Origin of the sequence: uncultured Gilvimarinus sp., assembly GCF_963975215.1 — a bacterium.
Classification (GTDB): domain Bacteria; phylum Pseudomonadota; class Gammaproteobacteria; order Pseudomonadales; family Cellvibrionaceae; genus Gilvimarinus.
This window is the reverse complement of record NZ_CAXBFW010000002.1, coordinates 1-115,343: the sequence shown is the minus strand read 5'-3', so window position 1 is coordinate 115,343 and position 115,343 is coordinate 1. Positions and strand designations below refer to the sequence as shown.

Below are 115,343 nucleotides of genomic sequence, written 5' to 3'. Positions count from 1 at the left end.
CCATGGCGGCAGCAAAGAAGGGGCGGTCGATGGTGAAGTTCTGTCTTCAGCGCTAGATAAGCTGACTTCGGCCGTTGCGCGTGAGCAGGACAAGGCAGACAGTGGTAACCCTGAGGAACAGGGCGGTGGCGATGATTGGGAGGAGGCTGAGGACGGCGATGAGCCGAAGCCGGTGAGCATTTCGGCGCGGGCCACACCGCTTATCGAGATGCTACGTCGCGCCAAGGACGCTGACGGCTACGTGATGTGGCGTTCGGAATGATGTCTGGTGTGGGGTAGGCCCTACACGCTACTCCAGAATATTAACGCGCTTGCGTCAGGTGCTCTATTTTATGCCCACACCCGATCCAGACAAAATCTTATCCTTCAGTAAGCCGGAAGACCTTGGTCACTGGCTTGAGCTGAATCACGCCAGCGAAACTGAGTTGTGGGTAAAGATGTATAAGAAAAGCTCTGGCGTATCGAGTGTGACGTGGGATGATGTTGTAGTTGAGGTGCTGCGCTGGGGCTGGATTGATGGTATTAGAAAGTCACTCGATGAACAGGCCTTTATCCAGCGCATATCGCCCAGAAAAGCGCGAAGCAACTGGTCGAAAAGAAACTGCGAGCATGTGGAGCGTTTGATAAGCGAGGGCCGGATGACGGAAGCGGGCCTTGCACACGTAACGGCCGCTAAGGCAGATGGCCGGTGGGATAACGCTTATGCGGTAAGTGAAATGTCAGTACCGGAAGATTTTTTGGCGGTACTCGAAGGCAAGCCGGAGGCAAAGCAGTTTTTTGAAACACTCACCAAGTCGAGCCGTTATATTATCGCCCACGGATTGATAAGTGCGAAGAAGCCTGAAACAAGAGCGAAACGATTTAACAAATACATCGACATGCTAGGCCGTAAAGAAAAGCCCACCTAGCCCTTAAGGAAGCGCCCGAGCGGCCTTTACTTTGATTTGGCCAAACAGAAAAGCCACTCGCCTGCCCGGCGACAGAGGTCAACCTGCTAAAAAACGCGTTATTGTAAATCGCACGGCGCCTTGCTAACCAAAGCGCATTCAACGCCGCGCGCCGCCCATTAATCCTCCCCCAAAAACCCCCCAGACTGATGCGCCCACAACTGCGCATAAACCCCTTGCTGCGCAATCAACTCCTGATGGGTGCCTTGCTCGACGATACGGCCCTGATCTAACACAATCAGCCGGTCTAGCGCGGCAATGGTGGATAACCGGTGGGCGATGGCGATAACGGTTTTATCGCCCATTAGGTGGGTGAGGTTGCTTTGGATAACCGACTCTACTTCGGAGTCGAGTGCGGAGGTGGCTTCATCCAGAATTAGAATGGGCGCGTCTTTTAATAGCACCCGGGCGATGGCAATGCGCTGCCTTTGGCCGCCCGAGAGTTTTACGCCGCGCTCGCCCACGTGAGCATCGTAGCCGGTGCGGCCTTTTGAATCTTTTAAGCTAACAATAAACTCGTGGGCCTGGGCTTGTTTGGCGGCGGCGATCATTTGCGCCTCGGTGGCGTTGGGGCGACCGTACAGTAGGTTGTCGCGAATGGAGCGGTGCAACAGTGAGGTATCCTGGGTGACCATACCAATATGCTGGCGCAAACTCTCTTGGGTTACTTGATCGATGTCTTGCCCATCGATGGTAAGGCGGCCGCTGGAGATATCGTAAAAACGCAACAATAAGTTTACCAGTGTGGATTTGCCGGCGCCGGACCGGCCGACTAATCCAATTTTTTCACCGCTGTTGATGGCGAGGTTAAATTGCTGAATAACGTTTTTGTCCTCGCCATAATCAAAGTCGACGTCATTAAAGTTAATTTCGCCGCGGTTAACCTGTAGCTCGCGCGCGCCGGGTTTATCGGTGATGGTAAAGGGTTGGGTTAAGGTGTTGGCGCCGTCTTGCACCGTGCCGATATTTTCAAACAGCGAGGAGATCTCCCACATTATCCACTGGGACATACCGTTGATGCGCAGCACCATGGCCAAGGCGGTGGCGATGGCGCCGGTGGTAATGGCGGCGTCTGCCCACAGGCTAATAGCCAGCGCAGCCAATGAGAATATCAGCAGGGCGTTTAAGCTCCAGACGCACACGTTTAGTACGGTAACCAAGCGCATTTGCGGGTGCACGGTTTGTAAAAACTGGTTCATGCCGTCGCGGGCGTAGCTGGCCTCACGGCCGGCGTGAGAGAAAAGTTTTACCGTATGAATGTTGGTATAGGTATCGACAATACGGCCGGTCATTTCGGCGCGGGCATCGGCCTGGGTGGTGGATATTTGGCGCAGCTTGGGCAAAAAGTAGGCGAGGGTACCAATATAGCCAACTACCCAAACTAACATGGGGATTGCCATGCGCCAGTCGAGCGCGCCCATTAGCAGTATCATGCTGCCAAAGTACACACCGATGTACACGGCAACGTCCAGTAGTTTCATTACGGTTTCGCGCACCGCCAGTGCGGTTTGCATCACGCGAGTCGCCAGACGGCCGGAAAACTCGTCCTGAAAAAAGCCAACACTTTGCCCCAGCAGGTATTGATGCGCCTTCCAGCGGATGGCCATGGGAAAGTTACCCAGCATGGTTTGGTGGATAAACAATGCGTGCAGGGCAATGACTAGAGGAATGCCAACCAATAGGGTTAGGGCAATAGCGGTTAACCGGCCGCCGTAATCCTGCCATAGGGTGTCGGGCGAGGTGTTATTGAGCCAATCCACCAAACTGCCCAGCGCACCAAACAGCGATACCTCGATAATGGCAATAGTGGCCGACAGCAGTGCCATCATTAATAGGTAGCGTTTGGCCCCTTGGGTAAAAAACAAACAAAAGGCTAATAGGCCTTTGGGCGGGCGGATTGCGCCATCCTCTGGAAAGGGTTTGAGCAGCTGTTCGAAAAATGCAAACATAGGGCACCTTTTATTAATGCAGGTCGTACAAGGGCCCGCTAAGATTGGGCGTTTTGGAGGTGTGGGCGACGTATTGCGCAAGGCGTGATTGTAGCAAATATTCACCCCGCACCGTCAGTTATTAGAGTTGTCATATGAGTGTTACTACACAATGAAAAAATGGTTGTTGGTTTTTGCCGCCGGATCGCTCGGGGCATTGGTGAGTGCTTTGGCCATGTGGCTGGCCGGGCGTTATGGATTAACCCAGGCGATGGGCGTTAGGCTGGCGCCGGCACTGTCGGCCCATTGGCTGTACCCGCGTATCGTATGGGGCGGTTTGTGGGGCTTTTTGTTTTTGTTGCCGTTGTTTGGTGGGCGCTGGATACTTAAATCGGCGGTATTGGCGTTAATTGTGACTTTAGTTCAGTTATTTGTGATTTACCCCTATACCACCCACTACGGTGTGGCCGGTTTAGAGCTGGGTATGCTGATGCCGCTGGCGGTGTATATTTTTGCGTTTATCTGGGCGCTTACAGCGGCCATTAGCCTGCGCTTGGCGTAGTGTGGCCTGCTGCCTACTCAAAGTGCTAGCCGGCGCACGCATTATGCGCCGCAGTTGCCGTACAGTAGTGGTCTGAATAACGGTTAACCGATTTTTATTGTTGCTCCGGCCAAAGCCGGTTATGGAGAGGTAAGTTATGAAGGTACAGAATAAATTGCAACTGCTAAAGCAGGCCGTGCTGAGTATATGCCTGGTATTGCTAACGGTGCAGGCGCACGCCAAAGAAACGCTGGATTCTGACGTAGTGGACCAATGGCTGGCTACAACAAAAGCTGTGATCCCGATGCGGGATGTGTTTGAGCGGATATCGGAGGAATCTGAAATTGCGCAAAAATATTCTCAGGATGAATTTAAGGCGATGGATCAGGACGAGCAAGATAAACTGCTGGACCAGTTACTAAAAGACGAGGGCGTATACGACGAGGTATACGAGGTGCTGGATGCCAATGATTGGGATAATGCCGGCAGCTATGTGCGCGTTAGCGAGCGTATGGCGCAGGGCATTCAGGTGCATATGCAAAATATGATGCTTAAAAATCTACCGGCCGAGCAGGCACAAATGGTAAAAGAAATGATGGGTGGTGACGTTGAGGCGGACCCAAAAGATGTGGAAGTAATCAGTAAAAACTGGGGTAAGATTTCTCGCTTTATTGGCGAAAACATCGATACGTCACAGCTGCCCTCTATGGGGCAATAAGCACCAGACAAAAAAAGCGCACTTTGTGCGCTTTTTTTGTGCCTGAGATTAACGTTGCTACGCGGTTAACGTACCAGCGCGGTAATCGTTAATGGCCTGTTCTATTTCCTCGTGCGTGTTCATCACAAAGGGGCCGTACTGGGCAATCGGCTCGCCAATGGGTTTGCCACCAATCAGCAGTAGTCGCAGCGGCTCGGTGCCCGCGGCGGTAATAGCAATACTGTCACCATCACCGAGTAAGCCTGCCGTGCTGGTATTAACCAAGCGTTTATCTTCACCTACCAGCGCTTGCCCCTCGTACGGGTACAAAAACAAGTGGTGCCCCTGGGGTACGCTAAATTGCTCGGTAATACCGGCCGGTAGCGTGATGTCCCAGTACACAGGCTCGGTACTTAGGCCCGAGATTGCCCCCGTGGTTATTTTGCCGCTGTGGTTTAACGACCCCGCAATGACTTTTACCGAGGCGCCGGAGTTAAGTGCCACAACGGGTATCGTGTCGGCGGCAATATCGCGATAGGCCGCCGGCTTCATTTTCTCGCTGGCGGGTAGGTTTAGCCAAAGCTGAAACCCACGCATTTTGCCCTCGAGCTGTTGCGGCATTTCTGAGTGAATAATACCCCGGGCGGCGGTCATCCACTGCACGTCACCGGCTTTTAAATCGCCCCGGTTGCCCATGTGATCTTCGTGCAGCATATGGCCGTCGAGCATATAGGTGACCGTTTCAAAGCCGCGGTGCGGATGCGACGGGAACCCGGCCAAATAATCGGCGGCGTTTTCGGAGTTAAACTCATCCAGCATCAACACCGGGTCGTGACGCACTCTGGGGCCTTGGCCCAGGCTGCGTTTAATTTTTACCCCCGCGCCCTCGCTGGCGGCTAATGCGGGGATCAACTGCTGTATTTCACGGCTCATTTTAGTACCCCTCCAAATGCATTGCGTTAAAAGTGCTAAGGCCTATCAAGCGGCCAGGGTGCGGTCAATTTCTTGCTCGGCGCCGGCAAGCGCTTTGTCTTTGCCCTCCGGGCCCATGGCGATGCCTTCGGCGTAGATAAAGTGGGTATCGGTTAGGCCCAAAAACCCGAGAAACGCCTGCATGTAGCCAGTTTGCGAGTCGGCCTGAGTACCGGCGTACAAACCGCCGCGTGCAGCCAACACGTAAACCGGAATGGCCGGCAACAAGCCTTCAGAGCCGTTGCTGGTGTACTGGAAGGTAACACCAGAGCGGGCAATATGGTCAAAATAGGCTTTAAGGGTAGAGGGTATGCCAAAGTTGTACATTGGCAGCCCAATGGTGACCACATCGGCCGATTTTAGCTCGGCGATCAACTCGTCCGAGTAGTCGACAATACTTTGCTCGGTGGGTGTGCGTTTCTCGGCGGGCGTTAAAAACGCATTAAAGCGCTCGCCGTCTAAGTGGGGCACCGGGCTTGCGGCAACATCGCGCACTACCACCCGGCCACCGGGGTTTTGCTGCTGCCAGCGCTGCACAAATTGGTTGCTTAAATAGCTAGATTGACCGTCATCGCCGTTAAGGCTGCTCTTGATCTGTAATAGGGTTTTCATGATTAGGTTTCCTGATTGATTGCTATGGTGCTATTAAAGTATTTGCTGACCCGATAATAAATAGGTAAATTTAGCCTTATTTAATCGAAAATATCGAATCGTCAAGGTTGCACGATGTTTAAGTATCAGGAAGGGTTATGCCAAAAGACATTAAAGTAACACTGGATCAGTGGCGGGCCCTGATCGCGGTGATCGAGTGCGGCGGCTACGCCCATGCCGCCGAGAAGCTGGGTAAAAGCCAGTCGACGGTGTCATACGCGATCAGTCAGTTAGAGCAGGCGTTGCAAGTGGCGGTGTTTAAAATTGAAGGTCGTCGCGCCATTGCCACTGCAGCGGGCGAAAGCCTGTACCGGCGGGCGCGGCACTTGCTGGATGAGGCAGAGTCCCTGGAGGATGCCGCGGCGCGTATGGGGCAAAAGATCGAACCCGAGGTACGACTGGCGGCCGACTTGCTGGCCCCGGCGGGCGAGATACTGCATTGCTTGCAGGAGTTTACCCAGCAGTACCCGACCACCCGGGCCGATGTTTTAGAGTCCGTGTTAAGTGGTACAGAGGACGCGCTGGTCCAGCGGCAAGTTGATTTAGCCATCATCGGCCGTGTGCCCGCCGGTTTTATTGGGGATTACCTGCGCACTGTATCCTTGATTGGCGTGGCAGCACCGTCGCACCCGTTGCATCAACTTGGGCGCGAGGTAACGCAGGAGGATCTGCGCCATCACCGCCAACTCATTGTCCGTGACTCGGGTATCCACCGACGCTACAGCGCCGGCTGGCAAGAGGCAGAACAGCGCTGGACCTTTACCCATATCAGCACCTCGCTTGCCGCTGTGCGCAGCGGCCTGGGCTACGCCTGGCTGCCGGAGGGTTACCTGGAGCAAGACCTTGCCTCGGGCGCGATTAAGCGCCTGCCCATGGAGCAGGGCGGCGAACGGGTGGTGACCTTGTATTTGGTGTTGGCCGATCGCGATATCGCCGGCCCGGCTACCCGGGCACTGGCGCAAATCATTAAAGCGCACTTTAGCCCTGTGTCAGCACGTTAAGCCAATATACTGGCATCGTAAGCGTTAAGAGGTGTGCCCACCTACCTAAGCCATAACCCGGTCATCCCCGCGAAGGCGGGGATCCAGCGGCTTTGAGTACGCAGATATCGGCGCTCCCACCTTCGCGAGAGCCACAAACCCAGCCTCAGAGCTTATTAATGGTCGTCCGGTGCTAGGGATGCGTTAATCGCTGGGGGTCGAGCAGTTCGCTTAAGTTTTCGCGGGACAGTTCGGTTTCTTCTTCGGCCACATCAAGAATATCCCGTTGCTCGCGGTAGGCTTTTTTGGCGATTTCGGCGGCTTTGCTGTAGCCGATGGTGGCGTTGAGGGCGGTGACAAGAATGGGGTTTTTGGCCAGCGGGCGCTGAATTTTGTCGTAGTTGACGCTAAAGCCCGCGATGGCCTGATCCGCCAGGCTGGTGGCGCTGTTGGCCATTAGCTGGATGGACTGCAACAGGTTGTTGCCAATCAGCGGTAGCATCACGTTAAGCTCAAAGTTACCGGCGCCGCAGGCGCTGGTTGTAGCGGCGTCTAGCCCCATCACCTGGGTGGCGGCCATGGCGGTGGCCTCGGGAATCACCGGGTTCACTTTACCGGGCATAATCGACGAGCCAGGTTGCAGCGCGGGCAGGCTGATTTCGCCGATGCCGGCCAGTGGGCCGGAGTTCATCCAGCGTAAATCATTACTGATTTTTAACACGGTGACGGCGAGGGTTTTAAGGGCGCCAGACAGTGCTGCTAAATCGTCTTGCGCGCCAATTTTGCTAAAAGGGGACTCGCAAGGCGTAAAGGCAATGCCGGTATCCTCGCTCAGGCAGCGGGTAAAGCTTTGGCTAAACCCCTCGGGGGTGTTAATGCCCGTGCCTACGGCGGTACCGCCCTGAGGTAGGGCGCTGATCTCGTTAAGGGCGAACTCCAGCCTCCGGCTATCGGCTTTTACTTGGGTGCTCCAGCCCGATAACACCTGACCAAACGTCACCGGCATAGCATCCATTAAATGGGTGCGGCCGGTTTTAACCACGTGATCCAGCTCCTGGGCGCGCTGGGTGATGATGTTTTGCAGGTGCTCAAGCGCCGGTAGCAGCTGTTGGGTAATTTGCGTGGCGCAGGCGATGCGAATACTGCTGGGGAAGACATCGTTACTGCTTTGGCTGCAGTTAACGTGATCGTTGGGGTGAGCTTCAATGTTGGCCTGGGCGCACAGGTGGCTGATCACTTCGTTGACGTTCATATTGCTGCTGGTGCCCGAGCCGGTTTGATAGATGTCCACCGGGAACTGCGCCCGATGCTTGCCTTCTAACAAGGTTTTACAAGCCGTTTGAATCGCGCCGGCACGGGCAAAATCTAGCGCCTCGCATTCAATATTGGCCCTGGCGGCGGCGTGCTTTACTTGCACAATGGCGTCAATCAGCGACGCCGGCAGCGGGCCACCACCCAGCGTAAAGTTGTCCACTGCCCGTTGCGTTTGCGCGCCGTACAGGGCATCTTGGGGCACCTTGACGTCGCCCAGGCTGTCACTTTCAATACGAACCGCGTTGTTGCCGTTGTCACTTGCGCCAAAAGAATCCATATGGGCCTCGTATCTGCAGTAAAATGAGTGATTGAGTTACTGTAGCATAGCCGCCGGTGGGTTTTGTGGGCGCGCGTTAAATAGAGTCTGTTGTATATGAGCACAAAGTTTAAAGTTCACAGTAGTTACCAGCCCGCGGGCGATCAGCCTGCCGCCATTGCCGGCTTGGTTGATGGTATTGAATCGGGCCTGGCCCACCAGACACTGCTGGGGGTTACGGGCTCGGGTAAAACCTTCTCGATTGCCCATGTGATTGGCCAGGTGCAGCGGCCCACCCTGGTAATGGCCCACAATAAAACACTGGCGGCGCAGTTATACGGTGAATTTAAAGAGTTCTTCCCCGATAACGCCGTGGAGTATTTTGTCTCTTATTACGATTATTACCAGCCCGAGGCTTACGTTCCGTCGTCCGATACCTTTATCGAAAAAGACGCCTCGGTGAATGACCATATCGAGCAAATGCGCTTGTCGGCGACCAAGGCCTTGATGGAGCGCAAAGATGCCATTGTGGTGGCCACGGTATCGGCGATTTACGGTTTGGGTGACCCGGAATCTTATTTAAAAATGGTGCTGCATCTGGTGCGCGGCGATCGCATCGATCAGCGAAAAATATTGCGCCGTTTGGCCGAGCTGCAATACACCCGCAACGATATGGACTTTCAGCGCGCCACTTACCGGGTGCGCGGCGACGTGATTGATATTTTTCCGGCCGACTCGGATATGGAGGCGGTGCGGGTTGAGTTGTTTGACGATGAGATCGAGCGCATCTCAATTTTTGACCCGCTAACCGGCGAGGTACTGCACAAAGTGCCGCGCATGACGATTTACCCAAAATCGCACTATGTTACGCCGCGCGAAAAAATATTAGCCGCAGTTGACGATATTAAAGAAGAGTTAGCCGAGCGGCTAAAGCAGCTGCGTGAGAACGATAAGCTGGTCGAGGCGCAGCGCCTGGAGCAGCGCACCCGCTATGACCTAGAGATGATGCAAGAGCTGGGTTATTGCAACGGCATCGAAAACTATTCCCGTTATTTGTCGGGCCGGGACCCGGGCGAGGCGCCGCCCACCTTATTTGATTATTTACCCCGCGAAGCCCTACTGGTCATTGATGAATCGCACGTGACTATTCCGCAAATTGGCGCTATGTATAAAGGCGATCGGTCACGCAAAGAAACGCTGGTAGAGTATGGGTTTCGTTTGCCCTCAGCGTTGGATAACCGTCCCATGCGTTTTGATGAGTGGGAGTCGCGCGCGCCGCAAATGATTTTTGTCTCGGCAACGCCGGCCGCCTACGAGGCCGAGCACGCCGGCCAAATTGTCGAGCAAGTGGTGCGCCCCACGGGGCTGGTTGACCCGCAAATTGAAGTGCGCCCGGCAACGACCCAGGTTGACGATGTGTTGTCTGAGTTGCGCGCGCGGGTCGAGCTTGAAGAGCGAATCCTGATTACTGTATTAACCAAACGCATGGCCGAAGACTTAACCGAATATTTATCCGAGCACGGTGTGCGGGTGCGTTATTTGCACTCGGATATCGACACCGTAGAGCGCGTCGAAATTATTCGCGATTTACGCTTGGGTGAGTTTGATGTTTTAGTCGGTATTAACTTGCTGCGTGAAGGTTTGGATATGCCAGAGGTTTCATTGGTGGCGATTTTAGATGCCGATAAAGAGGGGTTTTTGCGCTCGGATCGGGCGCTAATTCAAACCATTGGGCGGGCGGCGCGTAACTTAAACGGTAAGGCAATTTTGTACGCCGACCGTATTACCGGCTCGATGCAGCGCGCTATGGATGAAACCGAACGCCGCCGCGAAAAACAAATTGCGCATAATCTGGAGCACGGTATTACGCCTCAGGGCATTAAGAAAAACATCGCCGATATTATGGAGGGCACTCAAGTGCCCGGCGCCAAGGGTAAACGCAGGGGCGCGGGTCGGGGCAAATCAAATGAGGCTATTGAGTTGCCGGCCGATGGCGATATTTGGAAGCAGGTAGAGAAGCTTGAGGCGCAAATGTTGGCCGCGGCAAAAGACTTAGAGTTTGAGCGCGCGGCGCAGTTGCGTGATCAGATAAACCAACTAAAAGAGGCGGGCTTATAAGCCCGCTAATTGTTTAGCTCTACCACCAAGCGAAAGCCAATGTCCTCGTGGTAAGTGTGCTGCGGTTGAAACTGGCGGCTGTAGGTATTGGTCTCGCGGGCATCGGATTTTAACGATCCACCGCGCACCACCCGAGCGGGGCAGTTATTTTGCTGATACGCCTCGGGGCTGGCGGAGGCATTTTGATAACCGTCGCGGTAGCAATCGGCCACCCATTCGGCCACGTTACCTGCCATATCAAACAGGCCAAAATTGTTGGCTTTATAGCTACCCACTGGCGCGGTTTTGCCGCTAAAAATTCCGGTAAACTCGCTGTCGCAATGACGCCGGCAGTTGGCGTAACCCGCTGCATCTTTGGCGTTATTGCCCCACGCATACTCTTGCGCTTTACCGCTTTTGGCCAGGTATTCCCACTCGGCTTCGGTGGGCAGGCGGTAGCGCATGCCGGTTTGCTCGCTTAGCCATTTTGCGTACATATCGGCTTCTTCCCAGCTGACGTTTATCACCGGGCGGTCGCCGCGCCCCCAGCGGTTGTCTCCCGGTAGCGGCATGCCTTTGCGTTTGGCAAATAGCTCGTACTGGTCAAAAGTAATCTCGTGCTGGCTGACGGCGAAACGATTATTGATGTTTACCTTATGTACGGGCTGGCTGTTGTTGTCCGGCCCCCCCATCCGAAACTGGCCGGCGGGTACCACGATCATTGACGGGCCCCGGGCATTGCCCGAAAGCGCGCTGGAAAACACGCTGCCCACCTCGCGTTGCTCGCGCAGGCTAACGGTTTTGGTTAACGGCTGCTGCTCTACGGTGACCCACTGCAAGTATTTACGGTAACCCGGTGCCGTTACCTCAACCTGATAGCGACCGGGTTTTAGCTCGATACCGGGGGTGTATTTTGCGCGTATGTTCATAATGCGGATGCGCGCATCGCTGGGCTCCGGGGTAACGGTAAAGCTGTATTTGGCCGCCGAGCCAGAGTTTGAGTCGTCAGCTTCTGGCTCATCAATTTCTGGCTCGTCAATAGCGGTCTCGGCCACGGCGTTGCTATTGGTTAGCTCGTTTACCTCTGCGGGCTCGGTGATGGCACTGGACGCTAGGCTTGTGCTGGATGCGGCGGCATCGCTGCTGCGCAGTGCGCTGTCCGTCGTCAAAGACACAGTTTCGGTGGCGGCGCTTTGGCTCGAGGCCGCCGCAGTGTTTAACGCGGCACTCTCGTCCGGTGACTCGACCGTGTTGTCCGTGCCGGCCGCGTCGTCTTCGGGTGCCGGGTTTTGGGTTAGGCTGTCGGGCTGATTGGTTTGCCAGGCGATGCTGGCGGAGCCTTGTGTCTCGGTGTTTTGCGCAATCGTGGCCTCCTCTGATGGGTCGTCAGACGGGGCCATCAGCCAGATGATAATGAGCAGCCCCAGTAATAACACAGCACCCGTGGCAAGCCAGCGAGGCTGCCTGAGTAACCCCGCGATGCCCGTTGGTGATTGTGCCGCCTTGTGAAATTGCGTCGCGACCAGTGTATTTTGCCGGGTAGGGTAATCGCTTAAGGCAGCCTGTTCGGGCTCGGCGTGATGAAAGCCCTGCTCGCGAGAAAAGCGCAGGCCGCGCACGTTGCTCCACAGCTGATGACTGATAGATTTAACACTGTTGGCCAAGCGCCAACCGATGGTGTGGGTCAGGGCCTGAAACTGATGGCTAAGATTCTGACCGTCGCCATCGCCGTCACCTAGCTCGCGCATTTTTAACTGCAGTAGCTCGATATCAACCACCAGCTCACGGCCGGTTTGGTAGCGTTTATCGGGCTCTTTGTCGAGCAGCTTGTTCAAAATATCCTGATAGCGGCGATACTGCGTCGGCAGCTTGGGCAGGGGTGAGGCGAGGTGTTTGAGGGCAATGGCCACCGCCTCGTCACCCTGGTACGGTACCGCGCCCGTGAGCATCTCGTAAAACACGATGCCCAAGCTGTATAAGTCTGAGCGGCCATCGGCATTTTTACCGCGGGTTTGCTCGGGGCTCATATAGTGGGGCGTGCCCACCACGGTGCCAGCGTGAGTGGCGCGTGGCCCGCTGTTGCGCGCGAGCGCCACGCCAAAATCGGTGAGTACCGCCGAACCGCCATCGCGAAACAAAATGTTTTCGGGTTTGATGTCGCGATGGATGTAGCCTTTTTCGTGGGCGTGATCGAGCGCCGAGGCCATTTCGCGCAAAATCTCGAGCGCGGCGTCGGCGTCAATACCACTGAGCATTTTGTCGTGTATCGAGCCGCCCGGCAGATAATCCATGGCGATGTAATTTAAATTGTCGTGTCGGCCAATATCGTAAATCGAGACAATGTTGGGGTGCGACAGTTGGCCCACGATATTGGCTTCGCGCTGAAACCGCTCGCTAAAACTCGGGTCGCCATTTAGCGCCGGCGACATAACCTTTAGGGCGACGACCCGGCCGACGCTTTCCTGAATGGCGAGATACACAGTGGACATACCACCGTGGTTAATTTTGCGAATGATGCGATAGCCGGGTATATACATGGGTGTTTCAGTACAAAGTCCAATAGAGCAGGGCGACCAAGATGCCCAGGGCGGCCAGATAAATAAAAGTATCGAGGCGGCGGCTGTGACTAAACACCGGTACCCAGTGAGACAGCTTTGCCAGTAGCGACGGCGAGTGTTTGGGCGCGGCGATTATTTGCAGCGTAATGTTATCTCGCCCGCCGGCGCCCAGTGCGGCCTGCATTAGCTCGCGTGTGGCCTCGCGCGGTGTTTTACAGTTTTTAAGTATTTGTGCGATGTCCTCGTCACTGAGCTCGTCGGTTAAGCCGTCGCTGCACAGTAAAACCCACTGCTGTTCTTGCCACTGACGCTCGACATGATCGACGGTGACGGCGTCCAGCTCTTGTGAGCCCAGACACTGGGTAATGATGTTGCGATCCGGGTGAGTGTGCGCCTCGTTGGCGGCAATGGCACCGGATTCCAGCAGCATTTGTACGTAGGAGTGATCGCGCGTTAATAGCTCTAATTCACCCGTGCTGCGGCTGTACAGATACGAGCGGCTGTCGCCGACCCAGGCAATTTGATACTGCTCCAGGTTGCTGCGCAGTGCCACTACTGTAGAGCCCATCCCCTCGGCGCCCACACCGCGGGCTACGGCATCTAATACCGCACGGTGCGCCGCCTGAATGGCGTCGGGCAGAGGCTGATTGGGTTTTTGTTCCAGAGTTTGACGGACGATGTCGCTGGCGACTTCGCCCGCCTCATGGCCACCCATGCCATCGGCCACCATCCACAATGAATACGCAGGAAGACTTAAATAGCAGTCTTCATTATTGCTGCGCTTGCGTCCCGGGTTGGTGACGGAGCTTGATTCCAAATCCTGTATGGGTGAGTGCTTCATCCTGATTTCGGGCCTTAGACCTCGTTCGGGCGGTGCGTGGTTATTATTGCGCGATCAGCCCAGAATAATACCGCCATCCTTTATTCTTGGGATAGTACCCTAAAACCCTAAGTGGTTGCTGATATTTCCACGCCAGCGCCAATGTTTATGGCCGGTAAGTATGACACGCACCACCAGACGGTTGGCTAGGGCGCAGCTCTCAGCAAGCTGAACAACTGCGCCGCAAATGCCAATAGTAGAACAGCTAGTCACTAAAAACCACGACCAGTGCTCAGCGGCCACTACAGGGTTTTAATACTGAAGCCCGCATCGGCCAATGCCTCTTTGTTGCCTGCACTGGAGATAACCGCGGTGCTGGCTTTCTCCGGCTGCAAATAGGCTTGGGCAACGCGCTTAATGTCGTCGCCGGTTACCTGCAAAATGCGCTGGCGAAACTGCTCGCGCAGCTCGCGGGTGCGGCCAAACAACTCGGCCTGAAAGGTTTGCTTAGCTTCGCCGGCCGGTGAGGCGGGTTTATCGATGCTGCTGACCACCCCCAAAATAGACTGCTCGATCTCGCTTGGGTCGATAGGCTGCTCCTCCAGCCAGCTAAGGGCGCTGTCAAAGTCGTCGAGTGTCTCGCTTAGGCGCGGGTCGCGGTAGGAGTAAAAGCGAAATACGCCGTTGCTGTTATCCTGGCTGGCGCCGCCGCCGTAAGCGCCGCCGCGCTCGCGAATCGCCCGGTGCAAATAGGCGTTGCGTAGCACGCCGGCCAATACTGTGAGGGCCGGGGCATCCGCGTGATCGGCGCCCACGGTGGGGTAGGCTTTGGCGCAAAAGTTGACCTGCGTGTTGGTTAGCCACGCCTCTTTTACTTGCTGTGGCTTGTGCGGCACCTGCAGTGGGGCAAAGCTGGTTTGGCTGGCCATTGGCCAGTAGTTTTCCAGCAGTTGACGGTAGCGGGGCAGCTGCTCGTCTTCGCCCACCAGCAAAAACTGGCGCGGCGCGGGTTTAATTTTTTCGTGCATGGCCTGTAGCGCGCTGGATAATGCCTCGCGGCCAGCCGCATCGGCCAGTGAGTCGTCTAAAGCTTTTAGTTCTGTGAGCCCGCCAAGGCCTCCAAGGTCGTGGCTAATTTTGGCGCCCGGTGTCATGCCCGCCGAGGCGGCGGTCATCGCCAACACGTGGCCGCTGCCGGGCACGCCTTGCTCGCGGCGCGCGCGCGACTGAGCCACCAGCTCGCCCAACCGGTCGAGCTCGTCAAAGCGGGCCTGATGCAAGGTGCGGTGAATAAGCTCGGTGGTAAGCTCGGCATTTTTTGCCAGCGCCTTGGCCGATAACACAAGGTAACCGTCGAGCTCGTGGGGGTTGTTGCCAGTGCTGCGAATCGCCGCTTTGGCGGTAAGCGAGCCAACCCGCTGCGCCTGTAGGGTTTGTACCGCCAGATAGTCTAAATCGCCCAGCCCAACCTCAGTGAGCGCCAGGGCGTAAATCGGCAGTAACTGCAGCTCTTGCTCGGTAAGTTGCGGCAGCTTGATCACGACTTGCTGATACAGCAAACCGTTGGTGCCAGCGCCGTAACTGCGCAGCGGGTATCCGGCGATGTTCTCGTGGCTGCCCGGGGTGTAGTGCATCTCGGCTGGAATGTCGGCGAGCGTTACCTGCGGCAGGATGCTGTCGTCCTCTTGCAGGGTTTGACGCGCCTCCAGGGCATTGGCCTGAGTGACAATAGCCTCGCACTCGGCGTCGCTTAGTGTTGCCTTAATGGCCGCCAGTTTCGCTTGCTCGGCGGCTTTAGCGCGGGCCGACATCTGGGCATCTGGGCGCAGCGTTAAGGTGACCCGGTGGGTGTTGTCCAGCAGCCACTCGCGCACCCGGCGCTGAATAAAATCTGGCTGGGCCACGGTTTTGCGAACCCGCGCCAGGGCGGACTCTAAATCCAGTTGGGCGACCGTATCGCCGCGGTGGGTGGCGGCTGTAAGCGCCGTCATGATCAGCTGTAAACCGTAGGGGAAGCCGTCGCCGCCCACCTCCCGCTGGGCCAGCTCTAGCTGATGCAGCGACGATTCGATTTGCTCGGCGGGCACGCCATCGTTGGCCACTGCCGTCAGGGTGTCTAAAATCATTTGCTCGACGGCTTGCGTGCTGTCGCTGGCGCAACCTTCCAGGCCGCAGACAAAGCTCATCTCAAATTGACTGTCATCCAGGCCACACAAAGGCGATGGGGCTTGGCCCAAATCGGTTTGCTCCAGTGCCATGGTCAGCGGCGAGGCGCTGTTATCAAACAACACGCTGGCCAGTAAGTGGGCCTCTAGTGCGGCCTCGAGGTCGGTCACCTGGCCCAATAGCCAGCCCATCACCACATGGGTTTTGTTGTCCTTAGGGGCGCTGTCGGATTCATCGAGATCCAGCGGGTAGGCGTCTTCGACCCGAATGGGCGCGTGCAGGCGTTTTTCGGGTTTGACGGCAATGGTGTTGTCGAGCGCGTCAAACTGGGCCAGTGCCTGCTCGTGAAACTTGGCTTGATGCTCAACGGCGGGGATATCGCCGTAGGTCATAAACACAGCGTTGCTGGGGTGATAGTGATGCTTGTAAAACGCCTGCAGGTCGGCATAGCTCAGATCGGGTATGTGCTCTGGCTCACCGCCGCTGTTGTAATGGTAAGTGCTGGTGGGGAATAAGTGGCTCGCGAGCTTTTGCCACAGCTGCGAGGGCACCGAGCTCATGGCGCCTTTCATTTCGTTAAAAACCACACCTTTATACGTCAACTCCGACTCGGGGTTACTCGCCTCGGCAAACTCCAGGCGGTGACCTTCCTGGGCAAAGTCCAGCGGGTCTAAATTGGCAAAAAAGACCGCATCCAGGTACACGTCCAGCAGGTTGTTAAAATCTTTGCGGTTTTGGCTGGCAAAGGGGTAGGCGGTCCAGTCCGAGCTGGTAAAGGCATTCATAAAGGTGTTGAGCGAGCGCCGGGTCATCATAAAAAACGGGTCACGCACCGGGTAGCGTTTACTGCCGCATAATGCGGTGTGCTCTAAAATATGCGCGACCCCGGTAGAGTCGGTAGGCACCGTGCGCAACGCCACTAAAAATACATTCTCGTTATTGCTTGAGGCGAGGTGGATATGCTGCGCGCCGGTTTTGCGGTGACGGTATTCTTCGACCGTCAGGTTTAACGACTCTAATGATTTGCTGCGTACATGCTCAAATTCGGGGTGCTGATGTGAACTCATAGATTACTCATGGTTGGTGGCCCGCCTGCGCTTAGCTCCGGTTGGGGTCAAAGCTTGCAAGGTGGTTCATATAATCGGTAAAGGCGGCTAACGCCGGTTGGCACAGGGTGGCGTCGCCCTCTAATTGTTGCAGAGCGTAACAACTTGCTTCGAATGTGGAAAGCTGATTGCGCTTGGCGGCGCTGCGGATGCGGTACAGGCTATCGGGTGTTTCAGTAAGGCTGACCCGTGGCAAAGCGGCCAGCGCCGGATTGAGAAACAGCATTTTACGGCTCTTGCGCCAGGTCGCATCAAGCACGACTAACCGTTCTACGCGCTCAGGCAGCGCCTGTTTGGTCTCTGCAGTGGCCGCCTCGGGCAAGCTTGGGTAAAGCAACGCGGTATTGGGCGCTAACAGAGTTTGTGCCGTTGCCGAATCGAGCGTCTCGGCTATATGCAGGCGGCACGAGCGTAAATTGCGCGCCAGCAGCTCGCCGGTATTTTTAGGGTGTTGATGTTCATCCGGGTGCTGCAGCAGTAAAACCTCTATTTGGTTAGCAATAGGGCAGACGTAGCCGCAAAAGCAACGCGACTCGGGCCGCTGGCAGCTTGGGCACAGGCGGCGGCTCATTCGGCGGGCACTAATACAGAGAGTGGCACGGGAGAGCTGGTGGCGATCAGGGCCTCTTTGGCCGGGCGGGCAAGCTTTTTAATGGCGGCTTCGCGTGCGCTGGCATCGGCCCGGTTGGCAAAAGACTCTAAGCGGCACAACTTTACCGGCTTACAGGTGCGAAAGAATCGCGCGCCGCGTACACCACTGGCGTGCTCTTGCCAGCGGCGATTAATGTCCGTGGTAATGCCGGTATACAATTTGTTGCTGTCGCTAAGGATAATGTAGGTGTACCACATGGATTACGGGCGGCTTGCATAAGGTATAATCCTGCCATTATGCCCGATCGGGGCGCCTTTCGGTACCGCACTATTATGCCCATTGACTCCAGCCAGCAGGATCGTAACTTTGATGATTTGGCCGGCCGTTTTAGCCGCAATATTTACGGCGGCTTAAAAGGTCAGATTCGTCTGGCCGTGCTGGCGCGAGATTTTGCTGAGTTTTTACCCGTCGCCCCCTATGTGCCGCTAACGCCCGACAAAACCCTTAATATTCTCGACGCCGGCGGCGGCCAGGGGCAGTTCTCACTGCCGTTGGCGGCGGCCGGGCATACGTTAACCCTATGTGATATCTCGGCCAATATGCTCAAAATAGCAGAGCAGCAGGCCGCGATATTAGGGGCGTGCGAGCGGGTGCAGTTGCTGCAGTGCCCCGCGCAAGCGGTGGCAGAGCACTTGTCGGATACCAGTGCACCGTTTGATTTGGTGATTTGCCACGCAGTGATTGAGTGGGTGGTGGAGCCTTTTGTTTTGCTCGATCACCTGTTGACGCTACTGCGCCCTGGTGGGCATTTATCGCTGATTTTTTACAACAAGCACGGGCTGGTTTATAAAAACCTGCTGCGTACCAATTACAAAAAAATCAAAAGCGACGATTACCGCCCCCATCGCGGTAGCTTGACGCCGATTAACCCGACCACCCCAGAGGCATTGCTGCAATACGCCGCGAGCCGCGAGCTGGACGTCTTGTGCCACAGCGGTATAAGGGTGTTTTACGATTATATCCTGGACCCGGAACAGCGCCGGCGGGAGGAGGCTACGGTGCTGGAACTCGAGCAGAAGCTCTCTCGCCAGCAGCCTTACCGCGATTTAGGGCGCTACGTACATTTATTGTTACAAAGGCCGTTTAGCTCAGCGCCTTAAGCACACAGGTTTTGGCCGCGTTGATCCGGGCCGCTAAGTAATCGTTGCCGCCGCGATCCGGGTGCAGCTTTTGAATCAGCCGCTTGTGCGCGAGCTCCACATCATCCGGGCTTAGTGTGCCCGCTTGATAACCGTCTTTTAAGCCCAGAGTCAGCAGCGCCTCCTCCAGGGTGATATTGCTGTTAGGGCTATCGGGCGGCGGGGTTTGCGCCGCTTTGTGGCGCTGTAAAAAGGGTAAAAACTGTGCCGCTAAGCCCAGTAACGTCTTGCCTAGTGGTATTAAGGCCCCCAGCAGAGCGCCCAGCCAATGAATTCGGCCGGTGATGGCTAAAAATATCAAAGTGACGATCAGCGCGCCGATCAATAATCGCGTGACGGCCTGGCGTTTTTTGCCCGGCGGTAGCTTGCGCAGCCAGGAAACGCCAAAAAACAGCAGTGCCAATAGTGCGATAATGGGGATTAGTCGAAACACCGCAGACTCCGTCGGGATTTAAATGGGGCTTTAATCAGCCCTTACATCGACATCACTTTATCACTGTTTGCGGGGTATCGCTAAGCCCGGCTGAGAAAACAGCGCCTGTTATAGCGGTGAGACGTGTGGTCGCACAGCGGGTGGAATTTCGTTAAGCTTGGCGCTTCACTTTTATGGCTTCACAGGCTTTGTCTGGAGCGGTGGGGAGCTTAGTAATGGCTGGTATCTAAATGACCCTGAAAATCCTTGCGGCTAGACGTGCGGGAGCATTTTATCGGATTCGCTGGCCGCTATGGGTAGGCGCGTGGCTCCTTGTTATTAGCTCGCTGATGTTAACCGCTTGTGGTGGCGCGGGCAGTTCAGGCGGCGCCGGCGCTTCGTCATCGTCTGTCAGTAGTGCGGCAAGCAGTACCAGCTCGGCGATTAATTCGGTTTATATCAGTGGCTCGGTGAGCTACGACTTTGTTCCCGTCAGTAGGGCGCAAGGGTTGGATTATAGCGCCACGACCCCCAAGCCCGTGCGCCAGGCAAAAGTTAATTTGATCGACAACAGTGGCGCACTTGTCGCGTCTGCGCAAACTGATGAGCAAGGGCACTACACGCTGGTGTCACCCCGTAACCGTGAGGTTAAAGTTCAGGTCGAGGCCTATAGCTACGCCGATAACGCACAGCGCTGGGAAATTCGCGTTGAAGATAACACGGGGAATAACGCGCTTTATGTGCTTGAGGGCGAGCTGCGTAACAGCGGTGAGGCCGACTCGGTGCGCGATTTACACGCGGCTTCTGGCTGGGGAGGCGGCCAATACACTCAGCAGCGGGCGGCGGCGCCGTTTGCAATACTCGACACAGCTTATCGTTCGCTACAAACACTGGCTGAGGTAGATTCAAACCTGTCTCTGCCTCTGAGTGTTTTCCGCTGGTCAGAGAATAATACCGTGGCCGCTGGTGATTATGCCGATGGCGATATTGGCACCAGTTTTTACGACGGCGTTGCGGTTTATGTGTTGGGGCAGGCCGGGGTCGATAGCGATGAGTACGATGCCCACGTTATTGCCCATGAGTGGGGGCATTTTATTGAAGTGCAGTTAGGCGGGCGCTCCGATTCTATTGGCGGTGATCATTCTATTGTCGAGAGGCTCGACATGCGGGTGGCTTACTCTGAGGGATTTGCCAATGGTTTTTCGGCCTATGTATTGGCTGACCCGGAGTACCGGGATACCTTTGGGGTGGCGCAGGCTCGTTCGGCAGGCTTTGATGTGAGTTTAAAAAATCCAGCGGTTCGCGGCTGGTATAGCGAGTCGTCGATTCAATCGATTTTTTATCACCTTGCGGAGTTTGGCGCTTTTGACGCTATTTACTCGGTGTTTAGTGACAGCCGCTATCAGTCCATTCCCGCCTTTACCAGCATGTTTAGTTTTGCCGATATCCTGGCCGAGAAAGACCCGCTGGCATTTAATGAATTAGATAATTTGATGAGCGAGCAGCTTATCGGCAGTCGCGATGCTTACGGCGCGGGCGAGACGAATAATGGCAGTACGCAAGGTGTGTTACCTGTGTATGTCAATTTGGTGGCAGGCGGTAGCGCGGTTGTGTGTAGCTCGCAAAAAAACGGTCAGCAAAATAAACTGGGCGTGCATAAGTTTTTAAAAACGACTGTGTTTGTGTCCGGGCAATATCGCTTGTTGGTTGAAAATAATGGTGCTCGTGCGGCGCAAACCGATCCTGATGTGATCGTAAATGGCGACAACAATCGCTGGGTTGGCTTGAGTGCGGAGGCGGATGCCGAGTCGCTTGCACTTGATTTGCAGGCAGGCGAGAGCTATGCGATTGCTGTCAGCGATTACGAGCGCCACCGCGATGCGCAAACGGCAAATTATCGCCCAGCGTGTTTTAATGTCTCGCTAACGTCACTTTGAGGGAGTTGTCATGATTAAGCTAGCGTTTATATTGTGCTTTGCGTGGCTGCTAACCGCCTGCCATGGTTCGGGCGATGCCGGCGGAGCTGGCAGTTCTGCTGTATGGGCAGAGGTGCTCCATTCACCGAAAAGTGATTCAGTCGGTGGTAAGCCAGCGCTGCCTGTAACGCTGCTCCATCCGCGCCAGCGAGTGGATGTAGGGGTTACCACACGAGTGGATTTATCACTTGCTAGCGCTTTGTCGGATACCAGTTTTCAGGTGAGTATTACGCCAGATGCGGGCTTGTCAGTTGTTGCCGGTTCGTTGCAGCAAACCGTGAGTAGTGCAGGCTCTTCTGAGTCTATGGCCATTGCTCTGGATGTGCGGGCTGAACGTCCCGGTAAGTATTACATTAACCTGGAGGTGATAAGCTCTGATGCAACCGCGGGGCTGGACCGGCGGGCGTTAGCGCTGGTAGTGCTTGCGGGCGCTACCGAGGCTAAAGCACTTTTAGCAGAGCCTAAAGCCACACCTGAAAAGCACGTAATGCCCGCCCAGGAGCGCGTCTACTAGCGTGCTGGCACAGGCAGTTGGCATTGTGTTTGGCGGTTGCCCGGGGGATTAATTACTTTTACTATTCGCAGCTGTATTGCCAGCCCCGCTCAGAGCGGCTGGTACCTACCCGTCATCGCGCCCAGGCGCATCACGTAAGAGAGCAGAATGAGTCTATATCGTCTAATGGCCGAGTGGGAGCCGCAAGCGGCTGTGATGCTTAGCTGGCCGCACGAGGCCACTGACTGGCAGCCCCTGTTACCTTCTGTTAATCAGGTTTATGCCGAGCTTGCCTGGCACATCTGCCGCTATAGCCGCCTACTGATAGCGGCTCCGGCCTCCAGTCATAACGCTATTGTCGATATGCTTGCTAAACGCGGTGTGCCGCAACATTTAGTCAGTGTCTATGAGGTCGATAGCGATGACACCTGGGCCCGGGATCACGGTCCTATCACCGTTGCGAGCGATGCCTGCGTTAAACTGCTGGATTTTCAGTTTAACGGCTGGGGCGGAAAATTCGATGCCTCTCTCGATAACGCCATCTCTGGCACGTTAGCTCGCGCCGGTGCTTTTATGGCACCTCTTGAGACGGTAGATTTTGTTTTAGAGGGCGGGGCGATTGAGGCTGACGGCGAGGGTACTTTAATGGCTACTCGCGAGTGCTTGCTGAACCCAAATCGCAATGGTGTTGTCGATCAGGGAGAAGTTGAGCAGGTGTTGCGGTGTTATTTTGGGGTGACCACAATCAACTGGTTGGGCTCTGGTTTTTTACAGGGCGATGATACCGATAGTCATATAGACACATTGGCGAGGTTATGTCCCAACAATCGTATTGTTTATGTTGGCTGCCCCGACCCGGAGGATGTTCACTATCAGGCATTGGCCAAAATGAAAGCCGAGCTGCATGAATTTCGCAGCGCAAGCGGGAAGCCCTACGAGCTTTTTGAATTGCCTTGGCCGCAGCCGGTTTACTCCGCCGATGGCGAGCGCTTGCCAGCCACGTACGCCAACTTTTTAATTTTAAACGGTGCGGTTTTAGTCCCTACCTACCAAGACCCGTCAGATGCGCTTGCATTGCGCACGGTGGCCGAGGCTTTTCCGGGCTATGAGGTGGTAGGTATTGATTGCCGTGTGTTGATTGAGCAACACGGCAGTTTGCACTGTATCACCATGCAGTTACCTGAGGGGGTTGTAGCATGACAGTACTTAACGTCGGCGTGGCGCAGCACGCCTGTAGTGACGATCTTGCCGCTAACCTTGCAACGAGTGTCGCGGCGATCCGTGAGGCCGCTGCACAAGGTGCGCAACTGGTGGTGTTGCAGGAGCTGCATCGCGGCTTGTATTTTTGCCAGCGCGAAGACGTCGACGAGTTTGAGTTAGCCGAAACGATTCCGGGGCCTAGCACTGACTCATTAGGGGCTCTGGCGAAAGAGCTGGGCATTGTTATCGTTGCCTCTTTATTTGAAAAGCGTGCGACAGGTTTATATCACAACACTGCTGTGGTACTCGAAACCGACGGTACAATTGCCGGGGTCTATCGCAAGATGCACATTCCTGACGATCCGGGTTTTTACGAGAAGTTTTATTTTACCCCGGGTGATTTAGGCTTTACGCCTATTAATACCTCGGTGGGGCGCCTAGGGGTATTGGTTTGCTGGGATCAGTGGTTTCCCGAGGCCGCGCGTTTAATGGCCATGGCTGGTGCCGAGCTGCTTATTTACCCGACGGCTATCGGCTGGGATCCAAACGACGATAACGCCGAACAGGTACGCCAGCGCGATGCCTGGGTCACTGTTCAGCGAGCCCACGCGGTTGCCAATGGCGTGCCGGTTATTAGTGTAAACCGCGTTGGCCACGAGGCCGACCCGGACGGTGGTGCCGGCATTCAGTTTTGGGGCAATACCTTTGTCGCTGGCCCCCAGGGCGAGCTGCTGCTAGAACTTGGCGCAGAGGCAAAAACCAGTGTGGTAGCAGTCGATATGCAGCGCTCTGAACACGTGCGCCGTATCTGGCCATTTTTACGCGATCGACGTATTGATGCCTACGCCGACCTCACCAAACTCTACCGCGACTAACGGGCAGCAGGAGTCATTTTTGTCGGATGCAGACCAACGTGCGTCACTTTGTGATGCTATCGAGTCTAACTGCGCTTACCGCGATGAATTGGCGCGGCTGCGGGATGATGTCGCACGCTTAAAACAGGATGCCCTAACCGATGCGTTAACCGGTTTATTTAATTACCGCCATTTTGATGTGGTTTTAAACCAAGAGATGGAGCGGGTGCGACGTAGCGGATCGCCAATGGCGTTAATCTTGTGTGACCTGGATCATTTTAAAGCCATGAATGATCGCTACGGGCACGAAGCGGGTAATCGCATTTTACAGAGCGTGGCCCGCATTATAGATTCGCAATTGCGCAAGCTTGATATCGCCTGTCGCTATGGTGGCGAGGAGTTTGCCGTAGTGTTACCCGGCACGAGTTTGGCTCAGGCCGTTGCAGTTGCCGAGCGGGTGCGGGCTGTTATCGCAGAGTCCGTGTTTGAGTTGCCCTCGGGCGAACAAGTCAAGGCTACATTGAGTTCAGGGGTTATCAGCCTTACCGACAGACAGACAATGCTGCCGGCTGAGCTTGTCGCGCTCGCTGATGATCAATTGTATCTTGCTAAAGAGCAAGGGCGTAATTGTGTTGTTGCCCCAGCGGTTCGCGGGGAGCAGGAGCAGGATGCGCCGCTGGTTACCGCTACCGAAAAAGCTGCTTTGTTTTCTATGGTGGCGGTGGACGAAGCGTTGACTGACCCTTCAGCGCAAGCCGATGACGATACTTAATTTTCTCCGTAGCTGTTTACACAAAAGGAGTGTTTTATGAGCTTTCCAAAATTGGGCAATTTAGCCCCTGCATTTTCTCTGCAGGATCAAAACGGCGATAAAGTCAGCCTAAAAGATTTTCGCGACGAAAAAAATGTGGTGTTGTACTTTTACCCCAAGGCAATGACGCCTGGCTGTACCACTCAGGCTTGTGGGTTGCGCGACGCGCAGGCTGACTTAGACAAGCTTGATGCCGTGGTTTTGGCGGTTAGCCCCGACCCGGTGGCTCGCTTGGCAAAGTTTGTCGATAAGCACGAGCTTAACTTTACCCTGTTGTCCGATGAGGACCATGCCGTGGCCGATAAATACGGGGCCTGGGGGTTAAAGAAATTTATGGGGCGCGAGTATATGGGCATTTTGCGCACCACGTTCTTTATAAATAAAGAAGGGCGCTTGACTCATATCTTTGACAAGGTCAAAACCAAGACACACGATCAAGATGTGCTGGCGTATCTAGCTGAACTCGAAAGCGCTTAAACCTTGGCGGCATCGACCAGCAATGTGTGACTCGGCGCAAGAATTCACTCGTTAATCGCGAATGTGTTAATAAAAATACGCCAGATGGCCTATAATCTGGGCTCGTAGGCAGACGCCAGCGTGAGTGAATGCCCCTTATAGCAGAATTTTCTATTGGCGCCTGTTTCAGCGCCATAGGGATCTTAAACTAACGGGTAAACACATTGCCAGCACTGCTGCCACCCATTATATTATTGTCTGCCGATTAACAGCGTCGTTAAAGGTAGACGCTAACCAAGGCCCGGCACAAGGAGAGCCCAATGATTCAGCTACAACGACTTAACCCACAGGTCACCGATGAGGACGGATTTTCCCGATCCGGAATCCGCTCGTACCATGAATATGTCGTACTGGCCAAGCTGCCAGAGGTTGAAGGTGTGTCAGATCGAGTGCTGGAAGCGCTGCAAAAGCGGGTAGGCCATGCGCCTATGGCCATCGAGCATATTGCGGACGATTTAAATCTCTCCAAGCGCACGTTGCAACGGCGCCTGCAGCAGCAGGGCGCAAGTTTTGCTCAGTTGCGCGATAGCCTGCGTTTTCACTACGCGATTAAGTACCTGATTGATGATCATATGAGTGTCGACTCGGTTTCTTCGTCACTGGACTTCTCAGATCGCACCAGTTTTACCAATGCTTTTAAGCGCTGGACCAACTTGTCGCCCAGCGTATTTCGTAAGCTGTTTCGCGATTACGCCTAACCTTCCTGTTTAGGGCTGCCCAGCCGGTAGCCCTTACCCTCTGATTTACTGCCGTAGGTGCGTTACCGGCGTTGGCAAAATCCGCCAAACACGGTAGAGTTACGCCTCTTTTAAGCTAATGAGGTTTTACCTATGGGTTTCTTTGTTCAGTCCGCTTGGGCACAAGGTCAGGCAGCTCCGCAGGGCGCGCCAATGTATGTCAATTTGTTGATGTTTGGCGGTCTGTTTTTATTTATGTACCTGTTGATTATTCGTCCGCAGCGCAAGCGCCAAAAAGAACACCAAAACTTGGTTTCAAGCTTAAAGAAAGGTGATGAAGTTTTGTTAACCAGCGGCATGCTGGGTAAAATCCTTAAAGTTGACGAGAATTACATCGTTTTGGAAACTGGCGCTAACATCGAGCTTAAGTTTCAAAAGTCGGCGGTTCATGCGGTATTGCCCAAAGGCACGGTTAAGTCCATTTAAGGGATGACCGCATTGTAGTACAGTGGCCAGTAGTGTCGTTTAGCAACGGAGAGCACCATGCCTAAAGGCTTAGCGTACCCCGATCGGCTCTCACTGGCCCAGCTTCCCACCCCATTACAACCCCTCTCTTTCCCCGACGTTGGCGAGCACCGCCTCTGGTGCAAACGCGACGACCTTACGGGCTGCTTGTTAAGCGGCAATAAAATACGCAAATTAGAGTTTGTGCTTGCCGAGGCGCAAGCGCAGGGTGCCGATACCCTGATTACCTGTGGCGGATTACAGTCTAACCACTGCCGGGCGACGGCACTGCTGGCGGCCGAGCTTGGCTTTGGCTGTGAATTAGTGCTGCGCGGTGACGAGCCGCCAGCGGCTGACGGCAACTTGCTGTTGAGCCAGCTGGCGGGTGCCAGCATAGGTTATCACCCGGTGCGTAAATTTCAGCATCATTTGCCACAGTTACTGCAAGACGCCGCCGATCGCCAGCGTGCGGCGGGGCGCAAGCCTTATGTGATACCCACCGGTGCCAGCGATGGCGTGGGTGTCTGGGGGTATATTGCGGCGGCCGAAGAGCTTGCCGGGCAATTCGCCGAACACGGTATTACCGCGCCCTTGGTGGTTTGTGCCGCGGGCTCTGGAGGCACACTGGCCGGTTTGGCGGCTGGTTTATCGCTGTTTTGCCCCGGTGCCCAGGTGCTTGGTGTGGCTGTGTGTGATGATGCGGAGTACTTTTACCGCCGTGTTCACGAGGATTTAACGGAGTGCCGTGCGCGCTACCCGCAAGCAGACTTACCTGCGCCTACAAACTTTAGCCTCGTCGATGACTATATCGGCCCAGGCTATGCGCAAGCTTACCCGGAGGTGTTTGAGACGATCGCGAGTGTAGCGCGTAACTCTGGCGTGGTGCTGGACCCGGTCTATACCGCTAAGGCTTTTTATGGAATGCTTAAAGAGCTGCAGTTAGGCCATATTGCCGCACGCGATCTGGTGTTTGTACATACCGGCGGTGTTTTTGGTGTATACCCTGAGCGAGCGGCGCTATCGGGTGCAGCGCTATAAACGGGCAGTTTTAGTCATAAACGGTTTCCCCAAGAGGCGAGTACCATGGATGAGTTACACAGTGTATTAAATGGCATTAGCGGCGTCGTATGGGGGCCGCTAATGTTGCTGCTGTTGGTGGGTACCGGCGTATTCTTAATGCTGCGGCTAAAAGGCTTCCCGCTGCGGCGCCTGGGTACGGGCTTTGCCTTGTTATGGCAAGGGCGCCGTAAACAGGGTACAGGGGATGTCAGCCCCTTTAATGCGTTGATGACAGCGCTGGCTGCAACGATTGGCACCGGTAATATTGTTGGGGTTGCCACAGCCATCGGCCTGGGCGGCCCGGGGGCGTTATTTTGGATGTGGTGTAGCGCTTTGGTGGGTATGGCCACTAAGTATGCCGAGGCCGTGTGTGCGGTTCACTACCGTGAAAAAGACTCCAACGGCCGAAGCGTTGGCGGACCCATGTATTACATTAAAAATGGCCTGGGCGCACGCTGGGCGTGGCTGGGTACATTGTTCGCTATATTTGGTTGTGCGGCGGGTTTTGGTATCGGCAATACCGTGCAGGCTCACTCGGTTGCCGATGCGCTGTATGGCGATTTGTCCATCCCCAAGCTGGCAACCGGATTGGTGCTTATGGCGCTGGTGGCGGCTGTGTTATTGGGCGGCGTAAAACGTATAGCGCAGGTGGCGGGACGTTTGGTGCCGTTTATGGGCGTGGCTTATATTGTGTGCGGCTTGGCTGTTATTGCCATGCATGCCGATGCCGTGCCTGGCGCCTTGGGCTTGATCTTTGATAGTGCGTTTAACGGCCAGGCTGCCGCGGGTGGTTTTGCCGGGGCCGGGGTCGCTATGGCCATTCAGTTTGGTGTCGCCCGCGGGGTGTTCTCCAACGAGGCGGGCCTGGGGAGTGCGCCTATCGCCCATGCCGCGGCTGCTACCAATAACCCGGTGCGTCAGGGCATGATCGCGATGCTGGGCACTTTTATCGATACCTTGGTGGTTTGCTCTATTACCGGTATCGCTATTGTTGCCAGCGGTAGCTGGCAGGGTGAGGCCAAAGGCGCCTTGATGTCGCAGGCGGCTTTTGCCAGTGTGCTGCCGTTTGGCGAGTTGTTTATTAGCTTGGCGATCGCGTTATTTGCGTTTACCACGATGCTTGGCTGGAGTTACTACGGCGAGCGCTGCGCTCAGTACCTGTGGGGCACAAAAGCGATTACCCCATTTCGGGTCGCCTGGGTGCTGGCGATAGGCGTGGGTGCCATGGCCAATTTGTCTCTGGTGTGGATCGTGGCCGATATATTAAACGCGTTGATGGCTATCCCTAACCTAATCGCACTGTTTATGTTGTCTGGGGTTGTGGTCGCTTTGACACGGCAATATGGCAAGCAAAAACCAGATGCCAATAATGAGCCGGAAGGTTAGTTTAAAAGCAGTTAGCCGGGCGCGGCAGCCCGGCAATTTTATTAACCAGTAAGGCGGGGTGAGGCGGAAACAACCCCATTAAATAAATGCTGCGGCCTTTCTCTTTACCCAATCGTTGCTGGGTGTAGCGCACTAAAGCGCGGCTGGCGGGTGATAGCTCAAACTCACGATAAAATGCCTGCACTAACTCGATCATTTCCCAGTGAGCATCGCTTAGGTTTATGTGCTCGGCGGCGGCAAGTGCTTGGGCGACTTCTGGGGTCCAATCCTGTCGGTTTATTAAGTAACCGTCTTTATCAACCGCCGGCAAACTGAGGTTTGTGGTTGCACTGCTCATGTTTAGTACCAGCTTTGAACGGTGGTGTGCTGGCAGCTTAACGCTACAAACGCAGGGTAGTCGGCTATCGCGATATCTTGTGCTACGTGCGAGCGCAGCCCTCGCGCCTGCAAGTCGCTCTCCAGAGCGTATACGTTAATGCCACGGGCGATAGCGCCGGCCAGTAATGTAAACGTAGGAGCCGAATGCAAAGCGCCGTAGGTGCCGTCTTCGATGAGTAAAACGCTGTCTCCGCTCGAGCAGATTTTTAGGCACGAGTGTAGCGATTGGTCACTAAAGGGCGACTTATTGATGGTGTGTAAAGTGCTCATTAAAAACTTAGTAGGTGATCCTGCTGGGCGATTAATTGCCGGACTTGCTCGTCATTTAACCACTGAACCGTCTCAATGCAAAGTGCTGTGGTGCTTAACCCGCGCTCCTCTGCCGAGCCGAGGTGCGCGTAAACGGTCTCGACGCCAAACATTTCTAGCGCGCTTAAATTGCGGGCCAGGTTTTTTTGCTTGCCGGCTTCAGGTTGTTGTCCTTGGGTGAGCTGCCAAAGGCCTTCGTCGAGCAACAGTAGGCTCACGGGCTGATCAAACGCAGCGGCGGCTAACACAGCCTCTAACGCTTCGCGTGCGAGTGCGCTGCGGTATGGCGCGTGACGGCTAATACACAAAATTGATTTCATTAGGGGCCAAACGTCAGTACGCGATCTGATGCGGCACTGGCCTCAATAAGCTGGCCTAAACCGCTTAGCTCAAAGCCCTGAGCGATATTGTCGCTGCCTTTTTGGTAGCGTTCTGCTTCTGTGGCGTCCAGTAAACCCCGGCGCAACGCGGCGGCAATACACACTACAGCGTCGAGCTGATGTTGTTCTATAAGCTGCTGCCAGCTGGCGGGTAGGTCGTGCTCATCTTGCGGCGGTGCGGCTAAGCGCGTGGCATTGTGTATGCCGTCGGCATAGAAAAAAAGCCGATAGATGTTGTGGCCGTTAGCGAGTGCGGCCTGTGCAAAGGCCAGAGCGGTTTGGCTGGCGCTGTCACTGTAGGGGGCGCCGAGAATAACGAGGGTGAATTTCATGGTTAAAAAGAAAGCCCCTTGCGGGGCTTTGCTGGTGTTTGTGGTTTGGGCTTAGTCGTCTGCCGCGCCCAACAAGTGCAGAAGGCTGGTAAAGATATTAATGATCGCCAGATAAAGCGACGTGGTGGCCAGCAGGTAGTTGCGCTCACCGCCGTGAATAATGGCGCTGGTTTGAAACAAGATCACCGCCGACATTAACAGTACGATGCCGGCCGAGAAAACCAAGCTGAATATTGGCATATGAAAGCCGAATAAGGATGCACCCACCAGCAGTAGCATGCAGCCGATCATGATCATCATACCCATGGCGATAAAGCCGCCCATAAAGCTAAAATCTTTGCGGGTTACCAAGGCGTAAGCTGACAGGCCTAAAAAGGTAAAGGCGGTGCCGCCGAGTGCCTGCATGACAATAGTTGAGCCGTTACTGCCGGCCAGGTAGTGGTTAATGATTGGCCCCAAACCGGCGCCAATTAAACCGGTAAAGGCAAACACCACACCGAGGCCGGCGGCGGAATTTGCTGTGCGCGGCAACGCAAACCAAATAAGACCCATGGCAGCCAGAGTCATGATTAAACCGGCACCATGGCTTAAGTTGACAGCCATTGCGATACCGGCGGTAACTGCCGAGAAGGCGAGGGTAATGCTCAGCAGCAAATAGGTGTTGCGCAAAACACGGCTTACTTCTGTTGCGTCAGCCTGTGTGGCCGAGCCCATGTGCGTATTAGCGGCAGTGCGTACGTGTTGCATTTAATCTCTCCAAGCTAAAGTGATAGTGCTCAATCATACAAGCTTACTTGTTTAAAACAAAGGCCCAATGCAAGCGTAATAGAGTTGCTTTTAGGCGATAGTTAGACGCCGGGAGCGAAGCATTGGTTCCCTGTTTATTATGGGGGCTGATTGGGCTTTTTAAAGGTAGGTGCCTAAGGTAAGTTTGGTAAAACCTTGGTGTAAAGTCAGGCATAAAAAAAGCGCCAGTTAGGCGCTTTTTTTACAGCTGCAAGCAGCTCAGTATGGCGGAAGGGCAGGGATTTGAACCCTGGGTAGGCTATTAACCTACGCCGGTTTTCAAGACCGGTGCATTCAACCACTCTGCCACCCTTCCGAAGTGGGGCAGATTATACATAGGTTTTTAGCTTGAGCAAGAGCTCTGAGAGAAAAAGTTGAGGTTTTTCGGTTACTTGGGTGAATGCTGTGCAATCTGCGGGAAAATTACCCGAACCAGCAGGGCGCCGGTTCGGGTCGTTAGAGTTTAGGACTCCGTAGCGGCCCCTTTGGCGACCCGGGGGTCGTTACTTGGACGCTCAAGCTTGCGCGGGTTGTGACCCACTCGCGAGGGCTGGCTGGTGTCCAGCGCGCGAGGTAGTGGGCGAGTGCGGGTTTCGGTAAGAATCCGCACAGCCGCTACTGGCTTGGGTGCGATCCGCGGATCGTTGCCCGCTCGACTAAAAGTGCGAGCCGCTGGCTGCTCGCCGTTTTTGCGGCTAATGGCAACCTTTGAGCTGGCGGCGTCCGGTGCAGCTGGCGCTTTCGGAGCGTCTGCAGTGGCGCTCTTACTGCTTTCTGGTGCATCGGGCGTTGGCGCGACACTTTCGGCGCTTTGCGTGTCAGCATCAGTAGCAGTGATTGTCGTGCTATTTACCTTAACCTGACTGGCTTCCGGCTCGCGGGTTTTCTCGTTAGTGCTTTCTTCGCTAACGGTGGTATCGCCTGCGGTGGCCTCACTGCCGGCTTCTGGCTCGCTTTGCTCGGCAGCAGGCGTCACAACTGCAGCGGGCTCAGTAGATTCCGCTTTGCTCTGCTCTGCGGTCTTTTCTGAGTCAGCGTTGGCAGCGGGTGCTGGCTGCTCTGCCTTTTGCGGCTCGACCGCTTGGCTTGGGGCAACTTCCGGCTCCGCTGGTTTGGCGGTGGTGGGCTTAACCTGGCGGCTTGCTTGCTCCGCACTGTCTTCTGCCTGCTCCGCTTTGCGAGTTGCCGGCTTTTCGTCAGTGATTTCTTGCTGCGGTTTACGCGGCTCTTGCGGGGCTTTAGGCTGCTCCGCTTGAGTGCTGGCATCAATGTCTGTTCCAGCAGGGCGTTGCTCCGCTGCCGGGCTTTTGGTTTTAGCTTGACGAGTGTTTTGCTCACCGTTTGGCGCTTTGTCTTCGCGCTGCTGGCGCTCGGCTGCCGGCTTTTTGTCCGCCTCAGTCAAATGGCCCGCTGCAGTGTTGGCCTCATCCGTGGGCTCCGATGTTGAGCCGGCATTAGCTTGCACGTCGCTCGCTTGCGGGTTGCTTTGTTCGCCGTCTTCACGGCGACGACGGCGCTGGTTGCCGCGACGACGGCCCGAAGGGCGTTTAGGTGGGCGCTGCTCGGTCGACTGGTCGGCATTTTCCGGGCCGTTATCGGCATTGTCCGCGGCAACATTTTGCTTAGTCGCGGCGTCATCCTGCTGCTGGTTGCGCGGTGCGTCGTCGTTGCTGCGGTTACGATTGCGGTTGCGATTGCGCCCGCGGCGACCACGGCCGCCGCGTGATTCGCCGCGCTCGTTTGTGCCGTTGTTATCGGTGTTGCTGTCGGCGTCTTTACTGCGCGTATCGGTGTTGCGAGACTCAGAGTTGTCCTCTTTGGGCTCGTTATTTTTACGCTTGTTGTCGGGGCCTTTTTGCGGCTTTTTGCCTTGTTGTGCATCGCGCTCGTCGTCGCGCGGGCCGTTACGGCGTTTGCCACCGCGGCGCTTGCGATTTTGTGAAGAGCGGTTGCGATCGTTGCGTTGCTCGCCGCCTTTACCGTTTTGGTTTCGGCCTTTGCCTTTGCTGTTGTTCTTGTCGTCTTTCTCGTCTGACTCGAACAGCTCCTGTAGCCAGCTGATCAGGCGGGTGATTAAACCCGGCTCTGGCTTGGCCACCGGGGTGGGGGCTTGTTGCAGTGGTGCGGTCGGTTTCACCAGCGGCTGCGGCACTTTAACCGGCGCTTCTTCGGTAATGGTTTCGTGCTCTATGTGCTCTTCCGAGGCGACGATTTTGTAGCTGGTTTCCAGCGTGCCTTCGTCGTCATCGCGCAGGCGTTGTACTTCAAAGTGCGGCGTTGTCATCTCGGCGTTGGGTACTACCACAACGCGGGTGCTGTTGCGCTGCTCGATGTTGAAAATCGTTTTGCGTTTTTCGTTGAGCAGGTAAGTCGCAACCGAGGTGGGCGCAATAGCGCGAATCTCGGCGCTGCGCTCTTTTTGCGCTTCGTCTTCAACCAAACGCAAAATCGAGAGGGCCAGCGAGCGAGTGCCGCGAATGGTGCCTTGGCCATTACAGCGAGGGCACACTTTTGAGTGAACTTCACCCAGCGATGGGCGCAGGCGCTGACGAGACATTTCCAGTAGGCCAAAACGCGAGATGCGGCCAATTTGGACTCGGGCGCGGTCCATCGCCAGTGCATCGCGAATGCGGTTTTCGACTTCGCGCTGGTTGCGGCTCGATTGCATATCGATAAAGTCGATAACTACCAGACCGCCCATGTCGCGCAGGCGCAGTTGGCGGGCGATTTCGTCGGCCGCTTCCAGGTTGGTTTGGGTGGCGGTCTCTTCGATGTCGCTACCTTTGGTGGAGCGCGAAGAGTTGATGTCGATCGATACCAGTGCTTCGGTTACGTCGATGACAATAGAGCCGCCCGAAGGGAGTTTTACTTCGCGCTGGAAAGCCGTTTCGATTTGGCTTTCGATTTGGTAGCGGTTAAACAACGGGATATCGTCTTCGTAGAGCTTTACCCGGCTGCCAAAGTTGGGCATAACCTGCTGGATAAACCCAGAGGCAAGCTCGAATGACTCTTTGTTGTCGACGATAACTTCGCCCACGTCCTGGCGCAGGTAGTCGCGAATGGCGCGAATAATAACGTTACTTTCCTGAAACAAAAACGCCGGCGCTTTGGCTTCTTTGGCGCCTTTGTCAATCGACTCCCACAGTTGCAGCAGGTAGTTTAAATCCCACTGCAGTTCTTCTGCGCTACGGCCAACGCCGGCGGTACGGATAATAATGCCCATGCCGTTGGGGATTTCAACCTGGCTCAGAGCGTCGCGCAGCTCGGCGCGGTCCTCGCCTTCAATGCGGCGCGAAATGCCACCGGCGCGCGGGTTGTTGGGCATAAGCACCAGGTAGCGCCCGGCGAGACTGATAAAGGTGGTAAGGGCGGCGCCTTTGTTGCCGCGCTCTTCTTTATCGACCTGAATAATAACTTCAGTGCCTTCTTTGACGACGTCTTTAATTTTGACGCGGCCTTCGCTGTCATTAGGGGATTTGCTGAAGTACTCGCGGGAGATTTCTTTGAGGGGCAAAAAGCCATGACGCTCGGCGCCATAGTCGACGAATGCAGCCTCCAAACTGGGCTCCACTCGGGTGATGCGGCCTTTGTAGATGTTGGCCTTTTTTTGCTCACGATTACGGTTTTCGATGTCCAGGTCGTACAGCCATTGGCCGTCAACCAGCGCAACACGCAACTCTTCAGGTTGGGTTGCATTAATAAGCATTCTTTTCATGCGTTTCCTAGTCTTTTCGTTGGGCGCAGCGTGCCCACGCGACTGTCAACGCTCCTGTGTTTTGCACAACCATATAGACTGCCGTGCTACATCCTGCTCACGTCAGCGGTTGTTGGATCCTTATTGAACTTCGTCGTCGACCCGAGCCTAGAGGCTGTCTTGGGGCCGAAATGTCAATATTAATCGTTAACCCGTATGTACCAGTTTTTGCCCGGGTTTACCCGGTAACGCCTAATTTAGGCTGTTAAGCACAGCCTGCCTTTCGCAGTTAGTTGTTGCAGTTAGGGCAGATACTGCCGTTGTTACCATCAACACTCAGAATCGGTCTAAGAGTCTTTTGTTGGGGCCTCGAGCTAGTGCTCGTAAAGGCCGGGTTCATGGTTTAACTTCTGCCAGCAAGAGCTTGGTATTCAAGTTACAAAACACATTCAGCGGATCAGTCGCATTGCGCTTGCTGCGCAATGGTTCCGGTGCTCGCGCGGGATCGAAACACTATGTTGTCGATCGCTGCGTGCGTCACACCCTTCATCATTTTGCCGGATCTGCACACAATTTGTGTTTAAAAACAGAGCCTTAGCTGGCAGCGGTATTTCCTCGCGACACGCCTAAAACGCTATGTCCGGAAACCTGCCTGTCCCAGCTGGCTCGAATATAACAGCTAAAGCAATACCCAGCAAATCAATTTGCAGCTGTAAGTAACTGTTTTGCTTCGATTGCTGCTATTATGCCGCCCATGAGTAACCAGCCTTCTATGGCGTTCGATATCGACGAGCGCTTCTCGCAAGTTCAATATTTGGATGTCGACGCCGACCAGGCCGGTCAGCGTATCGACAACTATTTGGTGGCGCGCCTTAAGGGTGTGCCGCGTACCCATGTCTATAAATTGCTGCGCAAGGGCGAGGTGCGGGTCAATAAGGGTCGTATTCGTGCCGATTACCGCCTTAAGGCGGGTGACCTAGTCCGTTTGCCGCCCCTTAAAGTAGCGCAAAAGGCGCCGCCCAAGCAGTTGAGTCAAGGGCTGGGGCGTGTGCTTGAAAAAGCCATTTTGTTTGAAAATGACGGGCTGCTGGTGGCCAATAAGCCGCCGGGTTTGGCGGTGCACGGTGGTAGCGGTGTGGACTTGGGGTTGATTGAGGCGCTGCGTCAGCTGCGCCCGGACGCGCGCTATTTAGAATTGGTTCACCGGCTCGATCGCGACACGTCGGGCTGTATTATGGTGGCTAAAAAGCGTAGCTATCTGCGCCACTTGCAGCAATCACTGCGGGATAAGTCGGCCGGGCGCGGCGGAATCGTCAAAGTGTATCAGGCGCTGGCGCTGGGCAGCTGGCCCAAGCGGTTGGGGCGGGTTAATGCACCTTTATTAAAGCTTGAGCAAAGCGGCGGTCTGGAGCGGATCGTTAAAGTGCATCCAGAGGGTAAGGCCAGCGTCACCGAGTTTGCCGTGTTGCAGCGTTATCGGGATTACACCTTACTTGAGGCGCGGCCGATTACCGGACGAACCCATCAGATTCGTGTTCATGCGCAACTTAAGCAATGTCCTTTGGCAGGCGATGACAAGTACGGCGATGACAGTGCCAATCGCGCGCTGCAAAAGCTTGGTCTTAAACGGCATTTTTTGCACGCCAGCGCGCTGGAGTTTGTGTTGCCTGGCGAATCAACGGCGACCCGGGTGGATGCACCTCTGTCGGACGATCTTGCGGCGTTGTTACGGTTGATCGAGGCGCAAAAGCTTCCCGGTTAAGGAGGCTGATTGGAGGTTGAGCTTGCTTTATATATTTGACTGGGATGGCACCTTAAGTGACTCCACAGGCACTATCGTTACTGCCATGCAGCGCGCGGCGGAGGATTTAGGGTGGCAGCGGCCTGAGCGAGATGCGGTGCGCAATATTATAGGCCTAGGGTTGCCCGAGGCTCTGCAGGTGCTTTATCCCGGAATTGAGGCGCCAGCGGCAGAGCGATTGCGAGCCCTTTACAGCGAGCATTTTCTGGCTATTGATCAGGCAGAGCCGGCCCAGTTTTACCCGCGGGTTATGGAGTCGCTGGAGTCGTTGCGCCATGACGGTCATCAGTTGGCGGTGGCGACCGGTAAAAGTCGGCGGGGGCTCGACCGGGTCTTTAAACGTCTGGGGCTGGATGGCTATTTTCACGCCAGCCGCTGCGCGGATGAAACCGCCTCAAAGCCCGATCCGCGTATGTTGCATGAGCTGCTGGAGCACTTTGAGGTAGAAGCGGCTCAAGCGGTGATGGTCGGTGATACGGAGTATGATATGGAGATGGCGCGAAGGGCGAATATGCCGCGCATCGCTGTGAGTTATGGCGCCCACGAGGCGGCTCGGCTGCACCCATATGAGCCGGCACTTTGTATGGATTGTTTCTCCGAGATTTTACAGTGGCAACTTACCCCGCAAAATGCCTAGCGCGGTTTGATGCGAGCCGCTAGCGATTGTTGCCCAGGGGGTCTAGCCCTGCCAGGCTTAGCATTTCGGTCAACTTTATAAGCGGTAGCCCGATAAGGGTGTTCGGGTCATCGCCCGCGAGCGATTCAAACAGCGAAATGCCCAAGCCCTCGCACTTAAAGCTGCCGGCGCAATCGTAGGGCTGGTCTCGGTTCAGGTAATCGCGCAACTGCTCATCGCTCAGCGGGCGAAACCTGGCGCGATAGGTTTCCACGCTGAGTTGTTCGCTACCGTCACGGCTATTATAAAGGCAGAGGCCGGTGTAAAAAGTGACGGTTTTGCCGCTTGAGCGCTGTAGCTGGGCGAAGGCGTTGGCGAAGTTGCCCGGCTTGGTAAGCTGTATGCCATCAAGCCAGGCGACCTGGTCTGAGCCAATAATAAGTGCCTCCGGGTAGAGTGATTTAAGAGCCCGTGCTTTGTTGCGCGCCAGCCGCTTAGCGAGCTCTGTGGGTGTTTCGTGGGGTTGTGCGGCTTCATCGACGTCGGGTGCGTGAGCGATGAACTCGAGCCCGAGCCGGCTGAGTAGAGTTTGGCGGTAAGGCGAGCCCGAGGCGAGAATAAGCGGTGGCATTGGCCGGCTTCCATTTGTTTGGTGTAAAGGTGTGCCAATTGGCGGCGACTGTTGGGCGTTTGCGGTGCGTATTTTAGCGCAAAGGGCGCTGCATAATCGTGCCGGCTGCCGGCAGGGCGAAAATTTTTAGCGAAAAGCCCGAAATAGTAGGGCTGGAGGGCTATTTTTCTTTGACAGATGCGCTTTCGATCCCTATTATTGCGCGCTTATGTCTCAGCCATCCTTAAGTCAGCCTCTGCCCCGGCAGGGAGATCCGCGAAAATATGCCCAGCAAGGCATTGAAATCACGGGTTTTGTTGACTTAAAGCAGCTGCCAAGAGTGGCGGCCGCCGTGGCTGATGAGAATGCAAGGTTTGCGGTTGTTCTGTCGTTTAAGATCGATGAAGAGCGCAAGCGGGTGGTGCAGGGCAGTATCGAGGGCGAGGTAGGGTTAACCTGTCAGCGCTGCCTGGATACGGTTAATGTGCCTCTGGTGTGTGCAGTTAATCTCGGCATTGTCTGGGATGAAGAGCAGGCAAAAACCTTACCGCGGGATCGCGATCCGTGGATTGCAGCAGAAGGGCCGGCAGATTTCTACGATATAGTCGAAGAAGAGCTGCTGTTAAGTCTGCCGCCGGTCGCTTATCACGATCACGCATGTGTACCCTCCGAGCACTTTGAAAGTAAAGCGCCCGAGACAGGGGCTCAAGAGCAACCGAAACAAAACCCGTTTCAAGTTCTGGAGCAACTTAAAGGAACGCCGAAAAAATAGAGGGTGGTTACACACTTTCTTTGAGGCGCCCCAGCTTCAGTTTTTTGTTATATAGGAGTTAAATCATGGCCGTACAGAAAAGTAAAAAGACTCGTTCCAAGCGCGGTATGCGTCGTTCACACGATGCATTGACTGGGCCGACCTTGTCTGTTGATCCAACCAGTGGTGAAAAGCACCTGCGTCATCACGTGAGCGCCGACGGTTTTTACCGTGGCCGTAAAGTGATCGACATCGCATCTGACGAGTAAGTATTGCGTAACAAGACGATTTTCCATTGTCTGAGCCAATACGACTAGCTGTAGATGCTATGAGCGGGGACTTCGGTCCCCGCATTGCTATCCCCGCGGCAATCGAGTTTGCCCGCACCTTCCCCGATGTTCAGTTGTTGCTGTTTGGTCAACGCTCTGCCATGGCGCGTGAGTGTCCGGCCACGACCCCTAAAAATATTGAATTTGTCGATGTTCCCGATGTGGTTGCTATGGATGCCGATCCGCGCCAGGCCCTGCGCCTGGGTGATACGTCATCTATGTGGCAAGCGCTGCAGGCGGTTGCCCGCGGTGACGCACGAGCTTGCATAAGCGCCGGCAATACTGGCGCTCTTATGCTGATGAGCCGCAGAGTGGTGGGAATGATGAGCGGTGTCGAGGTGCCTGCTATTTGCAAGGCGATGCCGGTGCGCAAGGGTTTAACGCTGATGCTGGATTTGGGGGCAAACATTCACTGCAGCAGCTCGCAGCTGTTGCAGTTTGCCACCATGGGCAGTGTGTTGGCGCGGGCCAGTGGTGTTGCCGAGCCCCAAGTGGCGCTGCTAAATATTGGCACCGAGGCGGGTAAAGGTACAACAACAATTCGCGATGCGGCTACATTATTAGCTGGCTCCGGTGAGTTTACCTATGCCGGGTTTGTCGAGGCAGATGCTATCTATAGTGGCGCGGTGCAGGTGATTGTCTGCGACGGCTTTAGCGGCAATATCGCGCTTAAGGCGAGCGAAGGGGTGGCACGGTTAATTGCCGGGCGGATCGAGGAAAGCTTTAAGTCGGGTTTTGGGCGTGTGATTGCGCCGCTTGCCTGGCCGCTGATTCGGCGCTGGCGCGCGGAGCTAAACCCAGATGCTTATAATGGCGCAATCTTGGCCGGGCTGGCTGGCACAGTAATTAAAAGCCACGGCGGGGCCTCGGTAGCGGCTACGGTTAATGCCTTACGCCTGGCTTACGAGCAGGCAGAGTTTGATTCAGTTGCAAAAGTGGCGCATGTGCTTGGCGGCGCCTAATTAATATTTATCAGTTTGGAAGAGTTAATGATTATGGCCACAGATAATTTGGCATTTGTATTTCCGGGGCAGGGGTCGCAGCAAATTGGTATGTTGGCGCCTTTGGCGGAGCAGTATCCAGTGGTGCAGCAGACCTTCTCTGAGGCATCGGATGTGCTGGGTTACGATCTTTGGGATCGGGTGCAAAATGGCACGCAGGACGAAATTAATTTAACTGAGTGCACTCAGCCTTTGTTGTTGACCGCCAGTGTGGCGCTTTGGCGAGTGTGGCGCGAGCGAGATGGCGCGCAGCCGGCAATGCTTGCCGGGCACAGCCTGGGTGAGTGGTCGGCGCTGGTGTGCGCCGAGGTTGTATCATTTGCCGATGCGGTGGCGCTGGTGCGTGAGCGCGGCAAGTTAATGCAAGCTGCGGTACCTGCCGGCCAGGGTGCGATGGCGGCCATTATTGGTTTGGCCGATGAGGCTGTGGTGCAGGCTTGCGCTAGCGCAGCTGAGGGCGAAGTGGTGAGCGCCGTTAACTTTAACTCTCCGGGACAGGTCGTGATTGCCGGCCACAGTGCGGCGGTAGAGCGCGCCATGGCGGCGTGCAAAGAGGCGGGCGCCAAGCGCGCACTGCCACTGCCGGTTAGTGCGCCATTTCATACTGAGTTGATGCGCCCGGCCGCCGACGGCCTGGCAACCTGGGTGGCAGATGTTGAGTTTAGTGCTCCTAAAATTGCCGTTGTCCACAATGTGCACGGCCAGAGCGAGACAGACCCGGCAAAAATTAAAGCCTTGATGATCGAGCAGATCTACAGCCCGGTGTTGTGGGTGGATTGTGTTAACGCTCTGGCACAATCAGGTGTCGATAATCTGGTAGAGTGCGGCCCGGGTAAAGTGTTGGCCGGTTTGGCAAAACGTATTAATAAATCATTGAGCGCAATCTCAATTGAGCAGCCTGCCGATTTGGATGCGGCGCTGGCGCAACATCAATAAACCTTAATAAGCGAGAAGGATATGACCACAGATAACAAGGTTGCACTGGTTACCGGTGCAAGTCGCGGTATTGGCGCTGCGATCGCCGAGCAGCTGGCGCGCGCGGGCTGCACTGTTATTGGCACGGCGACCAGTGAAAAGGGCGCAGCGGCGATCACCGAGCGCTTTGCGGCCAACGGCTTAACGGGTGTTGGCAAGGTTTTGAATGTAACAGACGCCGATTCGGTGGCAGGGCTTTTGAAGGAGGTGCAACAAGAGTATGGTGTACCACTGATCTTGGTGAATAATGCCGGTATCACTAAAGACAATTTGCTTATGCGGATGTCCGATGACGAGTGGTTTGACGTGATCAATACCAATCTCAGCGCTGTGTATCGTCTCAGCAAGGCCGTATTGCGCGGCATGATGAAAAGTCGCTGGGGGCGCATTATTAATGTTGGCTCAGTAGTGGGTGCTATGGGTAATGCCGGGCAGTCTAACTACGCGGCAACCAAGGCCGGCGCGGCAGGTTTCGCCCGCTCGCTGGCGGCCGAGGTAGGCTCGCGCGGTATCACGGTTAATACCGTGGCGCCTGGTTTTATCGATACGGATATGACCCGGGTGTTGCCCGACGAGCAGAAGGCTCAGTTGCTAAATAAGATACCGCTGGGGCGTTTGGGTAAGCCCGAAGAGATTGCTGCAGTGGTCGGATTTTTGGCCTCTGATGCCGGAGCCTATGTTTCCGGTGAAACAATACACGTCAATGGCGGCATGTATATGAATTAAAGCAGGTTGTAACTGCCTGTTTTAAAAAGAAAAAGGGCAAAAAATTAAAGATTTTTTGTCTTATGCGTTACAACGCGGTGAAAATAGATGTAAAATGCGCATCGATTTCGCCGTAGAAAATCTGGAACCGTCAAATGGTTCTAAACATGACGGTTTCGTCGATACTACCTATCAGGAGTTGAATTAGATCATGAGCAGCATTGAAGAACGCGTAAAAAAAATCGTTGCTGAGCAACTGGGCGTTAAAGAAGACGAAGTGAAGAACGAAGCTTCTTTCGTTGAAGATTTAGGCGCGGATTCTCTGGACACCGTAGAATTGGTAATGGCTCTGGAAGAAGAGTTTGAAACCGAAATTCCAGATGAAGAAGCCGAGAAAATCACCACAGTTCAGTTGGCCATCGATTACATCAATGCCAATTTGGCCTAATCTGCGACATATTTGGTAGCAGGTTTCGCGAAAGCCGTATTATTGAGAAATAGTACGGCTTTTTCTTTGGGGTTTTGGGTACGCTGAGGCCGTTAGGTCGATGGCGTATATGTCCGTTGTGGGGGAGAGCAAATCACGTGTCGCGTAAGAGAGTAGTAGTAACAGGCTTGGGTATGGTCAGTCCGCTGGGTAATACCGTGGCGGATACTTGGGATGGAATCCTTGCCGGGCGCAGCGGTGTCGCGCCTATCACCCAGTTTGACGCCTCTGCTTTTAGTACGCGTTTTTCGGCTTCTGTCAAAGATTTTTCGGTCGAAGGTTACTTTCCTGCTAAAGACGCTCGCAAAATGGATCCTTTTATCCAGTTTGGGATGGTGGCAGGGATTCAGGCCATGCGCGACTCTGGCCTGGAAGTGACCGAGGCTAACGGCTCGCGTATCGGTGTTTCGATCGGCTCTGGTATCGGTGGTATCGGCACCATTGAAGATGGCACCTTGATCGTTGAGCATAAAGGCCCGCGTCGTATGTCGCCGTTTTTTGTGCCCGGCGCGATTATCAATATGATTGCCGGTAACTTATCTATCCACTACGGCTTGCGCGGCCCTAATTTGGCCCTGACTACCGCTTGTACCACGGGTACGCACTGTATCGGTTTGGCGGCGCGCTCGATCATGTACGGCGATGCCGACGTTATGTTGGCCGGCGGTGCCGAAATGGCGACCACTCCGGTAGGCCTAGGTGGCTTTGCGGCCGCTCGGGCACTCTCGACCCGCAACGATGACCCGTTGGCGGCAAGCCGCCCGTGGGATAAAGACCGCGATGGCTTTGTGCTGGGCGACGGCGCGGGCGTTATGGTGCTGGAAGAGTACGAGCACGCGCGTGCGCGCGGCGCTAACATTTATGCCGAGCTGATCGGCTTTGGTATGAGTGGCGATGCCTATCATATGACCTCACCGCCTGAGGATGGCGCGGGTGCGGCGCTCTCTATGCAAAACGCCATCAATGATGCCGGTATTGCTCTGGAGTCTATTAACTATATCAACGCCCACGGTACTTCTACCCTGGCCGGTGATAAAGCCGAGTGTCGCGCGGTTAAATCCGTTATGAAGTCGGCGGTTGATCAGGTGGCCGTAAGCTCGACCAAGTCGATGGTAGGGCATTTGTTGGGCGCTGCCGGTGCCGTAGAAGCGATATTCAGTACTCTGGCGATTCGCGACCAGGTGGCACCGCCAACGATTAACCTCGACAACCCAGACGAAGAGTGTGATATCAACTTGGTGCCACACACAGCGCAAGAGCGTCCCATTGAGGCGGTGCTGAGTAATTCTTTTGGCTTTGGTGGCACCAACGGGTCGCTGTTGTTTGCTAAGTTGCGCGACTAACCTGTACCGCGTGATTGACTCGCAAGGCTTGAGTGCCAATCGTCATGTCGACATGTGAACGACCTTTAGTTTGGATCGACGGGGAGCCTGGCGATCAGCTTTGCGCGCTTGATCGCGGATTCGCTTACGGCGACGGGCTGTTTGAAACCTGTCGAATTCAGAGTGGGGAGGTGCCCTTGTGGCGCTGGCACCGCGAGCGGTTACAGGCCAGCTGCAAGGCGTTGTCCATTGCGCTCAATGCCAAGCAATTGCAAGGTTGGGTGGATACCGCGTTAAGCTCTTTGGCGGCGCACGGTATTCAGGGTGGCACCCTCAAAGTTGTAGTAACTCGAGGTGTTGGCGGTAGGGGTTATCAGTACGCCCGCGATATGGCGCCAACGGTGGTACTGCAGGTGCACCCTGATAACCTTTCCCCCTTTACTGGCCCGCTTAAGCCGCTGAACGTTAGAGTGTGTGACATGCGTTTGGCTGGCAACAAAGTGTTGGCGGGGCACAAGCACCTTAATCGCCTCGAGAATGTGCTGGCCCGGGCCGAGTGGCAGGACGCTAATATCGATGAAGGGCTGATGCTGGATGGGAGTGGCAATGTTATCGAGGCGACCGCCCATAATTTATTTATTTGCCAGGCTAACCAGTGGTATACCCCCGCACTTGATTCATCGGGTGTGGCCGGTGTTATGCGGCGGCTGCTGATTGATGAGTTGCTCCCGGGTATCGGGTGTAAGGTTGAGGTGACCGCAATGACGCTCGCGGATGTGTATCGGGCTGACGAGGCAATATTGTGTAACAGCAATCGCGGCATTCGCCCGATAGGGGAAATAACCGACCCATCCGGCGAGGCCCATAAATTTTTACAGCATGATAATGCGCAAAAACTAGGCGTATTATTCGGCGATTTTCTGCAAGGCAAGGGTAGTGTTCAATGATTCAGTTGGCAGTTGGATTGGTAAAACGGCTAATACTGCTGGCGCTTTTGGCTTTGTTGGTGTCTCTGTTGGGGGCGCTGCAATACTTTAAAAAGTGGTACGCCGAGCCTATGGCGCTGCCCGAAGATGGGCTACATTATGAGCTTCAACCGGGCGGCACTTTAAGCGGGGCCGCGACCGACCTGGCCTCCCGGGGTATGCTTGAGCACCCTCAAATTTTGACGTTGTACGCGCGCTTTAGTGGCCAGAGCGAGGTGCGTGCCGGTGACTATAGGCTTGAGCCGGGGCTCACGCCAAGACAATTTATGAAAATGCTCAATACCGGTAATGTGGTTAGCTATACGGTTACCTTGATTGAGGGCTGGACCTTCGCTCAGGCCGTGCAGGCCTTAGCCGACGCCGAGCGTATCGAGTCGCAATTGGCGGGGCAGCCGCTAAAAACGCAACTGGCTCTGCTCGACTTGCCTATCGAGCACCCCGAAGGTTGGTTTTTCCCCGATACTTACCACTACACAGGTGGCACGACCGATGTGGCCATCTTACAGCGGGCGTATCGTAAGATGCGCCAAACACTGGATGAATTGTGGCCCGGGCGCGACCCAAACCTGCCTTATCACACGCCCTATGAAGCACTTACCATGGCGTCTATTGTTGAGCGCGAAACGGGAGCCCCCTGGGAGCGTCGTAAAATAGCCGGCGTGTTCGTGCGCCGGCTTGAAAACAACATGCGGCTGCAGACCGATCCCACCGTAATTTACGGTATGGGCGATCGTTATCAGGGCAAAATCGGCCGTGCCGACCTGCAGCGCCCAACCCCTTACAACACTTATACCATTCGCGGATTGCCGCCTACGCCTATCGCCCTGCCGGGCGGCGAGGCTGTGTATGCCAGTCTACACCCGGACCCCGGCAGTGAATTATACTTTGTCGCCAAAGGGGACGGCACCCATGTGTTTTCCGATACTCTGGAGGCGCATAATGACGCTGTGCGTCAATACCAGATCCAGCGCCGTGAAGGCTACCGCTCGACGGTCTCGCCGAGCGTGGCGCAGTAGTAGGAAATAACGCAACCAAGCATTACAATACCCTATCTAACTCGCCGGTGCGTCCGGCACTCTCGCTTGCTAACTGGATTGTTAATCAGCATGACTGAAACCACCGAAAACGGCTCTACTAAAGTCGAAAAGCCCTCGCACTTTATTCAAAACATTCTTCGCAAAGATTTGGATGAAGGTAAAGTTGAGACTATCGTGACGCGCTTTCCGCCAGAACCTAATGGGTATTTGCACATTGGTCACGCGAAGTCCATCTGTCTTAACTTTGGTGTGGCAAAACAGTTTGGCGGAGTATGTAATCTTCGTTTTGACGACACCAACCCAGAAAAAGAAAGTGACGAATACGTCGACTCCATTAAGCGTGATGTCTCGTGGCTGGGGTTTGATTGGAACGAAGAGATCCGCTTTACCTCTGATTATTTTGATCAACTGCACGACTGGGCGCTCGAGCTGATCAAGGCCGGTAAAGCCTATGTCTGTGATTTGAGCCCGGACCAGGCTCGTGAATATCGCGGTACGCTTACCGAGCCTGGCAAAAACAGCCCTAATCGCGATCGCAGTGTTGCTGAAAACACAGAGTTGTTTGCGAAAATGCGAGCTGGTGAGTTGGAAGAGGGCAGCTGTTCGCTGCGCGCTAAAATTGATATGGCGGCGCCCAATATTAACCTGCGTGATCCAGTAATCTACCGCATTAAAAAAGTGCGCCATCATCACACTGGTGATAAGTGGTGCATTTACCCCTCGTACGATTTTGCCCACGGTCAAAGCGATGCTATTGAAGGGGTTACTCACTCCATTTGTACGCTGGAGTTTGAAGATCATCGCCCGTTGTACGAATGGTTTATTGCTAACCTGTCGGTGCCGGCTACGCCTAAACAGTATGAGTTTGCCCGGTTAAACCTGAACTACACGGTTACCAGTAAGCGCAAATTGCGCCAGCTGGTCGATGAAAAGCACGTGGACGGCTGGGATGACCCGCGCATGCCGACTATTTCGGGGATGCGTCGCCGGGGTTATACCGCGCAATCGCTGCGTAATTTTTGTGAGCGAATCGGCGTTACCCGATCAGATAGCGTGGTTGATGTCGGCATGCTTGAATACTGCGTGCGCGATGACTTAGATAAAAACGCGCCGCGGGCCATGTGCGTGTTACGCCCGCTTAAGGTAACGCTGACTAATTACCCGGAAGATAAAATTGAGCGCCTGCGTGCTCCGGGCCACCCCAACCGGGATGATCTGGCGGAGCGAGAGCTGCCTTTTAGTAAAACCTTATTTATTGACGTGGAAGATTTTCGCGAAGAGGCCAACAAAAAGTACAAGCGTTTAGTGTTGGGTAAGCGTGTGCGCTTGCGTAACGCTTACGTGATTGAGGCCGATGAGGCGATTAAGAACGATGCGGGCGAAGTTATCGAAGTGAAAGCACGTATCATTGAAAACACTATTGGTGAAGACCCGGAAGACGGCGTTAAACCTAAAGGCGTTATTCACTGGGTCTCGGGTGCTGAAAACATCGACTGTGAAGTGCGGCTGTACGACCGCCTGTTTAATGAAGAATCGCCAGGCGCGGCAGGCGCAGACTTTTTACAGGCGATTAACCCCGAGAGTTTGCAGGTGCTAAGTGGCGCCAAAGCCGAAGTCTCACTCGCACAGGCCAAGCCCGAGTCGGCGTACCAGTTTGAGCGTGAAGGCTATTTTTGCCTGGATGATCACTACAGCCGCGATGGCGCCTTAGTGTTTAATCGCACCATTGGTTTGCGTGATAGTTGGGCGAAAATTTCTCAACAAAGCTAAAACCCTTGGGCGGCGCACCGGCTGCGTTACAGGAAAGCACTGCGGGAAACACGTTTAGAGAAGCTGAGTTATGAGTTTAACGATATACAGTACATTGTCAGGTAAGAAGGAAGTCTTTACACCACGCGAGCCGGGTAAAATTGGCCTCTATGTTTGTGGGATTACGGTCTACGATTACTGTCATATTGGTCACGCTCGTGTGTTGGTCGCCTTCGACGTGATTAGCCGTTTTTTACGTTCGCAGCAGTGGCAGGTTCACTATGTGCGCAATATCACCGATATCGATGACAAGATCATCAATCGGGCGCAGGAAAATAGTGAGCCCTACACCGATTTAACCTCGCGCTATATCGAGTATATGCATGAGGATGAAAAGGCGTTGGGCATACTGCCACCCGATACTGAGCCGCGCGCAACTGCCCACATCGCGGATATTATCGCGATGATCGAAACCTTAATCGCTAAAGATTATGCCTATCAGGCAGGCAACGGCGATGTGTATTATCGCGTGAGCCGTTTTGCCGAGTACGGCAAACTCACTAACAAAGATCCTGAACAGTTACTGGCAGGCGCCCGGGTCGAAGTCGACTCCGCGAAAGAAGATCCGCGAGACTTTGCCCTGTGGAAGTTTGCCAGTGAGCAAGATGTTGGTTGGGATGCGCCTTTTGGGCGCGGCCGCCCGGGTTGGCATATTGAGTGTTCGGCCATGAGTAAGGCGTGTTTGGGTGCGCACTTTGATATTCATGGTGGCGGGCCGGATTTACCGTTTCCACACCACGAGAACGAAATTGCTCAAAGTGAAGCGGCCAACGGTTGTCAGTACGCCAACTATTGGATGCATGCGGGCGCCGTTCGTTTAGACGGTGAAAAAATGTCTAAATCTCTGGGCAACTTTTTTACTATTCGCGATGTGTTAAAACAGTACCACCCAGAGGTGGTGCGCTACTTGCTGATAAGCAGCCATTATCGCAGCCCCATTAATTACTCAGAAGAAAATTTAGTTGAGGCTAAGGCCGGCCTGGATCGGCTGTACAGTGCGCTGCGCGGCTACGAGGACGTCCCGGCTACCAGTCTGAGTGACTTGTCCGGGAGCGAGTTCTATCAGAAGTTCGTTGCCGCCATGAATGACGATTTTAATACCCGGGTGGCGCTTGCGGTGATGTTTGATTTGGTGCGGGCATTAAACTCGGCAAAAGGTGGTGCTGATGCCGAACCTCTGGTTGGCGCTTTAAAAGCCATGGGTGAATTGTTTGGTTTGTTTGGTTGTGCCCCTGATACCTTTTTACAGTCGGCGGGTGAGAGTGACATGGCGGCGGATGCCGTTGAGGTGTTAATTGCCGAGCGTGCCCAGGCAAAGCGTGATAAAAACTTTGCTCGTGCCGATGAGGTTCGCGATCAACTTTTGGCTGCCGGTATCGTTTTGGAGGACTCTCCAGAAGGAACTAAGTGGCGGCGCGAGGGATAAACGAGTGCGAGGTGAGCTATATGAGTACTGTACCAATACGCAACGCAGCTCGTCTGTTGATGTTGCTGCTGTTACTGGGGTTGCACATTAACGTGAGTGCCGCCGATACCCTGTGGCTTGATGTTCGCACCGGCGAAGAATTTGCCGAGGCTCATTTGGCCGCGGCGGTGAATATCCCTTACGATCAAATTGCCGATCGGATTGAACACTATGCGCCGGATAAAAATCGGGCGTTGGTGGTTTATTGCCGCAGCGGCCGTCGTGCTGATATCGCTAAACAGACACTGGAGCAGCTTGGCTATACAAATGTTGTCAATGCTCAGGATCTTGATGGTGCTGAGGCTCTGTACCAGCAAGAAACCCGTGCATCTGATTAAGCTAGAACCCCGATGTCGGGCACAGGATAAATAGGTATATTATGTTTAGACGTCTAGGCCGTTATCGCCGTTTGGGCGCTGCCAGTTTTTTGTCCTGTGCCTGCTTTATTGGCCTTGCTGTTTATGGTTGGGGGGTAAGCTGGAGCCAGCTGCTGGGCTATATGGCGGTAGTCATTGTTTTGCTGCTGTTGTTGTTGGCCATGGCGGCATTGCTTGGCTGGCTATTGCACAAATTAAATCGGCGCGATGATTAGCCCTCGCGCCATCGGTATTATACGCTATTGCCTGTACGGGGCAGCGCGGTGCCTAAGCGTTAAGACTCGCTCCTACTGAAGTTTTTCATCCATCCTTACCTTAAACCATGCCACCATTTTGTCGGTAATTTCTACGGTTTCAAACAGGTAGTGCTCAAGAGTAAAGCTGATGTTGCCGTCGGGAATGCCTTCGAGGTATTCCATGGCAAGGCCGTTGAGGGTTTTGGGGCCATCGATGGGCAGCGACCACTCGAGAGTTCGGTTGATGTCGCGAATAAAAGTACCGCCATCAATTTTGTACCAGCCGTCCTCAAGCGGAATAATATCCTGGTCTTCATCCTCGGCCACATTGGTAGTGAAGTCGCCCACGATCTCTTCCAGTAGGTCTTCCAGAGTCACAATCCCCTGCACCTCACCATACTCGTTTACCACCAGTGCAATACGGCACTTTTGTTGCTGAAAGTTCATCAGCTGGGTGTGCAGCGGTGTCGACTCGGGTACAAAGTAAGGCTCATCGGCGTGAGTTTGAAAGTCGGCTTTGGTGATGTCGCTGTCGTTGCCGTTTAAAAAACGAGCCGAGTTACGCAGGTGCAAAATTCCCGCGACTTCATTTAAATCCCCTCGGTAAATGGGCAGTCGGGTATATTCAGACGTGCGGATCTTGGTCAGTAGAGTGCTGACGTCGTCCTCCAGATCCAGCCCTTCGACCTCGTTGCGCGGGATCATAATATCCTCGACGGTGGATTTTTCCAGGTCGAGAATGTTGAGCAGCATGCCTTGATGCTGGTCTGGAATTAACGAGCCGGCTTCATCGACCACTGTGCGTAGCTCTTCGGGGGCCAGGTGCTCTATATGGGTATGCGCTTTATCGATGCCAAACAGTTTGGTCACGCCATTGGCGATACCGTTAACCAGCATGACCGCGGGAGCCAACACCACCGCGAGGGGGCGCAGTATAAGACTCGCGAAAAAGGAGATTCGCTCGGGGTAAAGGGTGGCCAATGTTTTGGGGGTTACTTCGGCAAACACCAGCATAACCAGTGTCAGTAAAAAACCACCGACGGCAACACCCGAATCGCCCATAAGGCGGATCGCAATAACCGTGGTGAGGGCGGCGGCAAAGTTATTGGCTAAATTGTTACCAATTAAGATCAAGCCAATCAGTCGGTCGGGGCGGCTCAGCAACAGCTCGACCCGCTGAGCCCGGCGGTCGCCTTTTTTACTCAAGTGCTTGAGGCGATAGCGGTTGATCGCCATCATGGCGGTTTCTGAGCTAGAGAAAAAGCCTGAGAGCACGAGCAGTCCCAGGAGAATCCCAAACAGTAGTTCTAAGGGTATGTCGTTCAAGGAAATGTCTTGCCTATATTGCCGTTCGGCAGGCTATCTTGCAGCAGTTCGCACGAATGCGCAACTGACCTTAGCGAGATAACCTAACCGATTAAATGTCCAGAATAAACTCGAGTACAAACTTGCTGCCAAAGTACGCCAGCATCAGCATGGCAAACCCCACCAGTGTCCAGCGTATCGCCGTGTAGCCGCGCCAACCCAAGCTGTGACGCCCCCACAGTAGAATGCTGTAAATAAGCCAGGCAAATAGAGTGAAGACTGTTTTATGAACGACATGCTGGGCGAAAATATCATCAAGGAATATAACGCCAGAGATAATGGCGCCGGTCAGTAGCAGTTGCCCAGCCCACAGCAGCTCAAATAATAGCGCCTCCATGGTTTGCAGTGGTGGCAGCAGGCCGCTGGGCCCGAGCGAGCGCTTGTGCTTGAGGCGATGGTTTTGGTAGGCCAAAAATAGCGCCTGCAAGGTCGCGATGGTCAGTAAGCTATAGGCCAAAATAGACAGCAGTACATGGGATGCCAGGCCCAGGGTTAAAGGCAGCAGTACATTGTTGTTTGTGGGCAGCAGGCTGGCGATGATGGCAAGTATCGTCAGCGGGAACAGCAAAATAAATAAGTTGTGCAGCGGCTTGCGTGCGGCGCTTAACAGCACAACCGTGTTGACAGTACAAAATATCAGCGACAACATCGGAAACAGGTTTAGCGCCAGCCCCTGAGGTTGAATGATCAATTTAGCGCAGCCAGTTCCGTGGGCGACCAGCGCCAGTGCCGTTACAAGATACAAGCGCTGGCGGCGCACCGGCTGTTGCTGCCAGAGCGAGATAAAAAGATAGCCTGCCGCCAGCAGATACAGCGCTGCGGCGATTAAGTTGATGTCGAGTGCAGACATGCGTGGGCAGAGTCCTTTAATGGGTCGTGTTGCTGGTGCGCGGGTCGAGTCTCGCCTGACATCTTCCACGGGGCACATTGGGTGAGAAAGTGTGTCACATGCGGCGGCGTATGAGAAGCCTATAAATGAGAATCAATCTCCCTGGGTGTGATTCTCTTTCAGGGCGCGAGACGGGGCCTGATATTCCGCGTTATAATGCCACCTTTAGCCGAAGCGGTTTACACGCCGGCAGCAGTGATAAATAAGCGCAGAGGGCCGGTTTTTTTGGCTTCTCGCGGTAAAGTCTTACGCGGTGCACCTAAGTGGGCCGCCAGATAATGGGCACTAGTGTCATTATGTTTGAAAATCTGCAAGATCGACTTTCAGGTACGTTTAAGAAGATTACGGGTAAGGCACGCCTTACCGACGACAATATTCAGGCCACCTTGCGCGAAGTACGCAAGGCCTTACTGGAGGCCGATGTGGCCTTGCCGGTGGTGAAGGACTTTGTGGGCCGGGTGCGCTCACGGGCGTTGGGCACCCAGGTGGGCAAGGCGCTCAATCCTGGGCAGCAGTTCCTCAAAATTGTTGAGTCTGAGCTGGTTGAGATGATGGGCGAGGCCAATGAGTCGCTCAACCTCGCAGTCCAGCCGCCAGCTGTGATTCTGATGGCTGGCCTGCAGGGTGCCGGTAAAACCACCTCGGTCGCAAAATTGGCCAAGTTTTTAACCGAGCGCGAGAAAAAGAAGGTACTGGTAGTCAGTGCCGACGTGTACCGTCCGGCGGCCATTGCCCAGCTGCAAACTTTGGCCGGTGAGGTTGGGGTAGAGTGCTTTCCATCAACCGGCGAGCAAAAACCAGCCGATATTGCCCGTGGTGCAATCGACCACGCCAAGCGCCAGTTCTACGATGTACTGCTAATCGATACGGCTGGCCGGTTGCATATCGATGAAACCTTGATGGCCGAGATTCAAGAGTTGCATCAAGTGGCCAGCCCGGTCGAAACCTTGTTTGTGATCGATGCCATGATCGGTCAGGATGCGGTCAACACCGCCAAGGCCTTTAATGAGGCGCTGCCTCTGACGGGCGTTATTTTAACCAAAGCTGACGGCGATGCGCGCGGTGGTGCGGCTTTGTCGGTGCGGCAAGTGACGGGTAAGCCCATTAAGTTTTTGGGGATGGGCGAAAAAGTCGATGCGCTTGAGCCATTTCACCCGGATCGTATCGCCTCGCGGATTCTCGGCATGGGCGACATTATGTCGCTTATCGAGGATGCCGAGCGCAAAATCGATCGGGATAAAGCCGAACGTCTGGTGCAGAAAGTTAGTAAAGGTAAGCGCTTTGACTTAAATGACCTGCGCGACCAATTGCAACAAATGCAAGACATGGGCGGTTTAACCGGGTTGATGGATAAATTGCCCGGCATGGGCAATATGGCGCAAATGGCCCAACAAGCCGATATGGGCAAGCAGTTTAAAGTGATGGAGGCGTTGATTAACTCCATGACACCGTGGGAGCGCCGTCACCCGGACGACTTATCCAGCTCTCGCAAGCGACGTATCACTCAGGGTTCGGGCACCCAGATTCAAGATCTGAACCGCTTGCTTAAGCAGCATAAGCAAATGGCCAAAATGATGAAGAAGATGAAAGGCGGCGGCATGAGTAAAATGATGCGCGGCTTGGGTGGCATGATGCCTGGGGGCGGCGGTGGAATGCCTCCCGGTGGCGGGTTGCCTCCTGGTATGGGCCGTTAATCCAGCCGTACCCCCTGACGCCAGGCAACGCCTGGCGTTTTTGTATCTGGCCGGCGGATATACGTGACCTAAAGGCCCGGATTTGCTTAAGGTTAGGGAATTGTTGCGAAAGTTACCGGTCTAGATCGAATATTGAAGATGAGTTTCAGGCCGGCTTAAGGCTCGTTGCTAACGCGGTTATTTTTTGAGAGAGCGAAAAACTATGTTAATCCGATTATCGTTGACGGCCCTGCTTGTGACGGCGACCTTTTTGGCTGGCTGTGCATTGCCGTCGCCACCGGCTGCGACAATAGCGACCGATAAGATGAGTGTTATCGGGGAGTGGCGAGTTGAATACATTGCGGGGCGTGGCGTAATCGATAATAGCCCGGCGCGTTTACGCTTTGGTGAAGAGGGCAAGCTAAACGGTAACGCCAGTTGCAACCGCTTTTTTGGCGACTACCAGCGCGACGCTAATCGTCTTACCATTAAAGAGCCGTTGGGCACCACGCGTATGCTTTGCATACCGGCGCTTAATGAGCAAGAAGCACGATTGTTGACGGCGCTACCGGGAACTCACAATATTGCTATTCGTCATGGTATTCTGACGCTAACGGACGATAGCGGCAAGGAGGTGTTGCGAGCGGCTCAGCTTGAGCCCACCGATACCTAGTGGGCCGCGTGCGTAAAATTAGGTAACAGTTCACTGCGCCAAAATGCCCAGCTCTGTGTTGAAAAAGCTTGAAATAGCCCCACTATTCCTGCCTTTTCCGCCTTGATCTGGTCGCTTTGGCTATGCTCCTTTGTCACCGAACTTTACGCACGGCCCACTAGCGCTGTTGCTATTCATTCAGGGCCACAGGCCCCGGCATAAAACGGACAAACTGCGGGTAAATCTGTGAATACCAGACCTATCTATATCCCCTTTGCGGGGCCGGCGTTGCTTGAGGCGCCATTGTTGAATAAAGGCAGTGCTTTTAGTCGGCAGGAGCGAGAGCAGTTCAACCTTGAAGGGTTGCTGCCGTTTCGTATCGAAACCATCGAAGAACAAAAAGCGCGCGCTTACGAGCAACTTAGCTCATTCAAATCCGATATTGATAAGCACATTTATTTACGCAATATTCAGGATACCAACGAGACCCTGTACTACCGCCTGGTGACGGAACACCTCGAAGAGGTGATGCCTTTGATTTACACGCCGACCGTGGGGCAGGCGTGCGAGCAATTTTCCAAAATATATCGGCGCAAGCGGGGTTTGTTTGTCTCCTACGCAGATCGCGATCGGCTGGATGATATTTTACAAAATGCGACTAAGCATAATGTAAAAGTCATTGTCGTCACCGACGGTGAACGTATTTTAGGGTTGGGCGATCAGGGTATTGGCGGTATGGGTATTCCCATCGGTAAGCTTGCGCTGTACACCGCTTGTGGTGGTATTAGCCCTGCATACACGTTACCTGTGGTGTTGGATGTGGGCTGCAATAATAAGCAGCTGATTAATGATCCGATGTACATGGGCTGGCGTCACGAGCGTATCGCCGACGATGAGTACTACCAGTTCGTCGATCAGTTTATTCAGGCGGTAAAAGTGCGCTGGCCCAATGCACTGTTACAGTTTGAGGATTTTGCCCAAACTCACGCCACCCCGCTGCTGCATAAGTATCGCGATGAGTTGTGTTGTTTTAACGATGACGTGCAGGGCACAGCCTCGGTGACGGTTGGCACGCTGTTGGCGGCCTGTCATACCAAGCAACAAAAACTCTCGGAGCAAACGGTTGTGTTTGCCGGAGCAGGCTCAGCCGGTTGTGGCATCGCCGATCAAATTGCCGTGCAGATGCAGGCCGAAGGGTTAACCCGCGCGCAGGCGTTGGGGCGGATATTTTTGGTTAATCGCGATGGCTTGTTAACCGATACGTCACGCGATTTACTGCCGTTCCAGGAAGAGTTTTGCAAGCAGGGTGCCAGGCTAGGCAACTGGTTAAACGACAAAACGGGGCAGATATCGCTGTTGGATGTGGTGCGAAACGCACAGCCGACAGTGCTGGTCGGGGTGTCGGGTCAGCCGGGCCTGTTTAACAAACGGTTAATCGATACGATGCAGGCTCACTGTGAGCGGCCGATCGTTTTGCCGCTTTCAAACCCGACCTCAAAAGTTGAGGGGCAGCCAGTGGACATTTTACGCTGGACGGGCGGGCGGGCGATTGTGGCAACCGGAAGCCCGTTCGCGCCGGTTGATATTGCCGGGGTACGCTACGATATCGCCCAGTGTAATAATAGCTATATTTTTCCGGGGGTTGGGCTGGGTGTCATTGCCGCCAAAGCCTCGCGTATTACCGATACCATGATGTTGGCTGCCTCCAGGGCGCTGGCCGAGTTGTCACCACTTGCCCGCGATGGAGTCGGCTCGCTCTTGCCGCCATTGGCCGACATCCGTCAGGTGAGTACAACGATCGCTCAGGCGGTGTTTCGCCAGGCGATGGAAGACGGTGTTGCCGTGCCGGTGCCCGAGGCATTAATAGCTGAAAAAGTGGAAGCCAACTTTTGGTATCCACGCTATCGAAGTTATCGTCGCACCTCGTTTTAATCGTGAAGACATCAGCCGCAGGAGGCGCCATGGGCCAGTCATTACAAGCTTATACGCTGGGTCAGCGATTAAAAGCCATTCGCGAGGCCAACGGCTTATCGCAGCGTGAGCTGGCTAAGCGCGCCGGCGTTACCAACAGCAGTATCTCAATGATCGAGCAGGGGCAAGTAAGCCCTAGTGTGCAATCCCTAGAGAAAGTTCTGGCGGGTATTCCAATGTCGTTGTCGCACTTTTTTGCGTCGGTTGACGGCGGGGCCGACGATGTATTCTTTGATCAGCATAATATGGTGAAGCACGAAAAACCTTACGGTTTTATGCAAATGATTGGCGAAAACATCAGCCGCCGCAATGTCACGCTTAAGCACTTTTATTTTGATCCGCAAACCGATACCGGCGAAACCCCCATGATGAGTCACTTCGATCAGGCCGGCTGGGTGAGTCAGGGCGACATTCAAATGACCATAGGTGCAAAGATAAAAGAGCTATCGCCGGGGGAGGGGTTTTATTTGGCGGCCTATACTCCCTGTAGAGTGAAAAATTTATCAGCGCTTAATTCGGCTCAAATTATCGTCGCCACGGAGGTGTTGGCGGTTCCGTAATCGTAGCGCAGAAAGTCTTAGGGCGAGCTGATGGCTTGACCGATAAACAAAGGGCAGATTATGTATCACGGTGACATTCTTACCTTAACCTGCGAGGCCGGCATCGCCCGGCTCGAGTTTAATACCCCCGACTCCTCCGTTAATGTGTTTAGCAGGCAGGCGATTACCGAGTTGACGGCTGCGCTCGATGTGCTGGAGTTGTCTGATGTGGCGGGGCTGATGATTGTCAGCGCGAAAGATTCATTTTTGGCCGGCGCGGATATCAATGAATTTAACGACGTGTTCAGTGCCGGTGCCGAGGCTATTGCCGGGCACTTGTCGCCCAATATTGATAATTTCCGGCGCCTTCAGGCGCTGCCGTTTCCAACCGTGGCGGTGATCAACAAACTGGCGTTAGGCGGTGGCCTGGAAATGGCCCTCGCCTGCGATTATCGCATCGCCGACAGCGCGGCTAAAATTGGGTTACCGGAAACTCGCTTAGGTATTATTCCCGGCTGGGGTGGAACCGTTCGGTTACCGCGAGTGGCGGGGCTGGATACAGCGCTGGAATGGATCGCCACAGGACAGGAGGTTAGTGCCAGTGCGGCGTTAAAAGCCCGTGTGTTAGACGCGGTCGTCGAGCTGGACCAGCTACAGCCGGCTGCCACTGAGCTGTTGCAGCGCTGCGCCCGTGGCGAGCTGGCTTACTTACCTCGTCGCGAGCAAAAATCACAGCCGCTGGCACTTAATAAAACGGAGGCCGGACTCGCGTTCGAGTCGGCCAAAGCCGTGATCGCTCAGCGTGCCGGGCGGCATTATCCCGCCCCTCTGGCGGCGCTGGCGGCGATTCGTGAGGGGGCCGCAAGTTCAGCCGCCGACGCGGCACAGTTTGAGCTTGCGCACTTTGTTAAAATGGCCCATACCGATACGGCAAAAGCATTGAGCGGTTTGTTTATTGCCGATCAGTATATCGCTAAGACGGCGCGCCAGTGGAAGTCTAGGGCCCCGACGCTTACTCGCCAGCTTGCCGTGATCGGGGCTGGCATTATGGGCGGCGGTATTGCCTGTCAGGCAGCGTTAAAAGGTTTGCCGGTCATTCTCAAAGATATTGATCAAAAGGGCATTGATCTCGGCCTTAAAGAGGCGGCAAAAGTGCTAGGGCGACGGGTCGAGAAAGGCAAAATGTCGGTGTCGGATATGGCCCAGGCCCTTACCCGTATTCAGCCCGCGCTTCACTACCAGCCGCTCGCTAGTGCCGATCTGGCTGTGGAGGCGGTGGTTGAGAATATCGCCGTCAAAAAATCGGTGTTGGCGGAGGTTGAAGGCCAGCTTCCCGAGGGGGCCGTACTGGGAAGTAACACCTCAACCATCTCTATAACGGAGCTTGCTACGGCGCTGCAGCGGCCCGAACAATTTTGTGGCTTACATTTTTTTAACCCGGTCCACGCCATGCCTTTAGTCGAGGTCATTCGCGGTGCTAACACCTCCGAGGATACCGTCGCCAGGGCGGTCGAATGCGCGACGGCTTTAGGTAAAAAAGCGGTCGTTGTTAACGATTGTGCGGGCTTTTTGGTCAACCGGGTGTTGTTTGCTTACTTTGCCGGGTTTGCCGGCTTGGTTGATGGCGGGGTGGAATACACTCGTATCGATGAGGTAATGACACGTTGGGGCTGGCCCATGGGGCCGGCACACTTACTGGATGTGGTAGGGCTTGATACCGCTGAACACGCCGAGCAAACCATGGCGCAGGCGTTTCCTGAAAGAATGGGGCGCGCTCATCCTTCACCCACGGCAAAACTGTATCAGGCAGGACTGCTGGGACAAAAAGGCGGTAAAGGTTTTTATTGTTACGGGCAAGACAAGCGCGGGCGTCCGCAAAAAACGCCCAATAGTGATCTCTCTGAGCTGTTGGTTTCATCGTCAGTTGCTGAGGTTGATGATGAAGCCATTGTGCTGCGGATGATGGCGCCGCTGGTGAATGAGCTCTGCCGCACCCTGCAAGAAGGTGTGGTCGGCTCGGTGGCTGAGGCCGATATGGCCATGGTGTACGGGCTGGGTTTTCCGCCTCACCGGGGCGGTGTATTGCGCTGGGTCGATAGTATTGGTATCAAATCATTTGTCGCGATGCTCGACCCGTTACGTGATAACGGGCCGCTGTATCAGCCAGAGCCTGTGTTGCTCGCACTGGCCGAGACCGGCGAGTGTTTTTATGGCGGTTCAGCCTTGCCTGCAGTATCGCACTCACATTCATAAGGAGGCTCACGGTGTTGCCACAGTCACAGTCTGCTACAAATTTACAGCCGCGAGACCCGGTTATCGTTGATTTTGCCCGCACGGCGATGGGGCGCTCTAAGGAGGGATGTTTTCGCCACTCCCGCGCTGATGATATCTCGGCGGCGCTGGTGCGTGGCTTGCTCGATCGCAACCCAGGTTTCGACCCGGCGCAAATAGACGATTTAATCTGGGGATGTGTTCTGCAGCGCGAGGAGCAGGCATTTAATATCGCCCGCTATATCGTGCTGTTGGCCGGACTCGATCATTCGATACCCGCCCAGACCGTCAACCGTTTGTGTGGCTCATCGATGGCGGCTTTGCACAGTGCCAGCGCCAATATTCGGGCTGGGTTAGGTGATGTGTACCTGGTTGGCGGGGTAGAGCACTTAGGCCATTTGCCGATGTACGAGGCGATGGACCCCAACCCTTTGTTGGGGTTAAGTGTCGCCAAAGCCGCCGGCAATATGGGGTTGACCGCCGAGTACCTGGCCGGCCTGCACGATATTAGCCGTGAGGCAATGGATGCGTTTTCACTGCGCTCGCATCAGTTGGCCGACTTGGCCCGCAAAAATGGTGCTTTTCGTCGGGAGATTATTCCGGTTGCCGGACATACGCCCTCTGGCGGCCCAACAATGGTTGCCGAGGATGAGACGATTCGGGCCGAAACAACACTCGAGGGGCTGGCAGCACTGAGGCCGGTGTTTGACCCGGTTAACGGCAAGGTTACTGCCGGCAGCTCGTCGCAGCTATCCGATGGGGCCTCGGCAATGCTGGTTATGTCTGCCGAGCGCGCCGCCAGCCTCGGGCTAACCCCGCGAGCGCGTATTTTGTCGCAAGCGCTGGCTGGGGTTGATCCCTCAGTTATGGGTTACGGCCCGGTGCCCGCCAGCCAAAAGGCCCTAAAAGCGGCGGGCTTAACTATGGCCGATATCGATTATGTTGAGCTAAACGAGGCTTTTGCCGCGCAGGCTTTGCCAGTGCTTAAAGATTTGGATTTACTCCCGCGCATGGATGAGTGCGTGAATGTGCACGGCGGGGCAATCGCACTGGGCCACCCCTTTGGTTGCTCTGGCACCCGGATTACGGGCTCTCTGCTCAGTGTGCTAGAGGCTCGTGATGCCCGTGTGGGCTTGGCTACCATGTGTATCGGGTTGGGGCAGGGGATTGCGACGATTATCGAGCGGGTTTGATGTTGCCGGCTCTGTACCCGACTCAGTCTGTTAGAATGCGCCGCTTGCACCAACAAGCCGTCTGGGAGAGTGTCGCGCTTTGAATATCAACTCCGCTGTAAATCTCGATGCCTTTTTAAGCGAGTGCCCACTGCTGCCAGCCACTAACCAACTGCTGGCGCTGCAGTTTGAGCACCATGCTTATTACTTGCCCGAGGCAAAAACCTTATCCTTGCTGGCTGTTGTAGGCGGTACGGCTGATGAGCTTCAGTGCATAATCTGTGAGGCGACCGACGAGACCCTGCGGGTTGTTAAAGGTTGGTCTGCAGAGGTCAAGCTTGCACATCTTGCACAAACACTCGGCGCCCCGGTGTTGGACTTGTCTCGCGGCGTCGCTCTGGTGCCGGTGGCTATCCCCAAACCCTGGGGGCGGGAGCTTTGGTATACCGGTATTGAGGTGCGCGGGCAGGCAGGAGTGGGTAATGCCGAGTTAAGCACACCATTGCCTTGGTTGTTATCGCTGCTGCCAGATCGCTTTAGCGCCGGCCGGCCCGAAGCGCTGACGCTGCTAAAAATTCTCGACCCTCTGCCGGACGAAGTGTTTGGCGACCTGTACTTTGAGATGCACGAGCGTAAACAAGAGGTGTACGTGGTAACCCATGTGGACACCACCGCCTGGCCCGATGGGGTGGGCGGTATACGGTTTGGTTTTTGCCCGGCAAAGCGTGCAGAGTATCCCGATGATGATAGTTTTAAACGAGCTTACCGTGAGGCGGTTGCTCATTACGAGCAGGTTCGGCGCCAAATTGACGAGCGGCTCGACGTTATCAAACAGGCCGAGGGGCTGGATGTCAACGCGCCGGCGAGCCCGTCTCAAGTACGCTATTGGTTGCGCCACGTTGATAAGGCGTTGCAGCAAGAGGAACAGCGGCGGCGTCACAATATGGATCGCTTTGCTCAGGTGTTGCCGCTGCGTGTGGGCGATGTGGTTAAGGTGCCCTGTTATACGCCTCACTCGTTATTGCACGGGGTGCGTACCGTGGAGTTTCAGACCCCGGTGTATGAGCGCAAAATTCTGGCGTTCGCGCAAAAGGTATTAACCCAGTCGGAGTGGGACACGGATGCGGCGCTGGCGAAAATCGAAGTGGATTGCCCACCGCAGCCAGAAATTGTTGTGCAGGGAGCGGAGCAGGGGGCAATAGTACGAGAGCAGATTGTCGATTTTGACGATTTTGAGGTGTGGCGCTTAAGGGCGTTGCGCTCAGGGGAGTACTCGCTGGCCGGTAGCGATTGTTATCAGCTGATTATGGCTATCGCCGGTGAGCAGGCGATCGATCAGCGTTTGTTGGGGGCCGAGCAGGCGATTTTAATCCCGGCCAACACCGCTAAAGATGTCTCAATTCGCCTTGAATCCGGGGCCGTGGCGCTGCTGGCAAAGCCAAAACCTTGTAATTGATTGAATTCGCTTGTTGAACCTCGCTAAGGACTGTGGCAAAATCAGCACCCTTCTCGCAACTGACCGATTACTTATTTAGTTTTTTGGTGAGAAATCAAAGGCTTACGCTAGCTTTTGAGAGATTGCGATATGCGCCATTGGGCGAAGCGGTCGTGGTGAAATTGGTAGACACGCCAGATTTAGGTTCTGGTGCCGCAAGGTGTGAGAGTTCGAGTCTCTCCGACCGCACCAAACAATGAAAGAGAATTGCACCGGCCAGTAAGGCGGTGTTATTTAACCGATGTGAGAGACATCGACGTTATTTCACGAGGAAAATATGCAGGTTTCAATCGAAACGACTTCTGGCTTAGAGCGTCGCCTGACGATCGGCGTACCCGCTGATACCGTAGAGGGCGAAATTGAGAAGCGTCTGAAAGACGCCGCTAAAAACATTCGCATCAACGGTTTCCGTAAGGGTAAAGTCCCTATGAAGATCGTTAAGCAGCGCTACGGTGCCGGTGTTCGCCAGGAAGTTGTGGGCGAGGTTATCAGCCGCTCTTTCTATGAAGCTGCGCAAAAAGAAGACGTGAAGCCTGCCGGTCAGCCTAGCATCCAGCCAAAAGAAATGGGTGAAGGCAAAGATCTGGAGTTTGTTGCCACTTTTGAGGTGTACCCGGAAGTCGCTCTGGGCGACATTTCTGGCTTTAAAGTGACCCGTGAGTCGGCCGAGATTACCGACGAAGACATCGATAACATGATCGAAACCCTGCGCAAGCATCAGGCAACTTACGAAGTTGTCGATCGTGCCAGCGCCGATGGCGATCAGGTTAATATTGATTTTACCGGCACTAAAGACGGTGAAGAGTTTGAGGGCGGTAAAGCCGAAGGTCACAACCTGGTGTTGGGCTCTAACTCAATGATTCCGGGTTTTGAAGATGGCATTGTTGGCATGAAAGCCGGCGACGAAAAAACCATCAAGGTTACCTTCCCGGAAGATTACCAGTCGGAAGACTTAAAAGGTGCTGAGGTCGAGTTTGCCATTAAGGTGAATAGCGTTGCTGAGCAAACCTTGCCAGAGCTGAAAAAAGCCTTCTTCCAAAACTTTGGTTTAGAGAAGGGTGGCATTAAGGCGTTCCAGAAGGAAGTAAAAGCCAATATGCAGCGCGAGCTAAAGAACGCGCTTAAGGCCAAAGTAAAATCTCAGGTAATGGATCAGTTGATCGAAAGCCATGAAGTAGAGTTGCCTAAAGCTCTGGTTGGCAATGAAATTGATGTGCTGCGCAATCAAATGATGCAGCGTTTTGGTCAACAGCCCAAAGGCTTTGATGCAAAATCAATGTTGCCGGACAGCATGTTTGAAGAAGAGGCAAAGCGCCGCGTAGCGCTTGGTTTGATCGTCGGTGAGGTTGTAAAGTCTGCCAACATTAAGCCTGATGCCAAAGCGGTTCGTAGCATGGTAGAAGAAATTGCCAGCACCTACGAAGAGCCACAGGAAGTGATTGACTACTACTACAGCCAGCGTCAAATGTTGGCCGGCGTCGAGTCTGCCGTACTTGAAGATCAAGTTGTTGAGCATATTCTTGAGCAGGCAGAAGTGACCGAAACCACTTCTACCTATGACGAGATCATGCAGCCAAAAGCTGAAAAATAACGCTTTTTGGACAAAAATGCCGCGAAACGTTCGTTTCGCGGCCACTCTCCCTTCCTTTTCTCTTACGGCGCTGGCAAACAGCTCCGTCACAGGTTAAGCTCCCACTATATCGGTTTAATGGCGGCTTAGCGCCGCATTTGTGACATTTTCAGAAGAAGGTATGAAGCGCAATGTCCTACCAGCAATCAGATCGTAATACGCAAGAGATCACCGCCAGTGGCTTGGTGCCAATGGTTGTCGAGCAGACCGCCCGGGGAGAGCGTTCTTACGATATATATTCACGTCTATTAAAAGAGCGTGTGATCTTTCTTACCGGTCAGGTAGAAGATTACATGGCCAATCTGGTTTGTGCTCAGCTACTGTTTCTTGAGGCTGAAAACCCCGATAAAGACATCCACTTGTATATTAACTCTCCCGGTGGCTCGGTCACTGCAGGCATGTCGATTTACGACACCATGCAGTTTATTAAGCCTGACGTTAGCACCATGTGTATGGGCCAGGCGTGCTCTATGGGGGCCTTTTTGTTGGCCTCTGGCGCCAAAGGTAAGCGCCACTGCCTGCCTAATTCCCGGGTTATGATTCATCAGCCCAGTGGCGGCGCGCAAGGTCAGGCATCGGATATTCATATTCACGCGCAAGAGATCCTGAAAATCCGTAAGCGCCTGAACGAAATTCTGGCCAATCATACCGGACAAACACTGGAGCAGATTGAGCTGGATACCGAGCGTGACAAGTTTATGTCGGCCGATGAGGCAAAAGAGTACGGTTTAGTTGACTCGGTGGTCTCGTCACGGGTTGAAGCGTAACTTATACCGGTAGAACACTGGAGCCGCGGTTGGGTTGAATTTACCGCCGGGGCTTGAAAATTTAGGGTAAAGACTGCATCTTTACCCCATAGGTTAAGAATGGGAGTGGTTTAATGACCGATCACACCGGTGATAGCGGCGATAAAAACGGCAAACTTTTGTATTGCTCGTTTTGCGGTAAGAGCCAGCACGAGGTTCGCAAGCTAATTGCGGGGCCGTCTGTGTTTATATGTGACGAGTGTGTCGATCTTTGTAACGACATCATTCGCGAAGAAATCCAAGAGACCGCGACGGAAGGGCAATCTGAGAAGCTGCCCAAGCCCGCTGAGATATCCGGTATTCTGGATCAGTATGTTATTGGCCAGCAGCGCGCCAAAAAGGTTCTGGCCGTTGCTGTTTACAACCACTACAAGCGTTTACGCGTAGGTGGTGCCAAGGGTAAAGACAAAGACGCTGTCGAGCTGGGTAAAAGTAATATCCTGCTGGTTGGCCCCACCGGTAGCGGTAAGACACTGCTAGCCGAGACGCTGGCTCGCCTGCTGAATGTGCCCTTTACCATTGCCGATGCAACAACGCTTACCGAGGCGGGTTATGTCGGTGAAGATGTTGAAAACATCATCCAGAAGCTGCTGCAAAAGTGCGATTACGACGTAGAGAAAGCCCAGCAGGGCATTGTCTACATCGATGAAATCGACAAAATCTCGCGTAAATCAGACAACCCGTCGATTACTCGTGACGTGTCCGGCGAGGGTGTCCAGCAAGCGCTGCTTAAGTTGATTGAAGGTACTGTGGCGTCGGTTCCTCCTCAGGGGGGGCGTAAACACCCACAGCAGGAGTTTTTGCAGGTTGATACCGGCAATATTCTGTTTATCTGTGGCGGTGCGTTTGCCGGTCTGGATAAAGTGATTCGCGATCGCTCGGAGCGAGGCGGTATCGGTTTTGGCGCCGAAGTTAAAAGTAAGAACGACGACAAGAGTTTTGGTGACACCTTGCATGAGCTGGAGCCGGAAGATCTTGTGCGCTACGGACTTATCCCCGAGTTTGTCGGCCGCTTGCCGGTTATTGCGACTCTCGATGAGCTGGACAGTGAAGCTTTGGTAGAGATATTGGCAGCCCCTAAAAACGCCTTAACCAAACAGTATCAACGTCTGTTTGAGATGGAAGATGTCGAGTTGGACTTCCGTCGCGATGCGCTTGAGGCGGTGGCCCAAAAGGCGATGGACCGTAAAACCGGTGCACGCGGCTTACGCTCTATTATGGAGTCGGTACTGCTGGATACCATGTACCGTATCCCCTCAGAAGAAAACGTCAAGAAAGTGGTTGTTGATGAAAGCGTCATTAAGGGAGAGTCCGAGCCCTTACTGGTGTACGAGAATCAAGAGCCGGCACCTAGTAAGGTCGCAAAAGAAGACTAAATACCAGCTAAACTGCTGTAAAACTACGCAAACAGGGTACTTTTAGTACCCTGTTTGCGTTTTTATCCCTCTGTGTCTTGCAATTCGGCCATCCCGACCCCAATCTTAAGGTGTAAGGCTTATTAAGCCCGTTGTATTCAGACCATTAGGGGGTCTCTATGGACCAGAATGAGCAAGTATCCAAGCACTCCGATTTACCCTTGTTGCCGCTGCGCGATGTCGTAGTTTACCCGCACATGGTGATCCCTCTGTTTGTGGGTCGGCAAAAGTCGATCGAAGCGTTAGAAAGTGCCATGCGAGCTGACAAACAGATCGTCCTGGTGGCGCAAAAAAGCCCTGACAATGATGACCCTACACCCTCAGATCTGTATCAGGTGGGCACGCTCGCCACAATCCTGCAACTGCTAAAGCTACCCGATGGCACGGTAAAAGTGCTGGTGGAGGGTGGTGAGCGCGTTTCCATTGATAGCGCCGAAGAAGAGGATGGGCATTATCGTGTGGCGGTTAGCCTTTTTGCCGAGCAATCACTCAGCTCCGAGGACGCCGAAGCGCTGATAAAAACAGCGCGGGATCACTTTGAGCAGTACGTCAGTTTGTCGCGCAAAGTTTCCTCTGAGGTGATGAGTTCACTAAGTGGTATCGATGACCCCAGTCGCTTTGCTGATACGGTTGCGGCGCATATGGCGCTTGAGCTTGAGCAAAAGCAAGCAGTGCTGGAGCTGTCGGGTGTGCGCGAACGAATCGAGCGCCTGGTGCAGTTGATGGATGGGCAAATCGATTTACTGCAGGTCGAGAAAAAAATTCGCGGCCGCGTCAAAAAGCAAATGGAAAAGAGCCAGCGCGAGTACTACCTGAATGAGCAGATGAAAGCGATTCAGAAAGAGCTGGGTGATATGGGTGAAGAGGTCAACGAAGTTGACGAGCTCGAGCAAAAGATCGCCGATAGCGGTATGTCGGACGAAGCGCAGGAGAAAACCCGCGCTGAGCTCGGCAAGCTGAAAATGATGTCCCCGATGTCGGCCGAGGCGTCGGTATTGCGCGCCTATATCGATTGGATGATCAAGGTACCCTGGAAAAAGCGCAGTAAAGTACGCCACGATCTGGCTCGGGCCGAGGCCGTGCTAGAAAAAGATCATCACGGTCTTGAAGAGGTTAAAGAGCGTATTCTGGAATACCTTGCGGTACAAAAGCGGGTGAAGAAAATCAAAGGCCCCATCTTGTGTTTGGTGGGCCCTCCGGGTGTGGGTAAAACCTCGCTGGGTGAGTCCATCGCGCGAGCGACTAACCGCAAATTTGTGCGAATGGCGCTGGGCGGGGTGCGTGACGAGGCTGAAATTCGCGGCCACCGGCGCACCTATATAGGCTCGTTACCCGGTAAGTTAGTGCAGAAAATGGCCAAGGCGGGTGTTAAAAACCCACTGTTTTTGCTCGATGAAATCGACAAAATGGGTATGGACAATCGTGGTGATCCGGCCTCTGCTCTGTTAGAGGTGCTGGACCCGGAGCAGAACAGTCACTTTAACGATCACTACTTAGAGGTCGATTACGACCTTTCAGATGTTATGTTTGTCTGCACCTCTAACTCGATGAATATTCCCGGCCCACTGCTGGATCGGATGGAGGTGATTCGGATACCGGGTTATACCGAAGACGAAAAACTGAATATTGCTAAAAAGTACCTGATCCCTAAACAAATAAAAGCCAACGGCCTCAAAGAGGGCGAGATGTCTGTCGATGATGACGTGATTCGCGACATTATCCGCTACTACACCCGAGAGGCCGGTGTGCGGGGGCTGGATCGCGAAATCGCCAAGCTGGCCCGCAAAGTGGTAACGCGCCATGTGCGTGCCGCCAGTAAGCAAGAAGACACCATCTCGGTGGATGCTCTGGAGGACTTGCTGGGTGTGCGTAAATTTGACTTTGGCCGTGCCGAGGACGACGATCAGATCGGGGAGGTAACCGGCTTAGCCTGGACCCAGGTGGGCGGCGAGCTGTTGACCATCGAGTCGACTGCGGTAAAAGGCAAGGGGCGAGTGATTAAAACGGGCTCTTTGGGTGATGTTATGCAGGAGTCTATCCAGGCGGCCTTAACCGTTGTTAGATCGCGGGCGCAAGTGCTCGGCGTGGCACCTGATTACCATGAAAAAATGGATATTCATATTCACGTGCCAGAGGGTGCCACACCCAAAGATGGTCCGAGTGCCGGGGTGGGGATGTGTACGGCATTGGTGTCGGTGTTGACCTCGATACCGGTTAAAGCCGATGTGGCTATGACCGGCGAGATCACCTTGCGGGGCGAGGTGCTGCGTATTGGCGGGTTAAAAGAGAAACTGCTGGCGGCCCATCGCGGGGGGATAAAAACCGTTGTGATTCCGGCCGACAACGAGCGTGACCTGAAAGAGATACCGGATAATATTAAAGCCGACTTAAATATCATGCCCGTTAAGTGGATCGATGAGGTGCTGGAAGTTGCTTTGCAGCATACGCCGACCCCTTTAAGTGATGAGGAGTATCGGGCGCTGGAGCAGAAGGCCGAGCAGTCCGAAAATGGCAATCGAATTAATACCCATTAGGCCGTTGCGGTGATAAAACTGCCTGTTACTTTGAGTAACCAGAAGTGTTTCGCCGGGCCGTTAGCACAGGGCTGTGATGGCCCTTTTGCTCAAATAGCAGGCAAAACTGCGATAGTTACAGCGATTGTCGCAGACCAGCCTTGACCCGACCGAAGCCACTTGGTATAAATCGCAATTCAACACAGATGGTGGTGCAAGACTGAGTGCCGAGAGTCAATTGGTGCCATTATCAAAAAGCACTGCACAACTATAAACGCTAGTTCTGGAAATTTATTAAAGGGGTTTAACGTGAATAAAACTGAGCTGATCGAAGCCATCGCCGCATCTGCGGATATCTCTAAAGCTGCAGCAGGCCGTGCACTGGATGCCGTTGTTGATGGCGTTACCGACTCACTGAAAAAAGGTGATCAGGTTGTGCTGGTAGGGTTTGGTACCTTTTCTGTAAAAGATCGTGCCGCGCGTACCGGTCGTAATCCACAGACCGGTGCTGAAATTCAGATTGCCGCCGCTAAAGTGCCTAGCTTTAAAGCCGGTAAAGCTCTGAAAGACGCTGTCAATTAAGCTCAGTTGTTGGTTTAATCGAAGCCAAGTTAGTGTTTTAAAATAAGCATTAATGCTTAAAAGGCGCATCCAGGATGCGCCTTTTTTGTGTACAGATATTTAAACTGCCCCCTGTTCAGGAGCTGGACATGTTACAAACAATGCGTGATAACTCGAAGGGAGTTGTCGCCGGAATTTTAGTTGGTTTATTGGTGATTATCTTTGCTCTTTCCGGGGCAGAGGCGCTGTTTTCGTCAGGCAATACCACGCCAACAGTGTTAACCATTAACGGCCAGGATATTAGTGAGACTGAAGTTTCCCGCGCTATCGAGCAGCAAAAGCAGCAGTTACGCAGCCGTTTTGGCGACTCTGTTCCTGAGGACTTTCTTAGCAATGAAAACCTGCGTGAGCCTGCTATTGAAAACCTGATTCGCCGCACTTTGTTGACACAGGCGGCGGAAGAGGCCGGTATGACGGTTTCGGATGCGCGGCTAAACGGGGTTATCACCTCGATTCCTGCTTTTCAGAACCTAGAGGGAGAGTTTGATCCCGCGCGCTATCAGCAGTCGCTACGCATGCTTGCTTACACGCCAGCTTCTTATAAGCGTGAATTAACCCGTGACCTTACGGTTAATCAGTTGGCGAGTGGGGTGTCGGACAGTAATTTTGTCACCGAGGCAGAGTTGCAGCATCTTGTTAACCTCAACTTCCAGACGCGTGATTTTAGTTTTGCAACCTTAAGTGCTGAAAAACTGATGGAGTCGATCAGCGTAAGCGATAGCGAGCTTGAGCAGTTTTACCAGCAAAACAGTGAGCGTTTTACCGTGCCCGAGATGGTGACGGTAGAATATATCGACCTCAGTGTTACCCAGCTGGCGGAACAAGAGCAGATTGACGAGGCTGCCCTGCGTCAGCAATACGAAGAAAATATCGAAGACTTTGCCCCCTCTGTAGAGCGGCACGCCGCTCACATTCTGCTGGAGGAGCCAAGCGATGAACTGATTGCCGAGATTCAGGCAAAAATGGACAGCGGCGCTGAGTTCTCTGAATTGGCGGCCGAGTACTCTGATGATCTGGGTTCAAAAGACTCTGGCGGCGATTTGGGTATCTCTACCGGCGATGCCTTTCCTGAGGAGTTTGAAGACGCCCTGGCTAACTTGAGTGTGGGTGAGGTGTCGGCACCGGTAGAAACCGAGGCGGGCACGCACTTTATTAAGTTGCTGGATGAGACCGGTGGCGAGCCTACCAGTTTTGCCGAGCAGCGCGATCAGTTGGCCAAGCAGGCTAAGCGCGCTGCAGCCGAAGCGCGCTTTATCGAGCTGTTAAGTGAGCTTGAAGACTTGTCTTATAACGCCGAGAGCCTGGCGAACGTCGCACAGCAGTTAAATCTTAGCGTGGCTCAGAGCGAGCCCTTTGCGCGCAGTGGTGGCAGCGGTATTAGCGCGTTTCCCGAGGTGGCAAAAGCGGCGTTTGGTGAGGAGGTGTTAACCCATGGCAACGCCAGTGAGGTTATTGAGCTTGCTCCCGATCGCGTGGTCGTGGTTAAAAAAATTGCCCACGAGCCAAGTTTTGTGCGGCCTATGGCTGAGGTGAGCGAGGAAATTACCACCACGCTGCGCGAACAGAAGGCCGCTAGTCAGCTAGCCGAAAAAGGCGAGGCCCTGCAGCAGCGTCTGGAAGCGGGAGCGAGCTTTGCCGAGCTGGCCGAGTCGGAAGGCCTGGAAGTGACCTCTTTGGAGGCTGTGGAGCGCAGCAACATGGAGCAACCGCGAGCCGTCGTTGAGTTTGCATTTAGCATGGCGCGGCCAGCCGATCAGGGCACCACTGTTGATGGGTTTGGTGCCAATGGTGAGTACACCGTGCTTGAGTTAAGCGCGGTTAATACGCCAGAGCAAGAGCTTCCTGAGGTTGAAAAGCCGGCGTTGATTGAAGGTTTGGCTAATATGCTGGGCGGTGCAGACTTTGCCTCCTACCAGCAATATCTGGAAGAGACGGCCGATATTGAGCGTTAATTGCGGCCTCAAGAATAAAAAAAGCCGGCCCCAATAGGCCGGCTTTTTTTGCTATTTTTTAGGGCTCGTTGACGTGTGAGCGGTTTCGGCCGTGTTCTTTGCAGTAATAAAGGGCTTTATCCGCTCCCTCTATCCATTGCTGTGTGGAGTTTATGTTGTCGTTAAGCTGCTGAACCCCGAGACTGATGGTAATGTTAACGTCCGTGGTGGAGGTGGTGATCAGTTGTGCTGCCACCGAATGACGCAGCCGTTCGGCAAACTCCAGTGCGCCTTTATTGCTCGTGTTGGTTAAAATTACGCCAAATTCTTCTCCGCCGTAGCGTCCGGCAATGTCTGTTTCGCGCAGTTGTGCCCGCAGGCACTTACTGACACACCTTATTACCTCATCTCCCACGGTATGGCCGTAGGTATCGTTAACCACCTTAAAATGGTCAATATCAAATAACACCAGCGTGCAGGGAATCTGGTAGCGATCAAAGCGCTTGTACTCCTGGGCTAAGCAGTGTTCCCAGTGGCCTCGGTTGTACAGCGAGGTTAGGTGATCGACGCGACTTAAGTCTTGCAGGCGATTATGGGCATTGATTTGCGCCAGCTTGTTCATCGCCGTGTCGGTTACGTCGTAAACAATCAGGCAGATATGCTCTACCTCGCCGTGGGTATCCAGCAAAGGGATAATCGTGGTGTTTTGGTACATATGGCCGGCGCTGCCGGTGATGGGGCGGTAATGGGGAAAGCGAAACAGGTGAGGGCGCTGCTCCCACGTGGTAAAGGTGGCGCTTTGGAGCACAAACACAGGCTCGGCTTTGCGCCGAAACCAGTCCTCAGATAGCTCGGGGAATATTGAAAACAGGCTACAACCTAAAACGTGCTCGGGCGCTTTGCCGCTATGGTTTTGCATAAACTGATTCCACAGCGCCACATGAAACTTAGCGTCGAGCACGACCAGGCCTACGTCGATATTCTGCAGGATATCGAGTAGCCAGTGCACATCCTTGAGAAAGTGGCTCAAATCGTCGGTTGTGTCCGTCATAATTCGCCTGTCGTGGCCTAGTCAATCAGGTAGTTGAGTTTTTCCAGCAACCCGTCGATGCAGTTTTCACTGATCACCAGTAATAAGTCGCAGTTTACTTTGTGATCTTCAATGGTGTAGTTAATCTCGATAACGAGGGCGTTTTGCCAGTTGATCTCGCGCTTTTGCAGTGTCTCGGTTATGTTAAAGTGTTCACCCAGCAAGGTAGGGGGCCCCAGGCTGAAGTGGGTGTCCAGCTGACGCGCGATACCGTGGAGGCAGGCACCCCCCAGAACATTGGTTGTGTCCATTAAAAGCTCGCTGCGTGCGCTGGCCCCGGCACTGGCGTCGTAGCGCAGCAGCGTGGCAAGATCGCGATAGTCTGTTCCGTTAAAAATCAGCAGGGCCTCGCCGGCGATGCCGCCACCGATAAACCCCTGACAGACGCCCGCGAGCTCCTGATCATCGTCGCCCTCATGCTGCAAAGACTGCAGTGTCATGGCAATATCGTTGGGTGTTAGCAGGCTGACCGTTGGAATAGACAGTACAACAAAAACACCCAGTAAGCGCGCCAGGTGGTCGGCCGACTGCCCCATAGCGACATTGGCTATTTCCTGTAGGCAGTCACGCTGATCTTCGGTTAAGAGGTTGGCCGTCATGTCTTGTCTTTTTATGGTGCGCTGCGTAGGGCTTTCACGTTAAACAGCGCGATAGCCTAGGTTTTACATCCGGTCTCAGGGATACCATTGAGTTAATAGTAGCATTTACCTTGCTTACTGTCTGTGTTTTACGGCCGATTTAGCACCGCCTACAAAGCTTGCTTACTATTGTCAGCCAGCCACCACATCGCTACACTCAACCGTTATATGCCCTCAGTTAGCCGCCAATGTGGCCTCTAACAAAGTACGCAATCTGTTGTCTGAGCTTGCGCCAGCTACCCATAAAATATCGACATCGCGGTTTATCAAGCGGTGATATTATGCTCAGGTATGATCAGGTTGAGTTTTAATCAATTATCGATGTGGAGATGTGAGAATGAAATCCCCTGTCAGCGTGCTTGTCTCGCTTACTTTTAGTTTATTGGCGAGCACTGTATTTGCCGTCGAATCGCCGGACGCTGTAAAAGTGATTACATCCCACGCGTTTGCCGAGCATGGTGAGCCTAAATACAGCGCTGATTTTACGCACTTTGAGTATGTAAACCCCGACGCCCCCAAAGGGGGCGAGCTGGTGCTGTCGACCATCGGCACATACGATAGTTTTAATCGCTATGCGCCCCGGGGTGATGCCGATGTTAACAGTGAAGCTTTTTACGATACCCTGATGGTTGCCAGCGATGATGAACTTGGCGTTGTATACCCACTGATAGCCGAGTCGATTGAGTACCCGGAAGATTATACTTGGGTGTCCTTTAATGTGAATCCAGATGCGCGTTTTCAAGACGGGAGTGCAATCACGGCTGAAGATGTCGTGTTTAGCTTTAACAAGTTTAAAGAGCAGGGGGTTTCTCAGTTTAAAAGCTATTACAAAGATGTCGAAAGTGTAAAAGCGATATCCCCGTTAAAGGTGACCTTTACCTTTAATCAAAGTAACCGAGATTACGTATCGAGCTTAGCCAGTTTGACTATATTGCCACAGCAGTACTGGGCTGAGCGAGATCTTTCGGAGCCTCTGGCAGAGCCCCCTCTTGGCAGTGGTGCTTATAAAGTCGTCGATTATAAAATGGGGCAGTTTACGGCTTATGAAGTAATTGAAGACTATTGGGCTCGTAATTTGCCTTCGCGAAAGGGCTTGTTAAATTTCAAGCGCATACGATATGACTATTATCGTGATGATACCGTAGCGCTGGAAGCTTTGAAGGCGGGTGAATATGACTTTAGACGAGAAAATATTGCCAAACAATGGGCCGAAAGCTACGACGTGCCTGCGGTTAAGAGTGGCGATCTTGTAAAGGAAGAGTTGCAGCACGAAATACCACAGCCCATGCAGGCGTTTGTCTTCAATACAAATAAAGAGTTGTTTAAAGATCGCCGGGTGCGTGAGGCATTAAACTATTTGCTGGACTTTGAGTGGCTTAACAAAAATTTGTTTTACTCGTCCTATTCACGCAATACTAGCTACTTTGAAAACACTCCATACAAAGCCCAAGGCAAGCCCGAAGGGTTAGAGCTAGAAATTTTATCGCCCTTTAAGGATCAATTGCCTGCGGAGGTGTTCGGTGAAGTATGGCGCCCCAACACAACCGGCGGCGATGGTAATATTCGTAATGAGATGCGTCAGGCTTTACGCTTACTTAAAGAAGCTGGCTGGGAGCTAAAAGACAAGACCTTGGTCAACAGTAACTCTGGTGAGCCCTTTGCTTTTGAGATGCTACTTTACTCCCCGACTATGGAGCGAGTGGTGCTGCCGTTTAAACGCAATCTTGAGCGTGTAGGTATCCAGGTTGACATTCGCATGGTTGACTCTACGCAATACCTTAATCGGCTGCGTTCACGGGACTTTGATATGACCCCTCAAGGCTATAGTGCAGTACCATATCCGTCGGCCAATATGAAGTTTGCCTGGCATTCAGATTTTATTGATTCAACTTACAATCAGGCGGGTGTTAGTAACCCTGTGATCGATGAGTTGCTTGATCAAATTGCTCAGTCACAGGGTGATGAAGAGCGCCTATTGGCTTTAGGGCATGCATTTGACCGGGTGGCGCTTTGGAATTTCTATGTAATTCCTCAGTGGCATTCAAAGAGTTTTCGCATTGCTTACTGGAACAAATTCTCACGGCCGGATGTTCGGCCTAAGTACGCTATTGGCCTGGATAGCTGGTGGTATGACGCCAACAAGGCAAAGTCGTTAGGCAAGAAGCCAAATTAACGCGTTCACTAGAGGTCGTTAGATTTGGGTGCTTATGTTGTACGTCGGTTGCTGTTGGTCATACCAACGTTACTGGCGATTATTACCCTTAATTTTTTTATTATTCAGGCCGCCCCCGGTGGCCCGGTGGATCAGGCTATCGCCAATATGCTGGGGATGGGTGGGGCTAGCCTGGAGCGTATTTCGGGCAGTCAGGGGGATTCTGATACCGGCGGTTTGGCGCAACAGGAGCAAGGCTCTCGCAGTTCTCGGGGGCTTGACCCAGAAGTTGTGGCTGAAATTGAAAAGCAGTTTGGCTTTGATAAGCCTCTGCTTGAGCGTTATTTCACCATGCTGGGTGATTACCTAACCTTCGATTTCGGGGATAGCTTGTTTAAAGCCAATACCGTTTTGGGGTTGATTGTAGAGCGGCTACCTGTATCCATCTCTTTGGGCTTATGGAGCACGTTAATCATTTACTTTGTGTCCATCCCCCTGGGTATTCGCAAGGCGATTAAGCATCATCAGCCCTTTGACGTGTGGACTAGTTGGGTTGTGGTGATTGGCAATGCCATTCCGGGGTTTTTGTTTGCTATATTGTTGATTATTGTTTTTGCCGGCGGCTCCTATCTGGATTGGTTTCCGTTGCGTGGTTTAGTGTCGGGTAATTTTTCTGAGTTGTCGTGGTACGAAAAGATAGCGGATTACTTTTGGCATTTGGCTCTGCCGATATTGGCACTGGTAGTGGGCGGTTTTGCCACCCTGACAATGCTTACCAAAAACTCCTTTCTGGATGAAATTAATAAGCAATATGTGATCACCGCCCGGGCCAAGGGCGCGGGTGAGCGGCGCATTTTATACAAGCATGTGTTTCGCAACGCCATGCTGATTATTATTGCCGGGTTTCCGGCAACATTCATCAGTATGTTTTTTACCGGCTCGTTACTGATTGAAGTGATTTTCTCACTTGAAGGGCTGGGCCTGCTTGGCTTTGAGTCAACTTTGCAGCGTGACTATCCGGTTATGTTTGGCACTTTGTATATCTTTAGCTTGTTGGGGTTGCTAATCGGTATTGTCAGTGATTTGGCTTATACCTGGGTTGACCCCCGTATCGATTTTGAGTCGCGTTAGGTGAGTCTGGTAATGAGCTTGAGCCCAATGAATCAAGAGCGCTGGCGGCGATTTAAAAATAACCGGCGTGGCTATTATAGCTTGTGGATTTTTCTCGTGCTGTTTAGTGTCAGCTTGTTTGCTGAGCTTGTGGCAAACAATGTTCCGATTGTTGTGGTAAAAGATGGGCAGTGGTATTTTCCCATCGTCAAAGAGTACTCAGAGCTCGACTTTGGCGGTGATTTTGATGTGGCGGCGGACTATCGCGATGAGTATATCGCCGATCTTATTAACGCTGATGGCTGGATGTTATGGCCGCCTATTCACTTTGATTATCGTGCCATTAATTACAATTTGCCAACCCCTGCGCCCAGTCCGCCCAGCGCCGAAAACTGGCTGGGTACTGACGATTTAGGGCGGGATATTCTAGCCCGGCTAATCTATGGGTTTCGTATCTCGGTACTGTTTGGTTTGTTTTTAACGTTGGCGACTTCTGTGGTTGGTGTTGCGGTGGGAGCCGCTCAGGGGTTTTATGGCGGTAAAGTTGATTTGATTGGACAGCGGTTTCTTGAGGTTTGGTCGAGCATTCCAACACTATTTGTGCTGATTATTATTGCCAGTATGGTGCCGCCAAGCTTTTGGATTTTACTCGGGATCTTATTGATTTTTGGCTGGATGTCGCTGGTGGGCGTAGTGCGCGCCGAATTTTTGCGTGCGAGAAATTTTGAGTACGTATTGGCGGCTCGCTCGATGGGGGTCTCGAATGCCGCCATTATGTGGCGCCATCTGTTGCCTAACGCTATGGTTGCCACCATTACCTTTATTCCATTCCTGCTGGTGGGCGGCGTAACAAGTTTAACCGCATTAGACTTTTTGGGGTTTGGCTTGCCGCCGGGCTCTGCCTCGCTGGGCGAGATGGTCAGTCAGGGAAAGAACAACCTGCACGCTCCCTGGATTGGTCTGTCGGTTTTTGTGGTGTTGTCATTGTTATTAACTTTGCTGGTGTTTGTTGGCGAAGCGGTGCGAGATGCCGTTGACCCCAACCGAACGCGTTAGAGTATTTATGAGCCAATCCGCGCCTAATGATTTAATTCGTGTTGAGAACCTTACGCTAACGTTTCGCTCGGCCTCCGAGCCTGCAGTGCGCAACGTTAGCTTTGCGCTGCAAGACGGTGAGGTGTTGGCGCTGGTGGGGGAGAGTGGCTCGGGTAAGTCGGTGACGGCACAGTCAATTTTGCGATTACTCAACCCCAGTGCGGTCGATTACAGCTCGGGGCGTATATTGTTTGCCGATAACGATTTGCTGCGCGCCGATGAACGGCATTTATCACGTATTCGCGGTGGCTCTATCGGGATGATTTTTCAGGAGCCGATGACGAGCCTAAACCCACTGCAAAGTATTGAAAAGCAACTGGCAGAGTCTTTGTATCTACACAAAGGAATGAGTCGAGAGAAGGCCCGGCCTCTAGTGATCGAGTGGCTGCAGCGGGTTGAAATTCGTCATGCTGAGAGCCGGCTTAACGCATTGCCCCACGAGCTAAGTGGGGGGGAGCGGCAGCGTGTCATGATTGCAATGGCGTTGATTAACGAGCCGGCTGTACTTATTGCCGACGAACCGACCACAGCACTGGATGTGACGGTACAGTCACAAATCTTAAAACTGCTGAAACGTTTGCAGCGTGAGCTGGGGATGTCGGTGCTGTTTATTACTCACGACCTTGGCATTGTGCGCAAGCTTGCTGACCGGGTGATGATTATGCGCCGCGGTGAAATTTTAGAGCAGGGCCCTACCGGCGATGTGTTTGATCACCCTAAAACCGATTACGCCCGGGCGCTTTTGGCGGCCGAACCAGGTGCGCCACCGCCACCTTTGACGCAGTCTAAGCCGCTCTTGAGTGTCACCGGTTTGCGTACCTGGTTTGGCGTGAGCTCTGGCTTGTTTCGGCGGGTTAACAATTATGTCAAAGCGGTTGACGATATTAGCTTTAGCTTGGCCGAGGGGGAAACCTTGGGGATTGTCGGTGAAAGTGGCTCGGGCAAAACGACGTTGGGGCGCTCTATTTTACAGTTAATTCCAAGCCGTGGTGAGGTTCGGTTTACCCTTGCGGGTGAGCTGACAGCACACAACCTGTTGCAGCTAAGCGCGAAGCAAATAAAACCATTGCGACGCCACGTGCAGATGATTTTTCAGGATCCGTTTGCCAGCTTAAGCCCTCGTATGTCGGTTATGCAGATCATTGCTGAGGGGCTGCAGGTGCATGAAAACCTCGATAAGCAGGCTCTGGAGGCGCGGGTTATCGAGGCCATGAATGAAGTGCAGCTAGACCCGGCGTTGCGCCACCGTTACCCCAATGAGTTTTCCGGTGGTCAGCGCCAGAGAGTTGCGATAGCCCGGGCACTGATCCTTAAGCCGCGATTATTGGTGCTTGATGAGCCCACTTCGGCGCTCGATCGTTCTGTGCAAAAAGATATCGTCGACTTGTTGCGCCGGTTGCAGCGTGACTATGGGTTATCTTATTTGTTTATCAGTCATGATCTAAGCGTGGTGCGTTCCATGAGCCATCGTATTATGATCATGAAAGACGGTAAGGTGGTGGAGCAGGGCGCTGCCGAGACGCTCTTTGAACGCCCGCAACACCCGTATTCAAAAGCACTGTTAGCGGCGGCTAACGAGCCTTTGTAACATCCACAAATAAGGTGAGCTGCTGGCCCGGGTGAATGTAATTGCGGCTGGAGACTTTGTTCCAGCGGGTTATGTCGTTAATGCTGACATTGAAGCGGCTGGCGATTCTGGCCAAAGAGTCGCCTGACCTCACTTTATAAGACAGCTTTCGTACCACGGCATCGCTATCTCCGGTGTTGTCTTTTACGTTGTTACTCCATACCACTAACTTTTGCCCGGGCTTAATGGTGTCGCGCGGTGACATACCGTTCCAGCGCGCCAGCGAGCTGACACTAACCTGATGCTTGTTGGCGATGCGCCAAAAGCTATCGCCTTTGCGTACTGTGTATGAAATTTTGCTGTCTTCGCTGCGACCTTTAGAGCGGCTCTGAGTGCTTATGCGGCGCTGATTAGCGCTGAGCTTGTAGTGTTCCGCACCAGCGCTGGCGCTAGGTATCAGGAGTACATCGCCGGCACGAATACGCGATGACGTTAATTGATTGGCGCTTTTAAGGGCATCGACGCTGGTGTTATGGTTTTTGGCAATGCGAATTAAGCTATCGCCCGAGCGAATTTTATACCTATCCCAGCTAATGCGTTGCGAAGGGTCTATGCCCGCCAGTGCGGCGCTAAACGCTTCGGCATGCCCGCTGGGAATCAGCAGGCGGTGGGGGCCTGCCGGGTCGGTAGCCCAGCGATTAAAGCCCGGGTTGAGCAAGTAGAGCTCTTCCATGGTGATGCCCGCCAGCTCGGCGGCTTGCGCCAGATCTAGCTGAGAACCTATATCGATGGCGACAAAATAGGGGGCGTTGGGGATTTCCGGCAGCGTCACTTTAAATTTGTCCGGTTCGGCGACTACGTGGGAAAGCGCCAGCAGCTGCGGCACATAGGCCTGGGTCTCGCGGGGCAATTTAAGCGACCAAAAGTCGGTTGGCTTGCCCGCTCGCTCATTGGCTTTAATGGAGCGCATTAAACGTCCCTGGCCTGTGTTGTAAGCCGCTAGTGCGAGCAGCCAGTCGCCATTAAACAGTGTGTGTAGGCGTTTTAGATAGTTAATGGCGCCATTGGTCGAGGCAATGACATCGCGCCGGCCGTCGTACCACCAGTTTTCTTTAATCCCGTAATCGCCAGCCGTGCCGGACATAAATTGCCACATACCGGCGGCGGTAGCGTGGGAGTAGGCAAAGGGGTCAAAGGCGCTCTCGACAACGGGCATCAGGGCGATCTCCAGCGGCAGCCCCTCTTCTTCCAGGCGCTGGACGATGTAAAACAAATAGCGCTGGCCGCGCTCGAAGACCCGGTCGATGTATTCAGGGTGTTTGGCGTACCACTGTTCGTATTGCTCAACTTTTTTGTGATCCAGATCGGATATAGCAAAGCCCGAGCGCATCCGCTCGATTAGTGTCAGCTCGGCCGGCTCCGGCTTGGGCGAGGCGATGGGAGGCGCGCTCACCGCAACAGGCTGGGTATCGGTGGGGGTATTTTCAGCGGCGCCGATCGGTTCCTGAAAGTCGTCTTTTTCGGCGAAAAGGCCGCTACATCCATTTAATATTACTGAAAACAAACAAATTAGGGTGGTACGAGATACTGCGGTCATTGCGTCACTTTGCTGGTTGCGCGTTGCACCTGAGTGGTTGCGCGTTAACGGGTCACGCTTGGCTTTAGCCTATTATTCACGCGAAATTCAGCCGATTCTATGGGTTTGCGTGGCACTGGTCAATTGCCGGGGAACTCGTTTTTCCATTGCCTTAAGGTGGCAAAGACCTCTTCGGCCGAGTGCAGCTGGCCACCGGAATAAGCGGCGGCATTAGCGATAATCTCGGGTTCGGTACAGCGCAAAAACGGGTTTGTGGCGAGCTCCAGGGCGATGTTGCTGGGCAGTGTAGGCCGGCCTTGGCCCCGCTTGGCGCGCTCTGCGGCAAGCCGCCGGGCAATGGCTTGATTGTTTGGCTCGACCGCCTGGGCGAAGGCTAGGTTGGCCAGCGTATACTCGTGTGAGCAATAAAGTACAGTGTGCGCCGGCAGCTGCGCTAACTTGGTTAAAGAGCGCAGAAACACCTCTGGCGTCCCCTCAAACATACGGCCACAGCCGCCGGCAAACAAGGTGTCGCCCGCGATAAGTACGCCGTCGGGCTCGGCATCGGCCCGATAGTAAACGATGTGGTCGAGGGTGTGTCCCGGGGTTGTCATAACCTGCCAGCAAGTCTCGCCCAGCTGCAGCTCGTCGCCATCGGCCAGAGGGTGACTGATGTGCGCGATTCGCTCGTTGTCGGGGCCGTAAACCGGCACCTGGTTGTGCTCGAGCAGCTCGTCGATACCGTCGGTATGATCCCAGTGGTGGTGGGTGAGTACGATGCCGGCAAGTGTTAGCCTATATTGCTCAAGGGCGCGCAACACCGGCTGAGCGTCGCCCGGGTCAAAAATATAGGCCTCGGGCTGCGCTGAGTCCGGCTGCAATAACCAGAAATAATTCGTCTCGAGTGCGGGTAAGCCGTAAATCTGCATGGTCTAACTCCGGTTGGCTTCTTTGCGCTGGCGAATACTGGTATTTTATCAGGATAGGCGGGCAGAGTTATACCGTGGAGGTGTGTGTGCTCGAGCAACTAAAAACCAAGATTAAGCGTCGCCGCGATGTACGCCCGTCGGCGGAAGCCGTACCGGCACTGACCGACTGGTTTAACACTCCGGCCGGGCAGGGGCTGCTGGCCTGTGAAAAAGACGATATCGATCAAGCACTTGCCTGCTTGTTCGGGTATCATTTGTGCCAGTTGAGTGTCGCGCGCGGGTTGCAGTTGACCGACAATAGCCGCATTGCCCATGCGTTTGCGCTTAACCCCTGCGCCGTTTCAGGCGGCGTTGAGGTTGGCTGCTGTGATTTTGGCCGCTTGCCTCTGGCCCCTGAATCGGTCGATGTGTTTGTGCTGCATCATGCGCTGGATTTTAGCCAAACCCCCCACCAATTGTTGGCTGAGGTTGCCAAAGCCACCATTGCCCGCGGTTACATTGTCATCGTGGGCTTTAACCCCTGGAGCCTGGGCGGGATGTTACGGTTATTGCGCGGTTGGTTTGGTCATGCTCCCGAGGGCGGGCCTCAGGCTCTGCGCTGGGGCCGGCTGCAGGATTGGTGCAAGTTGCTCGATTTGGTTCCTGTCAGTGTATCCCGGGGGCAGTTTTGGCCGCGCTCGAAGGATAATCAGCGGCCCTTTGAGTCTTGGTTGCGCCGCGTCGGCGCCCCCTGGGGTAACTATTACGCTGTGACGCTGCGGAAAGACGTTCCGGCTGTGCTGCCGTTAAAGCCGCGCTGGAACAACGTCGAGCTAAGAGGGTTTAGTGCCGCCTCGGTACCGGGTAAAGTGGGGCGCGGCTCTAACCGTACAAAAAACATTAACAAGTAGTGGTATATTTTTGAAAAGTATAGAGATTTTTACAGATGGAGCCTGCCGCGGTAACCCCGGGCCAGGGGGCTGGGGAGCGCTGTTACGGTTTCAGGGACAAGAGAAAGAGCTGTTTGGCGGCGAGCGCGATACCACCAACAATCGCATGGAGCTGACGGCGGCCATTGAAGGTTTAAAAGCCTTAACCGAGCCCTGCGAGGTAGTACTGACGACCGACTCACAATACGTAAGAAAGGGTATAACCGAATGGATGGCGGGCTGGAAGCGCAAGGGTTGGCGTACCGCCTCTAAACAGCCGGTTAAAAATGTCGATTTGTGGCAGGCGCTGGATGCGGAGAATAACCGCCATAAAATTGATTGGCGCTGGGTTAAAGGCCATAGTGGCCATGCCGAGAACGAGCGGGCAGATCAGTTAGCCAATCGCGGCATCGATCAGCTGAGTTAATTGCGCTTAACCACCTACCTGACAGAGTAAATATGACTACACCGGACAATACTGTAACCCGTCAAATCGTGCTTGATACCGAGACCACCGGTCTTGAGACGAGCCAGGGGCACCGCATTATTGAGATTGGTTGCGTAGAGGTAATCAACCGCAAGTTAACGGGCAAGCACTACCATCAGTACATTAACCCCGAGCGCGAGGTCGATGCCGGCGCCATGGAAGTGCACGGTATCACCAATGAGATGCTGGCCGATAAGCCGGTATTTGCCCAAATTCGCGATGACTTTATGAGCTTTATTGCCGGCGCTGAGCTTGTGATTCACAACGCCCCGTTCGATATTGGCTTTATCGACGCCGAGCTGCGCCGGATGGACTCGCGTCACAATACTGTCGCGTTAACCAATAGTATCGTCGACACCTTGATCCTGGCACGCGGCAAACACCCGGGGCAAAAAAACAATTTGGATGCTCTGTGTAAGCGCTACGGCGTCGATAACTCTCAGCGCGAGCTGCACGGCGCGCTACTCGATGCCGAGATTCTTGCCGATGTTTATTTGCTAATGACCGGCGGCCAAACGGCGCTTATGCTGGGTGGCGGCGATGGTAGTGACGGCGGTGATGAGGCCTCGGGGGCCGAAATCAAGCGTCTCGATGCCGGCCGGCGCCCACTGCCGGTGATCGCGGCGCAAGGGAATGAATTGCTGCGGCACCAGCAAAAACTCGAGGCTATAAACGGCGCCAGTGGCGGCCAGTGCCTTTGGTTAGCCGAAGATGGTAGCGCTTAATGGCGCCAGATTGATTATTAATGCGACAGCCTTGGCATCTGGCGGCAAATGTTAGCAGCTTTATTGGATTGCCTTAGAGTTTTGTAATAAGTTAATGTAGATTCTATATATCGACATTAATGCATTGGTTATACACAAAAAGCGCTTGCTGCACTGGAGTGTGCGGCTGAGCTAAATACCGGCAGGAAAATAACAGTGACTACAGATACCGCGGAACGTTTTAACCCATCCTCTTTAAAACTGGTACAGAATGAGCTGGTGAGCACTATCGAATCGGCCGCCAACCGTCTGGAGCGCTTCGCTGCGGACCCAAATGATGGCGAATTGCTGCAAAATTGTATCGACGATATTAAACAAATTCGCGGCACCTTAAGCCTGCTTCAGTTGCGCGGGGTCGACACTCTTGCCAGCGAGCTGGTCGAGCACATCACCGATATCCCTCTGGGCGATGGTGCGGCTACCCATGAAAAGCTCGAGCGCATTACATCGGTGTTTTTTATCCTGCCGCGTTATCTTGAGTACTGCACTCAAACCGGTCGCAGTATGGCGGTTTTGCTGATTCCCCATATCAATGATTTACGTGCGGCGCGCAAAGAACCGCTGCTGCCCATGAGCTACTACTTTGCGGTAGAACTTGACCAGTGTCAGCGCCCCGCGCAGCAAACGGCCGATATCCCGGAGGATTTTTGTCAGTTTGTGCGCCGTATTCGGCACATGTACCAAGTGGCTATGCTCAGCGTGCTTCAGGGCAAGCAGGTTAAGCCGTCGCTGGGCATGATGGTGCGCTCGCTGGAGCGGCTTGACAGTGTCACGGCCGGTCGCCCCATGGCCCAGCTGTGGTGGGTGGGGGCTGAGATGATTAGCGCGATCGCCGACGGCAAGTTGCAGCTCAATAAATCCCGCAAAATGCTGTTGGGCGCCATCGACCGGGAGTTTAAGCGCGTCCAGTTTGAAGGCGATGCCTCGCTCGATCGCTCAGCATCGCCGGCATTGTTGCAAGAGTTGGTGTATTTAGTGGCACTTGCTCATCGCGAGGGAGCCCGCAGCGAGGCAATTTTGGCGGCTTTTAACGTTGCCAAGCTGCCCTACAACGAAGTCGAGCTGTTGCGCGAGCAGGAGTACCTTAAAGGCCCCAGTGCGACCACCGTCACCTCTATGACAGCGGTGCTGCAAGAGGAGCTGCGCTCGAGTAAAAACATCTTAGAGCGTGCGGCCCAGGGCGGCATCGAGATGCTCAAAGAGACGCCGGAGCTACCCGAAACCCTTAAAAAGATTGCCGAGATACTCTCGGTGGTCGGCTTGGTGGCCCCCAGTAACTCGTTGCGCGCCGAGATTCAAAAAATTGCCGGTTGGCAAGATGGTACCATCGAGGCGAGCCCCGATGATTTGTTAAGCGTTGCCGACACTTTGCTGTATATCGAAAGCACGGTAAGTGGTCTGGCCCGTATGAATCTGTCGGAAGAGAAGCTCGCAGCCCTCAATGCTCTGTCCCGTGAGGAGGTCTTGTCGAACAGCCAGATCTTTGAGGCCGAAACGCTGGTGATCGAGGAGGCGGAGTCGGGGCTGGCGATGATTAAGCGGGCGCTTAATAGTTACTCTGAGTCAAATTACGACATAGGCCACATCAAAAATGTCGCGTCGACCCTCTCTAGTGTGCGCGGTGGAATGCAGGTGTTAGCGTTAGGGCGTGCCGCTAAAGTGGTCGCGGCTTGCGAGCAGTTTGTCAATGAGGCGCTGCTGGGGAGTGAACAGCTGCCGGCGGTACAGCACCTGCTGGAGACTTTTGCCGATGCAGTGATTAGCCTCGAGTACTATCTCGACGCCATCAAAACAGAAAAAAGCGCCGATACCAGCGTGCTGCAGATAGCGGAAGAGAGCTTACAGGCGTTAGGGTATCCTGTTGCCTCATAGCGGGGTGATGGTTTCTTGTGAATAGCGCGGATAAAACTAATTACTACTGGCCCGTGGCCGACGGCCAGCTGTGGCTGCCAAATGGGCAGCCGGCCACCCAGCTACCCGAGGACCAAAGCACCTGTTTTCGAATTGACCTGCCCGATGAGGATGGCGTTTCTCGCCACTGGATTAGCTTGTCGGATAAGCCCCATGGGTTAGCGCCCGAGCACTGGCATAACTTGCGTGAACTGATGGATAGTTGCACGCCCGAGATATGGTTTTGGGCGGGCAGGGCGCTGCAAGTTGAGCACTGGTGGCGCCGTCATCGGTTTTGCTCCGGCTGCGGCGCCCCACTGCCAGAGCCTGTAGCGGAACGCCTGGCCCATGGCGAGATGGTGCGGGTATGTGCTAGCTGTCATATTCACTACTACCCGGTGCAAACTCCCTGCATTATTGTTTTGGTGACGCAGGGGGATCACTGTTTGTTAGCCCTGCACCAACGCTCCCGAACGGGAACTTACACCACCCTGGCCGGCTTTGTTGAGGCGGGCGAGCGAATCGAGCAAACTGTCGTCCGCGAAGTCGCGGAAGAGGTGGGGCTCAAGGTCAACAACCTTAGATACGCCGATAGCCAAAGTTGGCCTTTCCCAGCGCAATTAATGTTGGGGTTTTACGCTGAGTACGAGGCTGGCAGTATCGTGCCGCAGCCCGAAGAAATCACCGAGGCGCATTGGTACCACTACCGGGACTTACCCAAAATACCCCCCCGTGGGACGATTGCGCGACAGCTGATTGACGGCTTTGTCAGCGATCGCGAGGCCGTTGCCCGCAAGTCGGGCGAGAGTGAATAATATGCTGCCAATAGTACAAAGGGTTAAAAATCATGGTTTATAGTGCAATCGCGGTGCTGGCGGGCTTGTGTTGCCTGGTAGTGGCGTACTCCGCCGCTAAACTACTGTTTAAAGACTCTTGGGTGCTGGGGTGGTTACGGGGCATGTTTGGTTTGGCGCTGCTTGGTTTGGCAGTCGTGTTTGCCTTTGTTGCCTGGGATATTTTTAGCTACCGGCAAATCCAGCAAGAACAAAGAGTCGCGACGCTTGGCTTCGAGAAAGTAAAAGACGCGCTGTACAATGTGGTTGTGTCTGACGAGCATGGTAACGAACAGCGCTATCAAATTGCCGGAGACCAGTGGCAGCTCGATGCCCGCATTATTAAGTGGAAGGGCATTGTCGCTAATTGGGGAGTTACGCCTGGTTACCGGCTTGACCGGCTCAGTGGGCGTTACTACTCGCTGGAGCAAGAGCGCTCAGCCGAGCGCACTGTTTACTCGTTTCATGAGAGTCAATATGGGATCGATGTGTGGCGTTGGTTGCGCGAGGCGCGTGACTCCCTGCCACTGGTAGATGCAGTGTATGGAAGCGCGACTTATTTGCCCATGGCGGATGGCGCACTGTTTGAGGTGAGTTTATCGGGTACGGGCTTAGTGACCCGTCCGCTGAACGATTCTGCGCGGGAGGCGGTGGGCGCCTGGCGCTAACGATGACAAATAAACACGGTTGTTAGGCAACCGAGATAAGTAATTACCGAGAAAAGTAACTGGGGAGTAGATTTTTTGGAATTTTTAACCGATTACGGAATGTTTCTGGCAAAGGCCGCCACTATCGTGGTGGCTTTTGCCATTATCTTGGCGCTGATTGTTAGCAGCAAACAGCAGCGCGGTTCTGACAAAGGTCACATTGAGGTAACCAAGCTTAATGATACCTACGATGAATACAGCGATATCATTAAAGCCGAAGTGCTCGACTCGGCGGCCGTGAAGTTAGAGCACAAACTTAAAAAGAAAAAAGAAAAGCTATTAAAAAAACAAAAGAAACAAGAGGGCAAGGCCGCCGCTGACAACCCGAATGAGACGGCAAAGGCCGCCAGCGTGCGCAAGCGTTTATTTGTGTTAGATTTTGACGGCGATATTAAAGCCTCGGCTAACGGCAGTTTGCGCGAAGAAATTACCGCGATTCTGGGGGTTGCCACCGAGCAAGACGAAGTCGTGGTGAAGTTAGAAAGTGGCGGTGGCATGGTTCACAGCTACGGTTTGGCCGCCAGTCAGCTTACCCGTATTACCGAGCGCAAGATTCCGCTGACGGTTTGTGTCGATAAAGTAGCCGCTAGTGGTGGTTATATGATGGCCTGTGTGGCCGACAAAATTGTCGCGGCACCGTTTGCGGTGTTGGGCTCTATCGGCGTTGTCGCGCAACTGCCAAACTTTCACCGGTTATTGAAGAAAAACGATATCGATTACGAGATGTTTACCGCCGGCGAGTACAAGCGTACGGTAACTATGTTTGGCGAAAACACCGAAAAAGGCCGCGAGAAGTTTACCGATGATCTGGAGCAAACCCACGATTTGTTCAAGTCGTTTGTAAGTGAACACCGCCCGGGTGTTGACGTCGATAAAGTAGCCACTGGTGAGATTTGGTATGGCACTAAAGCGGTCGAGATGCAGTTGATTGATCACGTCCAGACCAGCGATGGTTACTTGTGGGATCAGCACGCCACGAGTGACATTTTTGCGGTTGAGTTTGCCCATAAAAAATCATTACCCGAACGGCTTGGGCTTGCCGCCGAGGCGTCGGTTGATCGCCTTTTTAGTCGGGTGATGACCCGGGTACAACCTAAGCGCTGGTTTTAAGTCCGGCACATTACGGTAGCCCGTGCGGCACCCGGGCGCGTTATGAAGTGCTAGCTTGAAAGTTCTGACTATAGCGCTAAATGCGATTGCTTAGAGGGCTCAGTTATGCAAGATTATCGCGCACTTCGTATTCACCGTAAGGGTGATGATCAGTTTCACGTGGCGGTCGAAAACCTGGCGTCAGACACCTTGCCGCAAGGCGATATTTTGGTGCGTATACGCTACAGCGATTTAAACTATAAAGATGCGCTGGCGGCTGTGGGTAACCCAGGCGTTAGCCGCCACTTTCCGCATACGCCGGGTATCGATGCCGCCGGCGAGGTCGTCTCTGACGTGACCGGTCAGTATCGCCCGGGAGACCGGGTACTGATAAGCGGCTACGATTTTGGTATGAATAGCCCCGGTGGCCTCGCTCAGTATTGCCGGGTACCGCTACAATGGGTCTGTCCGTGCCCGCCGCAGCTAGAGCTTAATGACGCTATGATTTTTGGCACCGCAGGGCTCACGGCTGCCATGTGCCTCGATAAGCTTGCCCGTGTTCAACACCGCGCCATCAGTGATACCCGCTTGCTCGTCAGCGGAGCATCCGGCGGGGTCGGGTCGTTGGCCGTGGCAATAGCCGCAAAGCTCGGTTATCAGGTGATTGCGATGAGCGGTAAAGCCGGGGCCGCCGATAGCTTGCGGGAACTGGGGGCACAAGAGGTTATCAGCTCGGCCGATTGGCTAACGGCCAATAAAAAGGCGCTGCTTAAACCCCAGTGGCACTGCGCCATCGATACTCTGGGTGGCGATGCGCTGTTTAATATCGTTAAAGCGACCGAGCGTGAAGGGGCTGTGGCGGCGTGCGGGCTGGCCGCAGGGGGCAGTTTTGCGGCTACGGTTTACCCTTTTATTTTGCGCGGTATCGCTTTGCTGGGGGTAGATTCAGCCGAGCAGGCCAATGATTATAAGCGTAAACTCTGGCTGCACCTGGCCACTGATCTTAAACCCAAATCGCTGCGTAACCTAAGCCAAGAGATATCCTTGGAACAAGTGCCCGAGGTGCTCGCGCAAATGCGCGCAGGTACATCCCGTGGTCGTTATTTAGTTCGTATCGACTAAGCGGCATTTTTTGTACGTACTGCTTTTGCCGGAGATTGCTATGCTTTTTAGTCAAAGAAAATCCCTAATGCCTTCGCCGGAACAGGCACTGCCGGGGCGGGATACGCCTATGCAAGTTGCCACTAATCACGCCGTCAGTGGGCGGCCAATCGTGCCGCCATTTCCGCAGGGGTATGAGTCATTTTTGGCCGGGCTCGGTTGTTTTTGGGGCGCCGAGCGGTTGTTTTGGCAAACCACGGGCGTTTACACCACCGCGGTAGGGTATGCCGGTGGTTATACTCCTAATCCAACTTACGATGAAGTTTGTAGCGGGCTTACCGGCCACAATGAGGTGGTGTTGGTGGTGTTTGACCCGGCGCAGGTGAAGTTTGATGAATTGCTTAAGGTGTTTTGGGAGGCGCACGACCCCACTCAGGGGATGCGTCAGGGCAATGATGTCGGCACGCAGTACCGCTCGGGGCTTTATCTTAATAACGCGTCGCAGCTTGCTGTAGCCGAGGCAAGCAGGCTGCGTTATCAGGCAGCCATGAGCGCTGCCGGGCGAGGCGAGATAACCACCGAGATACGTCAGGGGGTCGATTTTTATTACGCCGAAACCTACCACCAGCAGTATTTGGCAAAAAATCCCGGCGGCTATTGTGGCTTGGCGGGCACCGGGGTTGTGTGCCCGGGCTAACGCCTAAGGTTCCAGCTCCTCACGGACAAACTGGTAGTAAACGGTATAAACCCGGGCTGGCATTCCGGCCTCTTGCACCACAAAAAAAGGCGCGCGATCCACATTGTGCTCGCGTGCTAATTTCATCCCCGGGCTCTCAAGGTCTGTCTCGTCTGCCGCCACAATCTCATCAATACGCTCAATGTAGCCACTTTGCTCAAGCTTGGCCATTACATCGACGCATTTCCGGCACGGCGAGCCGTCGGCTAAGATTTTTTTGACCAGCGTGATCTTCACGGTGAATTGCCTTGGGGAAGAGCGCTGACGTTTTCGTCGTCCGCCCCGGAGAGATTACTGGCGTGCAAGCCGCACTCTTTTTTGGTGGCCTCTTCCCACCACCAGCGGCCTTCGCGTTCGTGCTGACCCGGGCCGACAGGGCGGGTACAGGGCTCGCACCCAATTGAGATAAACCCCCGGTCGTGCAGCGGGTTATAGGGCGCCTCATACATGCGAATGTAATTCCAGACCTCTTCCGAGCTCCAGTTGGCCAGCGGGTTAAACTTGGTGAGTTTATCGCCTGGGAGCGCGAATGCCAGATCGTCCTGTATAACCGGAATGTCGGCACGTGTGCCGGGGCTTTGGTCTTTACGCTGGCCGGTAATCCAGGCGTCAACCTCCAGCAGCTTTTTGCGCAGCGGGGCAATTTTGCGAATGCCGCAACACTCTTTGTGGGTATCCTGATAAAAGCTAAACAGGCCTTTTTCTTTAACCAGAGCGCGTACCGCGTCGCCATCGGGTGAGATGACATCGATATCAATACCGTAATGCTCTCGCACGGTTTCAATAAACTGGTAGGTTTCGGCGTGCAGGCGCCCGGTGTCGAGGCAAAAAACCTGTACATCGGGGCGAATGCGACTTGCCATATCGATGAGGGCGACGTCTTCGGCGCCGCTAAAAGAAATGGCGATATTATCAAACTGCTCTAATGCGTAACGCATGATTCGATAGGGGCTTTGTCCCTGCAGTTCGTTTTCGATATCGACGATATTAATGTTCTCGCTCATGGTCGTGCCTTTAGTCCGATCTCGGTTGCCACTGCCCGTAAAGGCGTGTTGCTGGTTGCAATTTTTTAATTTGCGCGAAGCATACCAGAGCCGCCATCGGCTGCCCAATAGCACGCTGGCATTTGCTTATAACACACAGATATTTATCCGTGAAACACTGGCTGTAGGTTAGCCTGTTAGGGCGTTAAACAACCACATCTGCGGTGTGTTTATTGGATGCAATACAAGATGTAGGGGTAGTTTCGGCCTGAGGCCTTTATTTTGTTGGGGTGGTTATGATTTTTCCGTTTTTTCCTGTGGTTATATTAGTTTGTGCTTGATCATTGTTTTTAATATATGTTCCACGTGAAAACCCCTGATGCTAATTGCTTTTGTTGGCCCTTCGGGTTAGATTCGCGTTTTTTCTTTGACTGTATGCTGGAGGCGGCTAGTGGAAATCGCGTGCTTGGATCTAGAGGGTGTGTTGGTCCCTGAGATTTGGATTAAATTTGCAGAGAAGACCGGTATCGAGGAGCTTAAGGCGACTACCCGGGATATTCCCGATTACGACGTGTTGATGCGTCAGCGTCTACGCATTCTCGAAGAGAACAACCTTGGCCTTAACGAGATCCAGGAAGTAATTGCGACACTCGAGCCTTTAGAAGGCGCTGTGGAATTTGTCGACTGGTTGCGTGAGCGCTTTCAGGTGATTATTTTGTCGGATACCTTCTACGAGTTTTCACAACCCTTGATGCGTCAGTTAGGGTTTCCAACGCTGCTGTGTCACCGCTTAGAGACCGACGAAAATGGGCGTGTAATTAATTATCATTTGCGTCAAAAAGACCCTAAGCGCCAGTCGGTGCTAGCGTTAAAAACACTGTATTATCGCATTATTGCGGCCGGTGATTCTTACAACGATACCACCATGTTGGGTGAGGCGGACGCCGGCATTCTTTTTCACGCACCGCAAAATGTTATCGACGAGTTTCCGCAGTTTCCTGCCGCCCATACCTACGAGGCCTTGAAGCAGGAGTTTCTTAAGGCAAGCAATCGCGATTTAACATTGTAAGCGATCACTGCATCACCCCCGTCAAAAGCCGGCTCTTACGCCGGTTTTTTTGTGTCCGTTTACTCTTATAGGGTATGGCTTTGCTTAGCTAAAAAGCCCCCGGCGCTGTCCGCCGTGGGGTTTTACTGCTATGGTAAAAAAGCAAAAGTGAGAGATCGCTTCAACGAATTGCCCGCTTTATGGGCTTTTTAATGACGTACTTCTTAAGCTATCTTGCTAACAAAAATAAAAAGAGGGATTCAGGGAGGAGACGTTGCCACGCAGAAAACAGGGAGTAATTTTATGGTAACTGCTAAGCCACAGGTCAGACACAATCACAGCCGACGTCACTGTTTACCAAAACATCTTGTATTAAGTACGCTGCTTATCGGCAGTGGTGTTGCAGCGCTGCCGTCAATGGCCGCGCAGTCGGTTATTGAAGAGGTGTTGGTAACGGCGCAAAAACGCGAGCAAGACTTACAGGATGTGTCCGTCGCCGTCAGTGCGTTCTCGGGCGACGCTATCGAGAAAATGGGCTTTGAAGAGGGGTTGGATATTACCCAGCAAGTGCCCAATATGAACTTTTTTGCCATTTTTGGTGAAGCTTCCAGTCCCTCCGTTAGTCTTCGCGGTATCAGTTTGGTTAATTTTTCCGACTCTTGGGAGTCTCCCGTTTCAATTTATGTCGACGATGTCTACCGCGGCAACCCCGCCGGGTCGGCCATTCAGTTGTTTGATTTGCAGCGTGTAGAAGTGTTGCGCGGCCCTCAGGGCACCTTGTACGGCCGTAACACCACGGGCGGTTTGGTTCACTATGTTTCGCGCAAACCCACTGAAGATCTCGATGCAGCCGCCAGCATTAGCTATGGCAGTTACGATGAAACCGTGGTTGAGGGCATGCTTAGTGGCCCCATAACCGAGGGTATTCGTGGGCGTGTTGCCTTAAAAAAGACCGATAACGAGGGCTGGCAAACCAATACCGTAACCGGCGAAAAACTGAACGACACCGATAGTCTTGGCTATCGGGCGCAACTGGATTTTGACCTCACTGACGATGCCGGTTTATTGCTTAACGTGCACGGCAGCGAGGCCGATCAGCAGTCCGTCGGGTTCGCCCATATGGGATACCTCGAAACCGTGGGGGAGAATGCGGCGACTTGCCCGGTGAGCCGGATACAAGACGGTTTGTGTACCAGCAATGCGTTTCAGATGACCGGTGCCGAGGCCGTTAACGGACAGTTTGACCCGGAGCATGTGGCCACGGGCGCGACCGATGGACTGCAAACCACAATTGATACCTTTGGAGTGTCAGCCACCCTCGACTGGATCCTGGAGCCCTTTACCATTACCTCTATAACGGCCTATGAAGAGCTGGATAAGTTTCTGCAAGATGATGGCGATGGCACCGAGGTGGTGTTTTTTGACGAGCAATACAGTGTCGATGCCGAGCAGTACACGCAAGAGTTGCGTTTAAACGGCAGCACTAACGCCAGCAAGTGGGTAGGGGGAGTTTACTATTACAAAGACGACCGGGGCCTGATTACCCAGGCACCAACAACCGCCGACGGTTTATGGCACCAGGAGGTTGTCTCGCTGGACTCTGAATCCTGGGCGTTATTCGGCCAGTATGAGTACGATATTTTCGATGAGTGGACCGTAATTCTTGGAGCCCGTTACACCGAAGAAGATCGCGATTTTGTACAAGACGCCGGGCCTTCATTTTACCCCGAAATCGATGCCACCCGAGACTTTAGCGATGATGCCTTAACCGGGCGTATTGGGCTGGACTGGCGCCCCACCGATTACGCTCTGGCGTATGTGAGTTTGTCTACCGGGTTTAAAAGTGGTGGGTTTTCGGGTAGCTACAATGCGTCGGAGGAGGCGACGTTGCCCGTTAACTCTGAAGATGTTACCAACCTGGAGCTAGGCTACAAAACCAGTTTTGCCGATGGCCGTATTAAATTAAACACAGCGGCGTTTACCTATGAGGTGGAAGGCTATCAAGCGCAGGTGTTTTTGACCGTCGCGGACGGCAGCGTGATTACCAACGCGGGGGATGTTACAGGTACCGGTGCCGAGGTGGAGTTAACCGCGCAGGTAAGCGATAACTTTGAGTTGATCGGCGGTCTGGGGCTGTTAAAAACAGAGTTTGATTCGGAGCAGGTATTTTTGGTGGCGGGTGATGAGTACACCTTAGACGGCAATGAGCTGCCCTCGGCCCCGGCGCTGACCTATAATCTGGTGGGGCGTTACTACATTCCGCTGGGCAGTGCCGGAGAGCTTGCCTTGCAGGCCGATTACGCCTGGCAAGATGACCACTACCTGCAGATCGAGAACGACCCTTACTCAAAGCACGATGCCTATGGTATTGCGAACGCTAAGGTAAGCTGGTTGTCGGCCTCAGAGCGGTTAACCGTTGAGGCTTTTGTGAAAAACGCAACGGATGAGGAGTATTTTACGTACCAAAATACGTTGGGTGCTGACTGGGGTTACGGTGTGTGGGGCTTGCCGCGCACCGCCGGTGTTAAGGTCAGTTGGAGAATGTAAAGACTAAAACGCGCAGGGTGCTTTGCACAAAGTGCCTTGTTGCCGTTTTATTGCTGCGAAAGCCGGGCACATTAAAGTCTCTAAAGCTTTAATGTGCCGATACGCTTAGTGGTGTTATTTTTAATGCACATGTGACGCTAAAAGCCGCTATTATAAGACAAAACATTGCACGGCCAAAAAGGAACGCTGCCGTCATGAAGGTTAAAACCCCACTTCGTTTTACCGTATCTATACGAGTGATTGTGGTGGCGCTGGTCGCATTCGCGATTTTCGTCACCGCAGCCGCGGCTATCTCATTACAGTATTATTTCAGCCGGCAAATGGCAATCGAGCACGGATTAGAGCGCTATCGACAAACCGCCGTTACTACCGGCACCTTCATTGAAACCATCGAGCGGCGCGCCGAGCAGGTAAGCAGGCTGCTCGCACGCTACCCGGCGCTACAAGCTGTCGAGACCGCCCAGCAGGCCGAGCAGGTGCGGGACTTATTTGCCGAAGTGCTGGGCAATCACGAGCTGTTTTACAGTATCTATCTCGGGTTCCCCGATGGCGACATCTTTGAGGTGGTTAATCTACACGCTAACGAGTCAATGCTTGGCGCCGTTAAAGCCGTAGAGGGGGACCGCTGGGTTATTAACTGGGTGCGTGAAAGCGACCACGGGCGTATTCGCGAGCTTTACTACTACGACAGCGAGTTTAATTTGCGCGAGCGCCGCGAAGAGCCAAGTCATTACGACGTGAGGCAACGGCGCTGGTATAACGAGTCTGGTCCGGCCCGGGTAAGAAAGTCAGCCCCCTATATGTTTCAATATATTCAAGCGCCGGGGCAAACCTATTCTGTGCAGCTGCCAGACAGCGAAGTCGTGCTTGGAATCGACATAACATTAAACTCGTTTTCGCAGTATTTAAATGAAAAAAGCCCCGGCGGTAGTGCCCAGCTATTTGTTTATGATGGCAGTGGCGCAATGCTGGGTTCTAACTTACTACGCAATAATGACGCGGTATCCTCAAGCGTAAAGCCGTTGGCTCTGAGTAAGCGCGAGCGCGAATACCTTGATTCTCTGGGCCCTGTTCGCGTTGCCAACGAACTGGATTGGGCGCCTATTGATTTTGCCGAAGCGGGCCGGCCCAAAGGTTATACGGTAGATTTGATGCGCCTGCTGGGAGAAAAACTGCAGCTAAAGATGCAGTTTATCAACGGCTACCGCTGGACTGAGCTGATAGAAAAGTTTTCGGCCGGCGAGCTGGATGTATTGCAGCCGATCACCTCGTCGGGCACGCCCCGGCGTTTTGATTGGGTCGGCGAGCCGTTGGCTCAGTTGCCGTTTGCCATCGCTACCCGTAAAAATTCCGCGCCGGTTGTCAGTATCGCGGGGCTGGCAGGGCAGAGAGTTGCGGCTCCGGCGGGGTGGAATATCACTAATATCCTTCGTGACACAATCGGCGCGCAGGATATTCTCGAGGTTGAGAATACCCAGCAGGCGTTGCGCGCGGTGCAGGCCGGACGGGCGGATGCCGTGGTCGATAATGCAGTCGTGCTGAGGCATATGACCAATGAGCTGTTTCTGGACAATATAACGATCGGCCCGGCTTTGCTCGAGGAGGGCCTGCCTGAGACGATCTATTTTGCGGTGCACCCCGACAAGCAAAAGCTGTTGGGGTTGCTCAATCTGGCGCTTCTATCCGTGACCGACGAAGAGTGGCAGCAGCTTGAGCAAAAATGGCTCAGCCCGGATGCTCAGGCCGCCCCCGATCTGGCGCGAGTGCCGTATCCGTTTTTGTTAACTCTGGGGCGTGATGCAAGTTCGGTCGATAAAATTTTGACGCAACAGATTGACGGCGTCGAGCACTTTGTATTGGTGAGCCAGATAGCACCGGACGAGGGAGCCCCAAGCTATTTTGCCGCTGTGGTGCCAGCGGCACAGGTGCTTGCTAAACCACTGGATCGAGTGCGAAACGCGATCTGGGTTAGTGCACTGTGCTTATTGTTGGTACTGCCGTTAGTCTGGTTGTTATCAAGGCCTATCGTTCGGCCGATTTTGGCGTTATCAAGAAAAAGCGAGCTGGTTAAAGAGCGCCGCTTTAATGAGGTGGCGTACACGCCAACACGCGTTACCGAGTTAAACGAGTTGGCGGTATCGATGACCGAGATGGCCGGTTCGATCTGCTCCCATGAGGAAAGCCAGCGCCTGCTTATGGATTCGTTTATCCAGCTTATTGCCGAGGCAATTGACGAAAAGTCGCCCTATACGGGCGGGCATTGTGCACGGGTTCCTGAGCTCGGGCTGATGCTGACCAGGGCGGCCCATGAGTCATCGGAGTCGGACTTCGAAACTTTTGAGTTTGCGAGTGACGAGCAGTGGCGAGAGTTTAAAATTGCGGCTTGGTTGCACGATTGCGGGAAAATTACGGTGCCCGAATATGTGGTTGATAAGTCCGTAAAGCTGGAGACGATTTACAACCGTATTCACGAAGTAAGAACCCGCTTTGAGGTGTTGCTGCGCGATGCCGAGATACACTATTGGCAGGCATTGGCTCGCGGCGGTAAAGACGCGACCGAACTCGCCGCGCAGCGCGATGCGCGTATTGCCCGGTTGCATGCCGACTTCGCATTTGTGGCTAACGCTAATATTGGCGGCGAATATATGAGCGATGACGATATTGCCCGCTTGCAAAGCATCGCGGCGCAAACCTGGCAGCGTCACTTTGATCGCCGCCTTGGGCTAAGTGCGGCCGAGTTGGCGCGCAAAAGCAAAATGTCTGAGCCATTACCAGCGACGGAGCGTCTGCTCGAGGATCGCCCAGAGCATGTGGTGGAGCGAACCCGCGATGTGAGTTTTGCGCCGCACTTAGGGATTAACATGAACGTGCCCGAGCACATGTTTAATCATGGCGAGCTGTATAATTTGTCGATCTCCCGCGGCACCTTGACCCCCGAGGAGCGCTATAAAATCAATGAGCATATGGTTAGCACCATTAAAATGCTCGACCGCTTACCGTTCCCTCCCGAGCTTGCACGAGTACCGCGCTATGCATCGACCCACCACGAGGCGGTCGACGGCACGGGCTACCCGAGAAAACTTACCGGCGATCAGTTGTCGATACCCGAAAAAGTGCTGGTGGTAGCGGATATCTTTGAGGCCTTAACGGCGGCAGACCGGCCCTATAAAGAGGCAAAGTCTATTGCTACCGCTATCGACATAATGGCCAATATGGTTGCCAGTGGGCATATTGATAAATCTGTGTTCGAGTTGTTTTTAACCAGCGGTGTTTATTTGCAGTATGCTCACGAGTACTTGTCTGCCGAGCAAATAGTCGAGGTCGATATCCAGCGGTACCTATCGAGCTAGCGGATTTTTTGCGCTGCGATACCTTTTGCTGCAGGGATTTTTATATTCATTGCTGTACGCTTGCCCGTTTGGATCTGCGGTACCTATATGCCCCTGTCTACCCTAAATGCCACGTTGTTGGCACTGCTGGCGTTTGCCGGCAACTCAGTGCTTTGCCGCCTGGCCCTGTCACCAAATGGTATATCGGTGATTGACCCGGCCAGTTTTAGCGCTATTCGTTTGATCAGTGGTGCACTCACGTTGTGTTTGATTGTGCTGTGGCGCGAACGTCGTTTATCACTGGCTGCCGGCTCTTGGGCGGAGGCTGTCGCACTTTTCATTTACCTGGTGGGCTTTTCTTACGCTTATATGCGCTTAGACACTGGTGTGGGAGCGCTTATTTTGTTTGGCGTGGTACAGCTGGTTATGTTGCTGGCCGCGCTGCGCTCGCGGCAGGGATTAAGTCTCGGCGAAGTGCTCGGTGTGCTGTTGGCATTATTGGGGTTGCTGGTACTACTGCTGCCCGGCGCGGCCAGCCCGCCTGCCGCCGGTGTGTTGCTGATGGCATTAGCGGGTGCCGGGTGGGCGTTATATACCCTGGCGGGCCGCCGCGCTGCTACACCGCTTCTGGCAACCTGCGGAAATTTTCTGCGCGCACTGGGCTTGTTGCCGCTGTTGTTGCTTATGCCGTGGCTTGCGCCGGGGCAAACATTTGCTGTCGATGGGTGGGGCGCGTTGTTGGCAGTGGCCTCGGGCAGTGTTGCCTCGGCCCTGGGCTATGCGGCGTGGTACCGGGCGCTGACTGGGCTGGGCGTTACTCAGGCGGGTGTGGTACAGCTGTCGGTGCCAGTTCTGGCGGCGTTGGGCGGTGTTTGGCTTGTTGCTGAGCCACTTACGCTGCGTTTGGTTGTTTGCAGTGTTTTGGTGTTGGGCGGTATTTACCTTTCATTAAAAGCGCGTCGGCGTATTCGGGCTTAAGGAATTGCGTTTTAATGCCGCTGTTTTTAATAGCCAATTGGTTTGTGCCTGTGACCAGATCAGGTGGGTATTTATAGTTGACAAGGCTATGCAGGGGTATATACTCGATATTGCTTGAAAGTAAGTCCTATATTTATGCCACACCAAAGTATCGGTACGCCTTTAGTTTCGGTCCGTTTAGTCATAAGTAATAGCAACACTTTTAGCGCACAACCGCCTCGTAAGAGGCTTACTCTTTGATTGAACAGGATTGACACTATGTCTACTACAACAGGTACCGTTAAGTGGTTTAACGAAGCAAAAGGTTTTGGCTTTATCGAGCAAGAATCTGGTCCAGACGTTTTTGCCCACTTTAGCGCTATTGTTGGTTCAGGCTTCAAAACCCTGACCGAAGGCCAAAAAGTTGAGTTCACCGTAACTCAAGGCCAAAAAGGTCCACAGGCCGAGAACATCGTAGGTCTGTAATCTATAGTCTGTAACAAGACTAGCTGCTGCGGCAGCGGCTTCCCTACGGGGCAAGCTAAAAAAAGGGTAGGGCATTTGTCCTGCCCTTTTTTATTGGCGGTCGGTTTTGCCGGCCGTGTTCGACTTAGCGGGTAATAGGCATTGCAAGATTTGAAATTCTCCACCTTAGCGCTCCGTCCGGAGCTTTTACAGACGGTAGCGTCACTTGGTTATACCGGCATGACGGCCATTCAGGCCGAGAGTTTGCCGGCCGTATTGGCGGGTAAAGACGTGATTGCTCAGGGTAAAACTGGCTCGGGCAAAACCGTGGCGTTTGCTCTGGGGCTGCTTGCGCGGCTCGATGTAAAGCAATTTGCGGTGCAATCACTGGTGTTGTGCCCCACCCGTGAGCTGGCCGATCAGGTGGCCAAAGAGGTTCGCAAGCTGGCCCGTGGTATTCACAACATCAAGGTGCTGACGCTGTGCGGCGGCATGCCCTTTGGTCCGCAGGTTGGCTCACTGGCCCATGGCGCCCATATCGTTGTTGGTACGCCCGGGCGGGTTTCGGATCATCTGCGCAAGGGCAACCTGGTGTTGTCCAGCGTCCACTCGCTGGTGCTGGATGAAGCCGATCGAATGCTGGATATGGGCTTTGCTGAAACGCTGGATGAGATTGTGGCTGAAATTCCGGCTAAGCGCCAAACGCTGCTGTTTAGCGCTACTTTCCCCGACGGCATAGCCAAGATTGCCTCGCGGGTGTTGCGCGACCCGGTGAGCGTTAAGGTCGAAAGCACCCATGATACACAGAGTATCGAGCAGCACTTTTATGCAGTGGCCGATAGTGACCGCGACCGCGCGGTGACCCAACTATTGCGGGACTACCGGCCTGATTCGGCGGTGGTGTTTTGCAACACCAAACGCGAAACCGCTGCCTTGGCCGAGTACCTGCGCCATGAGGGATTTAGCGCGGCGGCGCTGCACGGCGACCTCGAGCAGCGTGATCGTGACCGCACCTTGGTGATGTTTGCCAATAAAAGTCTAACCGTGTTGGTCGCAACGGATGTGGCCGCTCGCGGGTTAGATATCGAGGCTCTGGATGCGGTGATTAATTATCAGCCGGCTCGCGACAGCGAGGTGCATGTGCATCGTATTGGCCGCACCGGCCGCGCCGGTAATAGCGGCCTGGCGGTGACTCTGGTGGGCGATAAAGAAAGCTTTAAGGTAGAGCGGATCGCTCAGTATGCCGGGCAAGAGTACCGCTGCGAGGCGCTGCCGGCTCCGGGGCGGGACAGCTCCAGCTACCTGCCACCCATGATCACTCTGCAAATTGACGGCGGCAAGAAGCAGAAAGTGCGCCCAGGCGATATTTTGGGGGCTTTGACCGGCGATGATGGCATTGCCGGTACCGAGGTGGGCAAAATTCAGATCTTTGATCAGAGTGCGTTTGTTGCGGTAAAGCGCAAGGCGAGTGACCAAGCGCTGCGCAAGCTAAGTAGTGGCAAGCTAAAGGGGCGCAGCTTCCGGGCGCGGCGAGTGACTAAGTAAGTCTCGCGCTGCGCCTACTGATTATCGGTGCCTGCCGATTATCGGTTATTGTTGCCGGGGCGACGTGGGCGATTGGCGGCGGGCTTGTTTTTGGCAAATGGTCCGCTTTTAGCTTCTGCGCCTTTATTGGCACCTTGTTTGCCGCCGCCTGGCTTGCGCTGGCGTCCGCCACCGGGGCGCTTAGGGGCTGCACCGGCGGGCTTGTTTTTAGGCTTCGGGGCGCGGCGCGTTAAGCTCGACTCGGGTACATCGTGGATTGGCTCAAAGCCGTCGATGATTTCACGGGTTAGCAATGTCTTAATCAAGTGCTCGATATCACTAAGCTGCTTAAACTCATCGGCACTGACCAGCGATACCGCTTGACCGGTGGCGCCGGCGCGGCCGGTGCGGCCGATACGGTGCACGTAGTCTTCCGGTACATTGGGCAAATCGAAGTTCACCACCTGAGGCAGTTGATCGATGTCCAGCCCGCGAGCGGCAATGTCGGTGGCAACCAGCACCCGCACCGAGCCGCTTTTGAAATCGGCCAGCGCTTTGGTGCGCGCGCCCTGGCTCTTGTTGCCATGGATGGCTGCCGCACGGATATGCGCCGCCTCTAATTGCTTGGTAAGCTTATTGGCGCCGTGTTTGGTACGGCTAAATACCAGTACCTGCTCCCACTGATTATCCATAATTAAGCGGATCAGCAGCTCCGGCTTTTGCTTTTTGTCCACCGGGCAAATCCACTGCTTTACCGTGGTGGCCGTGCTGTTGCGGGGGGTGACGGAAATCTCTACCGGTTCGTGCACCAGCCCTTTTGCCAGCGCCCGGATGTCCTCAGAAAAAGTCGCTGAGAACAGTAAGTTTTGACGCTTTTTAGGCAGTACCGCAAGAATTTTCTTAATGTCGTGGATAAAGCCCATGTCGAGCATACGGTCAGCTTCGTCCAGCACCAGTACTTCCAGGTGGTCAAATTTAACCGCGCGCTGGTTGTACAAATCGAGTAAGCGCCCCGGCGTTGCCACCAGTACATCTACGCCGCCGCGCAATTTCATCATTTGCGGGTTGATTTTAACGCCGCCAAACACCACGGCGGAGCGCAGCGGTAAATGTTTGCCGTAGGTGGCGACGCTCTCGCCCACTTGCGCGGCTAGTTCGCGGGTAGGGGTTAGTACCAGTACCCGGGCCTGGTTAGCTCCGGCGCGCGCACCTTTGCTGAGTTGCTCGAGAATCGGCAGGGTAAAGCCCGCGGTTTTACCGGTACCTGTCTGCGCGGCGGCCATGACGTCGCGGCCCGACAATACGGCGGGAATCGCTTGCGCCTGAATTGGTGAGGGCTCGGTGTAGCCTTTTTCGTCAATAGCTTTAAGAATCGGGGCAGACAAGCCCAGCTGGGTAAAACTCATAGGGGTAAATCCTGTGGTGTGACCGGTACGCCGGCGCAAAAAAGGTAGCGCCAATTGTTTCGCGCGTACTCGCGCATACAATAAAATAGAAGCGTTATGGAGTGGCCGCGCATATTACAGTATCTGCGGGCGCTGCGCTATGATTAACGCGCAACCTGTAGCAGTCCGCAGGCCCTAATTGAACGAGGATCGTTATGGATATAGAGCGTCTCAAGGCAAGCGTGACGACCGTGTCCGGGTATCCCAGGCCCGGCATTGAGTTTCGCGACATTACCAGCTTGCTGCTCCACCCAGAGGCGCTGCGTGAGTGTGTGCTGCGCATGGCGGCACCATACCGAGAACAAGCTATCGATAAAATTGTCGCCATTGAGGCCCGGGGCTTTATCTTTGGCGCCGCGCTAGCGATGGAGCTGGGTTGCGGTTTGGTGTTGGCGCGCAAGCCCGGCAAATTGCCTCGACCCACCTACAAGGCCAGTTACGCGCTTGAGTACGGCGAGGATAGTCTGCATATTCATACCGATGCAATCGCTCCGGATGAGCGGCTGCTGGTGGTGGATGATTTGATCGCCACCGGCGGCACCGTGGCCGCTGTGGCGTCGCTGATAGACAAATTTGGTGCCACGCTGTGCGGTGCGGCTTTTGCGATTGCGCTGCAAGACTTACCGGGGTTGGCTATGCTGCGCGAGCGCGGGATAGCCACTCATTATGTCTTAAGTTTTAACGGAGAGTAGCAATGAGGAATATGTGGGTAGTAGGGCTAATGGTATTGGCCGGCTGCAGCCAGCAGGCGGTTTACGACAATATGCGCAATGATGCCCGCTGGGATTGCGACACGGTACCGTTAAGCCAGCAAAAGGAGTGTCGGCAGCAAAGTTCGGTTTCCTATGACGATTACGAGCGAGAGCGACAGGAGTTGCTTAAAAGCGATTCGCCGGCCGCTGGCGAGGATTAGCCCTGGAGTTAGTTGGTTGCGGCAGCAGTTTTGAGTATTATACGCGCCCCAGCCGCTGTTGGTGTGTCGCTGGCGGTCAACTAAGAGGTCTGTATGGCGGTAATCATTGGCTTAGTCATTGTCTATATTTTGTGCATTGTGTTTGTGCGCACCCGCAACCGCGAGACTTTTCCGCTCAGCCGGCAACTGTCCGATTTCTCGACCTTTATGGTGCCCTTTAACCTGCCGGCTTATGGGTTATCTAAGGTGCCGACCACGCCTCGTGTCAGCATTGAGCACTTCCCTGAGCTGGCGGTGATTCAGGATAACTGGGAGGTGATTCGCGACGAGGCGCTGGCCCTGTATGAAGGCGGTAACATTACGGCTAAAGATGACTTGCCCGCCAGCAGTTTTTATAAGGACAACCGCTGGACCAGCTTTTACCTAAAGATGTACGACCACCGTATTCCATCGGCCCACGAGCTAGCACCCAAAACCATGGCGTTGCTGGAGCAAGTGCCTTATTTAAATCTGGCGCTATTTGCGGTATTAAACCCCGGTAAAAAACTCAATAAGCATCACGACCCGTTTGCTTACACTTTGCGTTACTCGTTGGGTCTAAGCACCCCCAATAGCGAAAAGTGCGGCTTAAAGGTGGACGATGCCCACTATGTTTGGCGCGATGGCGACAGCATCATTTTTGATGAAACCTACCTACACTCGGCCTATAACGAGACAGATACGCCGCGTATTATTTTGATGACGGATATCGACCGGCCGTTAAAATTGGGTTTTGTGCAAAAAGCTTACTGGCACTTTGGCCGCTTTTTTAATCGTTTGTTTATGATCGATAACGTCGATGCCAGTAACACAGGGATTGGTAACAAACTGGGGCAGGGGTTGCTCAGTTATCAAAAGATGCTGAAGTCGATCAAACGCAAGAACAAGTCGCTCTACTATGCCGGCAAATGGCTGGTAATCGGGGCCTTGTTGCTGCTAATCGCCAGCGCTATTTGGTAGCTCTGGCGCCGGGCCAAAAGCCTCTTCCAGGGTGCGCAGTAACAGGGCCACCTTGGTAACACTCTCCTGATACTCACTTTCGGCATCCGAGTCCGCCACGATGCCGCCCCCACCATAGCAGTGCAGCTGCCCTTTGTTGCAAATGACCGTGCGGATGGCGATGTTGCTATCCGCCCCGCCGCAGGCACTAATATAACCAAGGCTGCCGCAATAGGGGCCGCGTCGGTAGGGCTCTAGCTCGTCAATAATTGCCATTGCCCGCACTTTCGGTGCGCCGGTAATCGAGCCCCCCGGAAACGCGGCTCGCAATACATCCAACGCGTTTTTGTTTGGGCGTATACGGCCGGTAATGGTGCTGACTAAATGATGAACATTGGCAAAGCTTTGCAGCTCAAACAGGCGAGGGGTTTTGACCTCGCGGCAGGTTTTGCTCAAATCGTTACGCAATAGGTCGGCGATCATCAAATTCTCAGCGCGGTCTTTGGCGCTCGCCGATAGCGCGGCTTGGTTTTGCTGGTCTTGCTCGGGGGTGACGCCTCGGGCGATGGTGCCCTTGATAGGGCTAGTTGTGGCTTTGCCATCACGGCAGGCGATAAACCGCTCGGGCGACAGGCACAGAATGGCCCCCTCGTCTAATGGCATAAAGCCGGCGAAGGGCGAGGGCAGCTTGGCGCGCAGGGCCAGGTAGCCGGCCAACGGATCGCCTTGGTACTGACTGCTAAAACGCTGTGCGAAGTTAATTTGGTAGCAGTCACCCTCCAGTATGTGTTTTTGGATTACATCGAATTTTTCAAAGTAATGCTGTTTGTTAGAAGATTCTTTGAAGTTATTGATAGTAAAGCTTTTGTTTGTCTTTTCTAGAAATGACTTTAAGTTTGTGGGTGCCTGCAATAGTGCCAGAATCGGTCCGATATCGACTTTGGGCTGCGCTACGAATAGCGTTTTTTGGCGCAGGTGATCGGCAATAATCGCCCAGGGGTAAATACCAAAATGCATGTCAGGCAGTGAAATATCAGCTTTGGCGTGAGCGGGTATCGACTCCAGCCGGCGGCCTAAATCATAGCCAAAATAACCCAGCGCCCCGCCGCAAAACGGCAGTGGTTCGCCGTCGAACTCAGCTTGGGGGCAATGGCTCGGGAGTAGCTCTTGCAATAGCGTAAATGGGTCGGCGTGACTTTCCCGGCGCGAGTCGCCCTGGATAATGATGCTGAGCTCGCCGTGGGTGCTGATGCGCGTATCCGGGGCCGCCGCCAGAATATCGTAGCGGCCGAGCTGGCTCATGGGCTGACAGCTATCAAGCCAAACCGGGTAAGGCAAGGTTGTGAGCATGGCGAAATACGCCACGCTGTCTTGTTGGTAAGGAAGTTCTACTACCTGAGGGCGGTGGGGCATGTCAGCGAGCGTTACCTAAAGCGAGCATTAGGCGGGCATTGTAGCGGCGCGCTCGCGTCGAGCCAACCTGTCATTGGCGTTATTCCGTGGTAACAGGTTGGCGAGTGGCGGCCGTCGTGCTGCCGGCTTCGTTGGCCAGCGCTTTCATCATGTAATCTTGTAGTACTCGCGGCGATTGCTGCAGCAGTAAATCGATGTTGCGATTATTGCCACACACACCCTCGGTAGCATCGGACCAGAGCCTTGCGGCCTCTTCGAGCAGCCGGCTAAAAACCACCGGGCGCTCGAAGTAAGCGTTGGGGTTTAGCTGGCAATATAGCGTATAGCAGTGCAGCGCCTCGACCACGGCACTTTTGTAGTAGCTCGGGTGTAGCGACTGGGTTAAGTGATCGATAAGCTGGGCAAAGCTCTCTTCGCCAGAGGTCATGGAGCTGCGGATAAGCTCGCAGTCGAGTGAGTACTCATCGCTATCGCTATCGCCAAAAACCAAGGTGTTGGCACTGGCTAAGCTCTGCCAAATGGCCTGTAGAAACTCATCGTCAAAGCGTGTAATAAAGCCGCGGGCCAAGCGCCACTCAAACCAGTCGGCGCCCACTGCGTTGGCAGTAATAGCATCGCTGCCCTGCAGCAGTGAGGATTGCTCGTGGCCCAAATGAAAGCTGTGATTAACACCCTGAGAGAAGACTTTGCGCTGAGAATCGAGCACCTTGCGTAGCTTGTTGTACAAATAAGAGGGCGATTGCGTGGCGAGCCACTCTATGGGTGAAAGTGCTTCATTGTCGTAATGCGAGCAGAGCAAAATAAAGTTGTGCAGTGCGATTGAGCGCAAGCCCTCAAACAAATAGGGGCGGGTGCGCAGCAGGCCGCCAATGGCTATGATGGCCTCTTGCGCCAAAGCGCGCTCTAACGGGTGCGATAAAACTTTGTGTAAACCGTCGATAATTTCATTATTGGTTAGCTGCGAGTTTATGGTCAGTTCGCTATCGTTATCTTCACCGATGGTGATTTTTAAGTGCCGCGCCGCCAGTAGCGTCAGGCTGTTGGCCAGATCGTTGTGGCCGTGTTGCAGGTGCGCAAAACAAATACGAGCCAGTGCCCAGCGATTGGTTTGTTGCGCGTAATGCGACAGTGATGTCAGTAGCTCGCGCAACGTCAAGGTGCCATCGTCCGCGGCGCTATCACTGAGGTTGCGGCCCATCATGGCGCGCTCAAAAGCTCGGGTGAGTAAGCTGGGGTTATCGCTGTTAACGCTGTCGAGCAATTGCCGGGCGTTGGCGGTTAGCGGCGTGTCGCTAAAGGGGCGCTGCGTTACAACCGGTGTGCGTTGGGTTTTTACCGGCGTTAAGCAAAGCTCGGGCAGTACCAGCTTAGTCGCCCGCGATGCGCGCAAGGCCAGGCTTGCCGATGCGTTGCCAACATGCTCGTGGGTGGTGCGCAGCTGTAAATCTTTAAGTGCTTTAAATAAGATATCGGCGTTGGGTACAGCGCAAAAATCGGCACTGATTTTTAGGGTAAAAACCGCCACTTCGGGGTCTATCCAGTGTTTGCGAATATGGTTGATTTCCGATATCAGGCAGTCGGCAAAAAATTCCGCATCAAACAGCCGGTAGTCGTTTTCTTCACTTTGTAGCCACGACAGGCACAAGCAAGATTTGTTGTTGATTTTAAAGGTATGTGAGGTCGCCAGGCTTTGCAGGCGCCGCCGCGGCCGGCCACTTAGGCCGAGCGATTCATTGGCCCCGACGCGGGTGTATACCTCTACCAAATGCGGCGCCGTTAACACCGTTATGGGTTTTATATCCTCCAGTGACTCGGCAATGACCCCGTTTTTAGCCAGAGTTGTTTTTACATCATCGCTCTCGGCGAGCACCACCAGCGCAATTTGCGCCTGTGAAAAACGCGTCGAACGGCGCCGAATGTACAGCGGGTCGAGATCTTCAGAGTTAAGGTAGCCCTCGTCCAATAACAGGCCGGTGTAATATAGGCTTTGCGCCCACACCAAAGGGATGTTCTCGTTGGGCTGGCGCGGTTGCGAGCGCGGTTGTTTTTTCTCGGCGGCGATGTGCTCTTTGTCTAAGAAGTAAAGCTCGGGAATCAAACCGATGCCGTCTTTGGTCACCATGAGCGATTCAATCTTTTTACGATAGTGGGCCGCGGTTGTGTGTAAATCGTCAAACAGCGCATTGATGTACAGATAGGTATAAAACAGCGGCCACTCGGACTCGATATGCTCAAATTCGGCCAACTCGGAGTGCTCGTAATAAAGCCGTGAGTTCTCTTCGATGGCGGTTTGGTGGCCGTCCCATAAAAAGCGCTTGCAGCCGAAGTTGCCGCCGAGTTTGGACAAAATAGTGTCGCGGGTTTTGGTTAGCAGCTCGACCCGGCCCACCGCAAAAGCGGGAAAGCCGATAACCGATAAAAGGGCGCTGTCTACCTCTTTGGATAGCGACTCGCGCGGCAGCAGGGCGCCCAGGGTATTGCGCGCTAACGATACCGCGTCGGGCACGACATGAATAACCGCCCGCTGGGTGGCGTAGGGGCCAAATAGATTCAGCCCGTCCAGCGCCTGCAGGGCCGCCTTGGCCATGCCCACGGAGCTGGCGTTGATTTCGGTGAGGCCGTTATTAATCTTGTTGCCACGCTCCCAGATACCAAAGTCGGGCGTGCGGTAGGCGCTGGAGATGTAGTAAACCAGGTTCTGCACAAAATCGACTTCACTGCCGGTGCACACAATGCGTAAACCTGATGCTGACATTTGCGCCAGCATTAACAAAAATATGGAGGTGGCGTCTATTTGTAAGTGGCCCCAGGCGTCATCGGCAACGACGGGTAAGCCGGTGGCGGTATCGTATTTGGCGTGTAAGGCGTCATAGGGGTCTAAGGTGTGCTTAAACTTTTCGACCTTGTCCGCCTGGCGCATCATCGATTGCAGCAAGCCGCGCATCAACTTGATGGTCGACTGCTGCAGCAGATCACAGCGGTTTTTTTGCCCGGCGCGGTCCATGGCAATGCTCAGCGCCCATACGCTCATAATAGAGTAAACGTTATCGCGCACCCAGGCGTCGGTGTAATCGCCGTGGTGAGTCGAGGCGGTGCTGGCAGGCAAAAGTCCTGTTACCGGGTGCTGACGCGAGAGAATTACGGTTTTTACCTCGCGGTAAATTCGCTCTAATGTATCGTTCTGCCGTTTCATGGTGTATCTGTTTCCGTCGGTCCGCTGGGTAGTGGGTGCGATTAGCCGCTGGCGTTGTGACACGCCGGCTCTTCGATTGCCAAGCAATCGGCAAGCCAATCGACGCTGCGATCGAGTGTAGCGCCGGTATCTGTCGTGAATATGACGAAATGGAAGGATGTTGTACGCGTTGCGCTCAGTATAGTGCGAGACGGCGGCCTTTGTACAAGCGCTAAAAAGCTAAATATTTGAATTTACGCGGATCACGTGGGGGGCTGAAGGCGCAGGCAGCTCACCGATCTGGCGGTCGGCTTACCTTAGAGGGCGCCCGCAGGGGGCATACGCTTTATTTTAGGGCGCTTAGGGCGGGTTACTCAAACTGCTTGAGGCGCTTTTTTAGCTGGGTGTTCTCTTGCCGAAGCCGCTTTAACTCTTGCTGTAAATCGTTTATGGCGTCGACGCTGCGGGCCATAAACTCTCGCCGCCAGCGGTATATGTTAGATTCACGTACCCCCGTGCGTTTGGCGACTTCGGTTGGGGTTAAGCCGTTATCAAGCAGGTTTAACGTGCGTTGTTTTAGCTCGCAGGTATAGTGATTGCGCTTTTTAGGTTTTGTCGGTAATCCCACGTGTAACGTCCCTGTAAAGTGTGGCTCTTGGCGTGCTGAGCGCCAGTTTACCCAATAGTACGACTGATAACCACTATCAATGGGGCGCCACACTTCAAGTGAGTCAAAGCCCCGCGCGCGCTGGTGTGATGCCCGTACAATATCCCGTTACAACGGTCGGCCTAGGGCGCCGGTTTGGCGGGGGCAACCCTTGTCAGCTGGCCTTTGTTTAGGTCAATCATAAAGTGGTTGTCAGGCTCAGAGTCGAGAAACCCCATAAGAATATCCAGCACGCCGGCCACGAGTTGTTGATGACGGGCAATCAGCGGTGGCGCATCGGCGGTTTTTTGCGCCTGCAATACGGCCTGCTGGTACATTGATGCCAGAGTGCGATACTCCGTCAGGCGCTTAGCATTAATATCTTGCCGGGCCAGATATCCGCCATTACGCAGTTTGTAAAAGTCGACCAGTAAGTCGAAACCGCTTAGCTCTGAAAACTCTTCAGGCTGTAGCTTTTGCTCGGCAAGGTGCCACAAGGTTGTGTTTTTTAATTCAGCTATTGTTGCTACATCCGGGGGCAGTGGCGCGTCTGCCGGTAGTGTTGCCAGCGTGGCCAGATCCCGGAGGGAGTTGTGATTAAAAATCCGGCGCAGGTCGACGGGCCACTCCTGAGGTAAAAAGCGTAAACGGACCAACTCGCGCAAGTGCCTTTGGGTGTAATCGTTGTAGTTGTTAGCCTCCAGAATATCGTGGTTCCAGATTTTATCCGGGTGGTGTTGCCTAAGATAGTCATACTCGCGCTGATAATGCGGGAATAGCTCTTTAAACCTTGGGACCTGATCGATGCGAACCGTGCTTACCTCTACCTTATTGTCTGCAAGTAGAGTAAGCACTTTGTAGGCCGGTGGATAAGCCGCCAGGCTTGGCGCCTGGATGTTAAACAGGGTTTGCCCTGTGGCGCTGCGGTAAATGCCGGTGTCATTCATATGCATATGGCCGGATACGTGAAGCGTCAGTCCCGTTTGGGCTAAGCGATCGCTGGTTGTTATGCGAGGCAACCGCTGAGCCTGAAAGGCCTTTTTGCCAAACAGAGCCGCTAGCTTTGGTGCTTGTTGATCGTAGAAGTCGACCATTGGAAAGTGGCTGAAAGAGACGAGCTTTTTGCCTCGCAGGTTTGCTTGTTGCACCACCTTTGCTATCCAGTCCAACAGGTATTTTTTATCGTGGCTGACGGCGTTATAGCCGGCATTGCCAGAGCCTGAAAACGCGGTTGGCTCATGCCCTTTATTAAAGTCAGGTTGATACACGTTGGCATCAATGGCGAGTAACCACAGCCCTGCCACAGGCTCTACCAGGTAACTGGTGTCGGGTAAGGTTACACACCGCCCTTGCTGACTGGCGGTGTTTTTATCGCAAACGTTGTAGTGCCGCCCTGTTAAGGGGCTGGCGCTATGGGCTTTACCGTAATCGTAGTTGTCGGGTGTATAGTCGCTAAATGGTGTTTCCCAATACAGGTAGTGTGATTGCGGGAAAAGACCTGTGTTTTTCATTGCCTGAGCCACGCCGTGATACCCCAGATGCCGAATGCCCGGGGCACAGATAAGCGTGTCTGACTGGCGCCCGGTTTTATTCTGGCAGACGTCGGTCTCCGGGCTTTGTATCGATATTTCACGGCCATCGGCCTGTAAAAAATCGCTTTTCCCCCCGGGGGTGTCAAAGGGCCGGACCGGATCGTGATTGCCCGGTGTGGCAAAAAACTGTACGCCGTACTCCCGGCTATAGTGGTCGAGTATTTTGGCTAATGCTTCAAGGTGTATGGGTTGTCCGTCGTCGCTAAAATCTCCCGGTAGCGCGATATAGGTTATGCCGCTTTTTACGGCGTCATCCAGTGCGGCCAGCAAGGCGAAGTAGTTTTCATTAAATAAGCGGGTCGAGTGCAGTTGCGCGGCCATCGTTCTAATCGTTGCTTTTTTGCCATGGCTATCCGTGGGAATGCCCGTAAAACCGTCAGCGCTTAAGTCGGCGTAAACATCGTGAAAGTGAATGTCGGGCATAAATGCAACGCGCAAGGGGGAATCGCTTGGTTTTGCCTGTGAGGTTGCGCTAAAAAGTATGAACAGAAGAAGGGTTGTACTATTAATTAGGCCGTGTCTCATGGGATGCTCGGTTGAAATAATAAAAAAGGCACTTCCCTGTGCCGCAAGATGCCACAGGTTAGAAGTTGGCGCGAACGCCTAAGGTGTATCGGCTTCCCGAGACTTCGTACATAGTCGGGAATCTAGGGTCCATGGTGTAGCCTTTGGTTTCTTCGTCGGTGATGTTAATGCCTTCCAGCGTCAATTTAATGTTGTCTGTTAGGTAGTAACCCAGGGAGAAATCTAACTGCCCATAAGAGTCTCGGTATACCGGGTACATATCACGCTCGATACGCTCTACATATTTATCTTTGTAGTTATAAAGCAGGCGTGCGTCGAATGTATCGTTCTCGTAGTAGGCCACTAAGTTGTAAGTGTTTTCGGCCAGACCCTCGGGCGCCGTGGGAATGTCGAGGTCGGATTCGCCGGTTAATGAGTTATCCAAAATTGTATAGTTGGCATTGATGCCAAAACCTTCCAGGGCCTCGCTAATAATCGTTAGCGGAAACTGCGCGACCAACTCAACGCCCGAGACATCGTAAGAGCCGTCGGCATTAACCTTTTGATACACCTCAAAGTCGTACACGCCATCGAGGGTGCCATTATCATTGTACTTAGTAACGTCGGATACAGTACCGGTAAGGGATTCTCGCACTACACCTTCGATGGTTTTCTCAAAGTACGAGGCGGAGAAAAGCCCGCCGTTATCCAAATAGTACTCCAGGCCCATATCCCACTGATCGGCGTAAGTGGGTTTTAGGTCTGGGTTACCGTCACGGTATTTAAACTCATTGACACTAACGGTGCGCTTATAGGCGATGTCGGTCAGGGCAGGGCGCATCAGAGTTTGCGAGGCGGCGGCGCGAAACATTAAGTTTTCGGTTAAGTCCACCATCATGTTAAAACTCGGCAGCAGGTCATCATAGCTGCCCTCTTTTGAGATGGGGGCCGACGTGTAACCTGTGGAGCCGTCGGAGTTTTGCACTTGGTGGAAGCCCGATGATAATACCGAGGTGTCTACGTATCGAGCCCCGATGTTAATCAGCGTCGGAAAACTGGCCAGGTCAAACTCAAAGTCGGCCATGGCGTAAAGGCTTAGTACTTCTTCCTCGACCTGGTAATACTGGTCCGGGGCGTAATCGACATGAAAGCCGTTGTAGCGAAATTCGCTGCGGGCATACTCGTTGGAGATTTGTGCCCAGGTGGGGCTGTAGGACAGCTCCGGAAGGTAATCCCCACCGGGAACCAGATCGTCAATAGCGGTCAGCTCGCTGTCTTGCAATGTGCGCACGCCAGCCCAGCTCGAGTCATCTTCGCTCGCCCCTTTTACTTGCTTATCTCCCTGATCCCGCTCTTTGCTTTTATCGGTATAGCGTGCGCCAAACTGAATATTGGCTAAGGCCGGTAAGAAATCCAGATGCATCTCGCGCCTGATGTCCAACTGCGCTGCGTACTTGTCGTCTTTGATGTCTTCCAGCGTTACCTCGTAAAAGTCAAACAGGTACGTCGAAGGCGCGTTGTACATATCAATCGATGCTGGGTCTTCACTCATTACGGTTTGACCGCCCTCTGCGGTGTAGCGCGTGCGTGAAGGGGCATAAGAGGTATGCTTTAGGTTGGTGCGATCCGAGAGTTTATCGGCGCCGGAGTAACCCACCAGGCCATTGATGTCCCAGCCACCGAGAGACCAATCGGCATCCAGGCTGAATTGCTGGTAGTCAGTCTCATTGACGTTTTCTTTGCTTAGAAACTCATGTTGCGTTAATGCATAGGAGGTGTCTGTCAGCACGGTAATACCGTGTTGCCCCAGCGTCGTGCTGTCGTAGTCGTGAATACGGGCCAAAGCGCTTGGGCTAGAGGCTGAATAAGCCGCTGCATCATATTCGTCTTCAGTGGCGTCGTACTTACCGATCAGGGCGTCGAAGGTTAACGAGAAATCGGCGCTGGGTTGGTACTGAAGCGAGGCGGTAGCGCCCCATTTTTCCTGCTCATTCAAATAGGAGCGGTCGCCCGCTTTATTGATAAACACCACGCGGCTGGTTTCATCGCTGTCAAAGCGATCATTAATCACGATGCCGGTGTCGCGTTCCAGTACCGCAGCCGTTTGGTCGGATTGATGCTGAGATGAGCCGGTTTTTTCCAACCAGCGGGAAAGAGGGCGAAAGTCCACCCCAGAATTGGCGTCGGTGCGGTTAGTGCGCTGTGAGCTGGAAAATGACACCAGTGCACCCCAGTCGCCCACCGTGTTGCTGGCCAGCATGGAAAAATTGGGGTCGATCTCTTCGGAAATCGAGTTGTAGGCGCCTTCGGCAGAGACAATAAATTTACGGCCGCTGTAATCAAAGGGGCGGGCGGTTGTAATCTCAACCGTACCGGCAATGCCGCCTTCTTCATCGGCTGCGGTGGGCGATTTTTTTACGGTAACTTGCTGAATGATGTCAGAGGCAAAGCTGTCAAACTCAATGTCGCGGCCGCCGCTGCCTGATGCTGTTGCCAAATCGTTAATGGTGACGTGGGTGAACTCGCTGGGCAAGCTGCGCACGCTGACTTTGTTGCCCAGGCCTTTATTGCGCTCAATGGTGACACCTGGTATCCGCTGTAAGGCTTCGGCCAAATTTTGCTCGGGGAAGTCGGCAATATCTGATGCAACGACAGAATCTGAAAAGCCAACGCTGGTGCGCTTAATTTCAACGGCTTGCTCCAGGCTTCTCTGATAGCTGCCGGTGATGACAACCTCTTCAATTGCGTCACTTGTGAGCGTTTGCTGGGCTTGTGCCCCCGAGTTGCTTACCATGGCGGTAAGGAATGCGATGATGCCTGAAAGTTTTTTCTTCTCTAAATTCACTGGTTCTTCCTCGCCTGACGATCTGCTGTCGTTAGCAGTTATGGTCAATATCCGGCTATCGATAAATACCGGCGTTAATCCGGTTCCGGCGAGAACTTGAGCGATGGCTTCGGTGACAGAGTAATAGCCTGTTACCTGGTTTGTTTGTAGCCCATTTACAAGTTCTGCCGGAAATAAAACCTGAAGCTGTGCTTGTTGTGCAAATAGCTTCAAGCTTTGATTTGCCGGTAGTTGTTTAATGTCAAACTGATGACGCTGTTGCTGATGTTGTTCGGCCACTGAACCCTTAACAGGCGAAGCGGCGCCACTCTCAGCGGCTGCGGCCAGCAGAATAACGGCGAGACATTTTCGGCTTAGTTGGCGCGCTGCGCTAACCGATAGGTCTCGTGTAAAAGGACAGGCGAGAAGAGAAAATCTACCAGTGTGATTCTGATAAAAATGATTTTTTTTGCTATTTTTAATGTATCTACTGATTGGCACGATGATCGTCATTTTTCTTTAACACAACAACGTTATCATCCCTGGTTTGCACGTTAATATTAAAGCTCAGTTGTAACACTTCCAGCATGGAATCCGTTTCTCCTGCTTTAAAGTAGCCTCCAACTTTTAGTGATTTAAGGTCTTCATCGGCAATAATAATTTTTCTCTCTGTGTAGCGAGACACTTCGTCGATAGCTTGTATTAATGGCGTGTTCTCGAACGAGATCATGCCGTTAGTCCACGATAGCTTTCGCTCGACTTCTTTAGGGTTAAATTTTTCGGCTATGTTAGTCTCGGCGGTCGACGCAATGGATAATTGCTCACCGGCGGAAACCATTAGCAGTACCTTATCGGCGCTTACGTCAGCTTTTTTAGGCTGTGCGTTTTTTCTGTTATCGACGCTGACCTGACCCTCGGTAACGACTAGGTCGGCCGCATGGTCGGATTTTCGAATATTAAAGGCTGTTCCGACAGCGGTAACGACTTTGTCGCCCACCTCGACAGAAAAAGGCCTTTGTTTATCTTTTGCAACCTTGAAGTGAGCTTCACCTTTGTGGAGGGTTACATGTCGCTGTTGCGCCGTATAATTAACGTCAATGTTAGTGTTTGTGTTTAGTGATATGACAGAGCCATCGCTAAGGGTTACGTCACGTATTTCACCAATAACGGTGTGATAGCTCACCGTCATGGGAGGATTTTGACCGGGTGATGTAAGCCAAAAAAGGCTCCCGACAAATACACAGCAAACAACGATGCAGGCGGCAATCGCCCCTCGTGGCCACCCGATAGCTTGATTGCTTGCCTCTGTATTATGCTCGCTGATGCTAACTTCAGTAATGCTGGGCAATTGGTCGGCAAGCCCCCATACCTCTGCCAGCTCTATAAACTCGCGCTCGTTTGTTTTACTTTGCGCCAGCCAGATTTGCAGGGCTTTTTTATCGGCCTTACTAAGGTCACCTTTATCCAGTTTGATAATCCATGCCGCCGCTTCTTGCTGGACTGAGGTTTTGCTTTTAAACGGTTTAATTATGCTCATGCGATTGATTTAACGGACGTTGTTATTAATGATTTTAAGGGGAGGGCGGTTGTGCGTCTTTAGTGGTTGATCGAAGTGGCCCAGTTGCTTAAGCGCTTCTTTGCATTCAATCATGCCCTTGGCGAGATGTTTATCAACGGTGCTGACCGAGATGCTCAATTTTTGTGCTATGTCGGCGTTGGCTAACCCTTCGATTTTTTTCATAATAAATACGCGGCGGCACTGGGATGGAAGCTGGTTAATGGCCTCGCAAAAGTGTGTAAATCGCTGTTGTTGTTCGATCTGGTCATCGAGGTTAATGGTTGTGGGAACATTCTGATCGTCGATCATTGCCTCAAATTGGTCGCTTAGGCGGGTGCCTGACCGGTTTTTTTCGTTTAACGCCAGGTTGCGCGCCACTTTACATAAGAAGGCTCTTGGGGCCCGTACATCGCCCAGACCGCCACGCTCAGCAATTTTTACGTACACTTCCTGAACCAAATCATCCACATCGTGACTGTTTTTAAAAAACGACGACGCGTACTGACGAATAGCTTGAACATGGTTAAGAAAGGTAGTGCCTGTCGGCTCTTGCTTGGATTGGCGAGCCTGGAGCACAGGTTCGTTTCTTTCCAAATACGACATATCTAAGGAAGCCCCCAAATGGCTGCCAGCCTCTACATAGAAACCGGTAAATAACACCTAGCAGGCTGTTGAATAACCCCTTACGTACTCAGGCTTTCAGGCTGGTTCGTAATCTAGGCGCCATTTTGA

Annotated in this window: 100 protein-coding genes, 2 tRNA genes and 1 pseudogene (1 of these 103 running past the window's edge); 68 read left to right on the top strand and 35 right to left on the bottom strand. The window is 53.9% G+C overall.

The features are described 5' to 3' along the window. Positions 1–262, top strand: partial view of a DUF1840 domain-containing protein gene (locus AAC019_RS02410; protein ID WP_339896963.1) — the 3' portion only. 80 nt of this gene lie to the left of the window's left edge; 262 of the gene's 342 nt are visible here — the last part of the coding sequence; the start codon falls outside the window, past its left edge; its stop codon occupies positions 260–262. A gap of 70 nt (positions 263–332) precedes the next feature. Further along, positions 333–908: a YdeI/OmpD-associated family protein gene (locus tag AAC019_RS02405; protein ID WP_339896962.1), complete on the top strand. Its 576-nt coding sequence runs from the start codon at positions 333–335 to the stop codon at positions 906–908. 158 nt (positions 909–1,066) lie between these two features. On the opposite strand, the gene AAC019_RS02400 is transcribed toward AAC019_RS02405, so the two are convergent. Next, positions 1,067–2,896, bottom strand: a complete 1,830-nt coding sequence (locus AAC019_RS02400) for an ABC transporter ATP-binding protein (RefSeq protein ID WP_339896961.1) — start codon at positions 2,894–2,896, stop codon at positions 1,067–1,069. A 151-nt stretch (positions 2,897–3,047) separates the two neighbouring features. Here AAC019_RS02400 and AAC019_RS02395 point away from each other — a divergent pair, with 151 nt between their 5' ends. Beyond that, positions 3,048–3,437, top strand: coding sequence for a hypothetical protein (locus AAC019_RS02395; RefSeq protein ID WP_339896960.1), 390 nt, complete (start codon positions 3,048–3,050; stop codon positions 3,435–3,437). A gap of 136 nt (positions 3,438–3,573) precedes the next feature. Then, positions 3,574–4,134: a hypothetical protein gene (locus tag AAC019_RS02390; protein WP_339896959.1), complete on the top strand. Its 561-nt coding sequence runs from the start codon at positions 3,574–3,576 to the stop codon at positions 4,132–4,134. 57 nt (positions 4,135–4,191) lie between these two features. Here the strand turns inward: AAC019_RS02390 and AAC019_RS02385 are convergent, their stop codons facing one another. Beyond that, a complete protein-coding gene (locus tag AAC019_RS02385) occupies positions 4,192–5,046 on the bottom strand; it encodes a pirin family protein (protein ID WP_339896958.1) in 855 nt (284 codons plus the stop codon). A 45-nt stretch (positions 5,047–5,091) separates the two neighbouring features. Next, the gene (locus tag AAC019_RS02380) at positions 5,092–5,697 is read right to left on the bottom strand and encodes an FMN-dependent NADH-azoreductase (protein ID WP_339896957.1); all 606 of its coding nucleotides are present in this window, start codon (positions 5,695–5,697) and stop codon (positions 5,092–5,094) included. A 137-nt stretch (positions 5,698–5,834) separates the two neighbouring features. Between AAC019_RS02380 and AAC019_RS02375 the strand changes: the two genes are divergently transcribed. Then, entirely contained in the window at positions 5,835–6,737 is a 903-nt protein-coding gene (locus AAC019_RS02375; protein WP_339896956.1) for a LysR family transcriptional regulator, read from the top strand. A gap of 172 nt (positions 6,738–6,909) precedes the next feature. Here the strand turns inward: AAC019_RS02375 and AAC019_RS02370 are convergent, their stop codons facing one another. After that, positions 6,910–8,307: a class II fumarate hydratase gene (locus AAC019_RS02370; protein ID WP_339896955.1), complete on the bottom strand. Its 1,398-nt coding sequence runs from the start codon at positions 8,305–8,307 to the stop codon at positions 6,910–6,912. A gap of 96 nt (positions 8,308–8,403) precedes the next feature. Between AAC019_RS02370 and uvrB the strand changes: the two genes are divergently transcribed. Further along, positions 8,404–10,404: an excinuclease ABC subunit UvrB gene (uvrB, locus tag AAC019_RS02365; protein WP_339896954.1), complete on the top strand. Its 2,001-nt coding sequence runs from the start codon at positions 8,404–8,406 to the stop codon at positions 10,402–10,404. Positions 10,405–10,409: 5 nt separating this feature from the next. On the opposite strand, the gene AAC019_RS02360 is transcribed toward uvrB, so the two are convergent. From AAC019_RS02360 to AAC019_RS02340, 5 genes are all read right to left on the bottom strand, one after another. After that, complete coding sequence (locus AAC019_RS02360) at positions 10,410–12,920, bottom strand: SUMF1/EgtB/PvdO family nonheme iron enzyme (RefSeq protein ID WP_339896953.1); 2,511 nt, start codon at positions 12,918–12,920, stop codon at positions 10,410–10,412. Positions 12,921–12,927: 7 nt separating this feature from the next. Beyond that, complete coding sequence (locus AAC019_RS02355) at positions 12,928–13,782, bottom strand: protein phosphatase 2C domain-containing protein (RefSeq protein WP_339896952.1); 855 nt, start codon at positions 13,780–13,782, stop codon at positions 12,928–12,930. 281 nt (positions 13,783–14,063) lie between these two features. Then, positions 14,064–16,994, bottom strand: a complete 2,931-nt coding sequence (locus tag AAC019_RS02350) for an insulinase family protein (RefSeq protein ID WP_339896951.1) — start codon at positions 16,992–16,994, stop codon at positions 14,064–14,066. Positions 16,995–17,025: 31 nt separating this feature from the next. Continuing rightward, the gene (locus AAC019_RS02345) at positions 17,026–17,604 is read right to left on the bottom strand and encodes a tRNA-uridine aminocarboxypropyltransferase (RefSeq protein WP_339896950.1); all 579 of its coding nucleotides are present in this window, start codon (positions 17,602–17,604) and stop codon (positions 17,026–17,028) included. Then, positions 17,601–17,882, bottom strand: coding sequence for a GIY-YIG nuclease family protein (locus AAC019_RS02340; RefSeq protein WP_339896949.1), 282 nt, complete (start codon positions 17,880–17,882; stop codon positions 17,601–17,603). The genes AAC019_RS02345 and AAC019_RS02340 overlap by 4 nt, the downstream gene beginning before the upstream one ends. A 39-nt stretch (positions 17,883–17,921) precedes the next feature. On the opposite strand from AAC019_RS02340, the gene AAC019_RS02335 reads away from it, so the two are divergent. Then, the gene (locus AAC019_RS02335; protein ID WP_339896948.1) at positions 17,922–18,785 is read left to right on the top strand and encodes a methyltransferase; all 864 of its coding nucleotides are present in this window, start codon (positions 17,922–17,924) and stop codon (positions 18,783–18,785) included. Here AAC019_RS02335 and AAC019_RS02330 read toward each other — a convergent pair. Further along, on the bottom strand, positions 18,769–19,257 hold the full coding sequence (locus AAC019_RS02330; protein ID WP_339896947.1) for a molecular chaperone DnaJ: 489 nt from the start codon (positions 19,255–19,257) through the stop codon (positions 18,769–18,771). The genes AAC019_RS02335 and AAC019_RS02330 overlap by 17 nt on opposite strands. A gap of 230 nt (positions 19,258–19,487) precedes the next feature. Here AAC019_RS02330 and AAC019_RS02325 point away from each other — a divergent pair, with 230 nt between their 5' ends. The 10 genes from AAC019_RS02325 to AAC019_RS02280 all read left to right on the top strand — a co-directional run bounded on the left by AAC019_RS02325 (position 19,488) and on the right by AAC019_RS02280 (position 28,712). Beyond that, complete coding sequence (locus AAC019_RS02325; protein WP_339896946.1) at positions 19,488–21,173, top strand: hypothetical protein; 1,686 nt, start codon at positions 19,488–19,490, stop codon at positions 21,171–21,173. Between the two features lie 10 nt (positions 21,174–21,183). After that, positions 21,184–21,726, top strand: a complete 543-nt coding sequence (locus tag AAC019_RS02320) for a hypothetical protein (RefSeq protein ID WP_339896945.1) — start codon at positions 21,184–21,186, stop codon at positions 21,724–21,726. 147 nt (positions 21,727–21,873) lie between these two features. Continuing rightward, positions 21,874–22,905: an agmatine deiminase family protein gene (locus tag AAC019_RS02315; protein WP_339896944.1), complete on the top strand. Its 1,032-nt coding sequence runs from the start codon at positions 21,874–21,876 to the stop codon at positions 22,903–22,905. Then, entirely contained in the window at positions 22,902–23,780 is an 879-nt protein-coding gene (locus AAC019_RS02310; protein WP_339896943.1) for a carbon-nitrogen hydrolase, read from the top strand. The genes AAC019_RS02315 and AAC019_RS02310 overlap by 4 nt, the downstream gene beginning before the upstream one ends. Before the next feature lie 19 nt (positions 23,781–23,799). Beyond that, entirely contained in the window at positions 23,800–24,531 is a 732-nt protein-coding gene (locus AAC019_RS02305) for a GGDEF domain-containing protein (RefSeq protein ID WP_339896942.1), read from the top strand. Between the two features lie 36 nt (positions 24,532–24,567). Further along, positions 24,568–25,047 (top strand): thioredoxin-dependent thiol peroxidase, encoded by a 480-nt coding sequence (bcp, locus tag AAC019_RS02300; protein WP_339896941.1) that lies wholly within the window; start codon positions 24,568–24,570, stop codon positions 25,045–25,047. Between the two features lie 299 nt (positions 25,048–25,346). Then, positions 25,347–25,784, top strand: coding sequence for a helix-turn-helix domain-containing protein (locus tag AAC019_RS02295; protein WP_339896940.1), 438 nt, complete (start codon positions 25,347–25,349; stop codon positions 25,782–25,784). A gap of 132 nt (positions 25,785–25,916) precedes the next feature. Next, positions 25,917–26,249 (top strand): preprotein translocase subunit YajC, encoded by a 333-nt coding sequence (gene yajC / locus AAC019_RS02290; protein WP_339896939.1) that lies wholly within the window; start codon positions 25,917–25,919, stop codon positions 26,247–26,249. Between the two features lie 57 nt (positions 26,250–26,306). Continuing rightward, positions 26,307–27,305, top strand: coding sequence for a D-cysteine desulfhydrase family protein (locus tag AAC019_RS02285; protein ID WP_339896938.1), 999 nt, complete (start codon positions 26,307–26,309; stop codon positions 27,303–27,305). Between the two features lie 45 nt (positions 27,306–27,350). Further along, positions 27,351–28,712, top strand: a complete 1,362-nt coding sequence (locus tag AAC019_RS02280; protein ID WP_339896937.1) for a sodium:alanine symporter family protein — start codon at positions 27,351–27,353, stop codon at positions 28,710–28,712. Between the two features lies 1 nt (position 28,713). On the opposite strand, the gene AAC019_RS02275 is transcribed toward AAC019_RS02280, so the two are convergent. The 7 genes from AAC019_RS02275 to rne all read right to left on the bottom strand — a co-directional run bounded on the left by AAC019_RS02275 (position 28,714) and on the right by rne (position 34,612). Beyond that, positions 28,714–29,049, bottom strand: coding sequence for a TusE/DsrC/DsvC family sulfur relay protein (locus tag AAC019_RS02275; protein WP_339896936.1), 336 nt, complete (start codon positions 29,047–29,049; stop codon positions 28,714–28,716). A 2-nt stretch (positions 29,050–29,051) separates the two neighbouring features. Next, positions 29,052–29,360 carry a sulfurtransferase complex subunit TusB gene (gene tusB / locus AAC019_RS02270; RefSeq protein ID WP_339896935.1) on the bottom strand — a complete coding sequence of 103 codons (309 nt, stop codon included), beginning with the start codon at positions 29,358–29,360 and terminating at the stop codon, positions 29,052–29,054. Beyond that, on the bottom strand, positions 29,360–29,719 hold the full coding sequence (gene tusC / locus AAC019_RS02265; protein ID WP_339896934.1) for a sulfurtransferase complex subunit TusC: 360 nt from the start codon (positions 29,717–29,719) through the stop codon (positions 29,360–29,362). The genes tusB and tusC overlap by 1 nt, the downstream gene beginning before the upstream one ends. Beyond that, positions 29,719–30,111: a sulfurtransferase complex subunit TusD gene (tusD, locus tag AAC019_RS02260; protein WP_339896933.1), complete on the bottom strand. Its 393-nt coding sequence runs from the start codon at positions 30,109–30,111 to the stop codon at positions 29,719–29,721. The genes tusC and tusD overlap by 1 nt, the downstream gene beginning before the upstream one ends. A gap of 51 nt (positions 30,112–30,162) precedes the next feature. Continuing rightward, positions 30,163–30,825 carry a Bax inhibitor-1 family protein gene (locus AAC019_RS02255; RefSeq protein ID WP_339897110.1) on the bottom strand — a complete coding sequence of 221 codons (663 nt, stop codon included), beginning with the start codon at positions 30,823–30,825 and terminating at the stop codon, positions 30,163–30,165. Between the two features lie 297 nt (positions 30,826–31,122). Continuing rightward, positions 31,123–31,213: transfer RNA gene (locus tag AAC019_RS02250), tRNA-Ser, on the bottom strand. A gap of 147 nt (positions 31,214–31,360) precedes the next feature. After that, positions 31,361–34,612 carry a ribonuclease E gene (gene rne / locus AAC019_RS02245; protein WP_339896932.1) on the bottom strand — a complete coding sequence of 1,084 codons (3,252 nt, stop codon included), beginning with the start codon at positions 34,610–34,612 and terminating at the stop codon, positions 31,361–31,363. Positions 34,613–35,345: 733 nt separating this feature from the next. Here rne and AAC019_RS02240 point away from each other — a divergent pair. Further along, entirely contained in the window at positions 35,346–36,353 is a 1,008-nt protein-coding gene (locus AAC019_RS02240) for an RluA family pseudouridine synthase (RefSeq protein ID WP_339896931.1), read from the top strand. A 22-nt stretch (positions 36,354–36,375) separates the two neighbouring features. Further along, positions 36,376–37,029, top strand: a complete 654-nt coding sequence (locus tag AAC019_RS02235; protein ID WP_339896930.1) for an HAD-IA family hydrolase — start codon at positions 36,376–36,378, stop codon at positions 37,027–37,029. A 19-nt stretch (positions 37,030–37,048) separates the two neighbouring features. Here AAC019_RS02235 and AAC019_RS02230 read toward each other — a convergent pair whose 3' ends face one another. Then, entirely contained in the window at positions 37,049–37,639 is a 591-nt protein-coding gene (locus AAC019_RS02230) for a nucleoside triphosphate pyrophosphatase (RefSeq protein WP_339896929.1), read from the bottom strand. Between the two features lie 208 nt (positions 37,640–37,847). Here AAC019_RS02230 and AAC019_RS02225 point away from each other — a divergent pair, with 208 nt between their 5' ends. The 13 genes from AAC019_RS02225 to AAC019_RS02165 all read left to right on the top strand — a co-directional run bounded on the left by AAC019_RS02225 (position 37,848) and on the right by AAC019_RS02165 (position 49,077). After that, entirely contained in the window at positions 37,848–38,390 is a 543-nt protein-coding gene (locus tag AAC019_RS02225; protein WP_339896928.1) for a YceD family protein, read from the top strand. Positions 38,391–38,455: 65 nt separating this feature from the next. After that, positions 38,456–38,638 carry a 50S ribosomal protein L32 gene (rpmF, locus tag AAC019_RS02220; RefSeq protein WP_041523172.1) on the top strand — a complete coding sequence of 61 codons (183 nt, stop codon included), beginning with the start codon at positions 38,456–38,458 and terminating at the stop codon, positions 38,636–38,638. 26 nt (positions 38,639–38,664) lie between these two features. Continuing rightward, a complete protein-coding gene (gene plsX, locus AAC019_RS02215; RefSeq protein ID WP_339896927.1) occupies positions 38,665–39,660 on the top strand; it encodes a phosphate acyltransferase PlsX in 996 nt (331 codons plus the stop codon). Between the two features lie 33 nt (positions 39,661–39,693). Continuing rightward, complete coding sequence (gene fabD, locus AAC019_RS02210; protein WP_339896926.1) at positions 39,694–40,635, top strand: ACP S-malonyltransferase; 942 nt, start codon at positions 39,694–39,696, stop codon at positions 40,633–40,635. 21 nt (positions 40,636–40,656) lie between these two features. Beyond that, the gene (gene fabG / locus AAC019_RS02205; protein ID WP_339896925.1) at positions 40,657–41,400 is read left to right on the top strand and encodes a 3-oxoacyl-ACP reductase FabG; all 744 of its coding nucleotides are present in this window, start codon (positions 40,657–40,659) and stop codon (positions 41,398–41,400) included. 190 nt (positions 41,401–41,590) lie between these two features. Beyond that, positions 41,591–41,827, top strand: a complete 237-nt coding sequence (acpP, locus tag AAC019_RS02200; protein WP_007640684.1) for an acyl carrier protein — start codon at positions 41,591–41,593, stop codon at positions 41,825–41,827. Between the two features lie 137 nt (positions 41,828–41,964). After that, complete coding sequence (gene fabF, locus AAC019_RS02195) at positions 41,965–43,209, top strand: beta-ketoacyl-ACP synthase II (protein ID WP_339896924.1); 1,245 nt, start codon at positions 41,965–41,967, stop codon at positions 43,207–43,209. Positions 43,210–43,253: 44 nt separating this feature from the next. Further along, positions 43,254–44,135, top strand: a complete 882-nt coding sequence (pabC, locus tag AAC019_RS02190; RefSeq protein WP_339896923.1) for an aminodeoxychorismate lyase — start codon at positions 43,254–43,256, stop codon at positions 44,133–44,135. Next, complete coding sequence (gene mltG, locus AAC019_RS02185) at positions 44,132–45,190, top strand: endolytic transglycosylase MltG (RefSeq protein WP_339896922.1); 1,059 nt, start codon at positions 44,132–44,134, stop codon at positions 45,188–45,190. The genes pabC and mltG overlap by 4 nt, the downstream gene beginning before the upstream one ends. 90 nt (positions 45,191–45,280) lie before the next feature. Next, positions 45,281–46,981: a glutamine--tRNA ligase/YqeY domain fusion protein gene (locus tag AAC019_RS02180; protein ID WP_339896921.1), complete on the top strand. Its 1,701-nt coding sequence runs from the start codon at positions 45,281–45,283 to the stop codon at positions 46,979–46,981. 70 nt (positions 46,982–47,051) lie between these two features. Further along, positions 47,052–48,446 carry a cysteine--tRNA ligase gene (gene cysS, locus AAC019_RS02175; RefSeq protein WP_339896920.1) on the top strand — a complete coding sequence of 465 codons (1,395 nt, stop codon included), beginning with the start codon at positions 47,052–47,054 and terminating at the stop codon, positions 48,444–48,446. 20 nt (positions 48,447–48,466) lie between these two features. Continuing rightward, a complete protein-coding gene (locus AAC019_RS02170) occupies positions 48,467–48,823 on the top strand; it encodes a rhodanese-like domain-containing protein (RefSeq protein ID WP_339896919.1) in 357 nt (118 codons plus the stop codon). Between the two features lie 41 nt (positions 48,824–48,864). Then, entirely contained in the window at positions 48,865–49,077 is a 213-nt protein-coding gene (locus tag AAC019_RS02165; RefSeq protein WP_339896918.1) for a hypothetical protein, read from the top strand. Between the two features lie 72 nt (positions 49,078–49,149). On the opposite strand, the gene AAC019_RS02160 is transcribed toward AAC019_RS02165, so the two are convergent. Then, the gene (locus AAC019_RS02160; RefSeq protein WP_339896917.1) at positions 49,150–50,424 is read right to left on the bottom strand and encodes an HlyC/CorC family transporter; all 1,275 of its coding nucleotides are present in this window, start codon (positions 50,422–50,424) and stop codon (positions 49,150–49,152) included. Positions 50,425–50,515: 91 nt separating this feature from the next. After that, complete coding sequence (gene ccsA / locus AAC019_RS02155) at positions 50,516–51,313, bottom strand: cytochrome c biogenesis protein CcsA (RefSeq protein ID WP_339896916.1); 798 nt, start codon at positions 51,311–51,313, stop codon at positions 50,516–50,518. 335 nt (positions 51,314–51,648) lie between these two features. On the opposite strand from ccsA, the gene ffh reads away from it, so the two are divergent. The 14 genes from ffh to AAC019_RS02085 all read left to right on the top strand — a co-directional run bounded on the left by ffh (position 51,649) and on the right by AAC019_RS02085 (position 70,062). Continuing rightward, positions 51,649–53,046 carry a signal recognition particle protein gene (ffh, locus tag AAC019_RS02150; protein WP_339896915.1) on the top strand — a complete coding sequence of 466 codons (1,398 nt, stop codon included), beginning with the start codon at positions 51,649–51,651 and terminating at the stop codon, positions 53,044–53,046. A 304-nt stretch (positions 53,047–53,350) separates the two neighbouring features. Next, the gene (locus tag AAC019_RS02145; RefSeq protein ID WP_339896914.1) at positions 53,351–53,698 is read left to right on the top strand and encodes an META domain-containing protein; all 348 of its coding nucleotides are present in this window, start codon (positions 53,351–53,353) and stop codon (positions 53,696–53,698) included. Positions 53,699–53,923: 225 nt separating this feature from the next. Then, the gene (locus AAC019_RS02140) at positions 53,924–55,609 is read left to right on the top strand and encodes an NAD-dependent malic enzyme (protein WP_339896913.1); all 1,686 of its coding nucleotides are present in this window, start codon (positions 53,924–53,926) and stop codon (positions 55,607–55,609) included. A 29-nt stretch (positions 55,610–55,638) separates the two neighbouring features. Then, positions 55,639–56,208, top strand: coding sequence for a helix-turn-helix domain-containing protein (locus tag AAC019_RS02135; protein ID WP_339896912.1), 570 nt, complete (start codon positions 55,639–55,641; stop codon positions 56,206–56,208). A gap of 60 nt (positions 56,209–56,268) precedes the next feature. Beyond that, positions 56,269–58,440, top strand: a complete 2,172-nt coding sequence (gene fadB, locus AAC019_RS02130) for a fatty acid oxidation complex subunit alpha FadB (RefSeq protein ID WP_339896911.1) — start codon at positions 56,269–56,271, stop codon at positions 58,438–58,440. Between the two features lie 11 nt (positions 58,441–58,451). Then, positions 58,452–59,651, top strand: a complete 1,200-nt coding sequence (fadA, locus tag AAC019_RS02125) for an acetyl-CoA C-acyltransferase FadA (protein WP_339896910.1) — start codon at positions 58,452–58,454, stop codon at positions 59,649–59,651. A 79-nt stretch (positions 59,652–59,730) separates the two neighbouring features. After that, positions 59,731–61,086: a hypothetical protein gene (locus tag AAC019_RS02120; protein ID WP_339896909.1), complete on the top strand. Its 1,356-nt coding sequence runs from the start codon at positions 59,731–59,733 to the stop codon at positions 61,084–61,086. Between the two features lie 146 nt (positions 61,087–61,232). Further along, positions 61,233–61,317, top strand: a tRNA-Leu gene (locus AAC019_RS02115). An 85-nt stretch (positions 61,318–61,402) separates the two neighbouring features. Beyond that, positions 61,403–62,716 carry a trigger factor gene (tig, locus tag AAC019_RS02110; RefSeq protein ID WP_339896908.1) on the top strand — a complete coding sequence of 438 codons (1,314 nt, stop codon included), beginning with the start codon at positions 61,403–61,405 and terminating at the stop codon, positions 62,714–62,716. A 170-nt stretch (positions 62,717–62,886) separates the two neighbouring features. Continuing rightward, complete coding sequence (clpP, locus tag AAC019_RS02105; protein WP_339896907.1) at positions 62,887–63,522, top strand: ATP-dependent Clp endopeptidase proteolytic subunit ClpP; 636 nt, start codon at positions 62,887–62,889, stop codon at positions 63,520–63,522. 113 nt (positions 63,523–63,635) lie between these two features. Beyond that, on the top strand, positions 63,636–64,937 hold the full coding sequence (gene clpX, locus AAC019_RS02100; protein WP_339896906.1) for an ATP-dependent Clp protease ATP-binding subunit ClpX: 1,302 nt from the start codon (positions 63,636–63,638) through the stop codon (positions 64,935–64,937). Between the two features lie 158 nt (positions 64,938–65,095). Then, a complete protein-coding gene (gene lon / locus AAC019_RS02095; RefSeq protein WP_339896905.1) occupies positions 65,096–67,510 on the top strand; it encodes an endopeptidase La in 2,415 nt (804 codons plus the stop codon). A gap of 288 nt (positions 67,511–67,798) precedes the next feature. Continuing rightward, on the top strand, positions 67,799–68,071 hold the full coding sequence (gene hupB, locus AAC019_RS02090; protein ID WP_339615156.1) for a nucleoid-associated protein HU-beta: 273 nt from the start codon (positions 67,799–67,801) through the stop codon (positions 68,069–68,071). A 128-nt stretch (positions 68,072–68,199) separates the two neighbouring features. Continuing rightward, entirely contained in the window at positions 68,200–70,062 is a 1,863-nt protein-coding gene (locus AAC019_RS02085) for a SurA N-terminal domain-containing protein (protein WP_339896904.1), read from the top strand. Positions 70,063–70,120: 58 nt separating this feature from the next. Here the strand turns inward: AAC019_RS02085 and AAC019_RS02080 are convergent, their stop codons facing one another. Further along, on the bottom strand, positions 70,121–71,092 hold the full coding sequence (locus AAC019_RS02080; protein ID WP_339896903.1) for a diguanylate cyclase: 972 nt from the start codon (positions 71,090–71,092) through the stop codon (positions 70,121–70,123). 17 nt (positions 71,093–71,109) lie between these two features. Continuing rightward, entirely contained in the window at positions 71,110–71,730 is a 621-nt protein-coding gene (locus tag AAC019_RS02075) for a histidine kinase (protein WP_339896902.1), read from the bottom strand. Between the two features lie 376 nt (positions 71,731–72,106). Here AAC019_RS02075 and AAC019_RS02070 point away from each other — a divergent pair, with 376 nt between their 5' ends. The 4 genes from AAC019_RS02070 to AAC019_RS02055 are packed head-to-tail and all read left to right on the top strand — an operon-like array spanning position 72,107 to position 77,714. Next, positions 72,107–73,942 carry an extracellular solute-binding protein gene (locus AAC019_RS02070; protein ID WP_339896901.1) on the top strand — a complete coding sequence of 612 codons (1,836 nt, stop codon included), beginning with the start codon at positions 72,107–72,109 and terminating at the stop codon, positions 73,940–73,942. Between the two features lie 24 nt (positions 73,943–73,966). Beyond that, on the top strand, positions 73,967–75,052 hold the full coding sequence (locus tag AAC019_RS02065; protein WP_339896900.1) for a microcin C ABC transporter permease YejB: 1,086 nt from the start codon (positions 73,967–73,969) through the stop codon (positions 75,050–75,052). Positions 75,053–75,064: 12 nt separating this feature from the next. Continuing rightward, positions 75,065–76,087: an ABC transporter permease gene (locus tag AAC019_RS02060; protein ID WP_339896899.1), complete on the top strand. Its 1,023-nt coding sequence runs from the start codon at positions 75,065–75,067 to the stop codon at positions 76,085–76,087. 7 nt (positions 76,088–76,094) lie between these two features. Next, complete coding sequence (locus tag AAC019_RS02055) at positions 76,095–77,714, top strand: dipeptide ABC transporter ATP-binding protein (RefSeq protein WP_339896898.1); 1,620 nt, start codon at positions 76,095–76,097, stop codon at positions 77,712–77,714. On the opposite strand, the gene AAC019_RS02050 is transcribed toward AAC019_RS02055, so the two are convergent. Together AAC019_RS02050 and gloB are read right to left on the bottom strand one after the other, a co-directional pair. Further along, entirely contained in the window at positions 77,698–79,290 is a 1,593-nt protein-coding gene (locus AAC019_RS02050) for a LysM peptidoglycan-binding domain-containing protein (RefSeq protein ID WP_339896897.1), read from the bottom strand. The two genes, AAC019_RS02055 and AAC019_RS02050, sit on opposite strands and share 17 nt — an antisense overlap. Positions 79,291–79,409: 119 nt before the next feature. Continuing rightward, positions 79,410–80,198 carry a hydroxyacylglutathione hydrolase gene (gloB, locus tag AAC019_RS02045; protein ID WP_339896896.1) on the bottom strand — a complete coding sequence of 263 codons (789 nt, stop codon included), beginning with the start codon at positions 80,196–80,198 and terminating at the stop codon, positions 79,410–79,412. 86 nt (positions 80,199–80,284) lie between these two features. Between gloB and AAC019_RS02040 the strand changes: the two genes are divergently transcribed. The 9 genes from AAC019_RS02040 to msrA all read left to right on the top strand — a co-directional run bounded on the left by AAC019_RS02040 (position 80,285) and on the right by msrA (position 88,674). Beyond that, complete coding sequence (locus AAC019_RS02040; protein ID WP_339896895.1) at positions 80,285–81,088, top strand: methyltransferase domain-containing protein; 804 nt, start codon at positions 80,285–80,287, stop codon at positions 81,086–81,088. 10 nt (positions 81,089–81,098) lie between these two features. Continuing rightward, positions 81,099–81,533 (top strand): ribonuclease HI, encoded by a 435-nt coding sequence (gene rnhA / locus AAC019_RS02035; protein ID WP_339896894.1) that lies wholly within the window; start codon positions 81,099–81,101, stop codon positions 81,531–81,533. 32 nt (positions 81,534–81,565) lie between these two features. After that, on the top strand, positions 81,566–82,318 hold the full coding sequence (gene dnaQ, locus AAC019_RS02030) for a DNA polymerase III subunit epsilon (RefSeq protein WP_339896893.1): 753 nt from the start codon (positions 81,566–81,568) through the stop codon (positions 82,316–82,318). A gap of 195 nt (positions 82,319–82,513) precedes the next feature. Continuing rightward, a complete protein-coding gene (locus AAC019_RS02025) occupies positions 82,514–84,229 on the top strand; it encodes a pilus assembly protein (protein ID WP_339896892.1) in 1,716 nt (571 codons plus the stop codon). A gap of 17 nt (positions 84,230–84,246) precedes the next feature. After that, complete coding sequence (gene nudC, locus AAC019_RS02020) at positions 84,247–85,062, top strand: NAD(+) diphosphatase (protein ID WP_339896891.1); 816 nt, start codon at positions 84,247–84,249, stop codon at positions 85,060–85,062. A gap of 32 nt (positions 85,063–85,094) precedes the next feature. Then, positions 85,095–85,748 (top strand): cation/multidrug efflux pump, encoded by a 654-nt coding sequence (locus AAC019_RS02015; protein ID WP_339896890.1) that lies wholly within the window; start codon positions 85,095–85,097, stop codon positions 85,746–85,748. A gap of 75 nt (positions 85,749–85,823) precedes the next feature. Then, positions 85,824–86,897, top strand: a complete 1,074-nt coding sequence (sohB, locus tag AAC019_RS02010; protein WP_339896889.1) for a protease SohB — start codon at positions 85,824–85,826, stop codon at positions 86,895–86,897. Between the two features lie 105 nt (positions 86,898–87,002). Further along, the gene (locus AAC019_RS02005; RefSeq protein ID WP_339896888.1) at positions 87,003–87,998 is read left to right on the top strand and encodes a YhdH/YhfP family quinone oxidoreductase; all 996 of its coding nucleotides are present in this window, start codon (positions 87,003–87,005) and stop codon (positions 87,996–87,998) included. 40 nt (positions 87,999–88,038) lie between these two features. Next, the gene (gene msrA / locus AAC019_RS02000; RefSeq protein WP_339896887.1) at positions 88,039–88,674 is read left to right on the top strand and encodes a peptide-methionine (S)-S-oxide reductase MsrA; all 636 of its coding nucleotides are present in this window, start codon (positions 88,039–88,041) and stop codon (positions 88,672–88,674) included. A gap of 3 nt (positions 88,675–88,677) precedes the next feature. On the opposite strand, the gene AAC019_RS01995 is transcribed toward msrA, so the two are convergent. Together AAC019_RS01995 and AAC019_RS01990 are read right to left on the bottom strand one after the other, a co-directional pair. Further along, the gene (locus tag AAC019_RS01995; protein WP_339896886.1) at positions 88,678–88,950 is read right to left on the bottom strand and encodes a hypothetical protein; all 273 of its coding nucleotides are present in this window, start codon (positions 88,948–88,950) and stop codon (positions 88,678–88,680) included. After that, positions 88,947–89,717 (bottom strand): phosphoadenylyl-sulfate reductase, encoded by a 771-nt coding sequence (locus AAC019_RS01990; RefSeq protein WP_339896885.1) that lies wholly within the window; start codon positions 89,715–89,717, stop codon positions 88,947–88,949. Before AAC019_RS01990 ends, AAC019_RS01995 begins: the two co-directional genes overlap by 4 nt. Before the next feature lie 430 nt (positions 89,718–90,147). On the opposite strand from AAC019_RS01990, the gene thrH reads away from it, so the two are divergent. The 6 genes from thrH (at position 90,148) to dbpA (ending at position 99,587) form a co-directional block, all read left to right on the top strand. After that, the gene (gene thrH / locus AAC019_RS01985) at positions 90,148–90,765 is read left to right on the top strand and encodes a bifunctional phosphoserine phosphatase/homoserine phosphotransferase ThrH (RefSeq protein ID WP_339896884.1); all 618 of its coding nucleotides are present in this window, start codon (positions 90,148–90,150) and stop codon (positions 90,763–90,765) included. A 282-nt stretch (positions 90,766–91,047) separates the two neighbouring features. Further along, positions 91,048–93,291, top strand: coding sequence for a TonB-dependent receptor (locus tag AAC019_RS01980; RefSeq protein ID WP_339896883.1), 2,244 nt, complete (start codon positions 91,048–91,050; stop codon positions 93,289–93,291). A gap of 194 nt (positions 93,292–93,485) precedes the next feature. Next, on the top strand, positions 93,486–96,641 hold the full coding sequence (locus AAC019_RS01975; RefSeq protein ID WP_339896882.1) for an HD domain-containing phosphohydrolase: 3,156 nt from the start codon (positions 93,486–93,488) through the stop codon (positions 96,639–96,641). A gap of 87 nt (positions 96,642–96,728) precedes the next feature. After that, positions 96,729–97,598 (top strand): DMT family transporter, encoded by an 870-nt coding sequence (locus AAC019_RS01970; RefSeq protein WP_339896881.1) that lies wholly within the window; start codon positions 96,729–96,731, stop codon positions 97,596–97,598. Positions 97,599–97,856: 258 nt separating this feature from the next. After that, a complete protein-coding gene (locus tag AAC019_RS01965) occupies positions 97,857–98,063 on the top strand; it encodes a cold-shock protein (RefSeq protein ID WP_041523209.1) in 207 nt (68 codons plus the stop codon). Between the two features lie 141 nt (positions 98,064–98,204). Continuing rightward, positions 98,205–99,587: an ATP-dependent RNA helicase DbpA gene (dbpA, locus tag AAC019_RS01960; RefSeq protein ID WP_339896880.1), complete on the top strand. Its 1,383-nt coding sequence runs from the start codon at positions 98,205–98,207 to the stop codon at positions 99,585–99,587. A 38-nt stretch (positions 99,588–99,625) separates the two neighbouring features. On the opposite strand, the gene AAC019_RS01955 is transcribed toward dbpA, so the two are convergent. After that, complete coding sequence (locus AAC019_RS01955; protein WP_339896879.1) at positions 99,626–100,972, bottom strand: DEAD/DEAH box helicase; 1,347 nt, start codon at positions 100,970–100,972, stop codon at positions 99,626–99,628. A 194-nt stretch (positions 100,973–101,166) separates the two neighbouring features. On the opposite strand from AAC019_RS01955, the gene AAC019_RS01950 reads away from it, so the two are divergent. The 3 genes from AAC019_RS01950 (at position 101,167) to AAC019_RS01940 (ending at position 102,923) form a co-directional block, all read left to right on the top strand. Next, positions 101,167–101,703: an adenine phosphoribosyltransferase gene (locus tag AAC019_RS01950; protein ID WP_339896878.1), complete on the top strand. Its 537-nt coding sequence runs from the start codon at positions 101,167–101,169 to the stop codon at positions 101,701–101,703. Between the two features lie 2 nt (positions 101,704–101,705). Continuing rightward, positions 101,706–101,924 (top strand): hypothetical protein, encoded by a 219-nt coding sequence (locus tag AAC019_RS01945; protein ID WP_339896877.1) that lies wholly within the window; start codon positions 101,706–101,708, stop codon positions 101,922–101,924. Positions 101,925–102,017: 93 nt separating this feature from the next. After that, positions 102,018–102,923 (top strand): aspartyl/asparaginyl beta-hydroxylase domain-containing protein, encoded by a 906-nt coding sequence (locus tag AAC019_RS01940; RefSeq protein ID WP_339896876.1) that lies wholly within the window; start codon positions 102,018–102,020, stop codon positions 102,921–102,923. Here the strand turns inward: AAC019_RS01940 and pabB are convergent. From pabB to AAC019_RS01900, 8 genes and pseudogenes are all read right to left on the bottom strand, one after another. Next, on the bottom strand, positions 102,900–104,315 hold the full coding sequence (pabB, locus tag AAC019_RS01935) for an aminodeoxychorismate synthase component I (RefSeq protein ID WP_339896875.1): 1,416 nt from the start codon (positions 104,313–104,315) through the stop codon (positions 102,900–102,902). The two genes, AAC019_RS01940 and pabB, sit on opposite strands and share 24 nt — an antisense overlap. A gap of 79 nt (positions 104,316–104,394) precedes the next feature. Beyond that, a complete protein-coding gene (locus AAC019_RS01930; RefSeq protein WP_339896874.1) occupies positions 104,395–107,508 on the bottom strand; it encodes a glycoside hydrolase family 15 protein in 3,114 nt (1,037 codons plus the stop codon). 349 nt (positions 107,509–107,857) lie between these two features. Beyond that, positions 107,858–108,115, bottom strand: a complete 258-nt coding sequence (locus AAC019_RS01925) for a transposase (protein ID WP_339896873.1) — start codon at positions 108,113–108,115, stop codon at positions 107,858–107,860. A gap of 161 nt (positions 108,116–108,276) precedes the next feature. Beyond that, a complete protein-coding gene (locus AAC019_RS01920; RefSeq protein ID WP_339896872.1) occupies positions 108,277–110,163 on the bottom strand; it encodes a metallophosphoesterase in 1,887 nt (628 codons plus the stop codon). Between the two features lie 145 nt (positions 110,164–110,308). Beyond that, positions 110,309–113,074, bottom strand: coding sequence for a TonB-dependent receptor (locus AAC019_RS01915; RefSeq protein ID WP_339897109.1), 2,766 nt, complete (start codon positions 113,072–113,074; stop codon positions 110,309–110,311). Between the two features lie 45 nt (positions 113,075–113,119). After that, positions 113,120–113,566: pseudogene (locus tag AAC019_RS01910) on the bottom strand (STN domain-containing protein); the annotation flags it as partial. Further along, on the bottom strand, positions 113,541–114,590 hold the full coding sequence (locus AAC019_RS01905) for a FecR family protein (RefSeq protein WP_339896871.1): 1,050 nt from the start codon (positions 114,588–114,590) through the stop codon (positions 113,541–113,543). The pseudogene AAC019_RS01910 and the gene AAC019_RS01905, both read right to left, overlap by 26 nt. A 9-nt stretch (positions 114,591–114,599) precedes the next feature. After that, entirely contained in the window at positions 114,600–115,271 is a 672-nt protein-coding gene (locus AAC019_RS01900; protein ID WP_339896870.1) for an RNA polymerase sigma factor, read from the bottom strand. Positions 115,272–115,343 lie beyond the last annotated feature (72 nt).

What these genes read in the sequence shown, in the direction of transcription:
- AAC019_RS02015 (WP_339896890.1), top strand. Translation starts at nt 85,095, where the DNA reads ATGGTTTATAGTGCAATCGCGGTGCTGGCGGGCTTGTGTTGCCTGGTA.
- mltG (WP_339896922.1), top strand. Translation starts at nt 44,132, where the DNA reads ATGATTCAGTTGGCAGTTGGATTGGTAAAACGGCTAATACTGCTGGCG.
- AAC019_RS02165 (WP_339896918.1), top strand. Translation starts at nt 48,865, where the DNA reads ATGTTTAGACGTCTAGGCCGTTATCGCCGTTTGGGCGCTGCCAGTTTT.
- AAC019_RS02240 (WP_339896931.1), top strand. Translation starts at nt 35,346, where the DNA reads ATGAGTAACCAGCCTTCTATGGCGTTCGATATCGACGAGCGCTTCTCG.
- AAC019_RS02005 (WP_339896888.1), top strand. Translation starts at nt 87,003, where the DNA reads ATGCAAGATTATCGCGCACTTCGTATTCACCGTAAGGGTGATGATCAG.
- AAC019_RS02400 (WP_339896961.1), bottom strand. Translation starts at nt 2,896, where the DNA reads ATGTTTGCATTTTTCGAACAGCTGCTCAAACCCTTTCCAGAGGATGGC.
- ccsA (WP_339896916.1), bottom strand. Translation starts at nt 51,313, where the DNA reads ATGTCTGCACTCGACATCAACTTAATCGCCGCAGCGCTGTATCTGCTG.
- tig (WP_339896908.1), top strand. Translation starts at nt 61,403, where the DNA reads ATGCAGGTTTCAATCGAAACGACTTCTGGCTTAGAGCGTCGCCTGACG.
- AAC019_RS02310 (WP_339896943.1), top strand. Translation starts at nt 22,902, where the DNA reads ATGACAGTACTTAACGTCGGCGTGGCGCAGCACGCCTGTAGTGACGAT.
- AAC019_RS02230 (WP_339896929.1), bottom strand. Translation starts at nt 37,639, where the DNA reads ATGCCACCGCTTATTCTCGCCTCGGGCTCGCCTTACCGCCAAACTCTA.
- AAC019_RS02390 (WP_339896959.1), top strand. Translation starts at nt 3,574, where the DNA reads ATGAAGGTACAGAATAAATTGCAACTGCTAAAGCAGGCCGTGCTGAGT.
- AAC019_RS01990 (WP_339896885.1), bottom strand. Translation starts at nt 89,717, where the DNA reads ATGAGCGAGAACATTAATATCGTCGATATCGAAAACGAACTGCAGGGA.
- uvrB (WP_339896954.1), top strand. Translation starts at nt 8,404, where the DNA reads ATGAGCACAAAGTTTAAAGTTCACAGTAGTTACCAGCCCGCGGGCGAT.
- clpP (WP_339896907.1), top strand. Translation starts at nt 62,887, where the DNA reads ATGTCCTACCAGCAATCAGATCGTAATACGCAAGAGATCACCGCCAGT.
- AAC019_RS02145 (WP_339896914.1), top strand. Translation starts at nt 53,351, where the DNA reads ATGAGTGTTATCGGGGAGTGGCGAGTTGAATACATTGCGGGGCGTGGC.
- AAC019_RS02055 (WP_339896898.1), top strand. Translation starts at nt 76,095, where the DNA reads ATGAGCCAATCCGCGCCTAATGATTTAATTCGTGTTGAGAACCTTACG.
- lon (WP_339896905.1), top strand. Translation starts at nt 65,096, where the DNA reads ATGGACCAGAATGAGCAAGTATCCAAGCACTCCGATTTACCCTTGTTG.
- AAC019_RS01950 (WP_339896878.1), top strand. Translation starts at nt 101,167, where the DNA reads ATGGATATAGAGCGTCTCAAGGCAAGCGTGACGACCGTGTCCGGGTAT.
- tusC (WP_339896934.1), bottom strand. Translation starts at nt 29,719, where the DNA reads ATGAAATCAATTTTGTGTATTAGCCGTCACGCGCCATACCGCAGCGCA.
- cysS (WP_339896920.1), top strand. Translation starts at nt 47,052, where the DNA reads ATGAGTTTAACGATATACAGTACATTGTCAGGTAAGAAGGAAGTCTTT.
- AAC019_RS01970 (WP_339896881.1), top strand. Translation starts at nt 96,729, where the DNA reads ATGCCCCTGTCTACCCTAAATGCCACGTTGTTGGCACTGCTGGCGTTT.
- AAC019_RS02405 (WP_339896962.1), top strand. Translation starts at nt 333, where the DNA reads ATGCCCACACCCGATCCAGACAAAATCTTATCCTTCAGTAAGCCGGAA.
- AAC019_RS01940 (WP_339896876.1), top strand. Translation starts at nt 102,018, where the DNA reads ATGGCGGTAATCATTGGCTTAGTCATTGTCTATATTTTGTGCATTGTG.
- AAC019_RS02085 (WP_339896904.1), top strand. Translation starts at nt 68,200, where the DNA reads ATGTTACAAACAATGCGTGATAACTCGAAGGGAGTTGTCGCCGGAATT.
- AAC019_RS02320 (WP_339896945.1), top strand. Translation starts at nt 21,184, where the DNA reads ATGATTAAGCTAGCGTTTATATTGTGCTTTGCGTGGCTGCTAACCGCC.
- dnaQ (WP_339896893.1), top strand. Translation starts at nt 81,566, where the DNA reads ATGACTACACCGGACAATACTGTAACCCGTCAAATCGTGCTTGATACC.
- AAC019_RS02355 (WP_339896952.1), bottom strand. Translation starts at nt 13,782, where the DNA reads ATGAAGCACTCACCCATACAGGATTTGGAATCAAGCTCCGTCACCAAC.
- gloB (WP_339896896.1), bottom strand. Translation starts at nt 80,198, where the DNA reads ATGCAGATTTACGGCTTACCCGCACTCGAGACGAATTATTTCTGGTTA.
- AAC019_RS01965 (WP_041523209.1), top strand. Translation starts at nt 97,857, where the DNA reads ATGTCTACTACAACAGGTACCGTTAAGTGGTTTAACGAAGCAAAAGGT.
- AAC019_RS01930 (WP_339896874.1), bottom strand. Translation starts at nt 107,508, where the DNA reads ATGAAACGGCAGAACGATACATTAGAGCGAATTTACCGCGAGGTAAAA.
- AAC019_RS01905 (WP_339896871.1), bottom strand. Translation starts at nt 114,590, where the DNA reads ATGAGCATAATTAAACCGTTTAAAAGCAAAACCTCAGTCCAGCAAGAA.
- AAC019_RS02380 (WP_339896957.1), bottom strand. Translation starts at nt 5,697, where the DNA reads ATGAAAACCCTATTACAGATCAAGAGCAGCCTTAACGGCGATGACGGT.
- ffh (WP_339896915.1), top strand. Translation starts at nt 51,649, where the DNA reads ATGTTTGAAAATCTGCAAGATCGACTTTCAGGTACGTTTAAGAAGATT.
- AAC019_RS02375 (WP_339896956.1), top strand. Translation starts at nt 5,835, where the DNA reads ATGCCAAAAGACATTAAAGTAACACTGGATCAGTGGCGGGCCCTGATC.
- AAC019_RS02295 (WP_339896940.1), top strand. Translation starts at nt 25,347, where the DNA reads ATGATTCAGCTACAACGACTTAACCCACAGGTCACCGATGAGGACGGA.
- tusB (WP_339896935.1), bottom strand. Translation starts at nt 29,360, where the DNA reads ATGAGCACTTTACACACCATCAATAAGTCGCCCTTTAGTGACCAATCG.
- AAC019_RS02345 (WP_339896950.1), bottom strand. Translation starts at nt 17,604, where the DNA reads ATGAGCCGCCGCCTGTGCCCAAGCTGCCAGCGGCCCGAGTCGCGTTGC.
- pabC (WP_339896923.1), top strand. Translation starts at nt 43,254, where the DNA reads ATGTCGACATGTGAACGACCTTTAGTTTGGATCGACGGGGAGCCTGGC.
- AAC019_RS02315 (WP_339896944.1), top strand. Translation starts at nt 21,874, where the DNA reads ATGAGTCTATATCGTCTAATGGCCGAGTGGGAGCCGCAAGCGGCTGTG.
- AAC019_RS02080 (WP_339896903.1), bottom strand. Translation starts at nt 71,092, where the DNA reads ATGACGGACACAACCGACGATTTGAGCCACTTTCTCAAGGATGTGCAC.
- AAC019_RS01975 (WP_339896882.1), top strand. Translation starts at nt 93,486, where the DNA reads ATGAAGGTTAAAACCCCACTTCGTTTTACCGTATCTATACGAGTGATT.
- yajC (WP_339896939.1), top strand. Translation starts at nt 25,917, where the DNA reads ATGGGTTTCTTTGTTCAGTCCGCTTGGGCACAAGGTCAGGCAGCTCCG.
- AAC019_RS02070 (WP_339896901.1), top strand. Translation starts at nt 72,107, where the DNA reads ATGAAATCCCCTGTCAGCGTGCTTGTCTCGCTTACTTTTAGTTTATTG.
- AAC019_RS02180 (WP_339896921.1), top strand. Translation starts at nt 45,281, where the DNA reads ATGACTGAAACCACCGAAAACGGCTCTACTAAAGTCGAAAAGCCCTCG.
- AAC019_RS02370 (WP_339896955.1), bottom strand. Translation starts at nt 8,307, where the DNA reads ATGGATTCTTTTGGCGCAAGTGACAACGGCAACAACGCGGTTCGTATT.
- AAC019_RS01955 (WP_339896879.1), bottom strand. Translation starts at nt 100,972, where the DNA reads ATGAGTTTTACCCAGCTGGGCTTGTCTGCCCCGATTCTTAAAGCTATT.
- clpX (WP_339896906.1), top strand. Translation starts at nt 63,636, where the DNA reads ATGACCGATCACACCGGTGATAGCGGCGATAAAAACGGCAAACTTTTG.
- AAC019_RS02135 (WP_339896912.1), top strand. Translation starts at nt 55,639, where the DNA reads ATGGGCCAGTCATTACAAGCTTATACGCTGGGTCAGCGATTAAAAGCC.
- rne (WP_339896932.1), bottom strand. Translation starts at nt 34,612, where the DNA reads ATGAAAAGAATGCTTATTAATGCAACCCAACCTGAAGAGTTGCGTGTT.
- AAC019_RS02280 (WP_339896937.1), top strand. Translation starts at nt 27,351, where the DNA reads ATGGATGAGTTACACAGTGTATTAAATGGCATTAGCGGCGTCGTATGG.
- AAC019_RS02340 (WP_339896949.1), bottom strand. Translation starts at nt 17,882, where the DNA reads ATGTGGTACACCTACATTATCCTTAGCGACAGCAACAAATTGTATACC.
- tusD (WP_339896933.1), bottom strand. Translation starts at nt 30,111, where the DNA reads ATGAAATTCACCCTCGTTATTCTCGGCGCCCCCTACAGTGACAGCGCC.
- AAC019_RS02060 (WP_339896899.1), top strand. Translation starts at nt 75,065, where the DNA reads ATGAGCTTGAGCCCAATGAATCAAGAGCGCTGGCGGCGATTTAAAAAT.
- AAC019_RS01945 (WP_339896877.1), top strand. Translation starts at nt 101,706, where the DNA reads ATGAGGAATATGTGGGTAGTAGGGCTAATGGTATTGGCCGGCTGCAGC.
- AAC019_RS02360 (WP_339896953.1), bottom strand. Translation starts at nt 12,920, where the DNA reads ATGTATATACCCGGCTATCGCATCATTCGCAAAATTAACCACGGTGGT.
- msrA (WP_339896887.1), top strand. Translation starts at nt 88,039, where the DNA reads ATGCTTTTTAGTCAAAGAAAATCCCTAATGCCTTCGCCGGAACAGGCA.
- AAC019_RS02385 (WP_339896958.1), bottom strand. Translation starts at nt 5,046, where the DNA reads ATGAGCCGTGAAATACAGCAGTTGATCCCCGCATTAGCCGCCAGCGAG.
- fabG (WP_339896925.1), top strand. Translation starts at nt 40,657, where the DNA reads ATGACCACAGATAACAAGGTTGCACTGGTTACCGGTGCAAGTCGCGGT.
- AAC019_RS02075 (WP_339896902.1), bottom strand. Translation starts at nt 71,730, where the DNA reads ATGACGGCCAACCTCTTAACCGAAGATCAGCGTGACTGCCTACAGGAA.
- fadB (WP_339896911.1), top strand. Translation starts at nt 56,269, where the DNA reads ATGTATCACGGTGACATTCTTACCTTAACCTGCGAGGCCGGCATCGCC.
- acpP (WP_007640684.1), top strand. Translation starts at nt 41,591, where the DNA reads ATGAGCAGCATTGAAGAACGCGTAAAAAAAATCGTTGCTGAGCAACTG.
- AAC019_RS02395 (WP_339896960.1), top strand. Translation starts at nt 3,048, where the DNA reads ATGAAAAAATGGTTGTTGGTTTTTGCCGCCGGATCGCTCGGGGCATTG.
- AAC019_RS02350 (WP_339896951.1), bottom strand. Translation starts at nt 16,994, where the DNA reads ATGAGTTCACATCAGCACCCCGAATTTGAGCATGTACGCAGCAAATCA.
- bcp (WP_339896941.1), top strand. Translation starts at nt 24,568, where the DNA reads ATGAGCTTTCCAAAATTGGGCAATTTAGCCCCTGCATTTTCTCTGCAG.
- AAC019_RS02225 (WP_339896928.1), top strand. Translation starts at nt 37,848, where the DNA reads ATGTCTCAGCCATCCTTAAGTCAGCCTCTGCCCCGGCAGGGAGATCCG.
- AAC019_RS02285 (WP_339896938.1), top strand. Translation starts at nt 26,307, where the DNA reads ATGCCTAAAGGCTTAGCGTACCCCGATCGGCTCTCACTGGCCCAGCTT.
- fabD (WP_339896926.1), top strand. Translation starts at nt 39,694, where the DNA reads ATGGCCACAGATAATTTGGCATTTGTATTTCCGGGGCAGGGGTCGCAG.
- AAC019_RS02335 (WP_339896948.1), top strand. Translation starts at nt 17,922, where the DNA reads ATGCCCGATCGGGGCGCCTTTCGGTACCGCACTATTATGCCCATTGAC.
- pabB (WP_339896875.1), bottom strand. Translation starts at nt 104,315, where the DNA reads ATGCCCCACCGCCCTCAGGTAGTAGAACTTCCTTACCAACAAGACAGC.
- AAC019_RS02275 (WP_339896936.1), bottom strand. Translation starts at nt 29,049, where the DNA reads ATGAGCAGTGCAACCACAAACCTCAGTTTGCCGGCGGTTGATAAAGAC.
- AAC019_RS02255 (WP_339897110.1), bottom strand. Translation starts at nt 30,825, where the DNA reads ATGGGCTCGGCCACACAGGCTGACGCAACAGAAGTAAGCCGTGTTTTG.
- rpmF (WP_041523172.1), top strand. Translation starts at nt 38,456, where the DNA reads ATGGCCGTACAGAAAAGTAAAAAGACTCGTTCCAAGCGCGGTATGCGT.
- AAC019_RS02325 (WP_339896946.1), top strand. Translation starts at nt 19,488, where the DNA reads ATGACCCTGAAAATCCTTGCGGCTAGACGTGCGGGAGCATTTTATCGG.
- AAC019_RS01980 (WP_339896883.1), top strand. Translation starts at nt 91,048, where the DNA reads ATGGTAACTGCTAAGCCACAGGTCAGACACAATCACAGCCGACGTCAC.
- AAC019_RS02170 (WP_339896919.1), top strand. Translation starts at nt 48,467, where the DNA reads ATGAGTACTGTACCAATACGCAACGCAGCTCGTCTGTTGATGTTGCTG.
- AAC019_RS02050 (WP_339896897.1), bottom strand. Translation starts at nt 79,290, where the DNA reads ATGACCGCAGTATCTCGTACCACCCTAATTTGTTTGTTTTCAGTAATA.